At 72.1% G+C, this 115,343-nt stretch carries 80 protein-coding genes, 4 tRNA genes and 1 pseudogene (2 of these 85 running past the window's edge); 69 read left to right on the top strand and 16 right to left on the bottom strand.

Translation table 11 applies throughout. The annotated features are described in order from the left end of the window. Nucleotides 1-132, top strand: the 3' portion of a protein-coding gene (locus tag AB0O01_RS05430) for a serine hydrolase domain-containing protein (protein ID WP_365311118.1). 1,059 nt of this gene lie to the left of the window's left edge; 132 of the gene's 1,191 nt are visible here — the last part of the coding sequence; its start codon lies off the left edge, out of view; its stop codon occupies nucleotides 130-132. A gap of 116 nt (nucleotides 133-248) precedes the next feature. On the opposite strand, the gene AB0O01_RS05425 is transcribed toward AB0O01_RS05430, so the two are convergent. Together AB0O01_RS05425 and pepN are read right to left on the bottom strand one after the other, a co-directional pair. Beyond that, nucleotides 249-1,334 (bottom strand): hypothetical protein, encoded by a 1,086-nt coding sequence (locus AB0O01_RS05425; protein ID WP_365311117.1) that lies wholly within the window; start codon nucleotides 1,332-1,334, stop codon nucleotides 249-251. 210 nt (nucleotides 1,335-1,544) lie between these two features. Beyond that, nucleotides 1,545-4,133, bottom strand: a complete 2,589-nt coding sequence (gene pepN, locus AB0O01_RS05420) for an aminopeptidase N (RefSeq protein ID WP_365311116.1) — start codon at nucleotides 4,131-4,133, stop codon at nucleotides 1,545-1,547. 138 nt (nucleotides 4,134-4,271) lie between these two features. Here pepN and AB0O01_RS05415 point away from each other — a divergent pair, with 138 nt between their 5' ends. Next, the gene (locus AB0O01_RS05415; RefSeq protein ID WP_365311115.1) at nucleotides 4,272-4,940 is read left to right on the top strand and encodes a DsbA family protein; all 669 of its coding nucleotides are present in this window, start codon (nucleotides 4,272-4,274) and stop codon (nucleotides 4,938-4,940) included. Then, a complete protein-coding gene (locus tag AB0O01_RS05410) occupies nucleotides 4,937-5,467 on the top strand; it encodes a hypothetical protein (protein ID WP_365311114.1) in 531 nt (176 codons plus the stop codon). Before AB0O01_RS05415 ends, AB0O01_RS05410 begins: the two co-directional genes overlap by 4 nt. 115 nt (nucleotides 5,468-5,582) lie before the next feature. Here the strand turns inward: AB0O01_RS05410 and AB0O01_RS05405 are convergent, their stop codons facing one another. Beyond that, nucleotides 5,583-6,224, bottom strand: a complete 642-nt coding sequence (locus AB0O01_RS05405) for a superoxide dismutase (protein ID WP_365311113.1) — start codon at nucleotides 6,222-6,224, stop codon at nucleotides 5,583-5,585. Between the two features lie 342 nt (nucleotides 6,225-6,566). Between AB0O01_RS05405 and AB0O01_RS05400 the strand changes: the two genes are divergently transcribed. The 3 genes from AB0O01_RS05400 to AB0O01_RS05390 all read left to right on the top strand — a co-directional run bounded on the left by AB0O01_RS05400 (nucleotide 6,567) and on the right by AB0O01_RS05390 (nucleotide 8,632). Further along, on the top strand, nucleotides 6,567-7,148 hold the full coding sequence (locus tag AB0O01_RS05400) for a biotin transporter BioY (protein WP_365311111.1): 582 nt from the start codon (nucleotides 6,567-6,569) through the stop codon (nucleotides 7,146-7,148). Nucleotides 7,149-7,290: 142 nt separating this feature from the next. Further along, on the top strand, nucleotides 7,291-7,776 hold the full coding sequence (locus tag AB0O01_RS05395) for a ribose-5-phosphate isomerase (protein WP_365311109.1): 486 nt from the start codon (nucleotides 7,291-7,293) through the stop codon (nucleotides 7,774-7,776). Nucleotides 7,777-7,822: 46 nt separating this feature from the next. Next, nucleotides 7,823-8,632 carry a DNA-formamidopyrimidine glycosylase family protein gene (locus AB0O01_RS05390; protein WP_365311107.1) on the top strand — a complete coding sequence of 270 codons (810 nt, stop codon included), beginning with the start codon at nucleotides 7,823-7,825 and terminating at the stop codon, nucleotides 8,630-8,632. Nucleotides 8,633-8,708: 76 nt separating this feature from the next. Here AB0O01_RS05390 and AB0O01_RS05385 read toward each other — a convergent pair whose 3' ends face one another. Further along, nucleotides 8,709-9,953, bottom strand: a complete 1,245-nt coding sequence (locus AB0O01_RS05385) for a GNAT family N-acetyltransferase (protein ID WP_365311106.1) — start codon at nucleotides 9,951-9,953, stop codon at nucleotides 8,709-8,711. Nucleotides 9,954-10,179: 226 nt separating this feature from the next. Here AB0O01_RS05385 and AB0O01_RS05380 point away from each other — a divergent pair, with 226 nt between their 5' ends. The 3 genes from AB0O01_RS05380 to AB0O01_RS05370 all read left to right on the top strand — a co-directional run bounded on the left by AB0O01_RS05380 (nucleotide 10,180) and on the right by AB0O01_RS05370 (nucleotide 22,477). Next, on the top strand, nucleotides 10,180-11,397 hold the full coding sequence (locus AB0O01_RS05380) for a PP2C family protein-serine/threonine phosphatase (protein WP_365311105.1): 1,218 nt from the start codon (nucleotides 10,180-10,182) through the stop codon (nucleotides 11,395-11,397). 129 nt (nucleotides 11,398-11,526) lie between these two features. Beyond that, on the top strand, nucleotides 11,527-12,015 hold the full coding sequence (locus tag AB0O01_RS05375; RefSeq protein WP_365311104.1) for an HD domain-containing protein: 489 nt from the start codon (nucleotides 11,527-11,529) through the stop codon (nucleotides 12,013-12,015). A gap of 286 nt (nucleotides 12,016-12,301) precedes the next feature. Beyond that, on the top strand, nucleotides 12,302-22,477 hold the full coding sequence (locus tag AB0O01_RS05370; RefSeq protein ID WP_365311103.1) for a hypothetical protein: 10,176 nt from the start codon (nucleotides 12,302-12,304) through the stop codon (nucleotides 22,475-22,477). A gap of 27 nt (nucleotides 22,478-22,504) precedes the next feature. On the opposite strand, the gene AB0O01_RS05365 is transcribed toward AB0O01_RS05370, so the two are convergent. Continuing rightward, entirely contained in the window at nucleotides 22,505-23,590 is a 1,086-nt protein-coding gene (locus tag AB0O01_RS05365) for an acyltransferase family protein (RefSeq protein WP_365311102.1), read from the bottom strand. Between the two features lie 314 nt (nucleotides 23,591-23,904). Here AB0O01_RS05365 and AB0O01_RS05360 point away from each other — a divergent pair, with 314 nt between their 5' ends. Together AB0O01_RS05360 and AB0O01_RS05355 are read left to right on the top strand one after the other, a co-directional pair. Continuing rightward, the gene (locus tag AB0O01_RS05360) at nucleotides 23,905-24,099 is read left to right on the top strand and encodes a hypothetical protein (RefSeq protein ID WP_215168989.1); all 195 of its coding nucleotides are present in this window, start codon (nucleotides 23,905-23,907) and stop codon (nucleotides 24,097-24,099) included. Nucleotides 24,100-24,193: 94 nt separating this feature from the next. Then, complete coding sequence (locus AB0O01_RS05355; RefSeq protein ID WP_365311101.1) at nucleotides 24,194-26,599, top strand: protein kinase; 2,406 nt, start codon at nucleotides 24,194-24,196, stop codon at nucleotides 26,597-26,599. Nucleotides 26,600-26,703: 104 nt separating this feature from the next. On the opposite strand, the gene AB0O01_RS05350 is transcribed toward AB0O01_RS05355, so the two are convergent. Continuing rightward, nucleotides 26,704-26,774: transfer RNA gene (locus AB0O01_RS05350), tRNA-Gly, on the bottom strand. Nucleotides 26,775-26,949: 175 nt separating this feature from the next. Here AB0O01_RS05350 and AB0O01_RS05345 point away from each other — a divergent pair. The 5 genes from AB0O01_RS05345 to clpX all read left to right on the top strand — a co-directional run bounded on the left by AB0O01_RS05345 (nucleotide 26,950) and on the right by clpX (nucleotide 31,906). Further along, nucleotides 26,950-27,026, top strand: a tRNA-Pro gene (locus tag AB0O01_RS05345). 278 nt (nucleotides 27,027-27,304) lie between these two features. After that, a complete protein-coding gene (gene tig / locus AB0O01_RS05340; protein WP_365311100.1) occupies nucleotides 27,305-28,714 on the top strand; it encodes a trigger factor in 1,410 nt (469 codons plus the stop codon). Between the two features lie 340 nt (nucleotides 28,715-29,054). Then, complete coding sequence (locus AB0O01_RS05335) at nucleotides 29,055-29,660, top strand: ATP-dependent Clp protease proteolytic subunit (protein WP_030818448.1); 606 nt, start codon at nucleotides 29,055-29,057, stop codon at nucleotides 29,658-29,660. 51 nt (nucleotides 29,661-29,711) lie between these two features. Then, entirely contained in the window at nucleotides 29,712-30,392 is a 681-nt protein-coding gene (locus AB0O01_RS05330; protein WP_365311099.1) for an ATP-dependent Clp protease proteolytic subunit, read from the top strand. Between the two features lie 227 nt (nucleotides 30,393-30,619). Next, nucleotides 30,620-31,906, top strand: a complete 1,287-nt coding sequence (clpX, locus tag AB0O01_RS05325; RefSeq protein ID WP_365311098.1) for an ATP-dependent Clp protease ATP-binding subunit ClpX — start codon at nucleotides 30,620-30,622, stop codon at nucleotides 31,904-31,906. 77 nt (nucleotides 31,907-31,983) lie between these two features. Here the strand turns inward: clpX and AB0O01_RS05320 are convergent, their stop codons facing one another. After that, on the bottom strand, nucleotides 31,984-32,946 hold the full coding sequence (locus AB0O01_RS05320) for a DUF3824 domain-containing protein (RefSeq protein WP_365311097.1): 963 nt from the start codon (nucleotides 32,944-32,946) through the stop codon (nucleotides 31,984-31,986). 137 nt (nucleotides 32,947-33,083) lie between these two features. On the opposite strand from AB0O01_RS05320, the gene AB0O01_RS05315 reads away from it, so the two are divergent. The 11 genes from AB0O01_RS05315 to AB0O01_RS05265 all read left to right on the top strand — a co-directional run bounded on the left by AB0O01_RS05315 (nucleotide 33,084) and on the right by AB0O01_RS05265 (nucleotide 49,795). Continuing rightward, nucleotides 33,084-35,708, top strand: coding sequence for a valine--tRNA ligase (locus tag AB0O01_RS05315; RefSeq protein ID WP_365311095.1), 2,625 nt, complete (start codon nucleotides 33,084-33,086; stop codon nucleotides 35,706-35,708). Nucleotides 35,709-35,904: 196 nt separating this feature from the next. Beyond that, nucleotides 35,905-37,401, top strand: a complete 1,497-nt coding sequence (locus tag AB0O01_RS05310; RefSeq protein WP_365311094.1) for a folylpolyglutamate synthase/dihydrofolate synthase family protein — start codon at nucleotides 35,905-35,907, stop codon at nucleotides 37,399-37,401. 11 nt (nucleotides 37,402-37,412) lie between these two features. Then, on the top strand, nucleotides 37,413-37,778 hold the full coding sequence (locus AB0O01_RS05305; protein WP_365311093.1) for a DUF4233 domain-containing protein: 366 nt from the start codon (nucleotides 37,413-37,415) through the stop codon (nucleotides 37,776-37,778). A 73-nt stretch (nucleotides 37,779-37,851) separates the two neighbouring features. After that, a complete protein-coding gene (ndk, locus tag AB0O01_RS05300; RefSeq protein ID WP_365311092.1) occupies nucleotides 37,852-38,265 on the top strand; it encodes a nucleoside-diphosphate kinase in 414 nt (137 codons plus the stop codon). 435 nt (nucleotides 38,266-38,700) lie between these two features. After that, entirely contained in the window at nucleotides 38,701-39,720 is a 1,020-nt protein-coding gene (locus tag AB0O01_RS05295; RefSeq protein WP_004931372.1) for a rod shape-determining protein, read from the top strand. 349 nt (nucleotides 39,721-40,069) lie between these two features. Beyond that, complete coding sequence (mreC, locus tag AB0O01_RS05290; protein WP_365311091.1) at nucleotides 40,070-41,239, top strand: rod shape-determining protein MreC; 1,170 nt, start codon at nucleotides 40,070-40,072, stop codon at nucleotides 41,237-41,239. A 16-nt stretch (nucleotides 41,240-41,255) separates the two neighbouring features. Beyond that, complete coding sequence (mreD, locus tag AB0O01_RS05285) at nucleotides 41,256-41,936, top strand: rod shape-determining protein MreD (protein WP_365311089.1); 681 nt, start codon at nucleotides 41,256-41,258, stop codon at nucleotides 41,934-41,936. Between the two features lie 161 nt (nucleotides 41,937-42,097). Continuing rightward, on the top strand, nucleotides 42,098-44,578 hold the full coding sequence (gene mrdA / locus AB0O01_RS05280) for a penicillin-binding protein 2 (protein ID WP_365311088.1): 2,481 nt from the start codon (nucleotides 42,098-42,100) through the stop codon (nucleotides 44,576-44,578). Beyond that, nucleotides 44,575-45,774, top strand: a complete 1,200-nt coding sequence (rodA, locus tag AB0O01_RS05275) for a rod shape-determining protein RodA (protein WP_365311087.1) — start codon at nucleotides 44,575-44,577, stop codon at nucleotides 45,772-45,774. Before mrdA ends, rodA begins: the two co-directional genes overlap by 4 nt. A gap of 200 nt (nucleotides 45,775-45,974) precedes the next feature. Next, nucleotides 45,975-47,489, top strand: coding sequence for a CYTH and CHAD domain-containing protein (locus AB0O01_RS05270; RefSeq protein WP_365311086.1), 1,515 nt, complete (start codon nucleotides 45,975-45,977; stop codon nucleotides 47,487-47,489). A gap of 371 nt (nucleotides 47,490-47,860) precedes the next feature. Further along, a complete protein-coding gene (locus AB0O01_RS05265; protein ID WP_365311085.1) occupies nucleotides 47,861-49,795 on the top strand; it encodes a TIGR03960 family B12-binding radical SAM protein in 1,935 nt (644 codons plus the stop codon). Between the two features lie 97 nt (nucleotides 49,796-49,892). Here the strand turns inward: AB0O01_RS05265 and AB0O01_RS05260 are convergent, their stop codons facing one another. Beyond that, a complete protein-coding gene (locus AB0O01_RS05260; protein ID WP_365311084.1) occupies nucleotides 49,893-51,260 on the bottom strand; it encodes an enolase C-terminal domain-like protein in 1,368 nt (455 codons plus the stop codon). 136 nt (nucleotides 51,261-51,396) lie between these two features. On the opposite strand from AB0O01_RS05260, the gene AB0O01_RS05255 reads away from it, so the two are divergent. The 14 genes from AB0O01_RS05255 (at nucleotide 51,397) to AB0O01_RS05190 (ending at nucleotide 72,105) form a co-directional block, all read left to right on the top strand. Beyond that, a complete protein-coding gene (locus AB0O01_RS05255; RefSeq protein WP_365311083.1) occupies nucleotides 51,397-52,341 on the top strand; it encodes a LysR substrate-binding domain-containing protein in 945 nt (314 codons plus the stop codon). A 198-nt stretch (nucleotides 52,342-52,539) separates the two neighbouring features. Further along, nucleotides 52,540-53,331: a TIGR03936 family radical SAM-associated protein gene (locus AB0O01_RS05250; protein WP_365311082.1), complete on the top strand. Its 792-nt coding sequence runs from the start codon at nucleotides 52,540-52,542 to the stop codon at nucleotides 53,329-53,331. 264 nt (nucleotides 53,332-53,595) lie between these two features. After that, nucleotides 53,596-57,861: an Rne/Rng family ribonuclease gene (locus AB0O01_RS05245; RefSeq protein ID WP_365311081.1), complete on the top strand. Its 4,266-nt coding sequence runs from the start codon at nucleotides 53,596-53,598 to the stop codon at nucleotides 57,859-57,861. 483 nt (nucleotides 57,862-58,344) lie between these two features. Continuing rightward, nucleotides 58,345-59,412 (top strand): glucose-1-phosphate thymidylyltransferase, encoded by a 1,068-nt coding sequence (locus AB0O01_RS05240; protein WP_365311080.1) that lies wholly within the window; start codon nucleotides 58,345-58,347, stop codon nucleotides 59,410-59,412. Continuing rightward, nucleotides 59,409-60,428 (top strand): dTDP-glucose 4,6-dehydratase, encoded by a 1,020-nt coding sequence (gene rfbB / locus AB0O01_RS05235; protein WP_365311079.1) that lies wholly within the window; start codon nucleotides 59,409-59,411, stop codon nucleotides 60,426-60,428. The genes AB0O01_RS05240 and rfbB overlap by 4 nt, the downstream gene beginning before the upstream one ends. After that, nucleotides 60,425-61,336 (top strand): dTDP-4-dehydrorhamnose reductase, encoded by a 912-nt coding sequence (gene rfbD / locus AB0O01_RS05230; RefSeq protein WP_365311078.1) that lies wholly within the window; start codon nucleotides 60,425-60,427, stop codon nucleotides 61,334-61,336. The genes rfbB and rfbD overlap by 4 nt, the downstream gene beginning before the upstream one ends. Beyond that, nucleotides 61,333-63,348 carry a glycosyltransferase gene (locus AB0O01_RS05225; protein ID WP_365311077.1) on the top strand — a complete coding sequence of 672 codons (2,016 nt, stop codon included), beginning with the start codon at nucleotides 61,333-61,335 and terminating at the stop codon, nucleotides 63,346-63,348. The genes rfbD and AB0O01_RS05225 overlap by 4 nt, the downstream gene beginning before the upstream one ends. Before the next feature lie 150 nt (nucleotides 63,349-63,498). Further along, nucleotides 63,499-64,092, top strand: a complete 594-nt coding sequence (gene rfbC, locus AB0O01_RS05220; RefSeq protein WP_365311076.1) for a dTDP-4-dehydrorhamnose 3,5-epimerase — start codon at nucleotides 63,499-63,501, stop codon at nucleotides 64,090-64,092. Between the two features lie 209 nt (nucleotides 64,093-64,301). Then, entirely contained in the window at nucleotides 64,302-64,622 is a 321-nt protein-coding gene (gene rplU, locus AB0O01_RS05215; RefSeq protein WP_365311255.1) for a 50S ribosomal protein L21, read from the top strand. A 14-nt stretch (nucleotides 64,623-64,636) separates the two neighbouring features. After that, a complete protein-coding gene (gene rpmA, locus AB0O01_RS05210; RefSeq protein WP_029387501.1) occupies nucleotides 64,637-64,891 on the top strand; it encodes a 50S ribosomal protein L27 in 255 nt (84 codons plus the stop codon). A gap of 156 nt (nucleotides 64,892-65,047) precedes the next feature. After that, on the top strand, nucleotides 65,048-66,496 hold the full coding sequence (obgE, locus tag AB0O01_RS05205) for a GTPase ObgE (protein WP_365311075.1): 1,449 nt from the start codon (nucleotides 65,048-65,050) through the stop codon (nucleotides 66,494-66,496). 363 nt (nucleotides 66,497-66,859) lie between these two features. Then, nucleotides 66,860-68,353, top strand: coding sequence for a bifunctional cytidylyltransferase/SDR family oxidoreductase (locus AB0O01_RS05200; protein WP_365311074.1), 1,494 nt, complete (start codon nucleotides 66,860-66,862; stop codon nucleotides 68,351-68,353). 264 nt (nucleotides 68,354-68,617) lie between these two features. Next, the gene (locus AB0O01_RS05195; protein WP_365311073.1) at nucleotides 68,618-70,654 is read left to right on the top strand and encodes a hypothetical protein; all 2,037 of its coding nucleotides are present in this window, start codon (nucleotides 68,618-68,620) and stop codon (nucleotides 70,652-70,654) included. A gap of 230 nt (nucleotides 70,655-70,884) precedes the next feature. Beyond that, the gene (locus tag AB0O01_RS05190) at nucleotides 70,885-72,105 is read left to right on the top strand and encodes a glycosyltransferase family 2 protein (RefSeq protein WP_365311072.1); all 1,221 of its coding nucleotides are present in this window, start codon (nucleotides 70,885-70,887) and stop codon (nucleotides 72,103-72,105) included. A 156-nt stretch (nucleotides 72,106-72,261) separates the two neighbouring features. Here AB0O01_RS05190 and AB0O01_RS05185 read toward each other — a convergent pair whose 3' ends face one another. Beyond that, the gene (locus AB0O01_RS05185; protein ID WP_365311071.1) at nucleotides 72,262-73,680 is read right to left on the bottom strand and encodes a polysaccharide pyruvyl transferase family protein; all 1,419 of its coding nucleotides are present in this window, start codon (nucleotides 73,678-73,680) and stop codon (nucleotides 72,262-72,264) included. A 285-nt stretch (nucleotides 73,681-73,965) separates the two neighbouring features. Between AB0O01_RS05185 and proB the strand changes: the two genes are divergently transcribed. The 5 genes and pseudogenes from proB (at nucleotide 73,966) to AB0O01_RS05160 (ending at nucleotide 78,946) form a co-directional block, all read left to right on the top strand. Next, nucleotides 73,966-75,081 carry a glutamate 5-kinase gene (proB, locus tag AB0O01_RS05180; RefSeq protein ID WP_365311254.1) on the top strand — a complete coding sequence of 372 codons (1,116 nt, stop codon included), beginning with the start codon at nucleotides 73,966-73,968 and terminating at the stop codon, nucleotides 75,079-75,081. A 190-nt stretch (nucleotides 75,082-75,271) separates the two neighbouring features. Further along, nucleotides 75,272-75,775, top strand: a complete 504-nt coding sequence (locus AB0O01_RS05175) for a hypothetical protein (RefSeq protein ID WP_365311253.1) — start codon at nucleotides 75,272-75,274, stop codon at nucleotides 75,773-75,775. Nucleotides 75,776-75,869: 94 nt separating this feature from the next. Then, complete coding sequence (locus AB0O01_RS05170; protein WP_365311070.1) at nucleotides 75,870-77,156, top strand: glutamate-5-semialdehyde dehydrogenase; 1,287 nt, start codon at nucleotides 75,870-75,872, stop codon at nucleotides 77,154-77,156. A 49-nt stretch (nucleotides 77,157-77,205) separates the two neighbouring features. After that, nucleotides 77,206-77,794, top strand: a pseudogene (locus tag AB0O01_RS05165) (hypothetical protein). Nucleotides 77,795-77,869: 75 nt separating this feature from the next. Beyond that, entirely contained in the window at nucleotides 77,870-78,946 is a 1,077-nt protein-coding gene (locus AB0O01_RS05160; RefSeq protein ID WP_365311069.1) for a hypothetical protein, read from the top strand. A 1,677-nt stretch (nucleotides 78,947-80,623) separates the two neighbouring features. Here the strand turns inward: AB0O01_RS05160 and AB0O01_RS05155 are convergent. Then, the gene (locus AB0O01_RS05155; protein WP_365311068.1) at nucleotides 80,624-81,721 is read right to left on the bottom strand and encodes a M48 family metallopeptidase; all 1,098 of its coding nucleotides are present in this window, start codon (nucleotides 81,719-81,721) and stop codon (nucleotides 80,624-80,626) included. Nucleotides 81,722-81,835: 114 nt separating this feature from the next. Between AB0O01_RS05155 and AB0O01_RS05150 the strand changes: the two genes are divergently transcribed. From AB0O01_RS05150 to AB0O01_RS05115, 8 genes are all read left to right on the top strand, one after another. Next, nucleotides 81,836-81,997 (top strand): hypothetical protein, encoded by a 162-nt coding sequence (locus AB0O01_RS05150; RefSeq protein ID WP_365311067.1) that lies wholly within the window; start codon nucleotides 81,836-81,838, stop codon nucleotides 81,995-81,997. Nucleotides 81,998-82,146: 149 nt separating this feature from the next. After that, a complete protein-coding gene (locus AB0O01_RS05145) occupies nucleotides 82,147-82,311 on the top strand; it encodes a hypothetical protein (RefSeq protein ID WP_365311066.1) in 165 nt (54 codons plus the stop codon). Between the two features lie 32 nt (nucleotides 82,312-82,343). Next, nucleotides 82,344-82,970 carry a nicotinate-nucleotide adenylyltransferase gene (nadD, locus tag AB0O01_RS05140; protein WP_365311065.1) on the top strand — a complete coding sequence of 209 codons (627 nt, stop codon included), beginning with the start codon at nucleotides 82,344-82,346 and terminating at the stop codon, nucleotides 82,968-82,970. A gap of 16 nt (nucleotides 82,971-82,986) precedes the next feature. Then, nucleotides 82,987-84,747 carry an LCP family protein gene (locus tag AB0O01_RS05135; RefSeq protein WP_365311063.1) on the top strand — a complete coding sequence of 587 codons (1,761 nt, stop codon included), beginning with the start codon at nucleotides 82,987-82,989 and terminating at the stop codon, nucleotides 84,745-84,747. Nucleotides 84,748-84,816: 69 nt separating this feature from the next. After that, a complete protein-coding gene (gene rsfS, locus AB0O01_RS05130; RefSeq protein WP_365311062.1) occupies nucleotides 84,817-85,260 on the top strand; it encodes a ribosome silencing factor in 444 nt (147 codons plus the stop codon). Further along, on the top strand, nucleotides 85,257-85,940 hold the full coding sequence (locus AB0O01_RS05125) for a histidine phosphatase family protein (RefSeq protein ID WP_365311061.1): 684 nt from the start codon (nucleotides 85,257-85,259) through the stop codon (nucleotides 85,938-85,940). Before rsfS ends, AB0O01_RS05125 begins: the two co-directional genes overlap by 4 nt. A gap of 126 nt (nucleotides 85,941-86,066) precedes the next feature. Continuing rightward, nucleotides 86,067-86,139, top strand: a tRNA-Ala gene (locus AB0O01_RS05120). A gap of 431 nt (nucleotides 86,140-86,570) precedes the next feature. Beyond that, a complete protein-coding gene (locus AB0O01_RS05115; protein WP_006136074.1) occupies nucleotides 86,571-86,804 on the top strand; it encodes a hypothetical protein in 234 nt (77 codons plus the stop codon). A gap of 7 nt (nucleotides 86,805-86,811) precedes the next feature. On the opposite strand, the gene AB0O01_RS05110 is transcribed toward AB0O01_RS05115, so the two are convergent. Continuing rightward, nucleotides 86,812-88,029: a glycosyltransferase 87 family protein gene (locus tag AB0O01_RS05110; RefSeq protein ID WP_365311060.1), complete on the bottom strand. Its 1,218-nt coding sequence runs from the start codon at nucleotides 88,027-88,029 to the stop codon at nucleotides 86,812-86,814. A 139-nt stretch (nucleotides 88,030-88,168) separates the two neighbouring features. Between AB0O01_RS05110 and AB0O01_RS05105 the strand changes: the two genes are divergently transcribed. Next, nucleotides 88,169-88,241: transfer RNA gene (locus AB0O01_RS05105), tRNA-Ala, on the top strand. Nucleotides 88,242-88,382: 141 nt separating this feature from the next. Here the strand turns inward: AB0O01_RS05105 and AB0O01_RS05100 are convergent. Then, complete coding sequence (locus AB0O01_RS05100) at nucleotides 88,383-89,993, bottom strand: NADH-ubiquinone oxidoreductase-F iron-sulfur binding region domain-containing protein (RefSeq protein ID WP_365311059.1); 1,611 nt, start codon at nucleotides 89,991-89,993, stop codon at nucleotides 88,383-88,385. Continuing rightward, nucleotides 89,990-91,438 carry a cytochrome b/b6 domain-containing protein gene (locus AB0O01_RS05095; RefSeq protein WP_365311251.1) on the bottom strand — a complete coding sequence of 483 codons (1,449 nt, stop codon included), beginning with the start codon at nucleotides 91,436-91,438 and terminating at the stop codon, nucleotides 89,990-89,992. Before AB0O01_RS05095 ends, AB0O01_RS05100 begins: the two co-directional genes overlap by 4 nt. Before the next feature lie 463 nt (nucleotides 91,439-91,901). On the opposite strand from AB0O01_RS05095, the gene leuS reads away from it, so the two are divergent. The 9 genes from leuS (at nucleotide 91,902) to holA (ending at nucleotide 104,695) form a co-directional block, all read left to right on the top strand. Then, nucleotides 91,902-94,775 (top strand): leucine--tRNA ligase, encoded by a 2,874-nt coding sequence (gene leuS, locus AB0O01_RS05090; RefSeq protein ID WP_365311058.1) that lies wholly within the window; start codon nucleotides 91,902-91,904, stop codon nucleotides 94,773-94,775. Between the two features lie 256 nt (nucleotides 94,776-95,031). Continuing rightward, nucleotides 95,032-95,820, top strand: a complete 789-nt coding sequence (locus tag AB0O01_RS05085; protein ID WP_365311057.1) for a hypothetical protein — start codon at nucleotides 95,032-95,034, stop codon at nucleotides 95,818-95,820. A 72-nt stretch (nucleotides 95,821-95,892) separates the two neighbouring features. After that, entirely contained in the window at nucleotides 95,893-96,738 is an 846-nt protein-coding gene (locus AB0O01_RS05080) for a DegV family protein (protein ID WP_365311056.1), read from the top strand. 201 nt (nucleotides 96,739-96,939) lie between these two features. Next, the gene (locus tag AB0O01_RS05075) at nucleotides 96,940-97,950 is read left to right on the top strand and encodes a ComEA family DNA-binding protein (RefSeq protein WP_365311054.1); all 1,011 of its coding nucleotides are present in this window, start codon (nucleotides 96,940-96,942) and stop codon (nucleotides 97,948-97,950) included. Further along, on the top strand, nucleotides 97,947-100,631 hold the full coding sequence (locus tag AB0O01_RS05070) for a ComEC/Rec2 family competence protein (RefSeq protein ID WP_365311053.1): 2,685 nt from the start codon (nucleotides 97,947-97,949) through the stop codon (nucleotides 100,629-100,631). Before AB0O01_RS05075 ends, AB0O01_RS05070 begins: the two co-directional genes overlap by 4 nt. Nucleotides 100,632-100,635: 4 nt before the next feature. Continuing rightward, entirely contained in the window at nucleotides 100,636-101,463 is an 828-nt protein-coding gene (locus AB0O01_RS05065; protein ID WP_365311052.1) for an arylamine N-acetyltransferase, read from the top strand. A 459-nt stretch (nucleotides 101,464-101,922) separates the two neighbouring features. Then, nucleotides 101,923-102,819, top strand: coding sequence for a YceI family protein (locus AB0O01_RS05060; RefSeq protein WP_365311249.1), 897 nt, complete (start codon nucleotides 101,923-101,925; stop codon nucleotides 102,817-102,819). Between the two features lie 177 nt (nucleotides 102,820-102,996). Continuing rightward, nucleotides 102,997-103,242 carry a hypothetical protein gene (locus tag AB0O01_RS05055; RefSeq protein ID WP_365311051.1) on the top strand — a complete coding sequence of 82 codons (246 nt, stop codon included), beginning with the start codon at nucleotides 102,997-102,999 and terminating at the stop codon, nucleotides 103,240-103,242. A 466-nt stretch (nucleotides 103,243-103,708) separates the two neighbouring features. Continuing rightward, nucleotides 103,709-104,695 carry a DNA polymerase III subunit delta gene (holA, locus tag AB0O01_RS05050; protein ID WP_365311050.1) on the top strand — a complete coding sequence of 329 codons (987 nt, stop codon included), beginning with the start codon at nucleotides 103,709-103,711 and terminating at the stop codon, nucleotides 104,693-104,695. A 635-nt stretch (nucleotides 104,696-105,330) separates the two neighbouring features. Here holA and rpsT read toward each other — a convergent pair. Beyond that, nucleotides 105,331-105,597 (bottom strand): 30S ribosomal protein S20, encoded by a 267-nt coding sequence (gene rpsT, locus AB0O01_RS05045; RefSeq protein WP_015660447.1) that lies wholly within the window; start codon nucleotides 105,595-105,597, stop codon nucleotides 105,331-105,333. 296 nt (nucleotides 105,598-105,893) lie between these two features. Between rpsT and lepA the strand changes: the two genes are divergently transcribed. From lepA to AB0O01_RS05020, 5 genes are all read left to right on the top strand, one after another. Further along, a complete protein-coding gene (gene lepA / locus AB0O01_RS05040) occupies nucleotides 105,894-107,759 on the top strand; it encodes a translation elongation factor 4 (RefSeq protein WP_365311049.1) in 1,866 nt (621 codons plus the stop codon). Nucleotides 107,760-108,160: 401 nt separating this feature from the next. Next, nucleotides 108,161-110,038 (top strand): AMP-dependent synthetase/ligase, encoded by a 1,878-nt coding sequence (locus tag AB0O01_RS05035; protein WP_365311048.1) that lies wholly within the window; start codon nucleotides 108,161-108,163, stop codon nucleotides 110,036-110,038. Nucleotides 110,039-110,597: 559 nt separating this feature from the next. After that, nucleotides 110,598-112,316 (top strand): SpoIIE family protein phosphatase, encoded by a 1,719-nt coding sequence (locus AB0O01_RS05030; protein WP_365311248.1) that lies wholly within the window; start codon nucleotides 110,598-110,600, stop codon nucleotides 112,314-112,316. 271 nt (nucleotides 112,317-112,587) lie between these two features. Then, nucleotides 112,588-113,820, top strand: a complete 1,233-nt coding sequence (hemW, locus tag AB0O01_RS05025) for a radical SAM family heme chaperone HemW (RefSeq protein ID WP_365311047.1) — start codon at nucleotides 112,588-112,590, stop codon at nucleotides 113,818-113,820. A 102-nt stretch (nucleotides 113,821-113,922) separates the two neighbouring features. Next, nucleotides 113,923-114,495 carry a Uma2 family endonuclease gene (locus AB0O01_RS05020; protein ID WP_365311046.1) on the top strand — a complete coding sequence of 191 codons (573 nt, stop codon included), beginning with the start codon at nucleotides 113,923-113,925 and terminating at the stop codon, nucleotides 114,493-114,495. Here AB0O01_RS05020 and AB0O01_RS05015 read toward each other — a convergent pair. Next, nucleotides 114,479-115,291: a DUF3097 domain-containing protein gene (locus tag AB0O01_RS05015; RefSeq protein WP_365311045.1), complete on the bottom strand. Its 813-nt coding sequence runs from the start codon at nucleotides 115,289-115,291 to the stop codon at nucleotides 114,479-114,481. The genes AB0O01_RS05020 and AB0O01_RS05015 overlap by 17 nt on opposite strands. A 42-nt stretch (nucleotides 115,292-115,333) precedes the next feature. Then, nucleotides 115,334-115,343: the 3' end of an MBL fold metallo-hydrolase gene (locus AB0O01_RS05010; protein ID WP_365311044.1), read on the bottom strand. It continues 722 nt past the right edge of the window; only the last 10 of its 732 coding nucleotides appear in the window; its start codon lies beyond the right edge, outside the window; the stop codon is at nucleotides 115,334-115,336.

Raw genomic sequence — 115,343 nt, 5'->3', positions numbered from 1 at the left:
GGCGGCATCCACGGCTCGACCTCCGAGTCCTACACCACCGGCGACGGCAAGCACAGCCTCGCCCTCAACCTCAACGCCGACTGGACCGGCGACACCCAGTCCATCATCGAAGCCGAGTACTGCGCCGACTGACCACACCCGAGGACACCGGGCGCCACGGAGACCGAGCCCACCGTGAAACCCAAAGGCGCCGGGCGCCACGGAGACAGCCCACCGTGACGCCCGGCGCCCACACCACCCCGCTCCCGTCATCTGGGCAGCACCACCACATACGCGGCCGGCTCCCGCTCCCCGGCCGTCATCAGCGCCGTCCGCACCACCGTCGCCTGCTGCTCCATCGCGTCGCGCAGCTTGCGCGGGGTGAGGTGGACGACCGTGACCCCGAGCCGCTCCAGATGCTCGCGCTTACGGGCGTACTCGGACCACAGGGCGTCCTCGTCCTGCGGATCGCCCGGCCGCGGCGCCCGGGTGTCCAGCTCGACCGCGACCGACTGGTCCGGCCAGAACGCGTCGACCCCGCCGAGCTGCGGCCCGCCCGGCAGCCGCAGATCCACGTTCCACACCGGGTCCGGCAGCCCGAACTCCCGCACCATCCGGTACAGCCGCTCCTCCGCCATCGCCCGGCCCGCCGCCAGCAGCGAGTCCACCGCGTCCACGACATGCGCCCGGCCCAGCAGCTTGGCCTGATCCAGCTCCCGCACCACCGCGCCCGGCTCGCAGTACCCGCCGCGCACCGCCTCCGTCAGCAGCCGCCGCACCAGTCCCGCGTCCGTCAACTGCGCCACGGCGTCCGCCAGCGCCCTCGGCACCGGCGCGACCGGCAGCCCGGTGCGCTGCTGGGGCGTCGGCAGCGCGGCGGCCCGGACGATCCGCGCGGTGCCCGTGGAGCGCAGCCGCCGCATCCGGGAGACCAGCACATCCATCTGCTCCAGCGCCGGCAGCGGGGGCGCGGCGGTGAACCCGTGCAGATTCAGCGCGGCAAGCCCGGTGATCATCACCTCGGAGTACGCCGCCGAGGGCTGCGTCCCCGGTGCCCCCGGCTGCGCGGGCACCACGGGTACGGGCTCACGCGAGGCGTACATCAGCACCGCGTGCAGCCGCTCCTCGCTCGTCGGCGGCCCGGAGTGCAGCAGAAAGACCCCGGGCAGCAACTGCCGCCAGGCGCCCCCGGCGCGGCACTGCGCCTGGGCCTCGGCGGCGGAGACCCCGTGCGCCCGCAACTGCCCCGCGGTCAGCACCCGGCGCCGCGAGGCGTCCAACTGGCCGAGCGGGCGGGGCGTGAGGGGGGAGGCGGGGGAGACCTGGGACGGGGGGAGGGGGGTGTCGTGGTTCATGCCCCGGGGATTCCCGCGACCCCTCCCCTCCTTAACCCCTGTTACACAGTCGTCGGCAAATCAGGACAACCCAACACTAAAGGACGAATGTTCGGCTGCCGAAAACCCTCGGCACTTTTCGACGCCGTAAGGGGCAACGCCGGATCTTCTAGGGGCGCGGGGAACTGCGCGACCAGCCCCCACGCACCCGCACCCGCCCCGCAACCCCTCTCACCCCTCCGAGTCCGCGCCCCCCGCATCACAAGCCTGCCCCCGAAGCCCCCGAGCCAGATCATCCCGAGCCTCCAGCACCAGCCTCCGCAGCGCGGGCGCGGCCCCGGCATGCGCGGAGAGCCACGCATCCGCAGCCCCCACAGTCCCCTCCGTATCCACCAGCCCCGGGAACAACCCCCGCACCACATCCACCCCGATCTGAATGGACCGCTCCGCCCACACCCCCTCGATCGCCGCGAAGTACTTCTCGGCATACGGCGCGAGCAACTCCCGCTGCGACGGCTGTTCGAACCCCGCGATCGTCGCCTCCACCAGCGCGTTGGACAGCGCGTCCGACTCCACGACCTGCGCCCACGCCTGCGCCTTCACCGCCGCCGACGGCCGCGCCGCCAGGCACCGCACCTGGTGCCGCTTGCCGGACGCCGTGTCGTCGCGGGCGAGTTCCGCGGCCAGCTCCCGCTCCCCGACCACCCCGTGCACGGTCAGCGGCTCCAGGAACGCCCAGCGCAGCTCCTGGTCCACCTCCAGCCCGTCCACCTTCTCCACCCCGTCCAGCAGCCCCCGCAGCAACAGCAGATCCCCCTCCCCGGAGGCCACCGCGGCGAAGCACCGCGCCCAGGCGAGCTGGTGCTCACTGCCCGGCTCGGCCCCCCGCAGCTCCCGCAGCGCGCCCTCGGCGAACAGCGCCCCGCCCTCCGCCCGCCACTCCGGCGCGGCGTAGTGGACCAGCGCGGACTGCGCCCAGGCGTGCAGCATCTGAAGGACGCCGATGTCGCTCTCGCGCCCCGCGAACCGCAGCACCAGGGCGACGAACTCCCGGGCGGGCAGCAGCGCGTCCCGGGTCATGTTCCACAGCGCGGTCCAGCACAGGGCCCGCGCCAGCGGGTCCGTCATCGTGCCGAGCGACTCCCGCAGGGTGGCCAGCGAGGTGGCGTCGAAGCGGATCTTGCAGTACGTCAGATCGTCGTCGTTGACCAGCACCAGCGCGGGCGCCTCGGCCCCGGCCAGCTCGGTGACGACCGTGCGCGGCCCGTCGACGTCGACCTCGGCGCGGGCGTACCGCTCCAGCGCGCCCCCGTCCGTACGCCGGTAGAGCCCGATGGCGACCCGGTGCGGGCGCAGCCGGGGATGCGACTCGGGCGCCTCCTGCACCACCGCCAGCTCGCCGATCCGCCCCTCGGGCGTCAGCAGGGTCTGCGGGGTGAGGGAGTTGACCCCGGCGGTCTGGAGCCAGGCGGCGGACCAGGCGCCCATGTCCCGCCCACTGGTCTCCTCCAGCACGGACAGCAGATCACCGAGACGGGTGTTGCCGTAGGCGTGCCGCTTGAAGTAGCGGCGGGCGCCCTCCAGGAAGGCGTCCTGACCGACGTACGCCACCAACTGCTTCAGCACCGAGGCGCCCTTGGCGTAGGTGATGCCGTCGAAGTTGAGCTTGGCGTCCTGGAGGTCGCGGATGTCGGCGGTGACGGGGTGGGTGGAGGGAAGCTGGTCGGCGCGGTACGCCCACGCCTTCCGCCGGTTGGCGAAGGTGATCCACCCGTCCTTGAACCGGGTCGCCCCCACCAGCGAGAAGGCGCCCATGAAGTCGGCGAAGGACTCCTTGAGCCACAGGTCGTCCCACCACTCCATGGTGACCAGGTCGCCGAACCACATGTGGGCCATCTCGTGCAGGATGACGTTGGCGCGGCCCTCGTAGGACGCGCGGGTGACCTTCCCCCGGAAGATGTACTCCTCGCGGAAGGTCACCAGCCCCGGGTTCTCCATCGCCCCGAGGTTGTACTCGGGCACGAACGCCTGGTCGTACTTCCCGAAGGGGTACGGGTAGTCGAAGTGGTCGTGGAAGAAATCGAGCCCCTGCTTGGTGATCAGGAAGATGTCGTCGGCGTCGAAGTAGGGCGCGAGCCCCTTGCGGCACATGGCGCCCAGCGGAATCTCCACCCTCCCCCCGTCCTCGAACACCCGCTCGTACGAATCCGTCACATAGTGATACGGACCGGCGACGACACAGGTGATGTACGTCGAGATGGGCCGGGTCTCCGCGAACCGCCACACCCCGTCGGTGAGCGTCCCGGCGCCATTGCTCCACACCGTCCACTCCTCCGGCGCCCGCACCTCGAACCGGAAGGGCCCCTTCAGATCGGGCTGCTCGAAGTTGGCGAAGACCCGGCGCGAGTCGGCGGGTTCGTACTGGGTGTACAGGTACACCTCGCCGTCCTCGGGGTCCACGAACCGGTGCAGCCCCTCACCGGTACGGGAGTAGGCGCACCGCGCGTCCACGATCAGCTCGTTGTCCGCGGCCAGGTCCTCCAGCGCGATCCGGGTCCCGTCGAACACCTCGGCCGGATCGAGATCGCGCCCGTTGAGGGAGACGGCGGTGACGGCGGGCGCCACCAGATCTGCGAAGCTGCTGGCGCCCGGCTCGGCGCAGCGGAACCGGATCGTGGTCACCGAGCGGAAGGTCCGCGGCCCCTCCCCGGTGTGCTCGCCCAGCGCCGAACGCACGTCGAGCGACACCTCGTACCCGTCGACGGACAGCAGGGCGGCCCGCTCCCGGGCCTCGTCACGGGTCAGATTCTCACCGGGCACGGGCGGTACTCCCTCGGCTGCTGTTCGCTGTGCGGTCAGGCCCGATCCTGCCATGTGCCCCTGACCGGGGGCACCCGGGAATGCGGTGGTGAGGGGTGGTGTTGCGCCCGGTACAGCCCACCTTCCCCAAGGAGAGCCATGCCCACGCCCCCCTCCGCCACCCCCACCCCCCGTACCCAGGTCGACTTCTGGTTCGACCCGGTGTGCCCCTGGGCCTGGATGACCTCCCGCTGGGTCCTGGAAGTGGAGAAGGTCCGGGACATCGAGGTCCGCTGGCATGTGATGAGCCTGGCGGTCCTCAACGAGCACCGGCTCGACGAGCTGCCCGAGGAGTACGCCGAGAACATGCGCCCCGGCGGCTCCACCTGGGCCCCGGTCCGCGTGGTCATCGCCGCCCAGCAGCGCTACGGCGACGAGGTCGTCGGCAGGCTCTACACCGCCCTCGGCACCCGCTTCCACAACGAGGGCCTCGGCGTCAACCGCGAGAGCATCGCCGCCGCCCTCGCCGACGCGGACCTCCCGGCGGACCTGGTCGACCAGTGGGACCAGGACACCTACGACACGGAACTCCGCGCCTCCCACAAGGAGGGCATCGACAAGGTCGGCCAGGAGGTCGGCACCCCGGTGATCTCGGTCCCCGGCCCCGACGGCACCGAGGTCGCCTTCTTCGGCCCGGTCGTCACCCCGGCCCCCCGCGGCGAAGAGGCGGCCCGCCTCTGGGACGGCACCCTCGCCGTGGCCTCGGTCCCCGGCTTCTACGAACTGAAGCGCACCCGCACCAAGGGCCCGGACTTCAGCAACCTGTGACCGGCCCCCGGACCCCGCCCCGCCACCTCACCACCGCCACCACCGTTGCCCTCGCCGCCCTGACCCTCGCGGCCTGCGGCGGCGCCGACGGCTCCGGTGACCGGGCGTCGGGGCGGCAGGAGGCCCCGTACTGGGCGGAGGGCGTCACGTTCGCGCGGGTCGCCGAACTGCTCCGGGTGACGGTCCCGGGGACGGCGACCGAGCGGACGGCGGCGGTGCAGCGCGGTTTCCAGGACGACGGGCTGCTGCTGGCCTTCGTCCTGCCGGAGGCGGAGACCGGGCGGTTCGTGGCGGGCCTGGCGCCCGAGCAGCCGCTCGTCCGGCGGGCCGAGGCGGCGTTCACGGCGGCCGAGTACCGGCCCACCACCCCATTCGCCCATCTGGGGCTGCCCGAGCCCGAGACGCTGGACGAGGTCACCACCGGGCCGGTGTGCGCGCCCTGCGGCGGTGATCTCAACTCCCTGGAGGTCACCGTCGCCCCGCTGGACGGCGACCGGGCGAGAATCTATCTGCGCGGGGTCGACTGACCGGCCCCGGGCAGGGGAGAGCCCCCGCGAGTCACGTCCTCGCGGGGGCTCCCTTTCTTCCGCCTGCCGGGTGAGCGGTGAGAAGACGATCACGAGGCAGGGCGCTCGGGGGCGGCTACGGCGCCAGCAGCAGCACATTCGCGCGGGACTTGGCGGCCTCGTAGCGCCGGGCCACGTCCTGCCAGTTGACGACGGCCCACATCGCGTCGATGAAGTCGACCTTCTGGTTCTTGTACTGGAGGTAGAAGGCGTGCTCCCAGGCGTCGAAGACCAGGATCGGGGTGGAGCCCTGGCCGACATTGCCCTGGTGGTCGTAGACCTGCTCGACGATCAGATGGCCGCTGAGCGGCTCGTAGGCGAGGACGCCCCAGCCGGAGCCCTGGGTGGTGGCGGCGGCCTTGGTGAGCTGGGCCTTGAAACCGGCGTACGAGCCGAACGACTCGGCGATGGCGTCCGCGAGGTCGCCGACACCGTCCGCGGCCAGCGGTTCGCCGCCGCCGTCGCCGGTCATGTTGTGCCAGTAGATGGAGTGCAGGATGTGGCCGGAGAGGTGAAAGGCCAGGTTCTTCTCCAGGCCGTTGATGGAGCCCCAGGTCTCCTTGTCCCGTGCCTCGGCGAGCTGCTCCAGGGTGTCGTTCGCCCCCTTCACATACGCCGCGTGGTGCTTGTCGTGGTGCAGCTCGATGATCTCGGGGCTGATCACCGGGGCGAGCGCGGAGTAGTCGTACGGCAGTTCAGGCAGCGTATAGACGGGCATGCGGTCCCCTCCGACCTGTTATTGCAAAATCCTTGCAAGTGCACGCTAGCAGCAGGAGGGGGCGGACGGGCGGTCGGGACGCGCGCCGGGATTCCCCGTCCGGACGAGGGGCCCCGCCCCCTCTTGGAGGGATCCCACAGACCCCTGCCCTCGGCACTCATGTGATCCGACCGTCCCCACCACCGTGACCGGCATCACGTCCACCCGGGTGTATCCCGCATTCTTTGTGCGGAGCCCACCAAGAGGCGGACACCCCCTTTGTCGTCTGCGAACGGTGATCGCCGCTCAACCGCTGGGATAGCGTCACGATGTCCCCAACTGCCCTCACCCCGCGGAGTCCCCATGGCCACCGCCGCCACCACCGCCCGTCCGGGCCTGGTCCTCGCCGACCTGCTCCCCGCCTCCCGCGTCCGTGACATCGCGCTCGTCGCGGGCGGCGCCGCCCTCACCGGCATCGCCGCCCAGATCGCCGTCCCGGTGCCCGGCTCCCCGGTCCCGGTGACCGGCCAGACCTTCGCCGCCCTGCTGGTCGGCACCGCCCTCGGCGCCGGCCGCGGCTTCCTCTCGCTCGCGCTGTACGCGCTGGTCGGCATGGCGGGCGTGCCCTGGTTCGCCGAGGGCGGCAGCGGGGTCTCCGCCCCGTCCTTCGGCTACGTCATCGGCATGCTCCTCGCCGCCACCGCCGTGGGCGCCCTGGCCCGCCGCGGCGCCGACCGCTCACCGCTGCGGATGGCGGGGGCGATGGTGCTGGGCGAGGCGGTCATCTACGCCGTCGGCGTCCCCTACCTCGCCCTGGCCGCGGACATGTCCCTCACCGCCGCCATCGCCGCGGGCCTGACCCCGTTCCTCCTCGGCGACGCCCTCAAGGCGGCCCTGGCCATGGGCGCACTGCCCCTGGCCTGGAAGCTGACCAAGCGCGACTGACGACGCCGGGGCCACCTCAACCCCGGCAGCACAGGGGCGCGGGGAACTGCGCGACCAGCCACAGCGTCGCCGCACCCGCCAACGCACCCCACCCCCCACCCCCTCCCGCGCCCCCACCCCCTCCCCGTGTCACACTCGTCCCATGCGCGTGTACCTCGGCTCCGACCATGCTGGCTACGAACTCAAGAACCACCTCGTCGAATGGCTGAAGTCGGCGGGCCACGAGCCCGTGGACTGCGGGCCGCACCTCTACGACGCCCAGGACGACTACCCGCCCTTCTGCCTGCGCGCCGCCGAGCGCACGGCCGCGGACCCCGACGCCCTCGGCATCGTGATCGGCGGCTCCGGCAACGGCGAGCAGATCGCCGCGAACAAGGTCAAGGGCGTCCGCGCGGCGCTCGCCTGGAGCGAGGAGACCGCGGCGCTCGGCCGCCAGCACAACAACGCCAACGTGGTCGCGGTCGGCGCCCGGATGCACTCGGAGGCGGAGGCCACGGCGTTCGTCGAGACCTTCCTCGCCACCCCGTTCTCCGGCGACGAGCGGCACATCCGGCGCATCGACATGCTCTCCGACTACGAGACCACGGGCGACCTCCCGCCGATCCCGGCCCACCACCCGCAGGACTGAGGCCGGGCGGGACGCGGGACGGACGGCCGGGACAGGAGACGGGATCGTGCCGGAGGGCCACACCATCCATCGGCTCGCCCAGGACTACCGGGCCGCCTTCGCCGGGCGCCCGGTACGGGTCAGCAGCCCCCAGGGCAAGTTCAGCGACGCCGCCGCCCTCCTGGACCGTACGCCGCTGGAAGCGGCCGACGCCCACGGCAAGCACCTCTTCCTGGGCTTCCGTGACGCCGACTGGGTCCATATCCACCTCGGCCTCTTCGGCAAGGTCAACTTCGGCGCCGCCCCGGCGCCCCCGCCCACCGACACCGTCCGGCTGCGGCTCGCCCACGACACCGCGTACGTCGATCTGCGCGGCCCGACCACCTGCGCCCTGATCACCGACGCCGAGAAGCGGGCCGTCCACGACCGGCTCGGCCCCGACCCGCTGCGCGCGGACGCCGACCCGGGCGCCGCTCACCGGCGGATCTTCCGCAGCCGTACGACGATCGCCGCGCTGCTCATGGACCAGAAGGTCATCGCCGGGGTCGGCAACGTCTACCGCGCCGAGGTGCTCTTCCGGCACGGCATCGACCCCTACCGCGCCGGACGGGACCTCACCGTCGCCGAGTGGGACGCGATCTGGGCCGATCTGGTCGCCCTGATGCGCGAGGGCGTCCGCCTCAACCGCATCGACACCGTCCGCGCCGAGCACACCCCCGAGGCGATGGGCCGCCCGCCCCGCGTGGACGACCACGGGGGCGAGGTGTACGTCTACCGGCGGGCGCACCAGCCCTGCCATCTCTGCGGCGGCGAGATCCGCACCGCCGACCTCGCCGCCCGCAACCTCTTCTGGTGCCCCACCTGCCAGTCCCGCTGAACCCGGGGCCGACCCCTTCAGAAACGCGGGGTCGCTCCCCTCAGAACCCGCGCGGCAGCCGGGGCACCGGCGTCCCTCAGAACCCGTGCGGCAGCCACGGCGCCGGTCCGCCGCCCGGTCCGAACGCCGCCGACCCCACCGCCAGCGCCCCGTCCCGCGCCTCCCGGACCAGCCCGGCCCCGGCCAGCGCCGCCAGCGACGTACCGCCCAGATACGCCGACCCCAGCGCCCGCACCGGCAGCGCCAGGTCCGCGGCGTCCGTGGTGCGCTCGCAGGACGCGCCGCCCGCGTCCCCGGTGAGGCGCCAGCGCCCCGCGTTCCAGGGGCAGAAGGCGTCCTCCACGTCCAGCACCAGATCCACCGGCACCGCGTACGTCCGGGCCGCCAGCGCCGCGCCCACGTCCACCAGCCGGACATGCGCCGAATCCTTCATCCGGACCCCCAACCGCCGCACGTCCGACGCCAGATGCAGCAGCGGCTCGTCCACCGGGCGCCCGCGCGCCTCCAGCGTCGAGGTGAGGTCGATGTCGAACAGGAACCGCCACAGCGCCGCGTACGCCGCCGGATCCAGCGCCTCCACATCCCGCAGCCGCACCACGCCGTTCGGCCCGGCCGTCTCCCACCCCGGCTTCACCTGGAACCGGGCGTACCCGACGATCTCCCCCTTCGCCCCCTCCGCGACCACGCACTGGAGCGGCGAGGCCCCCTCGCGCTCGCTCTCCGGGTCCAGCAGCGGCACCCGCTCCCAGCCCGGCTGCCGGGCCAGCATCCCCACCCGCCCCGGCACCTTCGCCGCGTACACCGCCTCGCACGCCGCGAGCACCTCCCCGGGCGCCGCGTACCGCAGCCGTACGTCATCCGTCCCCGGCGGGACGGACAGCCGTACCCGGCGGGTCTCGGCGGTCAGGCTCAGCGAGTGCGAGCCGATGCCGTAGCCGAACCGGCCGTAGATCCCCGGCTCGGAGGCCGTCAGCAGCGCCAGCGGCCAGCCCCAGGACCGGATGTCGGCGAGCTGGCGCCCCATCATCGCCGTGAGCACCCCGCGCCGCCGGTGGGTGGCGGCCACGCTCACCATGGTCACCCCCGCCGCGGGCACCGACGCCCCGCCCGGCACGGTCACCCGGAACGCGAACGCCCCGGCCGTCCCGACCACCTCATCGCCGTCCCACGCCCCGAGGGAACGTTCCGTCTCGATCAGGGAGTCCCACAGCTCCCGCTCCTCCGCCGCCTCCGGCACCCCGCCGAACGCGCGGATCAAGGTGTCGTACCAACGGGAGATCTCGTCCTTGTCGTCCTTGTGCGGCACCCGAAGATGCGCCACGCTCGCAGGGGCACCCGCACCAGCCGTCGTCGTGCCACTCGCCTTGCTCGCCATACTCACCATGAACCCATGCCTACCAGGGCATTGCCGGACGAGCCAGGGAATTTCCCCCTGAGGGCGGCGCGACGGCTTTCCGTGAAGTTCACTGTGAAGTCGAGCCTCGGACGGGGGACAAGTGGGACCTCCCGTACCGGGCGGCCGGTCCGATGGATAGGGTCCCGAACTAATGGCAGCAGGACGAGAGCGGCGCGCGGCGGCCGAGACGTTCCCGGCCCGGTTGAAGATGCAGTGGCACCGGGCCCGCGTCGGCGTGCGCAGAAGCGCCGTGGACTACTTCCGCGGCGACGGCTCCGACTGGATCGCCCTCGTCGGACTGCTGCTCACCATCCCCGTGATCACCGCCATGACCCTCGCCAACCCGGTCTGGTTCTCCCCGGCCGCGCTGGTGCTGCCGATCGTGGCGGGCGGCCTGCTGCTGCGCCCCGCCAGCCTGCTCGGGCTGTACGCGGGCGCGGCCACCGCGCTGATCCTGGAGTCCGTCCAGCTCGGCCCGTACACCGAGGGCCCCGCCCGGGTCACGCCCGGTGTGGTGCTGGTGGTGGCCGCCTGCGGGTTCTTCGGGCTGCTGATCGCCCAGTTCCGCAGCCGCGTCGGGGTGCCCTGGCGGCGCGGCGGCACCATGCTCTTCGACCTGCGCGAACGGATCCGCACCCAGAGCAGGCTGCCCAAGCTCCCGGCGGGCTGGCACCGCGAGATGGCGCTGCGCCCGGCCGGCGGCCAGTCCTTCTCCGGGGACTTCGTGGTCGCCGCCCGCACCAACGGCGGCCGGACCCTGGAGGCCGTCCTCACCGATGTCTCCGGCAAGGGCATGGACGCGGGCTCGCGGGCCCTGCTGCTGTCCGGCGCCTTCGGCGGCCTCCTCGGCTCCCTCCCGCCGCACGCCTTCCTCCCCGCCGCCAACGGCTATCTGCTCCGCCAGGACTGGGACGAGGGCTTCGCCACCTCCATCCATCTCGTCCTGGACCTCGACTCCGGGGACTACGAGCTGTACTCCGCGGGCCACCCGCCGGGCCTCCAGCTCAGCGCGGGCAGCGGACGCTGGGAGGAGAAGGCCGCCGAGGGCCCCCTCCTCGGGGTGTACGACGCCGCCCAGTTCGACCCGGTCAAGGGCACGCTGCGCCCCGGCGACGTCCTGATGCTGTTCACGGACGGCCTGGTCGAGACCTCCGAACGGGACATCGTGGAGGGCATCGACCGCCTCACCGGCGAGGCCGACCGCTATGTGGCGGGCGGCTTCCACGGCGCCGCCTGGCATCTCATCGAGGCGGTCGCCAAGGACGTCAACGACGACCGCGCGCTGCTCCTGATCAGCCGCGAGGGCGGCGGCCCGGCCACGCCCCCGCCTCCGGCGTCCTCCGGAGCGCCCCGGACCCAGGGGACCTAGACGGCCCTCCGGGATGCCCCCGGGACTCCCTGGGGTGCCTGAGGGCCTCTGACGGTCCCCGAAGGGCCCTGACGGTCCCCGAGCGCGACACTGGGGCATGACCGATGTCCCCGAGCGCGACACTGGGGCATGACCGATGCCCCAGCCCCGACCCCGGCAGACCCCGCCGACCGGCCCCGGCTCACCCTCCCCGAGGTCGAGGCGCTCGCCCGCGCCGCCCACCAGGGCCAGACCGACAAGGCCGGACGCCCCTACACCGAGCATCTGCGCGCGGTCGCGGACGGCGTCCGGCGCCGGGGCGGCGACCCCGACCAGATCGCCGCCGCCTGGCTGCACGACGCCGTCGAGGACGACGCCCTGTCCGAGCGGCAATTCGCCGGGACCCCGCTCAGCCCCCGGACGAAGGCCATCGTCCTGGCGCTGACCAAGCGCGCCGGACAGACCCCGGAGGAGTACGCGGCCCGCGTCCTCGCCGTGCCGGGCGCGCTGCTGGTGAAGGAGGCCGACCTGGCGCACAACGCCGACCCGGAGCGGCTGGCGGTGCTGGGGGAGGAGACCCGGGAGCGGCTGACCCGCAAGTACGCGCGGATGCGGGCGCTGCTCGGGCTGCCCGGGTAGCCGGTGGGTGGCCCCAAGATGGCCGGAAGATGACGGTCGGGTGGACGGCGTCAATAAGCAATAAGTAAGTTTCAGCAAGCATCTTTCTTCGTTTCCAATGGACTTCGCCCACCCGCCCGTTCATGTGCTCTTGGGGCACTTTGCTCGCGAGCGGTGTTTCGCCGAGGCTAACTTTCCAGTAATTGCCGCGGCGCCCCATGGTGAGGACAAGCAACGTTGTCAACACTCCTTGTCCATGGCTTCAGATGCCCTTAACGGCCTGTTTCTCGCGCTCACGGGTTCGGAGATGCCGGACGCCGATTCGGGGCTCATGCGCGCCTACCTGGTGCAGCCGCAGCGCGAGCTGGAGGAGCAGCTCCTCCAGATCCAGGAACTGGTCGTGCGGGTCTCCCAGTCCGTGTCGTCGAACTCGACCGGCGAGTTCAGCGAGTCGTATGTAGAGGCCATGAAGACGCTGGCGGCCCCGGAGGGACAGACCCTGCTGGAGGGATTGCGCGAGCAGGCAAGGGAGTTGGGGGACTTCGCGGAGGAGTCGGCGTACCAGGTCGACTACACGAATCTGATGATCCTCATGCAGCTCGCGATGTTCCTGCTGGAATGGATGTTCACGCTGATCATGGCGATGTGGAATCCCTTCGGCGCGATGATTCGGCAGTCGTTCCTGAAGGCGATCTACAAGGCGATCCTGAACAGTCTGCTCCTGCGGGTGCTGGCGTCGATCCTGATGCAGCAGGTGATCCAGGTCGGACTGGCCGTGGCCATGGACCGGATCGCCCAGTGGGCCCTGGCCAAGATGGGCAAGTACACCACCAAGGGCAACACCTATCTGGTACAGGCGGTCGGCTTCGGCGCGGTGTCCGGGCTGCTGGCGGTGCCGTTGCAGTTCTCGGCGTCCTGGCTGGCCCAGCGGCTGACCAAGGGGTGGCGCGGGGACGCCGGGACGAAGCTCTTCGACGATCTGACCAACGCGCTGGCCAACCGGCCGGGACCGGTCCGGACGACGACCCGGAACGCCGACGACGGGCTGGACGGCGGCGGCCCCGCCCCCGCGCCGAGGACCCGCACCTCGGACACCGTGTTCGCCCGGGACTTCACCGGCCTGGTCACCGATTACTCGGGACGGGTGATGCGCGGCGGGGACCCGGGCGGGTCCGGCCCGGCCTTCGTGGACGACATGGGGACCGTCTTCGCCCGGGGCTTCGCCGACGACCTGGGCGGCGAGGGTCCGGCGCGCACACTGGGGCAGGACTGGGCGCGGACCTTCCTCTCCCATCTGACCAGGGACGACCTCGGGGACGCGCTCAGAGGCGTCCTGGCCCGGGGTCTGCCGGACACCTTCGGCGGCGGGGTGCGGCGGGCGCTGTCGTACGGGGCGGCGGATCTGGTGGCACCGCCCGGCTGGGGCAGCAAGGCGGTCGAGTTCGTGGTGCAGGGGGCGGGGGAGGGGCTGCTGGGCCTGGGCTCGGAGATCGTCTACAACGCCATCGCGCTGAAGGAGTTCTCCCTCAACGCGGCGAGCTTCTACTCGGGGATGCTCAGCGAACGCCTGACCCAGGTACTCGACTTCAACGCGGAGTGGACGGCGGCGGGCTGGAAGAACCTGATGACGGACATCGGGTCCAAGCCGGGGGCGCCCGAGCGGAGCGGGAACGGGAACGGGAGTGCGGACGGGGGGACGGGTTCGGGCACGGACACGGCCGGTGCGCCGGATTCCGGCTCCACGCGCGGTGACCGTGTGGTGAACGGGCCCGGTGAGGTCAACGGGGCAGGCCCCCGGGGCCGCGGACTGCCGGAGGGCCTGAACGGCCTCGGGAGCCTCAACGGTCTCGGGGGTCCGAACGACTTCGGGGGCTTGAACGACTTCGGGGGCTTGAACGGTCTCGGGGGGTTGAACGGTTCCTGGGGTTCCGGTGGTTTCGATGGTCCCAGCGACTTCGGGGTGACGAGCGACTCCGGGGTGACCAGCGACTTCGGCAGCGGCAGCGGTGTGGTGCCTGCCGATGTGAACATGCCGCTGAGGGACGTGCCGGAACCCGGCTCTCCGATTCCCGCACCGGTCGTGCCGAGCACTTCGCTCGTGACGGAGACCGGCTCGACGGTGGACGCGCCGCGCCCGAACGGGGACGCGCCTCCGCAGGAGCCGGGCACACCCCGGTCGTCGACTCCGACCACCCCGTCGTCGGTGACGCCGCCATCGGTCACGCCGTCTCCGGTCAGCCCGTCTCCGGTCACGTCCTCTCCGGCGGGTCCGTCTCCTTCCGGTCCGTCGCCGGTCATGCCCTCCACGGCCACCCCCTCCACGGCCACCCCGTCGTCGGCCAGCCCGTCTCCGGACGCGCCCTCCACGGCCACCCCGTCGTCGGTCACCCCGTCTCCGGTCACGCCCTTCCCTGCCCCGCCCTCCACGGTCACCCCGACGTCGGCCACCCCTTCCCCGGCCGCCGACGCATCCCCGAGGTCCACCGGGTCCACCGCCACCGGGCCGGGCACGCCCACGCCCCGTTCCGAGCAGCCCACCCCCCGTTCCGAGCAGCCCACGCCCCGCTCCGAGCAGCCCCGCCCCGTGCCCGGCCCTCCCAGCCGCGTCCCCGGCCTGGTCTCCGACCCCGACACCGCCCTCCCGGGCACTGCCCCCACCTCCACCACCCCCACCTCTTCCCCCACCCCCGCCCCCGGCCCTACCCCTACCCCCACCCCTCTCCCCAGCACTGCCCCCACTCCCGTCCCCGGCCTCGTCTCCGACCCCGCCGCCCCCACCCTCAGCTCCGACTCCACCCCCACCCCCACCCCGACCACCACGCCCTCCCCTTCCCCCTCTCCTCCCTCCCCCTCGCCCACCTCCGAAGCCACCCCCTCCCCCTCACCCACCTCCGAAGCCACCCCCACCCCCACAATCACCCCCCTCCCCCCCGAAGCCCCCCACTCCCCACCCGAGTTGCGCGCCATAGTGAACGCCGCCGCCGACGCCGCCCGGCGCGAGTATCTGCGGGACCTCGGACCAACCGCAGCGACCGAGGCATCCGGCGCATCCGGCGCAAGCGGAGCCACCGGCGCAACGGGAACCACCGGAGCCACCGGCGCACCCGGAGCCGCCGGAGGCGACGTCCGTCAAGTCCCCCTCCGGCTCATCAACTGCGTGATCCTCGTGCAGAACCTCGTCCGCCACCTCTACCTCGGCAACAACCCCGACCTCTTCCGGGACGGCACCCACGGCGGCACCGGCGTCCGGGCCGCCCGGACCATGGACGACAGCGACATCGGCACCGCCCGGATGGACCGGAAGCTGGCCGGCGGCCCCGGCTGGACCGATGTCACCTCGCCGACGCAGGTCCGTGACGCCCTGCGCGACGCCGCCCCCGGCTCCACCGCCCTGGTCCTCGCCCAGCGTCCGGACGGACCGGGCCACGCCTACGCCGCGTACCGCACCGAGACCGGCGTCCAGTGGGTGGAGATGCAGATCGAGGACGCGGCCGGGGAGGGGCCCCGCATCAGCGATCAACAGCCCGGCGCGCTGCCCGGACTGACACGTGCCGTCGTCGTCGGCCCCGACGGCACGGTCGACCCCGACGCCTTCCGGGCGTCCCCCGGCGGAATCGCCGACCGCAGCCCCTCCGATGTCGAGGCCGTGCTCGACCCGCCGCCGACCACCGCGTACGGGGCTGTCGGCGACCGGCCCCAGCCCGCGCTGCGGCCCCTCGCGCCCCCCTACTGGCAGGCCCTCGGCCGTGCCCCGGCCATCGACCTGCCCACCCTGATCTCCCGGTTCGCCGACACCCCCGGCGCGAGTGTCGCGCACGCCGCCCGCGACCTCGCCACCACCATCGTCCGGGAGCAGGGCGGCACTCCCGGAGCCGTCGTCCTCACCTACGACACCGCCGCCACCGACACCCCGCAGCGGGTGCGCCGCCATCTCGCCTGGGCCATGAGGGCGGTCCGGGAGGATCTGCGGCAGGAAGGGCGGGTGGACCCGGGTGCCGACGCGCGGGCCCGGCGCTTCCTGGGGCGGTACGCCGCCGCCTACGCGGACCCGGAGTCCCTGCTCACCCGGCCCGGCACCCTCCAGCAGACCCTCGCGGCGGTCGACAGCGAAGTGCGGGCCATCCGCGCCAGGTTCACCGGCCCCGGCGACCCCCGGCCCGCCCCGCAACCCCCCGACTCCCTCCGCCTGCTCGGTCTGCGCCCCGAGCACCTGCTGCCCGCCCTCGCCGAGGAACTCGGCGTCCCCGTCCGGCTGGACCTCGTCGACCCGGACGGGACGGTCCGGCACCGGTGGGCGGAGTCCGGGGGGCTCGTCTACCACCGCGACCCGACCTCCGGCAACACCCTGCCCAGCGAGATCACCAGCGCACGCGGCTGGGCCGAGGTGGACCGGCGACTGGCCGCCCTGGACCCGCGCCTGCCGGACCTCCACCGGTCCGCGCTGCTCCTCACCGCGGCGCCCAACGGCACCACGGCCGGTGTCCGCTCCACCCTCCCGCCCCGGATCGCCAACGACGCCCACCACGCCCGGGGCCTGATCGACGGCCTGACCCGGGGCACCGTACGGCAGGACGCCGTCCCGGCCGCGGTCGACCTGGTCGCCCGCTTCCTCGACCCGGCGGCGACCGGCACCCTGATGGCGCTGATGGCCCGGCGCACCTCCAGCGGGTCGGCGGACGGCGGGTTCGCCGCCCTGGCCGGACGGCTGCTGGCCGCCGGTGAGGGGGCCTCCGCCCTGCTCGTCCCGGCCCACGACACCCCGGAGGGCTCCGAGGGTGTCCCCTTCGCCCCCGCTCTCCTGGTCCTCAACACCGGCGGCGAACTGCGCTGGGTCGACTCCGTCCTCGGCCCGCTCTCCGACCCCTCCCCGCCCGGCCGGTTCCATTCGCTGGAGTTCGACCGGAACGGTCACGCGCTCGCCCCGGCACCGGATCTGATGCGCCTGGGCGGCCACGCCTGGCCCCTGCGCCGCCTGGCCGTCGGGGACGACGAGTGGACGGCGATCAGCGACCTGGCCCAGGCACCGGACACGCCCCCGGATCCCCCCGCGCCCCCGGCCCTGCTCACCCCGAGCGCGCCGGTACGGTCCTTCGGCACCGAACACACCGGCGCCCTCGACCTCGTCCGCATCCTCCCGGTCCCGCAGCCCACCATCGAGTGGCTGAACCGCCGGGTGATCGCGGCGGTGGAGGGTTTCGACCCCGACCCCAGCCCGTTCGCCCGACCTGATGAAACGTTTCGCTCCGCTGTCCGCGCCACCCTCAACCAGAGCCTGCTCAGCGCCGACTGGCCCCGGCTGTTCAGCGAGTCCGGACTCCCGCTGCGGGTGCCGTACCGCGGGGAGTGGTACCCGATCTCGATCCGGCTCTCCACCACCGACCCGCAGCCGGCCGACCCGGGGACCGATCTGCTGTCCGACGGGCCGCCCGTGGCCGTCCACCGCTGGGCGTACGGCACCACCGAGAGCACCGAGACGGCCGGCGAGGGCGCGCTGCGGCCGGGCACGGCGGCGTACACGCACTACATCCCGACCGGGCGGGCCGCGCTGCCGGAGGTGTCGGTCAGCCCGCAGGCGAGCTTCGTCCACAACCAGACCGCGAGCTGGGTGACCACGGGCCGCAACGTCTTCCCGATCGTCCGGCTGCGCAGCACCGAGCGCTCCTTCGCCTTCTCGTACTCCATGGTCTGGGAGCTGCGGATCGGCGACGGGGCCGGGGACCTGCTCGACGGGCGGGTCCCGTCGGACGGGTGGGCGCCGGTCCCGGGCGTGGTGCCGGACCGGCTGACGGTGTGGTTCCCGAAGCATCTGGCGGACCCGGCGCCGCTGCCCGTCCCCGACCCGGCCGATCCCACCACCCTGCCCGCGCCGGTGGACCGGCTGCTGGACGAGGTCCCGCTCTACAGCCTGGTCAGCATCCCCCACCACGACCGGATGCTCGCCCATGTCATGGAGTCCTTCGCGGGGCCCCTCGAACGGCTGGGGGAGCGGTCGAGGGAATCACTGCGGGAGTTCCTCTCCGAGAACGGCCTGCGGGTCAACATGCCGTCGCTCTGGGGCGGTTCCCTGCCCTCGCCCACCCTCTACGACGACTCCGGCCGGGTGATCGGCTATCTGCGCCTCGGCATGGGCATGTCCGGCGGCGACGAGGTGACCGGGCCGGTCTTCGCGGGCGCCCAGATCCAGAGCATCCTGCACCGGGCGCTGCGCATGGCGGGCGGTTCCTCGGTGACCAACTCCCTGGCGGTCAATCTGCCGCTGCCGGGTGTCTCACTGACCCTGGGCGGGGCGACGGACCCGGAGACCGGGGCGCGCGGTGTCGGCGGGTCGCTGACCGTGCAGTTCGGGATCCGGCACACCTTCACCCACACCCTGAGCAGCGGCGGCAGCACCCGGCTGATGCGCACCCTGCGGATCGCCCGCCCGCTGTTCCACGTCACCCCGCAGGTGTCCCTGCACGTCACCCTGGTGCGCCCGGCCGGAACCGAGGTGGGCCCCGCCGAGGGCTCGCCGCTGGCCGACCCGGCCCAGCGCTATCCGGTGAACCTCAGGGTCCCCTCGCTGAACTCGCTGGGCGGGACACCCGCCGAGGCCCGGCACCTCCCGCCCTATCTGCTGCACCTCACCTCGCTGAGCACGGGCACGACCGCGCTCCAGGTCGAGGGGACGGGCCCGCTCTTCGACCGGGTCGAGGAGGTGCTGCGCGAGCAGGGCTTCATGCCCTCCCGGTCCGCGCTGGCCGGGGCGCTGGACACGGTCACCCAGCAGTCGGTCCGCGCGGTGCGGCTGGACAATCAGCACCGGCTCGACCAGGCCCGCGGCCGACTGGGTCTGCGTGCCGAACTGGACGAGATGATCGACGGCGGGTTCACCGTGCAGTTCTCGGTGCCCACCACCGCCGGGGTGCGACGGGTGACCCTCACCCTGGTCGCCGAGCGCCGCTACGGGAGCGGCGGCCCCGAGGACGGTGTGGTGCACGAGTCGGCGGTCCCCGATGTGCACACCGCCAACTTCTACGGCGCCAACCTCGGCGGCGAGGAGTCCTTCACGACGGTGCCGCTCGCCTGGAACGCCGGGGTGCACGGCGCGGTCACCAACCCCCTGTCCGCGCTGGGCAGCACCCGGCCCCTCACCCAGGTCGGCGCCGAGTACACGTACAACGCGCAGACCGCGTACACCCGGGCCGCGGCGACCGGGACCGACCACGAGTACTACCTGCTGACCCCGGCCGCCGAGGGCGTCCAGGTCTTCCGGATCCCGGTCACCTACCGCATGGAGCTGACCTTCGACGACGGGACGGTCGTCGCCCCGGATCCCGCCCACGGCTCGGTGCGGCTGGCGGTGCCGTCCTACCGGACCCTCGCCGAGCCCGCCGTGGCCCCGGCCCGCACCGTCCCCGTGATCCGGGACAAGGGCGGTCAGGACGACGCCCGGCTGCTGCTGCCCGACCAGCCCGGACGCACCTACCAGAACGGGGTGCTGCGGCTGCCGGAGACGGCCTATCTGGAGCGGGTGGAGGGCAGCGCCGCCCTGCGCGACACCGTCCACGACCTGCTGGCCGGGCTGGAGCTGGAAGTCGCCGCCCTGGTGGAGGCGGAGGCCGCGGAACTCGCCGTCCCACCGATCCCGGGCGACTGGGTGGACGACCCCAACGATGGGGCGCACGACGGCACGGACGACCCGACCGCCCCCGGCGGCGACCCCGCGACCGGGGCCACGCTCCCCCTCCCCGTCACCACCAGGGGGTCGGCCGGCCCCGCCACCCCGGGCACCTCCTGGGCCACCGCGCTGGCCGACACCACCGCCTCCGCCGTCGGCCACGCCGCGCTCGCCGCCGCCCGCTGGGCCGTCCTGCCCCCCGGCGTCGACGGCGCCTGGCGCTTCGTACGGCACATGGCCGTCGGCGATCCCGTCGCCGACCAGGGCGCCGCCATCGAGCAGGCGCACCGCGCGGCCCTGTCCCCCCAGCACCTGGTGGGCCACGCCATCCGCATCTTCCGCGACTCCTACGTCATCGAGAGCGGCGGCACCCCCGGAGCGCTGGCCGGTACGGATGTGAGCGTGGAGATCCGCGGCTACCTCACCGAGGTCCGCCGGGTGCCGGTCGCGCCGAAACTCACCGTCGAGCGCTACAACCAGACCAACGACGCGTCCTCGACCACCGAGTCCCGGACCTCGGGCCACCGCTTCGCCGGCTCCGTGACCGGCCGCTACGGCGACAGCACCCGCTCCTTCGACCCCACCGGCACCTACCACTACACCACCGCCACCACCGCCGGCACCACGACCGCCGACAAGACCGCGTCGGCCCGCGCGATGATCGACGAGGGCAAGACCGGGCACCTGTTCACCGCGACCCCGGTCTATGTCGTCACCGTCCGCAAGGGCATCGGCAACATCGTCACCGGCACCGTCCGCCCCGGCCCCTACATCGAGCGCACCCGGGTGGTCGAGGTGCCCGACGGCGTCGAGTTCATCCTGGTGGACGAGGATCTGCGCAACCACCCCGACTTCCTCTCCCTCGGCGCCCCCACCCCCACGCCCGCCCGGCCCGAGGACCGGATGCTGCCGTCCTGGTACCGCGACAGCGGCGGCGTCATGCCCACCGGCACGGTCATCGAGGCCCATCTCGACGGTGGCCGGGGCGCCCTGCACGACGCCGTCCGCGCCGCCGTCGAGGAGCAGGCGCCCGGCTCCACCACCCTGGGCAGCTCCACCTACCGCCGCAATGTGCTCAGCCGCATCAACGAGCACACCTCCGCCGTGGGCCTGCGCAGCCTGCCGGAGGCCGGCCCGTCCGGGCACACCGCCTTCCACTTCGTGCACAACTCCTGGTACGGCCCCCGGATGGTCGAGGTCTCCCTCTCCGCCCGGCCGGTCCCCGGCGCACTGGACCAGATCCGCGGCCGGGCCGCCGACCCCGACTCCGGCTTCGACACCCTCTACGACTACTCCAACGGCGAGGGCACCTCCCTCCGGGTCCCCGGCGCCACCCAGGTCTCCTTCACCCGCACCACCGGTCACGGTCTGGACCTCGCCCCCGTCGGCCAGGTCCGCGGCAACCAGGGGCGCCCCCGGATCGCTGTGTCCGGGAGCCGCTCCACCACCGACACCCAGTCCTCCAGCCGCCAGCAGCGCGCCTGGGCCCGGACCTCGAACTCGGTCGACTTCCACCGGGTGGAGTACGCGTACTCCTGGTCGGTCACCTCCCGTCCGCTGACCGAGGCGGCACTTGTCCGGATCGTCACCGCCGGGCTGGGCGGGGTGACCAACGGCCTGGTGTGGGCGGGCCGCGCGACGGGCCTCCTCGCCCCGGCCGGTCCGGCGACCGGCTCCAGAGGCACCCACTTCGCCCGCCTCGACCTCCGTTTCCCGGCCGACGAGGCCCCACCGGCCCCCACCGCCGTCACCCCGGCCCCGACGGCCGCCCTGACGGCCCCGCCGCCGGTGACCCCGGCGCCGGACAGGCTCGTGCCCGCGGCCGTCCACGCCTTCGACCCCGTCTCCGTACCGCCCCCGGGCGGGATCGCCGTCCAGATCGAGCCCCCGGAGGTGCCCGACTCCGTCCGCACCCTCCTCGAAGGCCGCCCCTGGCAGCCCACCCGGCCGATCCAGCTCTACGAGTTCGACGGCCTGCCCGAACTGCGCCGGGCCCTGCGCGAGGTGCAGCCCGCTCTCGGCGGCCGGGCCGACACCCCGCAGACCTCCCGCTCGCCTTCCGGCGTGCTGCTGCGCCTGACCGAACTCGTCTCCACCTCGCGCTGGATCGAGCTGGAACCGGCCCGGGTCGCCGCCTTCCTCGGCCAGGAGGGCGCCCCCGGCATCTCCCTGCGCATGGGCGGGGTGTACGCGGCCCGGCCGGAGAGCACCAGCGTGGACATCGCCATCGACCGCATGGCGATGATGGTGGACGGATTCGGCGGCCAGACCTCCAAGACGACCACGGTCGGGGTGACCTTCGGCGGCTCCCCGATGCACGCCGACGGCACCCAGCGCGGCGGCCCGTCCCTCCCCCTGCTGGGCGGCACCAGCACCTTCGGCCAGGGTTCGAACGTCACCGGCCAGCGCCGGGACGTGATGCGGTCCGGCACCACCAAGCCCGAGGCCGACGGGTCGGGCCAGACCGGCCACCGCATCCGCGCCGTGGCAGTGGTGGAGGTGCACGGCCCGGCGGGCACCCGCTGGGTCCTCGGCGACCTGGTCTTCCGCACCACGGAAACCCCCCCACCCCTGCCCACCCCGCCCCCGGCACTCCCCCCGATCCCGTCCCCGATCCCGTCCCCGACCCCGTCGCCCCCGCCCACCCCGACACCGCCCTCGGCCCCCATCCCGGAGCCCGCCCCGATCCCGATCCCGGTCCCGGTCCCGGTGCCTTCCCCGGCCCCCGTCTCGGTCTCCGACCGCATCACCGCCGTACTGATGGGCGGCGACGGCGGCGACCTGGACGCGGAGGACACCGGTGGCATACGGGAGGTTCTCCGCTAGACGCCCCGACCGCTGGGCGCCCCACCGCTAGGCGTCGACCCGCTCGCGCTCGGCGGGCGCCGGCCGCCGAGGGGAACCCCCGGCCCGCTCCCGCTCCCTGGCGGCCCGCCCCGCGTCCGGGCGGAACGCCCACTCCATCCGGGGCTCCATCGAGAACCGCAGAACCCGCCGCACCGGCCGGGTGCAGAGCAGCGTGACACCGACCACCGCCAGCGCTGTGACAAAGATCTCGCCGAACGGCCGGTGCAGCCACGCCGGGTCGAACAACCCGGCCTGATCGGCGCCCTTGACGACGAAACCGTGCAGCAGATAGCCGTACAGGGTGCCCGCGCCCAGCGCGGTGAACCAGGTGCGGCGGCCCGGCACCCAGGCGAAGAAGCACGCGGTCAGCAGCAGCGAGCAGACGAACAGGGCGAGCACCATCACCGGCCCGGTCCACCAGGGCGCGCCCAACTCCGCGGCGGAGTCGCGGTGGTAGAACCACCCGGTCTCCATCCGGGGCACCGACCACCAGCCCACCGCGACCGCGAGGGCGAACACCGGGACCGACGCGATCCGTACCGAGGTCCGCCGCACCCACTGGAAGTGCTCCGGCCGCATACCCAGCCCGAGCACGAAGAACGGCAGGAACTGCAACACCCGCTGAAGGTCCAGATCGTCACCGATTTCGGGGGAGAGGGTGGCGACCGTCGCGATGGCCAGAGCCACCGGCAGCGGATACCGAATCATCTTCCAGATCGGTGTGGTGAGCCGCCAGACGAACAACGCGCAGAGGAACCAGGTCAGATACCAGGGATCCAGCAGACTGATCTCCGCGGTCGGATCCTTTTCGACATACCGGCGGAATGCCCAATAGGCGGTCTCGAAGAGGATGTAGGGCACCGCGACACCGGTGATCAGGCGCTTGAGCCGGTCGGGCCGCATGTCGAAACTGCGCGAGAAGTAGCCGGAGATGACGATGAACGCCGGCATGTGGAACGCGTACACCGCCCGGTACAGACCCTCCAGCACCCGGCTGTCGCCCTTCAGGGGTTCCCAGGTGTGGCCGACCGCGACCAGGACGATGGCGAGATATTTGGCGTTGTCGAAGAATGCGTCCCGCTGCTTGCTCATCGGGGCACCCTAGTGGCGGGCGGAGTTTGTGCAAAACCACAGTGGCGCTCTTCGTATCACTATTCGAAATGTCCACTTCTCTGCTGTTCTAAAGACCTGTGAATTGCTGTGAACACAGTGTGTGGACATGGAAACGATTGTGCCGAATTCCCAGTTCAGGGCAGGTTGCCCGACGGGGCACGATCATCCTTGTGTGACCGACGTTGCGTCACGCCCCGCATACCGGAGCCGGGTTGGTGGCACCATGGTTCTGGCGGGGATGCGCGGTCGCACTCCCGGCCGGGAGAGCGGACCGACCGAGGGTGTGATCAGTTGTGGCCATTTCACTGTCCGTTGTGCTGCTGTTGGCGATCATCCTGGTGGTGTTGATCCGGGGCGGCTCGCTCAAGGCGGGACCGGCCATCGTGGCGGTCCTCTTCGGCTTCTTCCTGGCCTCGACCGGGATGGCCCCCTCGATCAACCGGTTTATGAACTCGATAGCGGAGACCATCAACTCGATCAGCTTCTGATCGGCACCCGATCGGCTTCCGACACCAGCCGTCACTCCGGTTACGCTCGTCCTCGTCCGCGGGCGGACGACGCGAAACGGGGGACGGCACGGGGATGGCGCTGCGCGACTCCGATCCGGCCGAGGTCGGCGGCTACCGGATCGAGGACCGGCTGGGCTCCGGCGGCATGGGCGTGGTCTATCTCGCCCGCTCCGCCTCGGGCCGCCGTCTCGCCCTGAAGATCGTGCACGACCAGTACGCGGACGACGACGAGTTCCGAGGTCGCTTCCGCCGCGAGGTGGCCGCCGCCCGCCGGGTCAGCGGCGCCTTCACCGCCCCGGTCGTCGACGCCGACGCCGATGCCGACCGCCCCTGGATGGCCACCCTCTACATCCCCGGCCCCACCCTCGCCGCCCATGTCCGCGACCACGGCCCGCTGCCCCTGCCCGCGCTGCGCGACCTCGCCGCCGGACTCGCCGAGGCGCTGCGGGACATCCATCGCGCCGGTGTCGTGCACCGCGACCTCAAACCGGCCAATGTGATGCTCGCCGAGGACGGCCCCCGCGTCATCGACTTCGGCATCTCCCGCGCCGCCGAGTCCGCCGCCGAGGCCCTCACCCAGACCGGCCGCGTCCTGGGCACCCCGCCCTTCATGTCCCCGGAGCAGTTCGCCGCCCCGCAGCGGGTCGGCGCCGCCACCGATGTCTTCTCCCTCGGCGCGGTCCTCACCTACGCCGCCACCGGCAGGGGCCCCTTCGACAGCGACAGCCCCTACGAGACGGCCGTCCGGGTGGTCGAGGGCCGCCCGGAACTGGACGCCGTACCCGCCGAATTGACCCCCTTCGTACAGCGCTGCCTGGAGAAGGACCCGGCGACCCGCCCCACCGCGGCCGACCTGGTCGCCGGACTCCACGAAACGGCCCTGCTCACCGCCCTCACCACCACCCCCGCCACCCCTGCCCCGACCCCCCTGCGCCCCCGCCCCACCCGGGCCGCCGACACGCAATGGGAGGCCGCCCACTGGGAGGCCGCCCACTGGAACGGCACCCCCCGGGACGACATAAACCGCCCAAACGCCGGCAGCCCCCCACCGACGCCACCCCCCGAGACCAGGCCCCCGACCCCGGAGAACGAACCCCCGGCCCCCCAGACCAAGCCCCCGACCCCGGAAGGCAGCCCCCCGTCCCCCCGCCCCCGCCCCCACCGCCTGGTCCTGGCCGCCGGGGCCGGAGCCGTCGCCCTGGCCGCCCTCGCCACCACCCTCCTCACCCTCGCCCCCGGCGGGGGAAGCGCCCCCACCGGCTCCGGCACCGGCTCCTCCGCCACCCCGGCGGCCGGTGACCTCCCCGACGGCTGGCGCCCCTGGGCGGCCACCGCCGACGGCGGCGAGCGGGACTCCCGTACCGCCTTCCGCGGCTGTGCCCGCGCCGGGGACTCCCTGGTGTGCGCGGGCGCCGATCTGACGGCGGCCGGATTCGCCCTGGCGGACGGCGGCCGGACCTGGCAGCGCCCGGTCGACCCGGACCCGGTGACCCGGGGCGCGGGCGGCGAGGGCGCGGTCATCGGCACCCGCGACGGCACGGTCTTCGGCTACGGCGCCGACGAGACCGGCACCGAGGACGACATGGTCGTCCGCTACAGCGTCCAGGCCCTGGCCGCCGACACCGGCGAGGTGATCTGGCGCACCGGCACCGGCACCGGCCCGCTGGCGTTCTCCCCCGACACCGAACAGGGCGGATCCGTCGCCGTCGACCAGGGCGTGATCGTCCGCTACGGCGACAGCGGCGAGGCGTACGCCCTGCTGGACGCCGAGGACGGCTCGGTGCGCTGGGAGAGCGCCTGGCCGAGGCCCGTGGACGACCCCGGCGTCCCCGGCGTCGGCGACACCTGCGCCCTGCGCGGCGCGGCCGGGCACGCGTACCTGCTCTGCACGACCGGCCGGATGGCCGACGGCGACGCCCGCACCCACCTCTACCTGCTCGACCCGGCCACCGGAGAACCCCGCTGGACCAGCGCGGCCGACGGCCTCCTGACCCCGCTGGGCGAGACCGGCGGCCGACTGGTGGCCGTCGCACAACAGGGCGAGCGCAGGCAACTGCTCCTCGCCGACATCGCCACCGGAGAGATCGCCACGGCCCCGCTGGCCCTCCCCCCGGCCGGCATCTCCCAGGGCACGGTCCATCTCGCCAGGGACACCCTCTACATCGTGCTGCCCGGCGGCACCGTCCGCGCCCACACGGCCACCACCGGCCGGAAGAAGTGGGAGAGCGACTCCACCGTCGAGCAGCCGGGCCCGCCGGCCGCCTCCGCCACCCACCTCTATCTGGCGTCCCCGAGCGGCCGGGTCGCCGCCCTCGATCTGCGCACCGGAGCCGTCGACGGCACGGCCCCCGCCCGCGACGACGCAGCCGTCGCCACCGACCGCGACCGCGGCGGCGCCCCGCCCCTGCTGATCGGCGACGCCCTCTATGTGCCCTACGGGGTCCGCTCCGTCTACACGGTCGACATCCGCGACCTGTGACCCCCCTCGGGCCCCCCTTGGCCCCCCGGTGGCCCCCCATGCGCCCGTACATGCCTCGGGGCCGGTCACGACGCGTTGCGCGTGACCGGCCCCGGGCCGGGAAGAGCGGGCGACGGGAATCGAACCCGCGTAGCTAGTTTGGAAGACTAGGGCTCTACCATTGAGCTACGCCCGCACATCTGTGCCGCAGGTCCGAGGACCGCGGCACCTGAAGCATCGTAGCGGGTCACACCCCCCGGCCGCACACCGCTTGTGCGCCCCCGGCGGCCGGAGCCGGGCCGCGGGGAGGACACCCCGTATATGCGGCGGTCGCACCGCCTGCGGGCATGTACCCTACGTGTCGCACCTGACGGGGTGTGGCGCAGCTTGGTAGCGCGTCCGCTTTGGGAGCGGAAGGCCGTGGGTTCAAATCCCGCCACCCCGACCACAGAGATATGGATCCAGGGGATTCAGCGGATCCGGTGGATCCAGTGGATCCGGACCACACAGATCCAGCGGATCCGGACCACAAAGGTCCAGTGGATCTGAACCACACAGGTCCCGCGGATCGCGTCCCGTGATCGCCTTTTGGGGCGTTCGGCGCCTGCGGTTACTATGCAAGCTGCGCGCCCGTGTCTCTCCTCACCGAAGTCTCCGGGCGGCGAACGTGTCGGACCTGTCTGGCTCCGGCAGAATCCAAGAAGTCAGCCACAAGGAGACCGAACCGTGAAGAGCGCCGTTGAGAACCTGAACCCGACCCGGGTTCGGCTCACTGTCGAGGTGCCCTTCGAGGAGCTCAAGGACAGCCTCGACGCGGCGTACAAGAAGATCAACCAGCAGGTCACGGTGAAGGGCTTCCGCAAGGGCAAGATCCCGGCCCGGGTCATCGACCAGCGGTTCGGCCGCGGCGCCGTGCTGGAGGAGGCCGTCAACGACGCGCTGCCGAAGTTCTACACGGAGGCGGTCAACGAGGCCGAGCTGAACGTCCTGGGCCAGCCCGAGGTCGACATCAAGGAGCTGAAGGACAACGAGCTGCTGTCCTTCACCGCCGAGGTCGACATCCGCCCGGCCATCGAGATCCCGGACTACTCCGGTATCGAGGTCGAGGTCGACGCGGTCGAGGTCACCGACGAGGACATCGACACCTCCGTGCAGCAGCTCCGCGAGCGCTTCGCGTCCACCTCCCCGGTGGAGCGCGCCGCCGAGGACGGCGACGTCGTCACCATCGACCTGGAGGCCAAGGTCGAGGGCGAGATCCTGGAGGACGGCATCGCCTCCGGCGTCTCCTACACCATCGGCTCCGGTGAGCTGCTGGAGGGCATCGACGACGCCGTGAAGGGCCTGGAGGCCGGTGGCGAGGCCACCTTCACCTCCGAGCTGAAGGGCGGCTCGGCGGCCGGCAAGGAGGCCGAGGTCACCGTCAAGGTCACCCAGGTCGCCGCCCGTGAACTGCCCGAGCTGGACGACGAGTTCGCGCAGCTCGCCTCCGAGTTCGACACCCTGGACGAGCTGAGGGCCGACAGCCGCAAGCGGCTGGAGAACATGAAGCAGTTCGACCAGGCCACCCAGGCCCAGGAGCGGGTCCTGGAGAAGCTCCTCGACCTGGTCGAGATCCCCGTCCCCGAGAAGCTCCTCGAGGACGAGGTCAACACCCGCAAGCACAACCTGGAGCACCACCAGCTCGGCCAGATGGGCCTCACCCTCGACAAGTACCTGGAGCTCCAGGGCAAGACCGCCGAGGAGTTCGAGACCGAGACCCACGAGGCCGCGGTCAAGGGCATCAAGACCCAGTTCGTCCTGGACGAGCTGGTCAAGACCGAGAAGCTCAATGTCAACCAGGACGAGCTGACCGAGCACCTGATGCGCCGCGCCGCCTCCTCCGGCATGTCCCCGGACCAGTTCGCGCAGGCCGTCGTGGAGCAGGGCCAGGTCCCGCTGCTGGTCGGCGAGGTCGCCCGCGGCAAGGCCCTCGCGGTGGTCGTCGAGGCCGCCACGGTCAAGGACACCAACGGCGAGATCATCGACCTCGACGACGAGGACGACGAGAACGCGGACACCACCGAGGCAGCCACGGAGACGGTCGCCGAGGTCACGGAGGGTGAGCAGGAGACCGCCGAGGACGCCGACAAGTCGTAGTCGACAGCAAGAGGGCCCTGGACGAGCAGAACGTCCGGGGCCTTCTTCGTCTGGCGCCCCGGACCCGCCCCTGAAGGGGCGCGGGACGTATCGGCATACGGCTCCGCCGCGCGGGCGCGACCAGCCCCCACGCCCCGCACCCGCCCGAGCACCCTCACCCCCCTCCGCCCTGGACGTCCCCACCCCCCCGGCGCGACTACGCCCCCGGCGAACACCTCCAATTCCGGGATTCCCCCGGAGGAGCACCGCGTTAGGGTCCATGAATACGTCCATGAATACGGCGAACGTAAGACGGCCCGGTGCCGTCGCAAGACGAGCAGGTGGATACGTGACGAATCTGATGCCCTCCGCCGCCGGCGAGCCTTCCATCGGTGGTGGTCTCGGCGACCAGGTCTACAACCGGCTGCTCAACGAGCGGATCATCTTCCTCGGCCAGCCGGTGGACGACGACATCGCCAACAAGATCACCGCACAGTTGCTGCTCCTTGCCGCCGACCCCGACAAGGACATCTACCTCTACATCAACAGCCCCGGCGGCTCGATCACGGCCGGTATGGCGATCTACGACACCATGCAGTTCATCAAGAACGACGTGGTGACCATCGCCATGGGTCTCGCGGCCTCCATGGGACAGTTCCTGCTCAGCGCGGGCACCCCCGGCAAGCGCTTCGCGCTGCCGAACGCCGAGATCCTGATCCACCAGCCCTCCGCCGGTCTCGCCGGTTCGGCCTCGGACATCAAGATCCACGCCGAGCGGCTGCTGCACACCAAGAAGCGCATGGCCGAGCTGACCAGTCAGCACACCGGCCAGAGCGTCGAGCAGATCACCCGCGACTCCGACCGCGACCGCTGGTTCGACGCCTTCGAGGCCAAGGAGTACGGCCTCATCGACGATGTCATCCCCACGGCCGCCGGTATGCCGGGCGGTGGCGGCACGGGCGCCTGAGGCACCCGAGCGCAGCCCCAGCCGACCGCCACAGCTCCTAGGAGAGAGACAGTGAACGATTTCCCCGGCAGCGGCCTCTACGACCGTACGCGCGCCGAGTACAGCGGCCCGGTCGCCGAGTCCCGCTATGTCATCCCGCGCTTCGTCGAGCGCACCTCCCAGGGCATCCGCGAGTACGACCCGTACGCGAAGCTCTTCGAGGAGCGGGTGATCTTCCTCGGGGTGCAGATCGACGACGCCTCCGCCAACGACGTCATGGCGCAGCTCCTGTGCCTGGAGTCGATGGACCCGGACCGCGACATCTCGGTCTACATCAACAGCCCCGGTGGCTCCTTCACCGCGCTGACCGCGATCTACGACACCATGCAGTTCGTGAAGCCCGACATCCAGACGGTCTGCATGGGCCAGGCGGCCTCCGCCGCGGCGATCCTGCTCGCGGCCGGCAGCGAGGGCAAGCGGATGGCCCTGCCGAACGCGCGGGTGCTGATCCACCAGCCCTACAGCGAGACGGGCCGCGGTCAGGTCTCGGACCTGGAGATCGCCGCGAACGAGATCCTGCGGATGCGCGCGCAACTGGAGGAGATGCTGGCCAAGCACTCCACCACGCCGATCGAGCAGATCCGCGAGGACATCGAGCGCGACAAGATCCTCACGGCCGAGGACGCCCTGGCCTACGGCCTGATCGACCAGATCATCTCGACCCGCAAGATGAACAACGCCTCCGTGCGCTGACACGGACGGCGCACCCCGGGCCGAGCGCGACCGGCGCCCGGGGGAGTATCGTCTGCCGCCCCTTGGCATGGTTCGCCCCGGTGCCCGACTCGGTGCACGTCAAAGTGAACCGCGCCAAGGGGGGCCCGAACGGGGGGCCCGGCAAGGTACCGTCGACATAAGGCAGCACCAGGAGCCGCTGTACCCGGAAGGGTCCAGGCAGCTCCCAGGCGAAGGGGAAGCACACCGTGGCACGCATCGGTGACGGCGGCGATCTGCTCAAGTGCTCGTTCTGCGGCAAGAGCCAGAAGCAGGTCAAGAAGCTCATCGCAGGCCCCGGTGTGTACATCTGCGACGAGTGCATCGATCTCTGCAACGAGATCATCGAGGAAGAGCTGGCCGAGACCAGCGAGGTGCGCTGGGAGGAACTGCCCAAGCCGCGCGAGATCTACGAGTTCCTGGAGGGATACGTCGTAGGTCAGGAACCGGCCAAGAAGGCGCTCTCCGTCGCGGTGTACAACCACTACAAGCGCGTCCAGGCCGGTGAGAACGGCGGCGCCCAGGGACGGGACGACGCCATCGAGCTGGCCAAGTCCAACATCCTGCTGCTGGGCCCCACCGGCTCCGGCAAGACCCTCCTCGCCCAGACCCTGGCCCGGATGCTGAACGTACCGTTCGCCATCGCCGACGCCACGGCGCTGACCGAGGCGGGCTATGTGGGCGAGGACGTGGAGAACATCCTGCTCAAGCTGATCCAGGCGGCCGACTACGACGTCAAGAAGGCCGAGACCGGGATCATCTACATCGATGAGATCGACAAGGTCGCGCGGAAGAGTGAAAACCCGTCGATCACACGGGATGTCAGCGGCGAGGGCGTGCAGCAGGCCCTGCTGAAGATCCTGGAGGGCACCACCGCGTCCGTTCCGCCGCAGGGCGGACGCAAGCACCCCCACCAGGAGTTCATCCAGATCGACACCACGAATGTGCTGTTCATCGTGGGCGGTGCCTTCGCGGGCCTGGAGAAGATCATCGAGTCCCGGGCGGGCGCCAAGGGCATCGGCTTCGGCGCCACCATCCGCTCCAAGCGGGAGCTGGAGGCCAAGGACCAGTTCGAGAACGTGATGCCGGAGGACCTGGTCAAGTTCGGCATGATCCCCGAGTTCATCGGCCGTCTCCCGGTCATCACCTCGGTGCACAACCTGGACCGCGAGGCGCTCCTCCAGATCCTGGTCGAGCCGCGCAACGCGCTGGTGAAGCAGTACCAGCGCCTCTTCGAACTCGACGGTGTGGAGCTGGACTTCGAGCGCGAGGCCCTCGAAGCCATCGCCGACCAGGCCATCCTCCGCCAGACCGGCGCCCGCGGCCTGCGCGCCATCATGGAGGAGGTCCTCCAGGCGGTCATGTACGAGGTCCCGTCCCGCAAGGATGTGGCCCGGGTCGTCATCACCGCCGATGTCGTCCTCTCCAACGTCAACCCGACCCTGATCCCGAGGGATTCGCGGGGCCGCGGTCCCGGGGAGCAGAAGTCGGCCTGACCGACGGCACGGTACGCGGCACAAGGGAAGGGCCCCGGTCGAGGTGACCGGGGCCCTTCCCGTTGCTTCGAACCGCGTCACTTCTTGACGCGGACCTCCTTGCGGAGGTCGGCCGCCAGCTTCGCGGCCTCGTCCAGGGTGTACGTCTTGGTACCGGCGGTCGGCTCGACCACGCCCATGGTGCTGTAGTCGGCCCAGATGCAGAGATAGGTGTTCTGCTTCTCCCCGGTGAGCACGCTCGGCGACTCCACCTGCTGGCACTTCATCACCGCGCCGTCCAGGCTGGCCGGTTCGACGGACTTGGCCTCGCCGACGAACGTGATGTCCTCGCCGCCCGACTCCTTCTTCATCTCCGCGAAGGTGGAGTCGAGCGTGGCCTGCGGGTCTTTCACCTTGCCGTACACACCGAAGTAGGTGAGGTTCTCGGCGTCGCCCATCTCGGTCGGGTCCTCGATGGATTCGAGGTCCGCGGTCGAGTAGACGGCGCCGACCGAGGTGGGGTCGGTGATTCCGGCCTTCTCCAGGTCCTTGGCGTCGCTCGCGCTCGCCTCCTCCTCGGTGGGCTCACCGAAGCGGTCGTACTGGTCGAGGACCGTCGCCGGGGCGCTCAGCTTGTGCGGGCCGTCGTCCTCGATGCCGCCCGCCCCGCCCGAGCCGCCGCCGATGACGAAGTACGCGCCGACGCCGATCGCCGCGACCACCGCGACCGCGCCGATGATCAGACCCGTCTTCTTCTTGCCGCCGCCGGGAGCCGGGGGCTGGGGCCCGCCGTACGGGGGCTGGCCGGGGGGCTGCTGGCCGTACGGGTTCGGCTGCTGGCCGTAGGGGCCGGGCTGCTGGGGGGTGCCGGGCTGCTGCGGGTAGCCGTAACCGGGCTGGCCCTGCGGCGGTGCGGGCGGCTGCTGGGGGTAGCCGTAGCCGGGCTGCGGTGCCTGCGGCGGCTGGCCATAGGGGCCCGGCTGACCGTAGGGGCCCGGCTGGCCGTGCGGTCCGGGCTGCTGGGGCGGCCCGCCGTACGGGCCCGGCTGGTTGTAGCTCATTTCTAGGTTCCCCCTGTGGCTGCTTATGTGTTCCTGACATCCTGGACCAGGCACCGGATTCGCAGGCCATCGGGGTCCCCACCGTTACAAAGCAATCGCGTTTCGGGACGGGCCCGTGACACCCCTAAACTGGGCCCGTGACCGAGAACGCTCAGCAGCAGCCCACAGCGCCCCACATCGAACTGCCGACCCAGTACGCGCCGGCCGACGTAGAGGGCCCGCTGTACGAGCGCTGGGTGGAACGCGGTTACTTCGAGGCCGACGCGCAGAGCGACAAGCCGCCGTACACCATCGTCATCCCGCCGCCCAACGTCACCGGCTCGCTCCATCTGGGGCACGCCTTCGAGCACACCCTCATCGACGCCCTCACCCGCCGCAAGCGGATGCAGGGCTTCGAGACGCTCTGGCAGCCCGGCATGGACCACGCCGGCATCGCCACCCAGAACGTCGTCGAGCGCGAACTCGGCAAGGAGGGCAAGTCCCGGCACGACCTGGGCCGGGAGGCGTTCGTCGAGCGGGTCTGGCAGTGGAAGGGCGAGTCCGGCGGCCAGATCTCCGGCCAGATGCGCCGCCTCGGCGACGGCGTCGCCTGGAACCGCGAGCGGTTCACCATGGACGAGGGCCTGTCCCGCGCCGTCCAGACCATCTTCAAGCGGCTCTACGACGACGAGCTGATCTACCGCGCGGAGCGCATCATCAACTGGTGCCCGCGCTGTCTCACCGCGATCTCCGACATCGAGGTCGAGTACCAGGACGACGACGGCGAACTCGTCTCCATGCAGTACGGCGAGGGCGAGGACACCATCGTCGTCGCCACCACCCGCGCCGAGACCATGCTCGGGGACACCGCGGTCGCCGTGCACCCCACCGACGAGCGGTACGCGCACCTGATCGGGAAGCTGATCCGCCTCCCCCTCACCGACCGCTCCATCCCGGTCGTTGCCGACGAGCACGTCGACCCGGAGTTCGGCACGGGCGCCGTCAAGGTCACCCCGGCCCACGACCCCAACGACTTCGAGATCGGCCGCCGCCACGACCTGCCCGCCATCACCGTGATGGACGAGCACGCCGTGATCACCGTCCCCGGCCCCTTCCAGGGCCTGGACCGGCTGGAGGCCCGCTCCGCCATCGTCGCCGCGCTGCGCGCCGAGGGCCGGATCGTCGCCGAGAAGCGCCCCTACGTCCACTCCGTCGGGCACTGCTCGCGCTGCAAGACCACCATCGAGCCGCGGCTCTCCCTCCAGTGGTGGGTCAAGGTCGGCCCGCTGGCCCGGGCCGCCGGTGACGCGGTCCGTGACGGCCGGGTCGCGATCCACCCCCAGGAGATGGAGAAGCGGTACTTCGACTGGGTCGACAACCTCCACGACTGGACCATCTCCCGCCAGCTCTGGTGGGGCCACCGCATCCCGGTCTGGTACGGCCCGGACGGCGAGGTCGTCTGCGTCGGCCCCGACGACGAGCCGCCCACCGGCGAGGGCTGGCGCCAGGACACCGACGTCCTGGACACCTGGTTCTCGTCCGGCCTGTGGCCCTTCTCCACCCTGGGCTGGCCCGAACGGACCGAGTCGCTCGCGAAGTTCTACCCGAACTCCGTCCTGGTCACCGGCTACGACATCCTCTTCTTCTGGGTCGCCCGGATGATGATGTTCGGCCTCTACGCGATGGACGGCACCCCGCCCTTCCACACCATCGCCCTGCACGGCATGGTCCGCGACCAGTTCGGCAAGAAGATGTCCAAGTCCTTCGGCAACGCGGTCAACCCGCTGGACTGGATGGACAAGTACGGCTCCGACGCCCTGCGCTTCACCCTCGCCCGCGGCGCCAACCCGGGCGTCGACGTCCCGATCGGCGAGGACTGGGTCCAGGGCTCGCGCAACTTCGCCAACAAGATCTGGAACGCCACCCGCTTCGCCCTGATGAACGGCGCGACGGTGGAGGGCCCGCTGCCGGACCCGTCCCGGATGTCCGCCACCGACCGCTGGATCCTCTCCCGCCTCAACGCGGTCGTCTCCGAGGTCGACGCCCTCTACGACGACTTCCAGTTCGCCAAGCTCTCCGACGCCCTGTTCCACTTCGCCTGGGACGAGGTCTTCGACTGGTACGTCGAGCTGTCCAAGACGACGTTCCAGGCGGGCGGCGAGCCGGCCGAGGTGTCGAAGCGCGTCCTCGGCGAGGTCCTGGACGTCACCCTGCGGCTGCTCCACCCGGTCGTCCCCTTCGTCACCGAGACCCTGTGGACGACCCTCACGGGCGGCGAGTCGGTCGTCATCGCCGACTGGCCGGCCGACAGCGGGTTCCGGGACGCCGCCGCCGAGCGCGAGATCGAGTCGCTCCAGTCCGTCATCACCGAGGTCCGGCGCTTCCGCGCCGACCAGGGCCTCCAGCCCGGCCAGCGCGTCCCGGCCCGGCTGACCCTGGACGGTACGGCGCTGGCCCCGCACGAGGCCGCCATCCGCCAGCTCCTCCGGCTCCAGCCCGAGGGCGGCGACTTCTCGGCGACGGCGACCCTCCCGGTGGCCGGCGCCTCGGTCGCCCTCGACCTCTCCGGCACGATCGACGTGGCGGCGGAGCGCAAGCGCCTCACCAAGGATCTCGCCGCCGCCGAGAAGGAGAAGGCCCAGGCCACGGGCAAGCTCGGCAACGAGGCGTTCCTCGCGAAGGCCCCCGACCAGGTGGTGGACAAGATCCGGACCCGCCTGTCGAAGGCGGAGGCGGACATCACCCGCATCACGGCCCAGCTCGCGGGCCTGCCGGAGGCGTAGGGCACGGGTGGCCGGGGGGCTTTGGGAGCACGGGTGACTGGAGGGCATTTAGGGGCGCTGGGGGTACCCCCTCTGGGGGAGGAACTGCGCGCCCAGCCACAGGAGACCCGCACCTACCCACCCGGCCCAGCCACCCCCCCCTCACCCCCCACCCCACCACCCCCGCCCCTCAAGCCCCCCGCCTTAGACTGACCCCGTGAGTGACAGCCACAGCGACGACCCGTTCGACGACATCGTCGGCGAAGAGACCGACCGCGACCCCGACCTCGCCGTGATCGAAGCGGGCAGCCGCACGCTCCGGACCCAGGGCGGCGCCCAGGCACACGCCGGTGTACCGGCCCGCCCCGAGGACCCGGAGGTCGACGCCGCGCTGCGCGAGGTCGAGGCCGAGCTGGCCACCCGCTGGGGCGAGACCAAGCTGGAGCCCTCGGTCACCCGGATCGCCGCCCTGATGGACGTCCTCGGCGAGCCGCAGCGCACCTACCCCTCGCTGCACATCACCGGCACCAACGGCAAGACCTCCACCGCCCGCATGATCGAGGCCCTGCTCGGCGCCTTCGAGCTGCGCACGGGCCGGTACACCTCCCCCCACGTCCAGTCGGTCACCGAGCGGATCAGCCTCGACGGCGCCCCGATCTCCGCCGAGCGCTTCATCGAGACGTACCGGGACATCAAGCCGTACGTCGAGATGGTCGACACCGCCCAGGACTACCGGCTGTCGTTCTTCGAGGTGCTCACCGGCATGGCCTACGCCGCCTTCGCCGACGCGCCCGTCGATGTCGCGGTGGTCGAGGTCGGCATGGGCGGCACCTGGGACGCGACGAATGTGATCGACGGGGACGTGGCCGTCGTCACCCCCATCGATCTCGACCACACCGACCGGCTCGGCTCCACGCCCGGTGAGATCGCGGCGGAGAAGTCCGGGATCATCAAGCCGGACGCCACCGTGATCATGGCCCAGCAGCCGGTGGACGCGGCGCAGGTGCTGCTGAAGAAGGCCGTCGAGGTCGATGCCACGGTGGCGCGCGAGGGCCTGGAGTTCGGGGTCGTCGAGCGGAGCGTCGCCGTCGGCGGGCAGCTCGTCACCCTGCGCGGGCTCGGCGGCGAGTACCCCGAGCTGTACCTCCCGCTGCACGGCGCCCACCAGGCGCACAACGCGGCCGTGGCGCTCGCCGCCGTCGAGGCGTTCTTCGGCGTCGGCGCCCTGCGCTCCGACCCGCTCGACCTGGACACGGTCCGCAAGGCGTTCGCCTCGGTGGCCTCGCCGGGCCGCCTGGAGGTCGTCCGGCGCTCGCCCACCGTCGTGCTGGACGCGGCGCACAACCCGGCGGGCGCGCGGGCGGTCGCCGCGGCGGTGGGGGAGGCGTTCCAGTTCACCCGGCTGATCGGGGTGGTGGGCGCGAGCGCCGACAAGAACGTACGGGGGTTGCTGGAGGCGCTGGAGCCGGTCTTCGCGGAGATCGTCGTCACCCAGAACTCCAGTCATCGCGCGATGGACGCCGATGAGCTGGCGGCGGTCGCGGTGGAGGTGTTCGGCGAGGAGCGGGTGCAGGTCGAGCCGCGGCTGCCGGACGCGCTGGAGGCCGCGATCACGCTGGCCGAGGAGGAGGGTGAGTTCACGGGCGGCGGGGTGCTGGTCACCGGGTCCGTGATCACCGTGGGAGAGGCCCGGCTGCTGCTGGGGAAGGGCTGAGTCGGTAAGTCATGCGTACGCTCACGTCGTCGACCCTGATCGGCGAGATCTTCATCATCGGTTTCGCCGGGCTGGTCGCCATGAAGGACCCGGACCTGTCCACCCAGACGGTGTGGACGGTGTGCGGGATCGCCATGTTCGCCTCGCTGGTGCTGTGCGGGCTGGTCACCCGGCCCGGGGGCATCGCGCTGGGCTGGGCGCTCCAGGGGGCGCTGATCCTGGCCGGGTTCGTGGTGCCGCTGATGTTCTTCCTGGGGGCGATGTTCGCCGGCCTGTGGTGGGCGTCGGTGCACTACGGGCGGAAGATCGACGAGGCCAAGGCCCGCTTCGCGGCACAGGGCGGCGGACCGGCCGGGCCCTCGCCTGACGCTGCGTGAGGACCGCTCGGGGCAGCCCTGTAGCCTCGTCCCACCGCACGCACACCGTCAGGTAGTAAGAAGGAGTCCTCACGTGACCCAGCGCACCCTCGTCCTGCTCAAGCCCGACGCCGTGCGGCGCGGACTGACCGGCGAGATCATCGGCCGTATCGAGCGCAAGGCCGGCTGGCGGATCACCGCGCTGGAGCTGCGCACGCTGGACCAGGAGACGCTGGAGCAGCACTACGGCGAGCACAAGGGCAAGCCGTTCTACGAGCCGCTGATGGAGTTCATGGCCTCCGGTCCGGTCGTGGCGCTGATCGTGGAGGGCGACCGGGTCATCGAGGGTGTGCGCGCGCTGGCCGGCCCGACCGACCCGATCGCCGCCGCGCCCGGCTCCATCCGCGGTGACTACGGCGTGATCGTGCGCGAGAACCTGATCCACGCGTCCGACTCGGAGGAGTCCGCCGAGCGCGAGGTGAAGATCTTCTTCCCGGGCCGCGGCTGAGGTACCGAGTCCCCCGCCCCCCTCGGCCTCCTTCCGCATCCCTCGCGCCCTCCGCGTCCCCCGCGCCTTCCCGGCGGTGTCGATCCGGGCCGAATTGGCCCATCCGGTGGCGTGCCGTCCGGGGGAGTTTTCGTGGACGTTCCTGACGGGATGTCAATCGGATCACATCGGCCGTGCGTCGACCACGGTGGGGCGGCCGGGCGTTTTCGGCCGCCCTTTGGCATATGCGTGGCGATCGGGGGAACGAATGCCCCCGATGGACCGTCTCCACAAGCGAGACGGGTCGCCATCTGCTGACAATGGCGAAGACCCTCGCGCAGTGTTCGTGCAGGCGCGTCTACGATGGAAGCCTTCACGTCACCGCACCCACCTCGCCTACCTGAAAAGCCCTCAAAGCTCCGTGGGAAGGCCAGACGAATCCTGATGGGGAACTCAATGTCGTTCATCGGCCGTGACATGGCTGTCGACCTCGGGACCGCCAACACGCTGGTGTACGTCAGGGGTCGCGGGATCGTACTCAACGAGCCGTCCGTCGTCGCGATCAACACCAACACCGGTGGAATTCTCGCGGTCGGCGCCGAGGCGAAGAAGATGATCGGACGCACCCCGGGCAACATCGTGGCGGTGCGTCCGCTGAAGGACGGCGTCATCGCCGACTTCGAGATCACCGAGCGGATGCTCCGCTACTTCATCCTGAAGATTCACAAGCGGCGGTATCTCGCCCGGCCGCGGGTCGTCGTCTGTGTGCCCTCGGGCATCACGGGCGTCGAGCGCCGCGCCGTCATCGAGGCGTCGTCCCAGGCCGGCGCCCGCCAGGTGCACATCATCGAGGAGCCCATGGCCGCTGCCATCGGCTCCGGCCTCCCGGTCCACGAGGCCACGGGCAACATGGTGGTGGACATCGGCGGCGGCACCACGGAGGTCGCGGTCATCTCGCTCGGCGGAATCGTCACCGCGCAGTCCATCCGCGTCGCGGGCGACGAACTGGACAACGCGATCATCCAGCACATCAAGAAGGAGTACTCGCTCCTGCTGGGTGAGCGCACGGCCGAGCAGATCAAGATCACGATCGGCTCCGCCTACGACCTCGACGCCGACGAGCACACCGAGATCCGCGGCCGGGACCTGGTGTCCGGACTGCCCAAGACGGTCGTCATCTCCGCCGCCGAGGTCCGCAAGGCGATCGAGGAGCCGGTCAACGCGATCGTGGACGCCGTGAAGACCACGCTCGACAAATGCCCGCCGGAGCTGTCCGGCGACATCATGGACCGCGGAATCGTTCTCACCGGCGGCGGAGCGCTGCTGCGCGGACTCGACGAACGGCTGCGCCGGGAGACCGGAATGCCGATCCACATCGCCGAGGACCCGCTCGACAGCGTCGCGCTCGGCTCCGGAAAGTGCGTCGAGGAGTTCGAGGCGCTCCAGCAGGTGCTGGACGCCCAGCCGCGCAGATGACATAACTCCTCGATTCCGCCGTACGAGACGATCCCCTCTCGTACGGCGGATCGTTGATTAACCGGCATAAGCTCCCTCCAGCTATCCGCTCCATACGCTCCACCCGCTCCCCCCGTTTCCTCCGATTCCTCCGTTTCCGTATCCACTCCGTATCCATCCCGTATCCGGCTCAGTCGCCGCATCCGCATCCGACTCCGCTGCCGACTCGGCCGCTGTTCCGTGTTCCGTATCCGATCCGTAGCTGTTCCGTTTCTGTTCCGTATGCACGCCGTATCCGATGCGCGGGCCGTATCGGATACCCGCTCCACCCACCCGAGAATTCCTATGAGGAAGGGCACGGCCGCCGCACGTGAGGGACACACGAGAGAGCCGGCTGCTCCTGGTGCTGCTGGTCGCCATCGCGTTCGCACTGATCACGGTGGACATCCGCGGCGGTGAGGACTCCCCCGTCGACGGAGCCCGGCAGGCCGCGGCGACGGTCTTCGGCCCGATCGAGAACGGGGTGGCCGCCGCGGTCGACCCGGTGGGCAACGCGATCGCCGCGGTCCGCGACTCGGGCGAGCGCCACGACCGGCTCGCCGCACTGGAGCGGGAGAACGCCGCGCTGAAGGCGCAGATCGGCAGCGAGGACCGGGGCCGCAGCCGCCTCGCCCAGCTCGACTCGATGCTGAAGCTCGCGGGCGACGGCCAGTACGGCATCAAGGGCGCCGAGGTCATCGCCATAGGGGCGGCCCAGGGCTTCTCCTGGACCATCACCATCGACATTGGCGCCAACGACGGCATCAAGCGTGACATGACCGTCCTCAACGGCGACGGACTGGTCGGCCGGATCACCACCGTCGGCCCGCACACCTCGACCGTGCTGCTCGCCAACGACCCCGACTTCACCGTCGGCACCCGGATGGAGGGCAACGACGAACTCGGCTTCGCCTCCGGCCAGGGCGACCGGCCGCTGCGCGTCGAACTCCTCAACGGCAAGGCCGAGATCAAGAAGGGCGACCGGCTGGTGACCTTCGGCTCCGAGGCCGACAAGCCGTTCGTGCCGGGGGTCCCGGTCGGGGTCGTCTCGCGGGTCGACCCGTCCGGCGGCGATCTGACCCGCACGCTGTATGTGACGCCGTACGTCGGCTTCAGCAAGCTGGACATCGTGGGCGTGGTCGTCGAGGCCCCGAAGAAGGACCCGCGGGACGCCGTCCTGCCCGACCGGCCCAGGGCCACTCCCACCCCGACCGTCACGGTGACCGTGACCCCCGGCGCCGACGGCGAACTACCGCTGGAGGAGCAGGCGGGCGGCGAGCGGCAGCAGGGCGGCCGGGAGCCGGAGCCCGGCACCGGGGAAGCGACCGGCACCGGAGACGGGACCGGCGCCGGGCAGGACACCGGCACCCGGGAAGAACCCGCCGGGCAGAACCGGCAGGGCGGTCCGGACCCGCAGGGCGGTGCCCGGGAACTGCCGAGCGCCCAGGACCTGCCCGGCCTGCCCGGAGCCACCAACCAGCGAGACCCGCAAGGGCAGTAGGGGAGCTGAACCACTCATGCGCTTCAACCGGATCCTGCTCTCCACCACCCTGGTCGTCGTCGCCCTGGTCATCCAGGTCAGCGTGCTGGCCCGGCTGCATCTGCCGGGCGCCGTCCCCGACCTGGTACTGCTCACCGTCCTCGGCCTCGCCCTGGTGTACGGCCATGTCGGCGGCGCCCTGATCGGCTTCGGCGCCGGACTGCTCTCCGACCTCGCCCCGCCCGCCGACCACGCCGCCGGCCGCTACGCGCTGGTGCTCTGTGTGATCGGCTATCTGGCCGGTCTGGTCAAGCCGGAGAACGGCCGCCTGAAGTCGGCGACGGCCCCCATGGTGGTCGTCGTGGCCGCCGCGCTCGGCACGACCCTGCTGTACGCGGGCGTGGGCGCCCTCGTCGGCGACACCGCCGCCCGCCATGTCGGCCTGCCCAGCCTGCTGTTCACGGCGGCGCTGTACGACCTGCTGCTGGCCCCGTTCGTGGTCCCCGGCGTCATGGCGCTGGCCCGCCGCGCGGACAACGACCCGCTGGCCGAGTCCTCCGCCGCCGCGAAGAACGCCGACATCTCCTCCGGCTGGCTCTCCTCCGGCACCGGACTGCGCATCGGCAACCAGCGCGGCGGTCTCGGCGGACTGAAGGTGAAGGCGGCGCGCGCCCGGGTGGCCCGGGCCGGGCGCATCAAGGGGGTCAAGCGGCTGTGACCGCAGGGCAGTTCACCCGAACGGGGGAGCGGGGACGGAACCCGGCCGTGTCGGCCGCTCGTTCCTCACTCGTACACGCACACGCATCAGCCGTGCACCCATACCCATACCTGCATCCGCATCCGTACGCGTACGCACACTGAGAGGGGGAGGCAGCCGCAGTGACCAACATCCCCGAGACCGGCCGGACCCCACGGGTCCAGATCCGGCTCGTCGTCATCCAGATCCTCGTCCTCTCCCTCCTCGGCACGCTCGGCGGCCGGCTCTGGTACCTCCAGATCCGCGAGGGCGCCGAGTACGCGAAGGAGGCATCGGGCAACCATGTCCAGCAGGTCGTCGACCCCGCCGTGCGCGGCTCGATCCTGGACGCGCGCGGAGTGCCCCTCGCGGACAACGAGACCCGGCTGGTGGTCTCCGCCTCCCGCACCGAGCTGCTGAAGATGCCGGACGACGGCGCCGGGGTGCTCGCCAAGCTGGCGGGCGTCCTGGGCATGGCGCCCAAGGAGGTCCAGGAGAAGGTCCGGCTGTGCGACGCCGAGACCCCCCAGCCCTGCTGGAACGGCTCGCCGTACCAGCCGATCCCGATCACCGACGAGGCCACCGCGCGCCAGGCCCTCCAGATCCGTGAGCGCGCCGAGGACTTCCCCGGCATCACCGCCGAACCCCAGGCCGTCCGCCGCTATGCCGCGCCGGGCGGGGCCAACACCGCCCAGGTCCTCGGCTACCTCTCCCCGGTCACCGACGACGAGCTCCAGAAGGCCCAGGACACCGACTCGCCGTATCTCCGCTCCGACCAGGTCGGCCGCTCCGGCCTGGAGCGGGAGTACGACGCGGAGCTGCGCGGCAAGGCCGGGGTCACCCGCTACGAGGTGGACAACCTGGGCCGGGTCATCGGCGAGGCCGAGGCGGACCCGGCCGAGCCCGGCGCCAACCTGGTCACCAGCATCGACGCCCGGGTGCAGCGGGTCGCCGAGTTCGAGCTGAACGAGGCGATGAAGGCGGCCCGCAAGGAGTGGGACCGCAACACCCAGGAGACCTACAAGGCCGACGCGGGCGCGGTCGTGGTGATGGAGGCCAAGACCGGCCGGGTCGTCGCCATGGCCTCCAACCCGACCTACGACCCCAACGCCTGGGTGGGCGGCATCTCCGCCAAGGACTACGCGGCGCTCACCGGCAAGTCCTCCAACTACCCGCTGCTCAACCGGGCCATACAGGGTCAGGCGGCCCCCGGCTCCATCTTCAAGGTGGTCTCCACGGCCGCCGCGGTCCAGGCGGGCTACGACTTCGACGGCGGATACAACTGCTCCAGCTCGTACTCGGTCGGCGGCCAGGTCTTCAAGAACTTCGAGTCGCAGAACCACGGCTCGATCGACCTGGGCCGCGCCCTGGAGGTGTCCTGCGACACCGTCTACTACTCCCTCGCCCACAACGAGTGGAAGAAGGACGGCGGCATCGACCCCAAGGGCAAGCCCAACGACTACTTCTACAAGGCCGCCCATGAGTTCGGCCTCGGCGCGGTGACCGGCATCGACCTGCCCAACGAGGTCACCGGCCGGGTCCCGGACCGCCAGTGGAAGCAGGAGTACTGGGAGGCCAACAAGGACGCCTGGTGCAAGACCGGCAAGAAGGACGGCTCCTACGTCGAGATCATCGCCTACGAGAACTGCCTCGAAGGCAACAAGATGCGCGCCGGTGACGAGATCAACTACTCCATCGGCCAGGGCGACACCCTGGTGACGCCGATCCAGATGGCCACCATCTACGCGGCCATCGCCAACGGCGGCACGCTCTACAACCCCACCGTCGGCAAGGCCGTGGTCAGCGCCGACGGCAAGCAGGTCACGGAGATCGAGCCGAAGTCGCACGGCAAGCTGCCGGTCGATCAGGCCACCCTCAAGCAGATGGACGAGGCGCTCGAAGGCGTGGCGACCCGGGGTACGGCGGCCTGGCGGTTCGGCGGCTGGCCGCAGGACGAGATCGCGATGCACGCCAAGACGGGCACGGCGGAGGTCTACGGCAAGCAGACCACCTCGTGGTTCGCCACGTACACCGAGGACTACGCGATCGTGATGACGATCTCCCAGGGCGGTACGGGCTCCGGGGCCTCCGGACCGGCCGTGCGCAACATATACGACGCGCTGTACGGGGTCTCCGACGACGGCACGATCACCGAGAAGAACGCGCTGCTGCCGACGCCGCAGAAGTCCCTGCCCAAGGTCCGCACGGACGGCACGATCACCTCGCCGAAGATCTCCAAGGACCCGGCGAAGGAGCAGCAGGCATACCAGAAGGGCCCGGAGGAGCCGACCGGGGGCCAGCTCCCGGCGGGCACCCCGCAGTCGCCGGAGGCGAACACGAACCGGGAGACGCGCAGGCGCCGACGCCGGGGCGGGGGATCGCGGGGCGGTGGTCCGGGGTCCGGCTCCGGGTCCGGCTCCGGACCGGGTCCCGGGCCGGGGTGCTGCGGGCCGGTCGGTGCGGCGGCGGCCCTGACGGGCTCGGCGACGGGATCGGCGGCGACGGGACATCAGGAGGCGCCCGGCGGCGGCAGGCCACGGCGGCTCATGCCGAGGCGGGCCGCCGGGGCGCGGGGCGCTCTGCCGGCCGCGCTGACGGACGGCCGGAAGGCGGCGGGCTCATGACCGGGGCGAACAGCTTCCACGTGTCCGGGTACGGACCGGAGCGGGCCGGATGGACCCGGCTGCTGGCCCGGGACTCGCTGGCCCGCCGGCTCGACTGGCCGATACTGCTGTCGGCGCTCGCCCTGTCCCTCATCGGCTCGCTGCTGGTCTGGTCCGCGACCCGCAACCGCACCGAGCTGAACCAGGGCGACCCCTACTACTTCCTGTTCCGGCATTTGCTCAACACCGGTATCGGCGTCGCCCTGATGATCGGCACGGTCTGGCTCGGCCACCGCACCCTGCGCACGGCGGTACCGATCCTCTACGGGGCGTCGGTCCTGCTGATCCTGCTGGTGCTCACCCCGCTCGGCTCCACGGTCAACGGCGCCCACTCCTGGATCCAGGTCGGCGGCGGCTTCTCGCTCCAGCCGTCGGAGTTCGTGAAGGTCACCATCATCCTGGGCATGGCGATGCTGCTGGCGGCCCGGGTGGACGCGGGCGACAAGCCCTACCCCGACCACCGGACGGTGCTCCAGGCGCTGGGTCTGGCGACCGTGCCGATGCTGATCGTGATGCTGATGCCGGACCTCGGCTCGGTGATGGTGATGGTCATCATCGTGCTGGGGGTGCTGCTGGCCTCCGGCGCCTCCAACCGCTGGATCTTCGGTCTGCTGGGCGCGGGCACCACGGGCGCGCTCGCGATCTGGCAGCTCGGGATTCTCGACGAGTACCAGATCAACCGCTTCGCCGCCTTCGCCAACCCCGAGCTGGACCCGGCCGGGGTCGGGTACAACACCAATCAGGCGCGGATCGCGATCGGTTCGGGCGGGCTGACCGGGTCGGGGCTGTTCCAGGGCTCCCAGACCACTGGGCAGTTCGTGCCGGAGCAGCAGACCGACTTCGTCTTCACGGTCGCCGGTGAGGAGCTGGGCTTTCTCGGCGCCGGACTGATCATCGTGCTGCTCGGCGTCCTGCTCTGGCGGGCGTGCCGGATCGCCCGGGAGACGACCGAGCTGTACGGGACGATCGTGGCGGCGGGGATCGTGGCGTGGTTCGCGTTCCAGGCGTTCGAGAACATCGGGATGACCCTGGGGATCATGCCGGTGACGGGTCTGCCGCTGCCGTTCGTGTCGTACGGGGGGTCGTCGATGTTCGCCGTGTGGGTGGCGGTGGGGCTGTTGCAGTCGATCAGAGTGCAGCGCCCGATGTCGGCGTGAGGGATCCGATGTCGGAGTGAGACGTCCGATGTCGGCGTGAGGCATCCGATGCCGGAGTGAGACCTGCGATGGCGGCGTGAGCCGTGCGCCGGACGCGAGATCGGCTGGGGCGGCTTTGCGATGCCCTTGCCGGTCGTTTTCCCCCGGTTCACCCCGGGTGCACTCTGCCATCGCGGCGCGACTGCCATTAGGGTCGGTTCATGGCGGAGACGAAGCGTGAAATCGAGCGCAAATACGAATCCGACGAGAGTGGCCTGCCGGATCTGACCGGAGTGGCCGGGGTGGCGGCGGTCGTGGACAAGGGCCTCGCCGAACTGGACGCCACCTACTACGACACCGCCGACGAACGCCTCGCCGGGGCCGCCATCACCCTGCGCCGCCGCACCGGCGGCTCGGACGCGGGCTGGCATCTGAAGTTCCCGGTGTCCCCCGGGGTGCGGGACGAGATCCAGGCCCCCCTGTCCGACACCCTGCCGCGCGACCTCGCCGGGCTGATCCGGTCCCGGGTCCGGGACACCGAGCTGCTGCCGGTGGTGCGGCTGCGCTCCGCGCGGGACGTCCGGGAGCTGACCGACGGCGAGGGACGCCTGCTGGCCGAGGTGAGCGTGGACGCCGTACGGGCCGAGCGGCTCACCGGGGGCGGCGGGCGGGCGCAGTGGACCGAGATCGAGGTGGAGCTGGCCGACGGGGCGGACCCGGCCGTGCTGGACAAGGTCGAGAAGCGGCTGCTGAAGGCAGGGGTACGGCCGTCGAAGTCGCCGTCGAAGCTGGCGCGGGCGCTCACCGAGACCGCCCCGAAGAAGAGGAGAAAGCACCGGAGGGCGAGCCGGAAACCGGCCCCGCCCGCCACCGCCGGAGACCACCTGCTGGCGTATCTGCGCGAGCAGCGGGACACGATCGTGGCGCTGGACCCGGCCGTGCGCCGCGATGTGTACGACTCGGTGCACCGCATGCGGGTGGCGACCCGGCGCACCCGCAGCGCCTTCAAGTCGTACGGGAAGCTGCTGGACCGGGCGGTGACCGACCCGATCGGCGAGGAGCTGAAGTGGCTCGCCGGGGAACTGGGCGTGGACCGGGACCAGGAGGTGCTGACCGAGCGGCTCACCGACACCATCGGCGCCCTGCCCCGCACCCTGACCGTCGGCCCCGTCCGCACCCGGTTGCGCACCTGGTCGCACGCCCGGCGCGGCGGCTCCCGGCGCCGGCTGATCGCCGTACTGGACGGGCGGCGGTATCTGGCGCTGCTCGGCGCGCTGGATGCCCTGCTGGCCGAGCCGCCGCTGCTGGAGCCGGCCGCGGGGGACCCGGCGAAGGTGATCGCCAAGGCCGTGCGCAAGGACTTCGACAAGCTGGCCGTGCTGGTGGACCAGGCGCTGGGGCTGCCCCCCGGACCCGACCGGGACTTCGCGCTGCACGAGGCCCGCAAGAAGGCGAAGCGGGCCCGCTACGCGGCGGAGGCGGCCGTACCGGCGCTCGGGGGCCCGGCGGGCGGGCTGGTGAAGTCGATGAAGGCGGTGCAGAGCCTGCTGGGCGACCACCAGGACAGCGTGATGACCCGCGAGGCCCTCCGCGACCTGGCCCGCCAGGCCCACACGGCGGGGGAGAGCGCGTTCACCTACGGCGTCCTGTACGGCAGGGAGGAACAGCGGGCGGCGGACGCGGAACGCGAGCTGCCGGGCCTGTGGCGACCGATCCGCGAGACGGTACCGGCCTGAACCCGGACGCGGCACCGCCCCGGGGCACCGGACGGAACCGGGCCGCCGCGAGTCACCCTCGGCCCGCTGGCCGGAGTGCGCGCCGGAGCCATTCCCGGGCCGCCGCCCTGAGCCACCCTCGGCCCGCTGGCCGGAACCCTCCTCGGGCCACTGGCCGGAGTGCGTGCCGGAGCCACCCTCGGACCGCCGACCCCGAACCACCCTCGGACCGCGGAACCGGAACCACCCTCGGCTCGATGATCAGCCCGCACTCGGGCCGATCGTCAGGACGTACGAAGAGCCCCTTCCGTCGCGTTAGGCTGGATGGTCACTCCTCTTCCCCGGACCGGCCTCCGGCCGGGGGCGCCCCCGTCAGCTCACGAAAGTCCGCGATGTCTGCCGAGTCGGTTTTCCCGCAGCTCGAAGCCCTGCTCCCGCATGTGCAGAAGCCGATCCAGTACGTCGGTGGAGAACTGAACTCCACCGTGAAGGACTGGGACTCCTGCGATGTGCGCTGGGCGCTCATGTACCCGGACGCGTACGAGGTCGGGCTCCCCAACCAGGGCGTCATGATCCTCTACGAGGTGCTGAACGAGCAGGAGGGCGTCCTCGCCGAGCGCACCTACAGCGTGTGGCCGGATCTGGAGGCGCTGATGCGGGAGCACCGCGTGCCGCAGTTCACGGTGGACGCGCACCGCCCGGTGAAGGCGTTCGACGTGCTCGGCGTGTCCTTCTCCACCGAGCTGGGCTACACCAATCTGCTCACCGCGCTGGACCTGGCCGGCATCCCGCTGGCCGCCGCGGACCGCACGGTGGACGACCCCATCGTCCTGGCCGGAGGCCATGCCGCCTTCAACCCGGAGCCGATCGCCGAGTTCATCGACGCGGCCGTCATCGGCGACGGCGAGCAGGCCGTGCTGGACATGACCCGGATCATCCGGGCCTGGAAGGCGGAGGGCCGTCCCGGCGGCCGGGACGAGGTGCTGCTGCGCCTGGCGAAGACCGGTGCCGTCTACATCCCGCGCTTCTACGACGTGGAGTACCTGCCGGACGGCCGGATCGGACGGGTCGTACCGAACCGTTCCGGTGTGCCGTGGCGGATCTCCAAGCACACGGTGATGGACCTGGACGAGTGGCCCTACCCCAAGCAGCCCCTGGTCCCCCTCGCCGAGACGGTCCATGAGCGCATGTCCGTGGAGATCTTCCGGGGCTGCACCCGGGGCTGCCGCTTCTGCCAGGCGGGCATGATCACCCGCCCGGTGCGCGAGCGCTCCATCACCGGCATCGGCGAGATGGTCGACAAGGGCCTGAAGGCGACCGGCTTCGAGGAGGTCGGCCTGCTCTCCCTGTCCTCCGCGGACCACAGCGAGATCGGCGACATCGCCAAGGGCCTCGCCGACCGCTACGAAGAGGACAAGATCGGCCTCTCCCTCCCGTCCACCCGCGTGGACGCCTTCAATGTCGACCTCGCCAACGAGCTGACCCGCAACGGCCGCCGCTCCGGCCTCACCTTCGCCCCCGAGGGCGGCAGCGAGCGCATGCGCAAGGTCATCAACAAGATGGTCTCCGAGGAGGACCTGATCCGGACGGTCGCCACCGCCTACGGCAACGGCTGGCGCCAGGTGAAGCTGTACTTCATGTGCGGCCTGCCCACCGAGACCGACGAGGACGTCCTCCAGATCGCCGACATGGCGATGAACGTGATCGCCAAGGGCCGCGAGGTCTCCGGCTCCGGCGACATCCGCTGCACGGTGTCGATCGGCGGCTTCGTCCCCAAACCCCACACCCCCTTCCAGTGGGCGCCCCAGCTCTCCGCCGAGGAGACCGACGCCCGCCTCGGAAAGCTCCGCGACAAGATCCGCGGCGACAAGAAGTACGGCCGCTCCATCGGCTTCCGCTACCACGACGGCAAGCCCGGCATCGTCGAGGGCCTCCTCTCCCGCGGCGACCGCCGCATCGGCGCCGCGATCCGCGCGGTCTACGAGGACGGCGGACGCTTCGACGGCTGGCGCGAGCACTTCTCCTACGACCGCTGGATGCGCTGCGCGGACAAGGCCCTGGCCCCCTTCGGCGTGGACGTCGACTGGTACACCACCCGCGAGCGCTCCTACGAGGAGGTCCTCCCCTGGGACCACCTCGACTCCGGCCTCGACAAGGACTGGCTCTGGGAGGACTGGCAGGACGCCCTCGACGAGACGGAGGTCGAGGACTGCCGCTGGACACCGTGCTTCGACTGCGGGGTGTGCCCGGCCATGGACACCCATATCCAGACCGGCCCCACCGGCAAGAAGCTCCTCCCCCTGAGCGTGGTCAACAGCGCCACCTGAGCACCACCGGGAGGCGGCGGCGTACGGGGCACAGGGCCGTGGCGTACGGGGTGAGGGCCTGCAACGTAGACGGCCCGCAGGGCGCGGCGACCCGCACTCACCGGACCAGCGCCGGCCGTTTCGGGTCGAAGCGCCAGCCCGGGATCAGGTACCGCATCGCCGCCGCGTCGTCCCGGCCGTCGAGGCCGAGGGCGTGGTAGCGCTCCTGGGCGGCCTCCACCCGCGGCCAGTCCAGGTCGACGCCCAGACCCGGGCGGTCGGGGAGGGTGAGGCGGCCGTCGCGGATGGTGAGCGGGTCGCGGGTCAGGCGCTGGCCGTCCTGCCAGATCCAGTGGGTGTCGATCGCGGTGATCGCGCCCGGCGCCGCCGCCGCGACCTGGGTGAACATCGCCAGCGAGACGTCGAAGTGGTTGTTGGAGTGCGCACCCCAGGTCAGCCCCCAGGCGTCACAGAGCTGCGCGACCCGCACCGCACCGTGCATCGTCCAGAAGTGCGGGTCGGCCAGCGGGATGTCCACCGCGTCCGCCTTGACGGCGTGGGCCAGTTGCCGCCAGTCGGTGGCGATCATGTTGGTGGCTGTCCGCAGCCCGGTCGCCCGGCGGAACTCCGCCATCGTCTCCCGTCCCGAGTACCCGCCCTCGGCGCCGCACGGATCCTCGGCGTACGCCAGCACGTCCCGCAGTGAGCGGCCGATCGCGACCGCCTCCGCCAGCGGCCAGCCGCCGTTGGGGTCGAGGGTGATCCGGGCGCCGGGGAACCGCTCGGCGAGCGCGGTCACCGTCTCGGCCTCCGCCCGCCCCTCCAGCACCCCGCCCTTCAGCTTGAAGTCCCGGAACCCGTACCGCTCCTGGGCCGCCTCGGCCAGCGCCACCACCGCACCGGGCGTCAGCGCCTCCTCGTTGCGCAGCCGCGACCAGCGGTCCCCGGCGCCGGACTCGTCGCGGTAGGGGAGATCGGTGCGGCGGCGGTCGCCGACGAAGAAGAGATAGCCGAGGACGGGCACGGACGTCCGCCGCACCCCCTCGCCCAGCAGGGCGGCCACCGGTACGCCCAGGTACTGGCCCAGCAGATCCAGCAGCGCCGACTCCACGGCCGTCACCGCGTGCACCGCCACCCGCAGATCGAAGGTCTGCGTCCCGCGCCCGCCCGCGTCCCGCGCCCCGAACCGTTCGCGCAGGGCCCGCAGCACGGCGTGCGGATCACCGACCCGGGCGCCCACCACCAGCGCGCGGGACTCCTCCAGCGTCGTGCGGATGGGCTCGCCGCCGGGTACCTCGCCGACCCCGGTCCGGCCGTCCGAGTCGGTCAGCACCACCAGATTGCGGGTGAAGTACGGGGCGTGCGCGCCGCTGAGATTGAGCAGCATGCTGTCCCGCCCGGCGACCGGGACGACCCGCAGCGCGGTGACGACGGGGGTGGTCGCGGGGGCGGTGCGCGGGGTCGTCGTGGTCGTCGTTGTCGTCATGTCCCAGCCTCCCGGGCCGCCGGCGGGCAGGTGCCTCTGCGGGGGAGACGCTAGGAGGCCGGGTCGATGCGCGTCCAATATCGGTTCGGCATGCTGTGATGCGTCTCGCGCATCAGCCTGTCGGAGAGGGCCCCCTATGTACTCGCTGGAGCAGCTCGCCGGGTTCGTGGCCGTCGCCGAGGAGGGGCACTTCGGGCGGGCGGCGGCCCGGCTGAACATGACCCAGCCGCCGCTCAGCCGCCGCGTCCAGGCCCTGGAGCAGCAGCTCGGCGTCGATCTGCTGGACCGGTCCCGGCGCGGGGTGCGGCTCACCGCCGCCGGGCGCAGCCTCCTCACCGACGCCCGCCGCATCCTGGACCTCGCCGAGCGCTCCGTGCACTCCGCGCGCCGCGCGATGGCCGGGGAGACCGGCACCCTCGCCTTCGGCTTCACCGCGAGTTCCGGGTACGTCCATCTGGAGACGGTCCTCGGCATCGCCCGGACCCGGCTGCCGGGGGTGCATCTGGTGCTGCGCGAGATGGTCACCTCGGCCCAGCGCGCCGCCCTCCTCGCCGGCGACCTCGACACGGGCCTCGTCCGCCCGCCCGTCGCCTCCCCCGAACTGACCCGCCGCCCCTTCGCCCGCGAGCCCCTGCTCGCCGCGCTCCCCGCCGCCCACCCCCTGGCGACCCGCGACACACCCCCGGACGTCCGGGACCTGCACGGCGAACCGTTTCTGATGTACGACCCCGGCGAGGCCCGCTACTTCCACGACCTTCTCGACCGGCTGTTCGAGCGCACCGGCACCGCACCCGTCCACGTCCAGTACGCCAGCCAGGTGCACACCCTGCTCGCCCTGGTCGGCGCGGGGCTCGGCGTCTGCCTGGTCCCCGAGGCGGCCCGGCGGCTGGGCCCGGCCGGAGTCGTCTTCCGCCCGCTGACGGGCACCGGCGCCACCCGCGCCGAACTCCATCTGGCCTGGCGCACCGACCACGACTCCCCGGCACTCGGCGCCCTCCTCACCGCCCTGCTCCGCGACCCGCCCGCCGCCGGAACGGACCCCGGGGACGGCATCCGCAGCGCCACCCGCCCGGGCACCTGACCCCGCAGAGGCGTGGACCCGCCCCCCACCGCGCCCCCCTCGGCAACCGGAGACACCCCCTCAGCAACCGGAGGCGACGGCCGCGGGGAACCTTCCGGCCGCGGGACACGTACTCTTGGTAGCAGTACGACCGCACTCACGAAGGACTGAACGACACTGGGGAAGCGACAGCCCGAAGGCCCGCCGCCCGTACCCGCGGTGCAGCGCATCCGACTGCGCTACACCAAGCGTGGCCGCCTGAGGTTCACCAGCCACCGCGACTTCCAGCGCGCTTTCGAGCGGGCGCTGCGCCGGGCCGAGGTCCCCATGGCCTACTCGGCGGGGTTCACGCCGCATCCGAAGGTGTCGTACGCCAATGCCGCACCCACCGGCACGGGCAGTGAGGCGGAGTATCTGGAGATCGCGCTCACCGCGCCGCGCGACCCGCAGCGGCTGCGCGCCCTGCTCGACGAGTCGCTGCCCCCGGGCCTCGACATCGTCGACGCCGTCGAGGCCCGTACCTCCGGGCTCGCCGACCGGCTCACCGCCTCCGTGTGGGAGCTGCGGCTCGACGGTGTGGCACCCGAGGACGCCGCCCGCGCGGTCGCCGCGTTCAACGCGGCCGGGACCGTCGAGGTGCAGCGTCTGACCAAGAACGGCATGCGGACGTTCGACGCCCGTCAGGCCGTGGCGAGCCTGACGAGCGACCCGGCCGGCGACGGGGTGGCGACACCGGGTTCGCCGGCTGATAGGCCGACCGACCGGCCCTGTGCGATACTGCGGCTGGTTGTTCGGCACGTGACGCCTGCCGTTCGACCCGACGACGTCCTGTCCGGTCTCCGCGCCGTGGCCGACCTGGCGCCGCCGGTCCCCGCAGCGGTGACCAGGCTGGCGCAGGGGCTGTTCGATGCAGAGAGCGGCACGGTGACCGACCCGCTCACGCCCGACCGCGAGGCGGATGCGGCCCTTACTCCGGCCGCCCCGACCGCCGCCGCGAAGGCGCCTGCTTAGGGAAGGTCCCGCGTTGGGACGCACGTCGCAAGCGCCGCCCTCGTACTCGGGAGCCATCTGGGTCGGGCAGCGCACCGACCAGAAGACTTTCGCCAGGCCGTACGCGACAAGGCATACGGAACCGGCGAGACAAGACACAGAGAGCTTCCGTGCGGCGCCCGCGCCCCGGACGGCGGCCCACGCGCAGTGCGCGAGCCGCGGACGTCACCGGCTTCCCGCCGGACCATGCGCGGCGCCCGGAAGCCTGACGGGAGAAACGCCCGCATGCTCGAACCGACCGAACCCGCGGAGTCAGCGGACCACACCACCGACTCCGCCCAGAACACCCCCAGCGACACGCTGCCGCCGCGCCGTCGGCGCAGGGCGGCGTCCCGCCCGGCCGGACCACCGGCCGACCCCTCCGCCGCACCGGCCGAGTCCCTCGCGCCGAGCACCGGGCACGCCCTGGACGCCGAAGACGACGCCAAGGACAGCACGGACGACGACGTAGAGGACGCAGAGGCCGCCGCAGAGCAGGCCGTGGAGACCGCTGGGGCCGAGGAGACCACTGTGACGGCCGAGACGCCCGACACGAACGACCAGACCACCACCGAAGAGACCGGAGCGAGCGCCGAGGCGAGTGCCGAGCAGGCCCCCGCGCCCGCCGCGCGGACCCGCCGCCGTGCCGTCCGCAGGGCCTCCGCGCCCGTGGGCTCGCCCACCGCCGACGCCGTCGCCGAGACCGTGGTCCCGGCCACCGCAGCGCCGGTCGCCGAGGCCCCCGCAGCGCCGGTCGCCGAGACCCCCGAGGAGCCCGCGCCGCCGCGCACCCGCCGTCGCGCCACCCGCCGGGCCACCGCGCCCGCCGGTGCGCCGGAGCCGGTCGCCGCCGCGCAGCCCGCCGAGGACACCCCGGCGCCCGCCCAGGCCCCCGTCGCCGAGGACGACGCCGCCCCCCGGCGTACGCGCCGCCGGGCGACCCGCCGCGTGACGGCCGCGGAGAGCGCCGAGCCGGCCGCCGCGCAGCCCGAGGCCCCCCAGGCGGCCGAGCCCGCCCAGGCCCCCGCCGCGCCCGCCGCCCCGGAGCAGGCCCCCGCGAAGAAGTCCCCGGCCCAGGCCCCGGCCCCCGAGGCCGACGCCGCCGACGACGACACCTCCCCCCGGCGCCGCCGCAGGGTCGTCCGCAAGCCCGCCACCGGGTTCGCCGCGCCCCCCGTGACCGCCCCGAAGACCCCGGCGCCGACCGCCGCGGCCGAGGAGCGGGACGACGCCCCGCGCCGCCCGGCGCGTCCCGCCGTCGCCGTATTCCAGGCGCCGGTGTTCACCGAGCCGCGCTTCCAGACGCCCGAGCGGGCCGCCGCCGAGGCCGCCGCGGTGGCGGCGGAGCCCTTCGAGGACGCCCCCGAGGAGCCCGCCGAGGCCGTCGAGGCCGCCGAGCCCGTCCAGCAGACCCGCCAGGCCCGGCAGACCCGGCAGGCCCGGTCGGCGGAGCCGCCCGCCGAGGCCGCCGACGAGGCGTCCGGCCCCCGCAGCCGCCGCCGTCGCCGCCGGGGCGCCGCCTTCGAGGAGGCCGAGTCCCGCGCCGAGGCCCCGGCCGAGGACGAGCAGCCGGTCACCGAGCCCACCGGCACCGCTGACACCACCGGCATCACCGGCACCACCGACTTCATCGACACCGACACCGACGGCGACGACGGAGACGAGGGTGCCGAGCAGGCCGACGACTCCGACGACGCCGAGGAGACCGGTTCGCGCCGCCGCCGCCGTCGTGGTGGCCGCCGCCGTCGCCGCGGGGAGTCCGCCGACGGCGACCTGTCCGACGACGGCGACGACAGCGCCGCCGAGCAGGCCGCGCAGGACGCCGAGGACACCGCCGAGCAGCTCGACGAGGACGCCGAGGACGACGACCGCGCCGAGGACTCCGGGGGCTCGTCCGCCGGCAGCCGCCGTCGCCGCCGCCGTCGTCGCCGGGCCGGGGACTCCTCCGGCGAGGGCGACGGCTCCGACCGCTCCTCCGACGACCCGGAGCGCACGGTCGTCAAGGTGCGCGAGCCGCGCAAGCAGTCCGAGCGCGAGCCGTCCGACGAGGTGCAGTCCATCAAGGGCTCCACCCGGCTGGAGGCCAAGAAGCAGCGCCGCCGCGAGGGCCGCGAGCAGGGCCGCCGCCGGGTGCCGATCATCACTGAGGCCGAGTTCCTCGCCCGCCGCGAGGCCGTCGAGCGCGTCATGGTGGTCCGCCAGCACGGCGACCGCACCCAGATCGGCGTCCTCGAGGACAACGTCCTGGTCGAGCACTACGTCAACAAGGAGCAGTCGACGTCGTACGTCGGCAATGTCTACCTCGGCAAGGTGCAGAACGTGCTGCCGTCGATGGAGGCCGCCTTCATCGACATCGGCAAGGGCCGCAACGCGGTGCTGTACGCCGGTGAGGTCAACTTCGAGGCGCTGGGCATGGCCAACGGGCCGCGCCGCATCGAGTCGGCGCTGAAGTCCGGGCAGTCGGTCCTCGTCCAGGTCACCAAGGACCCGATCGGCCACAAGGGCGCCCGGCTCACCAGCCAGGTCTCCCTGCCCGGCCGCTACCTGGTGTACGTGCCCGAGGGCTCGATGACCGGCATCAGCCGCAAGCTGCCCGACACCGAGCGGGCCCGGCTGAAGACCATCCTCAAGAAGATCGTCCCCGAGGACGCCGGGGTCATCGTCCGCACCGCCGCCGAGGGCGCCAGCGAGGACGAGCTGCGCCGCGATGTCGAGCGGCTCCAGGCGCAGTGGACCGACATCCAGAAGAAGGCCAGGAGCGGCAACGCCCCGACCCTGCTGTACGGCGAGCCGGACATGACCGTCCGGGTCGTGCGGGACATCTTCAACGAGGACTTCTCCAAGGTCATCGTCAGCGGTGACGAGGCCTGGGGGACCGTCCACGGCTATGTGGCGCATGTGGCGCCCGACCTGGCCGACCGGCTCCAGAGGTGGACCAGCGAGGTCGATGTCTTCGCCACCTACCGGATCGACGAGCAGCTCGCCAAGGCGCTGGACCGCAAGGTCTGGCTGCCCAGCGGCGGTTCGCTGGTGATCGACAAGACCGAGGCGATGGTCGTGGTCGATGTCAACACCGGCAAGTTCACCGGCCAGGGCGGCAACCTCGAAGAGACCGTCACCAGGAACAACCTGGAGGCGGCCGAGGAGATCGTGCGCCAGCTCCGGCTGCGCGACCTGGGCGGCATCGTCGTCATCGACTTCATCGACATGGTGCTTGAGTCCAACCGGGACCTGGTGCTGCGGCGCCTGCTGGAGTGCCTGGGCCGGGACCGTACGAAGCACCAGGTGGCCGAGGTGACCTCGCTGGGCCTGGTCCAGATGACCCGCAAGCGGGTCGGCCAGGGGCTGCTGGAGTCCTTCTCGGAGACCTGCGTCCACTGCAACGGGCGCGGTGTCATCGTGCACATGGACCAGGCGACCGCCGCCGGAGGCGGTGGCGGCGGCAAGCGCAAGAAGCGTGGGCGGGGCGGGGCCGAGACCCCGGACCACGTCCACGAGACGCAGGAGATCCACGAGTCGTATGAGCCCCATGGGGCCGAGCCGCTCGCCCCGGCCGCCGAGACCGAGGCGGAGGTGGCCGCCGAGGTCGCCGAGCCGGTCGCGCTGACCTCCCCGGCCTTCGAGCCGGACGAGGAACTGTTCAGCAGCATCGCCGAGGCGGAGGCCGCGGCCTCCCGGGGCGGCCGTTCCCGGCGCCGCGCCGGGCGCCGCGCGTCGGCCCCGGCGGGCGCGCCCCGCACCGGGGCGGCGGCCCCGCAGGTCGCCGTACCGGAGCCGCACGCGGACCCGGTCGCCGTGGAGGACCCGGTGGTCGAGGCCCCCGAGGCCCTCGCGCCCGCCGCCCCCGAGGCCCAGGCCCCCGCCGCTGCCGAGGCACCCGCCCCGGCCGACGACGCCGCGCCCAAGGGCCGCACCCGGCGCCGGGCGACCCGGCGGGTCTCCGCGCCGGCCGGTGCCCCGGAGGGCGCCGAGGCCACCGTCGTCACGGTGACCGAACCGGCCGCGAAGGCGGCGGAGCAGCCGGAGACCCCGCAGGCACTGGAGCCGACCGCCCCGGTCGAGGCCCCCGAGGCCGCGCAGCCCGCGGAGGTCCCCGAGGTCCCCGAGGCGGCCGAGCCCGCCCCCGCCCGCCCCCGTCGCCGTGCCGTGCGCAAGGCGACCGCGCCGACCGCGTCCGAGGAGACGGCCGTCGTGGTCGTCCCGTCGGCCGCGGCGGAGGCCCTCGCAGACGCCACCGAGACCGCCGCCCCCGGCGACACCCCGGTGGACGAGCCGGCGGCCGACGAGGCCCCCGCCAAGAAGACGGCGGCCCGTAAGACGGCGAAGAAGGCCACGGCGAAGAAGGCGGCCACGAAGAAGACGGCCGCCAAGAAGACCACGGCCAAGAAGACAGCCGCGAAGAAGGTCACGGCGAAGAAGGCGGCGACCAAGAAGACCGCGGCGAAGAAGACCGCGGCGGCGGAACAGACCCTGTCGTCCGTGACCTCGGTATCCGCGTCGACCGACGACTGAACCGAGACCGGAGAACCGACGACTGAACCGAGGCCGGGGATCCGACGTCTGAACCGATGCCGGAGAACCGACGACTGAACCGAGGCCGGGGATCCGACGTCTGAACCGAGGCCGGGGATCCGACGACCGGACCGAGATCGGAACCGGCGGCCGAACCGCCGCCGGAACCGACGATTCAGCAGCGGTACAAGGCAGTTGACGGCCCGTCCGGAATCCACCGGGCGGGCCGTCGCCGTACCCCCGGGGCTGACATGAACGCGATAGCGCCACTGATGCCTGTGAATACCAGGTGAATCTGTGATGGAGTGACAAGGTTATGATGTGGGCACAGACTGACGGTTAATTCAGAGGAAACGAGGAAGCACGGGCTTCAGTACGGTCCTCAGCACTGTCCGCGGTGTTCCGGTGTCGTGCGCTGCCTCTTGTTCCGCGATTTCCCACGATTCGATCAATGGGGTTTCCAGTGGTGGTAGGGGTGCGTTCGTGAAAGCTCTCGTCCTGTCCGGGGGAGCGGGCACCAGACTGCGCCCGATCACCCACACATCGGCCAAGCAGCTCGTGCCGGTCGCCAACAAGCCCGTGCTGTTCTACGGGCTCGAAGCCATCGCCGACGCCGGGGTCACCGAGGTCGGGATCGTCGTCGGCGACACCGCGGACGAGATCCGCGAGGCGGTCGGCGACGGCTCCCGGTTCGGCGTCGAGGTCACCTACATCCCGCAGGACGCCCCGCTGGGCCTCGCCCACGCGGTGCTGATCGCCCAGGACTTCCTGGGTGACGACGACTTCGTGATGTACCTCGGGGACAACTTCATCGTCGGCGGCATCACCGGGCTGGTGGAGGAGTTCCGCGCGGACCGCCCCGACGCCCAGATCCTGCTGACCAAGGTCCCCAACCCCACCGCCTTCGGCGTCGCCGAACTGGACGCGGAGGGCCATGTGGTGGCCCTGGAGGAGAAGCCGCAGCAGCCCAAGAGCGATCTCGCGCTGGTCGGCGTCTATCTCTTCACCCCGGCGATCCACGAGGCCGTGCGGTCGATCAAGCCGTCCTGGCGCGGCGAGCTGGAGATCACCCACGCCATCCAGTGGCTGATCGACGCCGAGCGCCGGGTCCGCTCCACCACCATCTCCGGGTACTGGAAGGACACCGGCAACGTCACCGACATGCTGGAGGTCAACCGCTCGGTCCTGGAGACCCTCCAGCCGCTGAACGAGGGCACGGTCGACGAGGCCAGCGAGCTGATCGGCCGGGTCCGTATCGAGGCCGGTGCCACGGTCACCGGCAGCCGGATCGTCGGCCCCGCGATCGTGGGCGCCGGTTCGGTGGTCAGCGAGGCGTACATAGGCCCCTTCACCTCGGTGTCCGAGGACTGCCGGATCGAGGACAGCGAGATCGAGTACTCCATCGTGCTGCGCGGCTCGTCCGTGACCGGGGTGCGCCGGGTGGAGGCATCCCTCATCGGGCGTGATGTCGAGGTCACGCCCGCCCCCCGTCATCCGTCGGCCCACCGGCTCGTCCTCGGTGATCACAGCAAGGTGCAGATCTCCTCATGACCCCGACCGACAGCACCCCCGGCTCCGGCCCCACCACCCGGATCCTGGTGACCGGCGGCGCCGGTTTCATCGGCTCGCACTACGTCCGTACCGTCCTCGGTCCCGGTGGCCCCGGCGATGTGTCGGTCACCGTCCTGGACAAGCTGACCTACGCGGGCAACCCGGCCAATCTGGACGAGGTCCGCGAGCACCCCGGATTCGCCTTCGTGCAGGGCGACATCTGCGACCCCGAGCTGGTCGGCAAGCTGATGGCCGAGCACGACCAGGTGGTGCACTTCGCCGCCGAGTCGCACGTGGACCGCTCGATCGACGGCGGCGCCGAATTCGTCCGCACCAATGTGGTCGGCACCCACACCCTGATCGACGCCGCCCACCGGGCCGGGATCCGGACCTTCGTGCACATCTCCACCGACGAGGTCTACGGCTCCATAGACGAGGGCTCCTGGCCCGAGACCCACCCCCTGGAGCCCAACTCGCCGTACTCCTCGGCGAAGGCGTCCAGCGATCTGATCGCGCTGTCCTACCACCGCACCCACGGCCTGGACGTCCGCGTCACCCGCTGCTCCAACAACTACGGCCACCACCACTTCCCCGAGAAGGTCATCCCGCTCTTCGTGACCAACCTCCTCGACGGCAGGAAGGTCCCGCTGTACGGCGACGGCGGCAACGTCCGCGACTGGCTGCACATCGACGACCACGTCCAGGGCATCGAACTGGTCCGCACCAAGGGCCGGGCCGGCGAGGTCTACAACATCGGCGGCGGCACCGAACTCTCCAACAAGGAGCTGACCGGGCTCCTCCTCGAAGCCTGCGGCGCGGACTGGGACACCAGCGTCGAGTACGTCGAGGACCGCAAGGGCCACGACCGCCGCTACTCCGTCGACTGCGCCAAGATCCGCGACGAACTCGGCTACGAGCCCCGCAAGAGCTTCACCGAGGGCCTCGCGGAGACCGTCGCCTGGTACCGCGAGAACCGCTCCTGGTGGGAGCCGCTGAAGGAGCGGGCCGCCCTGTGAGCGAGAACCGCCCCTGGCTGATCACCGGCGCGGGCGGCATGCTCGCCCACGACCTGCTGCCCGCCCTCGCCGCCGCGGGTGTCCCGGCCGTCGCCCTGGACCGCGCGGCCCTGGACCTCACCGACGACAAGGCCGTGCGCCGGGCCGTCGAGGAGCACCGCCCGGCCCTGGTAGTCAACTGCGCCGCCTGGACCGCCGTCGACGACGCCGAGACCCGGGAGGGCGAGGCCCTCGCGGTCAACGGCGACGGCCCCGCCCATCTGGCCGCCGCCTGCGCCGCCACCGGCGCGATCCTGCTCCAGGTCTCCACCGACTACGTCTTCGCGGGCGACGCCACCGCCCCGTACCCCGAGGACGCCCCCACCGCCCCCCGCAGCGCCTACGGCCGCACCAAACTCGCCGGTGAGCGGGCCGTCCTCACCGCCCTCCCCGAGACCGGCTATGTGATCCGCACGGCCTGGCTGTACGGAGCGGGCGGCCCCAACTTCGTCCGCACGATGATCCGCCTCGCCGGTGAGCGGGACACCGTCTCCGTGGTGGACGACCAGCGCGGCCAGCCCACCTGGACCGCCGATCTGGCCGCCCTGCTGCTCGCCCTCGGCCGCGGCGCCCTGGACGGCACCGCACCGGCCGGGATCTACCACGGCACCAGCGCCGGGGAGACGAGCTGGTACGGCTTCACCCGGGAGATCTTCCGGCTGCTGGACACCGACCCGGACCGGGTCCGCCCCACCACCAGCGACGCGTTCGTCCGCCCGGCGCCCCGCCCCGCGTACAGCGTCCTCGGCCACGACCGGCACCGCGCGGCCGGGCTCACCCCGCCCCGCGACTGGCGCGCCGCCCTCACCGAGGCGTTCCCCGCGATCCACGCGGCCCACGCGGCCCAGACGAAGGAGCGTCCGGCGTGACGGTCAAGGTCAGTGTCGTCATCGCGGTCTACAACCCCGGCAAGTACTTCGAGGACTGTGTCACCGGGCTGCTCCGGCAGAGCCTGACCCCCGACGAGTTCGAGGTCTGGTTCGTCGACGACGGCTCCACCGACGAGACCCCGGCCCGCCTCGACGCACTCGCCGCCGAGCACCCGCACTTCCACGTCGTCCACCAGGAGTCCTCCGGCTGGTCCGGCCGCCCCCGCAACACCGGGATCGACGCGGCCCGCGGCGAGTACGTGATGTTCGCCGACCACGACGACTGGCTCGGCGACGAGGCCCTGGAGCGGATGTACGCCTACGGCCGGGCCAACGACGCGGATGTCGTCGTCGGCAAGATGGCCGGTATCGGCCGCCCGGTCCCGCAGGAGCTGTTCCGCGTCAACCGGCCCCGGGTGACCGTGGAGACCGCCCCGCTGATCGACAGCCTCACCCCGCACAAGATGTTCCGCCGGGCGTTCCTCGCCGAGCACGGCATGCGGTTCAAGGAGGGCAGGCGGCGCCTGGAGGACCATGTCTTCGTGGTCGAGGCGTATCTGCGGGCCAAGAGCGTGGCCGTGCTCAGCGACTACCTCTGCTACTACCACATCACCCGCGACGACGGCTCCAACGCCGGTTTCCAGCGCTTCGACCCGGTCGGCTACTTCAAGAACCTGCGCGAGGCGCTCGACGTCGTCGAGGACCTCACCGAGCCCGGCCCCGTGCGCGACCAGCTCTTCTCCCGCTGGCTGCGCAACGAGATGGTCGAGCGGCTGCGCGGCCAGCGGCTGCTGAAACTCCCCGAGGACTACGCCGAGGAGCTGTACGGCGAGATCCGCGCGGTCATCACCGAGCGCTTCGGCCCCGGGGTGTTCGACCGGGTCGCCCCCACCCAGCGGGTGGTCGCCGGCCTGATCGCCGCCGACCGCTACGCCGATGTCCGCGCCCTCGCCGAGTGGGAGGCCGGCATCCGCCCCACCGGCCGCCTCACCTCCCTGACCTGGGAGAACGGCTCCCTGGCCCTCGGCTTCAGCGCCGAGTACGAGGTCGACGGCGCCCCCATGACCTACCGCCGCGAGGGCGGGCACGACCTGCTCGGGCTGCCGCTGTCCGAGGAGGCCCGGGAGGCCCTCGCCGCCCAGGACATCTCGCTGGCGGCCCCCGTGGACCGCAGCGATGTCGACCTGGTCGTCCGCCACCGCGAGCAGGCCACCCAGTACTACCTCCCGCTGACCAGCGAGCGGCACCGCACCGGCATCGGCGCCGACGGCGACGGCTACGGCGACGGCCACGGCGACTCCGCCTTCCGCCAGGAGATCACCGCGCGGGCGGTGCTCGACCCCGAGACCGCCGCCGCCGGGGGCCCGCTCCCGGCCGGTCTCTGGGATCTGCACCTGCGGATCAAGTCCTGCGGCTGGAGCAAGGAGACCCGGCTCGGCGCGGTCCGCTCGGACGGTGTGGAGGCCACCCGGCTGCCCGCGCTCACCGGCGAACCCCGCCGCCTGGTCCTGCCGTACTGGACCGACGGACCCGGCAATCTCTCCCTCGACATCGACCAGCGGACCGGCAAGCTGGAGCGCGAGGCCGGGGAGCTGATGGACTGGGCGGAGGCCGGCGCCGACAACGGCACGCTCCGCCTCCCGCTGCCGCTGCACCTGGGCTCCGCCGCCGGAGCCCCGCTCCAACTCCGCTTCGAGCGCAAGAACGTCGGCAAGTACCCGGCCGAGGCCACCACGGACGGCCGTACGCTCACCGCCGCGCTGCCGCTGGAGCGGCTCACCGGCAAGCGCTGGGCCGTCCGGATCGGCATCCCCTCGCCCGAGCGGGGCGAGGTCCGCTGGACCCGGCTCCCGGTCGACGTGGTGGTGGACGCCCAGGGCCGCGCCCGGGTGATCGACCGCCACACCCCGCCCGCCAAGCCCGCCACCAGGGCCCCCGCCCGCCCGCCGCGCCCGCTGTGGCGCCGGGTGGCGGGCCGGATGCGGCGCGCGCTGGCCGGAGGACGCCGGTAGGGCGGGTCCGGCGGATCTCCGCGGTGTCGCGAGAGCGGATCCCCGCGGTGTCGCGAGATCCGATCCGCCGGACCCGCCCCCGCCCTCACCGGCGACCCGCGGCCCCGCCCGCACCCGAAACCCACCCGACCCCGATCCGAGGACCCCGCGATGCGACCCCTCTCCCTTTCCGGCTCCTGGGTGCACGAGCCCAAGGTGTTCCCCGACGGCCGGGGCAGCTTCCACGAGTGGTTCAAGGCGCCGCTCTTCACCGAGGCCGCCGGGCACCCGTTCACCCTCGCCCAGGCCAACATGTCCGTCTCCAGCCGGGGCACCCTGCGCGGTATCCACTTCGCGGACGTGCCGCCGGGCCAGGCCAAGTACGTCAAGTGCGTCCGGGGCTCGGTGCTGGACGTGGTGGTGGACATCCGCACCGGCTCGCCCACCTTCGGCGAGTGGGAGGCCGTACGGCTGGACGACCGGGACCATCACGCGGTCTATCTCTCCGAGGGCCTCGGGCACGGGTTCATGGCGCTCAGCGACGACGCCACCGTCGTCTATCTCTGCTCCGAGGGCTACGCCCCCGAGCGGGAGCACGGCATCCACCCGCTCGACCCGGCCCTCGGCATCGAGTGGCCCGCCGATGTCGCCCCGCTGCTGTCGGCCAAGGACGAGCAGGCGCCGACCCTGGCCGAGGCCCGTGAGCAGGGCCTGCTGCCCTCCTACGCGGAGTGCGTGGCGTACCGGGAGAGCCTGGGGCGCTGATCCGCGCGGGGCCGCCCGGGGCTCGGTTTGACCAGTCCTGGGGTGCCCCGTAACCTTGACCGTCGGTGTGTCCCTCGATATGGACACGCCACATCCCCGTAAACCTCTTCCTCCGGAAGCCGGCGATGTCCGGTGTCCTGGAGAGGCCGCCCGTGTTCGGGCGGCTGGACTTCGGGGGTGCCGTTCCCGAGCGAGAGAGTGAGATCCGCGTGTACGCCATCGTGCGCAGCGGTGGCCGCCAGCACAAGGTTGCTGTCGGTGACATCGTCGAGGTTGACAAGATTTCCGCCGCCCAGGTGGGTGACACGGTAGAGCTCTCCACTCTGCTCGTCGTCGACGGCGACGCCGTGACCAGCGACCCGTGGGTGCTGGCCGGCATCAAGGTCCAGGCCGAGGTCGTGGATCACCACAAGGGCCAGAAGATCGACATTCTGCGCTACAAGAACAAGACCGGCTACCGCCGTCGCCAGGGCCACCGCCAGCAGTACACGGCGATCAAGGTGACCGAGATCCCCGCGGCTGCGAAGTAAGGGACTGAGGAGACATGGCACACAAGAAGGGCGCGTCGTCCACCCGGAACGGCCGCGACTCCAATGCCCAGCGGCTCGGCGTGAAGCGCTTCGGCGGTCAGGTCGTCAACGCGGGTGAGATCCTGGTCCGCCAGCGCGGCACCCACTTCCACCCGGGCTCGGGTGTCGGCCGCGGTGGCGACGACACGCTGTTCGCCCTCCAGGCCGGTTCGGTGCAGTTCGGCACCCACCGTGGCCGCAAGGTTGTGAACATCGTCCCGGTCGCCTGACCGGACTCTCTGCGCGAGGCGGACCTCACTTCCCGGTCGGGAAGGCGGGTCCGCCTTTCGTGTGTTGACCTGTAGGCATCTGACCGAGGGGCGCCCCCGGATCCGACCCCGGCTCCCTGGACTCCCTGACTTTCGTACGTTTCTGGAGGCACCACCATGACCACCTTCGTGGACCGCGTCGAACTGCATGTCGGCGCGGGTAACGGGGGCCACGGCTGTGCCTCCGTGCACCGGGAGAAGTTCAAGCCGCTCGGCGGCCCCGACGGCGGCAACGGCGGACGCGGCGGCGATGTGATCCTCACCGTCGACCAGTCCGTCACCACGCTGCTCGACTACCACCACTCCCCGCACCGCAGGGCCACCAACGGCAAGCCCGGCGAGGGCGGCAACCGCTCCGGCAAGGACGGCCAGGACCTGGTCCTGCCGGTCCCGGACGGCACGGTCGTCCTCGACGGGGCCGGGAACGTCCTCGCGGACCTGGTCGGGCACGGCACGTCGTTCGTGGCCGCGCAGGGCGGCCGGGGCGGCCTCGGCAACGCGGCGCTGGCCTCCGCCCGCCGCAAGGCGCCCGGGTTCGCGCTGCTCGGCGTCCCCGGGGATCTGCGCGATGTCGTCCTGGAGCTGAAGACCGTCGCCGATGTGGCGCTGGTCGGCTACCCGAGCGCCGGGAAGTCCTCGCTCATCTCGGTGCTCAGCGCGGCCAAGCCGAAGATCGCCGACTACCCCTTCACCACCCTGGTCCCCAACCTGGGCGTGGTCACCGCGGGCTCCACCGTCTACACCATCGCCGATGTCCCCGGGCTGATCCCGGGCGCCAGCCAGGGCAAGGGCCTCGGCCTGGAGTTCCTGCGCCATGTCGAGCGGTGCAGCGTCCTGGTGCACGTCCTGGACACCGCGACCCTGGAGTCCGACCGCGACCCCACCTCCGACCTCGATGTCATCGAGGAGGAGCTGCGGCAGTACGGCGGGCTCGGCGACCGGCCCCGGATCGTGGTCCTCAACAAGATCGACGTCCCGGACGGCAGGGATCTCGCCGAGATGGTCCGCCCCGATCTGGAGGCCCGCGGCTACCGCGTCTTCGAGGTGTCCGCGGTCGCCCACACGGGCCTGCGGGAACTGTCCTTCGCCCTGGCCGACCTGGTCGGCCAGGCACGGGCCGCGAAGCCGCAGGAGGAGGCGACCCGGATCGTCATCCGCCCCAAGGCCGTGGACGACAGCGGGTTCACGGTGACCCGCGAGGACGACGGGCTGTACCGGGTGCGCGGCGAGAAGCCCGAACGCTGGGTGCGCCAGACCGACTTCAACAACGACGAGGCCGTCGGCTACCTCGCCGACCGGCTGGGCCGTCTCGGGGTCGAGGAGCAGTTGATGAAGGCCGGTGCCCGCGCGGGCGACGGCGTGGCGATCGGGCCCGAGGAGAACGCGGTCGTCTTCGACTGGGAGCCGACGGTCATGGCCGGCGCGGAGATGCTGGGCCGCCGCGGTGAGGACCACCGGATGGAGGCCCTGCGCCCGGCCGTCCAGCGCCGCCGAGAGCGCCAGGCGGAGCGCGACGAGGCGGACGAGGAGTACGAGGGCTTCGAGCCGTTCAAGGGGTCTGAGTAAGGGGGCCTGGGGTCTCCCCAGCACCGGGGAGACCCCAGGCTTTCAGGGGCGCTGGGGGCACCCCCTCTGGGGGAGGAACTGCGCGACCAGCCCCCACCCACCCGCACCCACCCCACAACGCACCCCACCCCACTGCCCCCGGGTCACCCCCCGTCACCCGTCGTGACATCCCTCCCCTGTGGAGTTACTCACAGCAATCCCACCCCCGATCCCGCCGCGCAGGGAACTTTTCGTCCATCACCAGCGTCAAAAGATGAATGAGAGGTTGCGTGCACATATGCGGCGGAGGTCGCTCACCTTGCATCGCGGTAACCACAAGTGGGAGCATTTGCAAGCTCCCAGACGCCCCGAGGTAGGTCACCTGTGTCACAGCACATTGCCAAGCCCCGTACCACCGCAGTGATCCTGGCCGGTGGCACCGGCCAGCGCGTGGGACTCTCGATTCCCAAGCAACTGCTGAAGATCGCCGGCAAGGCAGTCATCGAACACACGCTGACCACCTTCGAGAAGGCCGATTCCATCGACGACATCATCGTTCTGATGGCCCCCGGCTATGTGCCCGACGTGGAGAAGATCGTCGCCAAGGCGGGCTTCGAGAAGGTCTCCCGGGTCATCGAGGGCGGCGCCACCCGCAACGAGACCACCGAGCGCGCCATCGCCGCCCTCGGCGAGGGCCTGGCCGACGGCGAGGACCGCAACGTCCTGTTCCACGACGCCGTCCGCCCGCTGCTCTCCCGCCGGGTGATCGACGACTGCGTGGCCGCCCTGGAGCGCTACCAGGCCGTCGACGTGGCCATTCCCTCCGCGGACACCATCATCGTCACCCGCACCCACGGCGAGGACGGCGAGTTCATCACGGAGATCCCGGACCGCTCCCGGCTGCGCCGCGGGCAGACCCCGCAGGCGTTCAAGCTGTCCACCATCAAGCGGGCCTACGAGGTGGCGGCCGGCGACCCCAACTTCCAGGCCACGGACGACTGCACGGTCGTGCTGAAGTACCTGCCCGACGTGCCGATCCACGTGGTCGCGGGCGACGAGTACAACATGAAGGTCACCCAGCCCGTCGATGTCTTCATCGCCGACAAGCTCTTCCAGCTCGGCTCCACGGCCGCGCCCGAGCACAGCGGCGAGGCCGCCTACCGCGAGCTGCTCGCGGGCAAGACCCTGGTCGTCTTCGGCGGGTCCTACGGCATCGGCAAGGACATAGGCGAGCTGGCCGAGTCCTACGGCGCCACCGTCTATGCCCTGGGCCGCTCCACCACCGGCACCCATGTGGAGAACCCGGAGGAGGTCGACGACGCGCTGTCCAAGGCGTACGCCGAGACCGGCCGGATCGACTACGTGGTCAACACCGCGGGTGTGCTGCGGATCGGCAAGCTCGCCGAGACCGACAACGCCACCATCCAGGAGGCGCTGAGCGTCAACTACCTGGCGCCGGTCCAGATCGCCCGCTCCTCGTACAAGTATCTCGCCGAGACCAACGGCCAGTTGCTGCTCTACACCTCCAGCAGCTACACCCGGGGCCGCGCCGAGTACAGCCTCTACTCCTCCACCAAGGCCGCCATGGTCAACCTGACCCAGGCGCTGTCCGACGAGTGGGCCGCCGACGGCATCCGCGTCAACTGCGTCAACCCGGAGCGCACGGCGACGCCGATGCGCACCAAGGCGTTCGGCCAGGAGCCCGCGGGCAGCCTGCTCTCCTCCGAGGCCGTCGCCCGTACCTCCCTGGATGTGCTGCTCTCCGAACTGACCGGGCATGTGATCGACGTCCGCCAGCAGGACCCGACCGCCAGCGCCGGTCAGGCGTCCGGTTTCGAGCAGGCGCTGGCCGGGGTCCTCGACCGCCAGGACACGTAGCCACGCACCCTCCGTACGGCGTGGTTCACCCGCACCTACGGCGTGGCATAATCGACATCTCCTGGTCTTCTGTCATTCAGGCCCTTGTGGGTTCCGGTTCGCCGAATATTCACAGGGGCCTGAGTCCGTACATTCCCCACATTCCCCGTAAGTTTCCAGAACTTCACACCCTGGCTACACAGAATCTTCAGGAATTTTACGGGCCTTGCCGACGCCCGCGGATTGTCGCCGAGGGCACCGCACCCCTCTCAGAGCAGGTTTTCCGTGATAACCACCGCTATTCGCGTCGCCCGGGTGGGCAGCGCCGCCGAGCTGGTCGCGGCGGCCCTGGTGATGCTGGGCTTTCCGGCGCTCATGCTGGCCGCGCTCGTGCCGAGCGTCCCCGCCTTCGCCGCCGCGGCGGCCGTGACCTACCTGGCGGACCACTTTCTGCACCGCCGGGGCAGCTATCTGATCAACCGCCTGAGCAAAGTGCGCGCGGGCCTGTCGATCCGCTTCCTCATCCGTGAGCTGCTGCTGGTCCTGCTGCTGGCCCGCCTGTCCCTCTCCGACAACCTGATGTTCTACGGCGCGGTCGCCGGCTTCATCGCCTTCTACGGCCTCCAGGCCCCGCACGGCGCGCTGGTCACCCTGATCCGCAACCGCCGCCGGATGCCGGTCGCCACCCGCAATGTCGACCTCGCCTCCCGCATCCGCATCCCGGGCGCCCCGCCCCAGTGGCTGCTGGACCGCTCCGCCGAGAAGATGCTCCACCTCGACCTCGCGGCCGTCACCGGAATACTGGTCTCCGCGCAGCTCGACTCGGCCATCGCCGGATTCATCGGCATCGGCGTCACCGTCGGCCTCGGCTGCCTCTACGTCCTCTCCCTCGCCCCCTTCGTGCGCGGCAACCGCATCCCGCCCCGCGCCGAGAAGGTGCTCGACGCCGTCGACGACTGGCTGCGCGCGTACCGCCCCGAGACGGTCCTGTACTTCTCCGGCTCCAAGGAGTCCGCGTACCAGGTCAACATGTGGCTGGAGACCATGGAGCAGCTCGACTCCAGGCCGCTGATCATCCTGCGCGAGCGGGCCATACTGGAGCGGATGGCGCCCACCACCGTGCCCATCGTCTGCGTCCCCGGCGGGGTGCATCTGATGAACATGGACCTGTCGACCGTCCGGGTCGCCCTGTACGCGGCGAACGTCGGGAAGAACATCCACCTGCTGCGCGTCCCCACCATGAAGCATGTCTTCATCGGCCACGGCGACAGCGACAAGCTGGCCAGCGTCAACCCGTTCAGCAAGGTGTACGACGAGGTGTGGACCGCCGGGCGCGCGGGCCGCGACCGCTACGCCCTCGCCGATGTCGGGGTCCGCGACGACGACATCGCCGAGGTCGGCCGCCCCCAGCTCGCCCCGATCCAGCTCTGGCACGGCGTCCCCGAGGACCGGATGCCGACCGTGCTCTACGCGCCGACCTGGGAGGGCTGGGACGACAACCCCGGCAACACCTCGATCCTCCTGGCGGGCGAGAACATCGTCCGCACCCTGGTCACCGCCGACCCCCCGGTCCGCGTCCTCTACAAGCCGCACCCCTTCACCGGCACCCGCAGCGCCGCCGCCAAGGCCGCCCACCAGCGGATCACGGCCCTGGTCGGCAGGGCCGCCGCCGAGCGCGCCGCCGCCCCCGCCTTCACCGCCGACGCGGGCGCCGAGTCCGCCGCCGCGGCCGAGCTGACCCGGATCGGGGCCCGGCTCGCCGAGCTGACCAGCGCCGGAGAGGGCGGCGACGAGGCCGAGTCCACGCGGGACGGCGTGGTCGACGTGGCGAAGTTCCAGGAGATCGCCGGGCTGCGCGCCGAGTGGAACGACGCCTACTGGCGCTCCTTCCCCCGCTGGCAGCACCGGGTGATCACCGACGCCGAGCCCCGCCTCTACGACTGCTTCAACGTCTCCGACGCGATGGTCTCCGACATCTCCTCCGTGGTCTCCGACTTCATCGCCAGCGGCAAGCCGTACGCGGTGACGGACTCCGCGGCACTGGGCGCGGAGGAGTTCAAGCGGCAGAACACCGCCGTACGGGCCGCCGTGATCCTCACCAATGACGCCGCCGGGCTGGGCGGGCTGCTGGCCGCGGTCCGCGACCCGTCCACCGACCCCCTCGCGGCGGAGCGCGGTGAGCTGAAGCGCTATCTGCTGGGCCCGGACGAACCGGCCTCGATCGTCCGGTTCAACACGGCCGTCGGGGACCTGGCGGCGAAGGCCGAGACCCGCAACCGGGGGCAGGAGACCCGGACGGCGACGAGCGAACTGACCGGCTGAGCGACCGCACCGACCCGCCGAGGGCCCCGGAGAGCCGAAGAGCCTCTCCGGGGCTTTTTGTCTGCCATTCCGTGACCGGGACCGGATGAACCCCGGCCCCCTTTGCGCCGTCTTTGTAGAAACGAAGGAGCGGACAGGAAGTGGACGCGGGGGAAACACCCGTGTCCCGGCGACGGCCTCCACGACCGGGAGGCGCGCGGTCCTCCTGCCGGAGACCTAAGGGGACAGGTGTGACGCAGCCTGATGTGACCGTGATCATCGGGGCGTACGAGGCGATGCCGTATCTGGTCGAGTGCCTGGCGTCCGTCGAGGCGCAGACCCTCGATGCGGGGCGCGTCGAGGTGATCGCCGTTGACGACGGCTCGACCGACGGCACGGGGGAGTACCTGGAGGAGTTCGCCGCGCGGGCCCCCATGGCGGTGACGGTGATCCGGCAGGCCAACTCGGGCGGCCCCAGCGGCCCGCGCAATGTCGGCCTGGACCGGGCGTCCGGGCGGTACGTGTTCTTCCTGGACGCCGACGACCGGCTCGGCCCCGAGGCCCTGGAGCGGATGGTCGCCGCCGCCGACCGCAACGGCACGGATGTGGTCCTGGGCCGCGTCGAGGGCATCAACCGCAAGCCGCCCCGCTCGATGTGGCACCGGAGCTTCGACCGTACGGACGTCTACTCCTCCAACATCAAGTACACCCTGAGCGCGCAGAAGCTGTTCCGCCGGGCTCTGCTGACCCGGCACGGCATGCGGTTCGACGAGTCCCTGTGGACCGGCGAGGACGCGCTGTTCACCATGGAGGCGTATCTGCGCGCCGACGGCGTCTCCGTCATCGCCGACCACACCTGCTACTACCTGGTCGGCCGGGACGACGGCAAGCATGTCACCCGGTCCGGCGGCTACACCCTGCGCTTCGACTCGGCCCGCGCGCTGATGGGCCTGATCGCCGAGCTGGTGCCGCCCGGTCCGCGCCGGGACGTGCTGATGCTCCGCCCGTTCCTGGTCACGCTGCTGCCCCAGTTCGGCCCGCGCTTCCTCAAGGACGGCGAGGAGGTGCGCCGCCACAAGCTGGAGCTGGCCAAGCCGCTGATGGACGCCCACTGGAACGCGGACGTGGCCCGCAGGCTGCGCGTCCACGAACGGCTGCGGCTGCACCTGATCGCCGAGCAGCGCGCCGATCTGCTGGTGGACGTGGTGGAGTTCGTCCACCGCAAGAAGAACCCGGCGCCACTGCTGGAGCGCCGGGGCAGCCGGGTCTATCTCCCGTACCCGCACTTCCGGGAGACGACGGCGGGGATACCCGACGCGGTCTACCTGGCCGCACCGCGCGAGGCCCGCAAGGTGCCGGGGTACCGGGAGAGCCGGGTGGTCTTCCTGATGCAGGCGGCGGCACGCCGGGCCCGGCGGGCGCGCCGGATGGTGGTGGGGGAGGGACGCCAACTGGCCGGGAACGCTCGCTGAGGGGGTGCGGCCGGGGCGCGGTGGGGGCGCTGGGGCCGGGGGTGCCGGTGGTGGTTCCGGCGCCCCCGGCGGGACCGCCTGCCCCTGTGGGGACCGCACCCGGCCGGGACCGCCCGCCCCTGCGGGACTGCCCGCCCCCGCCCGAGACCGCCCGCCCTACTGCCGCCCCTGGAACGCCCGCCGCAGCGGACGCCCCACCACCCGTCTCGCCCGCCGGTACACCGACCGGTCGCCGCCACCGGCCGGCTTGCCCGCCGCGCCGCGGCCCTTGGCCAGCTCCTTGCGCAGCCCGGCGTTCTCGGCGGCCAGCTCGTCCATCCGGCTCTGGAGCCAGCCGAAGCGGCTGCTGAGCGCGGCGATGTCGGCGTCGTTCCAGGGCCGGATGCCCGGCGGGAAGGACAGCGACCGCATCCGCTTCTCGAACGCGGCCCCGCCGTCGCCATGGGTGAACGTGTTGTCCAGGCCGTTCCTGGTCAGGAACCCGGTGAAGCGCTCGAACCGCTCCTGGTGACCGTCGATCAGCCCGCTCAGATCGGCCTCGTCGTACAACTGCGCCGGATCCAGTTCCGGCGAGATCCGGTCGATGGTGCGGTGCGGGATGTCGAAGTAGCGGCACAGCTCCAGCGTCCGGGAGTCGGCGCAGAGCACGGTCGCCGGGGTGCCGGCCAGCAGTGCGGCGATATTGCCGTGGATGCGGGAGCCGAAGGAGTAGTCGAAGGTGCGCAGATCCTCGATCCAGGTGATCGGGTCGACATACACCCGGACCTTGCCCTCCCGGTACATCGGATGGTCCGGGTGGGTCGGCATCCCGGTCACCCGGGCGTTCGGGCTGGACATGTCCCGCCAGTGCAACTGCCGTGCATCGCTCAGGTTCTGGCCGATGAAACGCAGATTGGGGTAGCGCTCGTGGGCCCGCCGGATCACCGCGCCGAGCCCCTGGGAACGGACGGCGCTGTGCGAGCCGTTGACCGAGATACGGGACACGGCGGTGAGCGCGGGCACCCGCTTGCGGACGGTCAGCTCCTTGCCGTGCAGGAACAGCGAGGGGCAGCCGATGACCTCGACGTCCCGGAAGCCCATGTCCTTGAGATAGCGCTCGGTGAACTCACCGCGCACCCCGATGGCGGCGCTGTGGTCGAGCACCGCCGAGACGAACGCCCGCACGGTCGGCTCCATGGGCTTGAGCCGGGCCGCGTCGTACTTCAGATTGGCCTGCGCGCCCACCCCGAGCACCACCACCGGGATCTTCAGCCGGGTGATGAGCTTGGTCAGCCGGCCGAGGGACTCCTCGAAGGAGGGCCGGAAGGCGTTGGCGAGCGGGACGACGAAGGCGTCGTACTCCTCGTTGATCCGTGCCGCCTCCGCGATGCTGGTGCGACCGCCGTTGGAGACCACCTCGGTGTGCGGGGTCTGGAGGATCTTGTGCGAGGCGTCGCTGAAGATCAGATTGCCCGCGTTGGTGGCGATGACATCGCGGTGCAGGGCCTCCTCGACGGGGACGACGTCGTACGGGCTCTTCCCGGACCGGAGCAGGATGCGCTTCGCGCGCGGCGCGGGCTGTTCGGTGTGCGACACAGATGTCAACCTACGTTTACTCGGGCTTTAATTTCCAGATGATGGGCGTACAACCTTTTCACTCTTTGCGGAGTGCGAGCATCCGGTTGTGGGGCGAAGGTCGGGGAGCGGGGCGGCGGATGGGCGGGATCCGGCCAAGTGGGGGCGCAGGGAGGCGGGAACGGGCGGGGCGTCCGACCGGTGAAATCGGTGCGCGGTGCACGATCCCCTTCGCGTAGATTGCCGGACGAGGCAGTGGGAGCTACGCGAGAGGCGAACACCAACGTGGCAGGGGCAAGGCAGGCCGTGCGCGAGGCCCGCAGGATCGTCGTCAAGGTGGGTTCCTCGTCGCTGACCACCGCGGCGGGCGGACTGGACGCCGACCGCGTCGACGCCCTGGTGGACGTGCTGGCGAAGGTCCGCGGCGGGGGCGAGCGGGAGATCGTCCTGGTCTCCTCCGGAGCCATCGCCGCCGGACTCGCCCCGCTCGGCCTGCGCCGCCGCCCCCGTGACCTGGCTCGCCAGCAGGCCGCCGCCAGCGTCGGCCAGGGCCTGCTGGTCGCCCGCTACACCGCCTCCTTCGCCCGCTACGGCGTGCGGGTCGGCCAGGTCCTGCTCACCTCCGACGACATGAGCCGCCGCGCCCACCACCGCAACGCCGCCCGCACCCTGGACAAACTCCTCGCGATGGGCGCCTTCCCGGTCGTCAACGAGAACGACACCGTCGCCACCGACGAGATCCGCTTCGGCGACAACGACCGCCTCGCCGCCCTCGTCGCCCATCTCGTCCGCGCCGACCTGCTGGTCCTGCTCTCCGATGTCGACGGCGTCTACGACGGCGACCCCAGCAGGCCCGGCACCACCCGGATCGCCGAGGTGGCCGGCCCCGAGGACCTCGCCCATGTCGAGATCGGCAGCGCGGGCCGGGCCGGTGTCGGCACCGGCGGCATGGTCACCAAGATCGAGGCCGCCGGGATCGCCACCGGGGCCGGTATCCCCGTCGTACTGACCAGCGCGGTCCACGCCGCCGACGCCCTCGCCGGACACGACACCGGCACCTACTTCCGTCCCACCGGCAAACGCTCCGCCGACCGGCTGCTCTGGCTCCAGCACGCCTCCACCCCCCAGGGCGCCCTGATCCTGGACGACGGCGCGGTCCGCGCGGTCGTCGAACGCCGCACCTCGCTGCTGCCCGCCGGGATCTCCGCCGTCGAGGGCGAGTTCAGCGCCGGCGACCCGGTCGAACTGCGGGACACCGGCGGCGTCGCCGTCGCCCGTGGCCTGGTCAATTTCGACGCCAGGGAGATCCCGCGGCTGATCGGCCACTCCACCCGCGAACTCGCCCGCGAGCTGGGACCGGCGTACGAACGGGAGGTCGTACACAGGGACGACCTGGTGATCCTGCATCCGCAAAAGAGCTGATTCGTCCACCACCGGTGGGGGACGTTCCGTAAAACGGCCCCATGGAGCCTTGCGGCCTGCTCAACTTTGTCTCAGCGACCCCTTCGCAGGAGCACCGCGCGAGCCGGTACGGCGGGGGCGCTGGGGAGCGGGACCGGGACCAGGGACGACAGGACCGTAGCGAAGCACTGAGGAGGCCGCCGTGAGACGAGTGCGTCCTGCGCCGACGGCGTACCGCGTCGGCGCCACCGGGCCGGGCGCCCGCCCGCCGGGGACCTCCCGTCCCGCGGGCGAGGAACGCGCCCTGACCAGCGTCACGGCCGACGGATACCGGCAGCCCGACGGCGACCGCGAGAACGACCGCCCGGCGGACGCGCCCCGCCTCTGGCACGTCACGCTCAGTGTCTCCGGCGAGGCCGCCCCGCTCACCGAGGTCCGCCGCGCCCTCCAGCAGCTCGCCCACGACCACCCCTTCCTGCTGACCAGCCGCTATGCCGTCGACCACGCCGAGATCCGGTACTGGGAGGAGGCCCGCGATCTGCACGACGCGGCGGCGGTGGCCCTGCGGCTGTGGGGCGAGCACCGGCAGACGGCCGGGCTCCCGCCCTGGGAGATCGTGGGCCTGGAGGTCATCGACCGGGGCACCTACCACCAGCGGATCGCCGAGGGCTACGGCCCGCCCCCGGCGTCCCCGGTGGGCGTCCACCCCTTCTGAGTCCCTTCTGAGTCCCCTCCCGCCCCCTCCGGGCATGTCTCGCGGTTCGGAACATCCGGCGAAACGGTCCGGCGGGCGCATTACCCTTCCCACCATGACCACGCTCTCGCCGTACGACTCCATGTCCCCGGTCACCCGGGCCGCCTACCGGGCGAAGGCCGCCGCCGCCGACCTTGCCCCGCTGCCCCGGGCCGCGAAGGACGACGCGCTGCTCGCCATCGCGGACGCCCTGGAGGTCCGTACCGCGGAGATCGTCGAGGCCAACGCCGAGGACATCGCCAAGGCCCGGGAGGCCGGGACCAGCGAGGCGATCGTCGACCGGCTCACCCTCACCCCGGAGCGGGTCCGGGCCATCGCCGCCGATGTCCGGGACGTCGTCGCGCTGCCCGACCCGGTCGGCGAGGTGGTCCGCGGCTCGACCCTGCCCAACGGCATCGACCTGCGCCAGGTCCGCGTCCCGCTCGGCGTCGTCGGGATCATCTACGAGGCCCGCCCCAATGTCACCGTGGACGCCGCCGCCCTCTGCCTGAAGTCGGGCAACGCCGTCCTGCTGCGCGGCTCCGCCTCCGCCTACGCCTCGAACACCGCCCTCGTCCGGGTGATCCGCGACGCGGTCGGCGGCGCCGGGCTCCCCGCCGACGCCGTCCAGCTCGTCCCCGGCGAGAACCGGGACAGCGTGCGCGAGCTGATGCGCGCCCGCGGCCTGGTCGACGTCCTCATCCCGCGCGGCGGCGCCTCCCTCATCCGCACGGTCGTCGCCGAGTCCACCGTCCCCGTCATCGAGACCGGCACCGGCAACTGCCATGTCTACGTCGACGCCCACGCCGACCTCGACATGGCCGTCGACATCCTGATCAACTCCAAGGCCCAGCGGGTCAGCGTCTGCAACGCCGCCGAGACCCTCCTGGTCCACCAGGACATCGCCGCCGAGTTCCTGCCGCGCGCCCTGGACGCCCTCGCCGACGCCGGGGTGACCGTGCACGCCGACGACCGGGTCCTCGCCCACGCCAAGGACTCCCGCGCCACCGTCGTGGAGGCCACCGCCGAGGACTGGGAGACCGAGTACCTCTCCTACGACATCGCCGCCGCGGTCGTGGACTCCCTCGACAAGGCCGTCGAGCACATCCGGCTGTGGACCTCCGGGCACACCGAGGCGATCGTCACCACCTCCCAGCAGGCCGCCCGCCGATTCACCCAATTGGTCGATTCCACCACCGTCGCCGTGAACGCCTCCACCCGCTTCACCGACGGCGGCCAGTTCGGCTTCGGCGCGGAGATCGGCATCTCCACCCAGAAGCTGCACGCCCGGGGCCCGATGGGCCTCCCCGAGCTGACCAGCACGAAGTACATCGTCACCGGCGACGGACACGTACGGCGCTGAGCACCCCCCGTCCCGGCAGCCGGATGAATTTCCCTGCCGTCTGCCCAAATTGACCCCCCAGGTCTACTCTGGAAAGCGTGCCGGACGACGTGGGGGGCACGCCGTTCCCTGACGGTTGGATGCCCGACGACGACCACGACCGCGGACTGTCGGACGAAGAGTTCGCCGCCGTGGTCTTCGACGAGGACTTCGTGAAGGCGGCGGCCGTCCATGAGCCGACCGCCGTCGAACGCCTCCTGGCCGCCGCCCAGGCGAGAGCGGAGGCCGCCGAGGCCGAGTCCCGCCGCGCCCACACCAGAGGCCGGCACCACGACGACCCCTACGGCGACCCCGAGCTGGACGGCCTGTACGACCCCGACGCCCTCGACGACGACCACTACGGGCGCCCGGGGTACGGCAGACAGGTCCGCTGGCACCGCCCCGTCGCCTGGCTGCTCGCTCTGGTGATGGGCGTCGGCATGGTCGTCCTGGCCTTCGCGGCGGTCTACCGGGGCGCGTCCTCCGCCAACCGCCAGGACCCGGCCCCGCCCCCGGCCACCACCGGCGTCGAGCAGGGCGAGGGAGGCCGCGCCGCGGCTCCGTCCGCCTCCGCCGACTCCTCCCGGCCGGTGGTCCCGGCGGTCCCCCAGACCCCCTGAGCCTGGTGAGTACCTGTCAGAAGTTGTCGCGTAGCAGGGCGTTTACCGGAGGGCCCGGAGACCCACTCTGAAGATATGGGCGGACCTGGAGACCCACCTGAGGGGACACCCGACGGCGCCCCCGGCGGTGCGGACGACGAGTACCGATCCGTGGTGTTCGACGAGTCGTTCGTGCGGGCTGCCCGGCTCCAGGAGTTCTCCGCGCGGGAGCGGATGGGCGACCACGCCCCCGCCGTGCGCCGCCGCCCCCCGATGCGCAGAAGCCTGTCCCGCCAGGCCCTCGTCCTCGTCCTCCTGATCGCCGTCGCCTTCGGCACGGCCGTCTACATGGGCGTCCGCACCCCCTACGACAGCGGCGCCACCACCGTCCCCAAGGCCATCGAACCTCTACGGATGACGGTCGTCCCGCTCACCCCGCGCCAGGAGGTGCCCGGCACCACCGACCTCGACCGGCTGTTCGCCGCCAGCCCCGCCGCCCAGTTCCGGATCGGCGCGGAGGGGATACCGCTGCCGGCCGCCCGCAGCACTTCACACTTCTCGGACAGCCAGGTCGTCACCGCCCTGACCACCGCCAAGGACTACCTCGTGCGCTCCTCCCTCTACCCCGAGGTGCTCACCGGCGGTGAGGTGCGGTCCGTCCGGGTGATGCTCGACCCCGACCAGCTCGACCAGTTCGACGAGAGCTTCGACCGCCCCGCCGCCGACGGCCGGCACGCGGCAACCGGCTGGCTGGTCCGCTTCGACCCCGAGGCCGTCGAACTCGCCGACCCCCAGATCCGCGTCCAGGGCACCCTGGAGGCCGCCGAGACGGACTCCGCCACCCTGGAGGTGGTCTCCGACCACGTCTTCGTCTACGCCCTGCGCCCCGCTGGCGGAGGCGCGGGCGCCGAGGCCTCACTCTTCACCGTCCGCCGTGAGCTGCACTTCCGCTTCGACCGCGACGACCTGCGCCTGCACCAGGCCCGCCTCCAGACCTCGAACGCCCAGGCCGGCCCCCTCTCCTGCGCCGACGACTGGTCCGCCCTCCTCCACCCCCTCCTGGCCGGCCAGACCCCCAAACCCGGCCCCCCCACCCCCACCGACCCCTACGCCCCCTCCCCGGCAACGTCCCTGTGCGGAACCCTGGCGGAGCATGTGCAGCCGGGGGTGTGAGGGGGTGCGCTGCGGGTTCTTGTGCGGGGTGTGTTCTGCCGGTGCTTGTACGGGTGGGGTGTGCTGTGGGGGTGCTTGTAGGGGTGGGGCGTGTTCTGGGGGTTCTTGTGTGGGAGGTGTGTTCCGCCGGCGCTCGCACCGGAGGGGTGTGCTGTGGGGGTCTGCTTGTGAGGCAGGGGTGTGTCCTGCGGGTGTTTGTGAGGGAGGGGAGCGCTCTGCGGGTGCCTTTGTCGGAGAGGTGCGCCCGCTGCCGCTCGCGCTGGAGTACGCCCCGTGCGGGTTCTCGCACCGCAGGATGCCGCCGCGCGGGTTCTCGGCCCGGCGGGCGTGACCCTGCTGGGCTCGCGCACCGGGGGGTGCCGGGGCGCGGGTCGTCGGCTCGCTGTGCGTCGCCGTGCGGATGCTGGCACCGGGAGATGCCGCCCTGCGGGCTCTCGTGCCGCCGGGCGCGGCTCTGCCCTGCGGTGCTCCCCTCGAAGGGTGCCGCCCCGCAGGCTCCCGGCCCGCCGAGCGCTGCCCCGCGGATGCAGGTGGGGGATGCTGCCGTGCAGGCTCTCGCCCTGCCGGGCGTGACCCTGTAGGGAACTGCCCCGCCCTGCCGGGTGTGGCTCTGCCGAGGGCTGCACCGCTCTGCCGAGGGCTGCGCCGCTCTGCGATGCCCGCGTCGAAGGGTGCTGTCCTGCCGGTCGTCGCTCTGCCGGATTCGCCGCTGCGCCACTGCCCCTCGCAGGGTGTCGTCGCGCGGGTTCTTGCCTTGTCGGGCGTGGCCTCGCCGGGCGCGCCGGGCGATGTCAGGGCGCGGGGTGTCGCGGCGCTCCGGGTGTTGCCGTGCGGATGTCTGCACCGCAGGGTGTCGTCGCGCGGGTTCGCGCCCTGCCGGGCCTGGCTCCGCCGGACGCGCACCGGGAGAAGCTCCCGTGCGGGCTCTCGGCCCGCTGAGCGGGGCCCTGCTGAGCGCTACCCGCCCGGTGAAGTCCGCCCCGAAGGGTGCCGTGCGGCCGGACTCACCGCTATGCCACCGGCCGTCCCCTGGGAAGATGCCGCCGTGCGGGTTCTCACCCCGCCGGGCGCGGCCCCCGCCGAGCGAGCACCGGGAGATGCAGCCGCGCAGGCCCCCGCCCGCCGTGCGGTGCCCCCTCGGAGGGCGCTGCCCCGACGGCTCTCCGCCTGCTGAGAGCGGCCCCGCGGATACTGGCAACGCAGGATGCCGCAGCGCAGGCTCTCGGCCCGCCGGGCGTGGCCCAGCCGAGCGCGCAGCGGGAGAGCCTGCCGCGCGGGCTCTCCCGCCGCCAACGCTGCCCCACTGCCGTGCGCCGCCCTCTGGAAGGCTCCCGTCCCGTACGAGCCGGCCCCGCCGAGTGCTACCCGGCGCCGCCCGGCCGGACCCACCGCTCCACCTCCGGCTGCCCGCCCCCGGCAAGGCGCCGCCCTGTGAGGTTCTCGCCCGACAGGGCGCCACGTCCATCGGCCGCCGCCCCGCAGGGACCCCCGGGACGCCCCCCCCGAGACGAATCCCCCGAGACGCCCCGGGACGACCCCCAGGGATGCCCCCCAAGGACCGCCCCCAGTGCCCGACCCGCACGGAGGAACTGAGGACCCCGGGCCTCGTCTCTCCCCCCCGCCCAGGTCAGCCCCTCAGGACACCAGCCGTCGCCGTATCCGTTCCCCCCCGGCCCGTCAGTCGTCCGTGCGGGTCGTGCCGTTGGCCGGGTTGTCCCGGGGAGCGGAGGAACCGCCGCCGAACCCGCGCCGCACCCGGCTGCCCAGGTCCCCCGCGCCGCCCGCGATGTCGCTGACCAGCTTCATCAGCGGGTCCTTGGAGTCCTTCACCTGGCTGGCGTAGCTGGCCGCCGACTCCCGGAAGGAGTCCGTGACCGAGGTGTCCTTGTCCTCGCCGCGCCGCGGGTAGTGGCCGTCCATGATCCGCTGGTAGTCGCGGGACTCGGCCCACTTCTTCAGCTCGGCCGCGCGGACCGTGGTGAAGGGGTGGGAGCGGGGCAGCACGTTCAGGATCTTCAGGACGGAGTCGCGCAGATCGCCGCCCCGCTCGTACTCCTCCGCCTGCTCCAGGAAGGCGTCCACGTTCATCTCGTGCAGATGGTTGCCGCCGGCGATCTTCATCAGGCCGCGCATCGACGCCTGGAGGTCCTGCCCGACCAGCAGCCCGGCCCGGTCGGCCGACAGCTCGGACTTGCGGAACCACTCGCGCAGCGCCGTCACGATCGCCATGATCGCGACATTGCCGAGCGGGATCCACGCCACCCGCAGCGCCAGATTGGTCAGGAACAGCAGGATCGTGCGGTACACCGAGTGACCGGAGAGGGCGTGGCCCACCTCATGGCCCACGACCGCGCGCATCTCCTCCTCGTCGAGCAACTCGACCAGGCCGGTGGTGACGACGATGATCGGCTCGTCCAGGCCGATGCACATCGCGTTGGGCTGCGGGTCCTGGTTGACGTACATCGGCGGGACCTTCTCCAGGTCCAGGATGTAACAGGCGTCCCGCAGCATGTCGTTGAGATGGGCGAACTGCCGCTCCGAGACCCGCACGGAGTCGGACAGGAACAGCAGCCGGAGACTGCGCTCGGGCAGCAGGCCGCTGAGGGCCTTGAACACCGTGTCGAAACCGCTCAGCTTGCGCAGCGCGACCAGCGCCGAGCGGTCCGCCGGATGCTCATAGGCGCGCGAGGAGATCCCCGGGAAACGGGTGCGCTGCCTGCTCGGCACCTTCTCGTGCCCGTTCGTCGCGTCGTTCTGGTGGCTGTCGTCGGGCATGTCATCCCCCATGTGCGTCTGATTGGCTCTGATGGTCCCGGTGTGCCCCCGAAGCGGAGCCCAGCCCAGGCGGAGTTACCGTGGACGGGCACTACAGCGAAGGAGCCCCCCGTCATGCACCGCAGTCCCGCGACCGCCTGGCTCACCGAGGCCGCGAACGCCGCTGAGCAGCAGGGTGCGGGGAACCTGCTGAGAGTCGTACTGATCGTGATGGTCGTGGGCTGTGTGCTGACTGCCTGGATCCTGTTGCGTGGCTACAAGCGGAAAGACGACTGAGCCGCCGCGAAGGTTCCCCGCCCCCGGCGGACCCGCCCCGGACGGTGCCGCGCGCCCCAACGGCGGAGTCGGCGTGATCGCCGATCGGGTGCCCGCTTACGATGGGCCGACGTCGTTGTCCCGCCCACACCGGATAGGTTCTGCCGAAGATGACTTTCCACAGCGCCGCTGCCCAGTTGGTCACCCTTGCCGCGCCGAGCGAGGAGCACGGCGGCAACCACCAGAGCCTGAACCCCTACTTCGTGGGCGCCAGCGCGCTGGTCATCCTGATGATCCTGCTCTGGATCACCACCCGCTTCAACCGCGACCGCTGAGCCCGCGGACCGGGCCGGTAGGGTCTGCACGCATGGGAGAGCAGGACATGCCCACCGGTCCGGCGCACACCGGCAAGCGCCGCCTGGGCGTCATGGGCGGAACGTTCGACCCGATCCACCACGGGCACCTGGTGGCGGCCAGTGAGGTGGCCGCCGCCTTCCATCTCGACCAGGTGGTCTTCGTCCCCACCGGGCAGCCGTGGCAGAAGAGCCACCGCACGGTCTCCCCGGCCGAGGACCGCTATCTGATGACGGTCATCGCCACCGCCGAGAACCCGCAGTTCTCCGTCAGCCGTATCGACATCGACCGCGGCGGGCCCACCTACACCGCGGACACCCTGCGCGATCTGCGCGCCCTCAACCCCGACACCGAGCTGTTCTTCATCACCGGTGCGGACGCCCTCGGCCAGATCCTCACCTGGCGTGACACCGAGGAGCTGTTCTCCCTGGCACACTTCATCGGGGTCACCCGGCCCGGCCACACCCTCGCCGACCCCGGTCTCCCGGAGGGCGGTGTCTCGCTGGTCGAGGTGCCCGCGCTGGCCATCTCGTCCACGGACTGCCGGGCGAGGGTTGCCCAGGGGGACCCGGTCTGGTACCTGGTGCCGGACGGGGTCGTGCGCTACATCGCGAAACGAGAGCTGTACCGCGGCGAGTGAGCCGAGAGGGGCACCGGTGAACGACCGATTTGACGCGGGGTACGAGGGCCAGTACGAACTCGTCGGCTACGACGCCTACGGGCAGCCCGTGTACCGGCTGGTCACGCCGGAGCAGCCCGCCCAGCCCCCCGTCCAGCAGCCCTACGACCCCTACCCGCAGCAGGGCTACGGCTACGACCCGTACGCGACGGGCCAGCAGCAGACCACCACCCCCGGCTACGACCCCTACGGTACCGGCCCGCAGCCCCCGGCCCCGCCCCAGGGCACCGGCTACGGCACCGCGGGCGCCTATCCCGCCTACGACCAGCCCTACGACCCGTCGTCCTACGACCCGTACGGCCAGGCCGCGACCAGCGGGCAGCAGCCCCTCGTCGCCGAGCAGACCGCCTACATCCCGCAGCAGGCCGGACCGCCCGCACCGCCGGAACCGGCCCCCGTACCCGCCGCTCACGACCCCGCCACCCCGGACGAGGAGCAGCGGCCCGCCCCGGCGGACCGCGACTACGGCACCGAGCAGTTCGCCTTCGTGGAGGAGCCCGACGGCGACTCCGAGGACGTCATCGACTGGCTCGCCTTCACCGAGAACCGCACCGAGCGCCGCGAGGAGGCCAAGCGCCGCGCCCGCGGGCGCCTGATCGCCCTGGTCGTCGTCCTCGCCGTGTTCGCCGCCGGAGGCGTCGGCTACCTCTGGTACGCCGGGAAACTCCCGGGCGCGTCGTCCGGCGGGGAGACCGACGGCACCACGACGGCGGGAGGCGCCCAGAAGCGGGACGTGATCGTCGTCCATCTGCACGACACCCAGGGCGGCGACACCTCCACGGCGCTGCTGGTCGACAACACCACCACCAAGCGCGGCACGACCGTCCTGCTCCCCAACGAGCTCGCCCTCTCCGGCGACGACGGATCGGCCACCACACTGACCAAATCCGTCGAGGACGACGGCTCCGCCGGCACCCGGGACGCCCTCGACACCGCCCTGGGGACCTCCATCCAGGGCACCTGGCGGCTGGACACGCCCTACCTCCAGAACCTGGTCGACCTCGTCGGCAACATCGAGGTCGACACCAACGCCGACGTACCCGACCCCGACGCCGAGAAGGGCGAGGCGCCCCTGGTCCGCAAGGGCTCCCAGCAGACCCTCGCCGGGAAGAACGCCGTCGCCTACGCCACCTACAAGGCGTCCGGTGAGACCCAGGCCGCCCAGTTGGAGCGGTTCGGGCAGGTCATGCAGGGGGTGCTGCGCAAGATGTCGTCCGACGCGCAGGCGGCGACGACCACCGTGCAGACCCTCGCCCAGATCCTCGACCCCTCCCTCACCGACAAGGTCCTGGGCACGTTCCTCGCGGCCCTGTCCGACCTCGCCAAGAGCGGCGACTACAGCACCGAGACACTGCCCGTGGAGGCCGACGGCACCCTGAACGCCGAGGCCAGCGAGGCCGTCGTCAAGGACGTCCTGGGCGGCGCGGCGAAGAACCCCGAGGAGGGCACCGCCGTCCGCGTCTCCGTCCAGAACGCCACCGGCGACAAGGAGCGCACCGAGGACGCGCGCGTGACCCTGCTCAACGGCGGCTTCACCTTTCTGGAGGGCGGCACCGCCTCCGCGGCCGAGGCCACCACCGAGATCACCTACGCCGACGACGCCGACAAGGAGAACGCCACCGAGGTCGCCAAGACCCTGGGCCTGGACACCGAAACGGTCACCAAGGGCGAGGTCACCGGCAACGCGGACGTCACGGTCGTCCTGGGGCAGGACTACGAACCCGCACAGCCGAGCTAATCGCGTGGGGCGGTGTCGGTGGTCCGTGAGACCCTGGAGGGCAAGTGACCACCGACCGAAAGCCGTGTAGTGACCGCTACGGACCGCTCCCTGGAGCTCATCAACACCGCCGCCCAGGCAGCCGCGGACAAGCTGGCCCATGACGTCATCGCCTACGACGTCAGCGACGTACTCTCGATCACCGACGCGTTCCTGCTGGCCTCCGCGCCCAACGACCGCCAGGTCAAGTCGATCGTCGACGAGATCGAGGAGCGGCTCCAGAAGGAGCTGGGCGCCAAGCCGGTACGCCGTGAGGGCGACCGCGACGCCCGCTGGATCCTGCTCGACTACGTCGACATCGTCGTCCATGTCCAGCACAGCGAGGAGCGGGTCTTCTACGCCCTGGAGCGGCTGTGGAAGGACTGCCCCGAGCTGAAGCTGCCCGCCGACGCCGAGGCCACCCGCGGCAAGGGCGCGGAGCACGCCAAGCTACAGGCCGCGGAGGAGGCCACCCAGGCCGGTGAGTGGCGGTGAGCGCCGCCGCTGAGGCCGCCGCCGGGTTCTCGTTCGCGGGGAGCCAGCGGGGCCGCCGGGTCATCCTGTGGCGGCACGGCCAGACGTCGTGGAACGTGGAGCGCCGCTTCCAGGGCACCACGGACGTCGACCTGACCGAGACCGGCCTCCACCAGGCCCGCCGCGCCGCCCGGCTGCTCGCCTCCCTCGGGCCGCACGCGATCGTCGCCTCCGACCTGAAGCGGGCCTCGGACACCGCCGCCGAGCTGGCCGCGCTCACGGGCCTGCCCATCACCCGGGACGAGGCCCTGCGCGAGACCTACGCGGGCGTCTGGCAGGGCCTGACCCACGAGGAGATCATCGACCGCTACGGCGACGAGTACGCGGCCTGGAAGCGCGGCGAGCCGGTACGCCGGGGCGGGGGCGAACTGGAGACCGAGGTCGCCGACCGCGCCGCCCCCGTGGTGCTGCGCCACGCGGAGAAGCTGCCCCCCGAGGGCACCCTCGTCGTCGTCAGCCACGGCGGCACGATCCGTACCACGATCGGCCGCCTGCTGGGCCTGGAGGCCCGGCACTGGGAGAGCCTGGGCGGACTGTCCAACTGCTGCTGGTCCGTCCTCGGCGAGGGCGCGCGCGGCTGGCGGCTGCTGGAGCACAACGCCGGCACCCTGCCCGAGCCGGTCCTCGGCGACGACACCTGAGGCGTCACCCGAGGTGCCGCCCGCGCGCGGGCGGCGGGTCGCGGCTGCACCGGGCCCGGATTTCACTTTCCGGCAGGTCGCAGGCTAAAGTTCTTCTTGTTCGCCCCGCTCGGCGGGGGAACGCGAGGGGCTATAGCTCAGTTGGTAGAGCGCTTGCATGGCATGCAAGAGGTCAGGAGTTCAATTCTCCTTAGCTCCACAGATGAAGATCCCGTCCCGGGCAGGGGCGGGATTTTTCATGTCAGGATTCCCGGTCCGTATTGAGTCGGCAGGGGTCCGTGGGGCGTATAGGACGCTGGGGGCGCCCCGGCCGCGGGTCCGCGCGTCCGCCACAAGGGCCGCGGGCTGGTCGTGGCCGTACTGGTACCCGGGCGTCGCTGACCGTATTGGTCCGGCCGTGGCAGAATCAAACGGCCGGAAGGGGGCGCGGCCCGACGGGAGGGAGTAGCGATGCCTGCGAGCATCCCCAGGGAGGTCGGCCACCTCCTTGGCGAAGCGGCGTTGACACGGGACGCGACCACTCGGCTCGACTGCCCTTCCTGCGGTTCCGCGCATGTGGCCCAAGTCCTCGGCGACAACGGCGGGATCTCGTACGTGTGCACGGCCTGCGGCCACTGCTGGAGCTGATCGATGGGTGCACACAGGCGAAAGTGCGACTGGTGCGGCAGCGGTACGCCGATCGTCCGCGACATGGAACCGATCAACCCCGACTACCAGTACTGGTGCGAGGAATGCGCGCGGGCGCTGATCATAAAGGGCGACCCGATCGAGACATACCGGGAACTTGAGGGCGAGCCGATCTACGGCCGTCTCCTCGAAGAGCACTGCACGCTCAAGCGGTTCTATTCCTTCGTCACGGCCTGACGCCCCGTCAGGCACCGATACGCGGCATTTCCTTACGGGTTGCCGTACACGCCGCCAGGGCGAGGAAGGCGCAGCCGGCCGCCGGGTAGAGGCCGGACAGGATCAATTCCGCGCCGCCCTGATGGAGTTCGGGCCGGTGCGTGCCGTGCGGCACCCACCACAGGGCGTACGAGCAGAACGTCAGAGTCAGGGCCCAGGCCCCCGCGCGCCGCAGTGGGGACCGTGCGAGGCGGGCGCGCGAGCCGGCCAGCACCACCAGCGGCACGCACCACACCCAGTGGTGCGACCACGACACCGGGCTGACGAGCAGCGCGGTCACCGCCGCCGCGCACACCGCGACCGCCCGCCGCCCCCGCGTCTGCGCCACGACCGCCACCGCGAGCCCGCCGAGCCCGGTCAGGGCCGCCGCGAGCAGCCACCAGCCGCCCGGGTCGGCGGTGTGCAGCAGCCGCGCCAGAACACCCCGCAGCGACTGGTTCGCGGTGTCCTCCGCGTACCCGACCCGCCCCGCGCGGAACACCATCTCCGACCAGAAGCGCCCGGAGTCGTACGGCAGCACGGCCGCCGCGAGCAGAGTCGCCCCGCAGAACGCGAGGACCGCCCCGCGGGCCTGCCGCAGCAGGCCCCCCGCCGAGCCCTGCCGCAGCCGCGCGGTGAGACCGGCGGCCAGCAGGAAGACCACGAACAGGGCGGGCGTGAGCTTCACCGCCGCCGCCAGCCCGATGCCGGCCCCGGCCCAGCGGGCGTCCGCGCGGCGCGTGAGATCCCACAGAACCAGCACCGCGAGCAGCAGATTGATCTGCCCGTAGCGCAGGGTCGTCCAGACCGGCTCGCACCACACGGCCCCCGCCGCCACCCACCAGACCGTCCGCGTCCGCCTGTGCCCGGCCAGCCGCAGCGACAGCCGGACGAACACCACCAGCAGGGCCAGGTTCCCGGCGGTCGCCAGGGCGCGCATGACCGCCGTGTCGAGCAGGGTGAGCGGGGTGAACAGGAGCGCGGCGAACGGCGGATAGGTGGTGGGGAGCCGCGCCGCCGTGGTGCGCAGGGCGTACAGATCGCCGCCCGCGCGGACCGTGGCGCCCTCCGCGCGGTACACCATCAGATCGATCATCGACACGTCCGCCGCGCGCTGGGCCAGCCAGAACGCCGTGAACGAGAGCAGACAGGTCCCCAGCGCGACCGGGGCCCGGCGGGGGACTGCGGAGAACGCGATCACGGTCACGGGGGCCGACACTAGCGTCCTTATCGGCACAGAACGGAAATGATTTGGTGCTGCACCCCGTCGAACGTGTAATGTTGGCGTCGCCGCCGGGGGAACCCGGCTGACACCAGCGAAAACACGGTTCGACTACGTGGCGCGCGGGGCTATAGCTCAGTTGGTAGAGCGCTTGCATGGCATGCAAGAGGTCAGGAGTTCAATTCTCCTTAGCTCCACAATCAGCATCACAGTCAAAGATCCCGCCGGATCATCCGATCCGGCGGGATCTTTGCTGTGCCCGTCCTCCGTCACCTCAAGGGATCTGTCTCCTCCAAGGGATCCGTCTCCCCGAGGGGAGCGGCGAAGGACGGGCCGGGTCAGCGGCCCAGGGCGCGGCGCCCGCGGCCCTGGGAGAGCACCGGGAGGTTGCGGGCGGGCGCCTGCGCGCGGGTGTCCTCCTCGATCCGCAGGGCCAGCGCGGGACAGCGCCGTACCGCCCGCAGGGCCTTGGCCTCCGCGTAGCGCGGCACCTTGGCCTGGGCGACCGTCGGGAAGCCGTCGGCGCCGAGTTCGAAGACCTCCGGGAGGATGTCCGCGCACAGCCCATGACCCCGGCACAGCGTCCAGTCGACGAAGATCTTCTGCCGGCTGGGGCCGTTCTCCTCGGACTCGCCGCCGCCCGGGATGCCGGTCGGTGTCCCGCCGCCCTCGAAGAGCGGCAGCACACCCTCCACCGGGCGTCCGCAGCCGTTGCCGAGGACATGCGCGGCGAGATCGTCGGTGAACGCCTTGACGGTCGACTCCAGGAACATCGCCGAGCCGTCCGGATGCGAGCAGGCGCCGCGCCGCTTGACGTTCCTGGCGACCTGCTTGACGGCCTCGAGGGCGGCCGGTCCGCCGCCGTTGAGGATGTCCTCCAGACCGCGCGCGGCGGCGGGCAGCCCGAGGTAGCACGGGCCGCACTGCCCGGCGCTCTCCTCGGCCAGCCACTGGGCGACCCGCAGCGATTCGCCCAGCGGACAGGTCTCCTGACTGATCGGCAGAATGGCCCCGGCCCCGAGCGAACCGCCGACCGCGTCCAGCGAGTTGCGCGAGACGATCGCCTCGTTGACGGTCGCCGCGTCGATCCACTTGCCGTGGTAGCCGCCGGTCAGCACCCCCTGCGGCACCGGCGGCGCCCCGGCGAGCTGGAGGACGTAGCGCAGCGGTACCCCGGTGGGGACCTCGATCACCATGGGGCGGGCGACGGCCCCGGAGACCGTGAGCATGACCGTGCCCGGTTCGTCGTACAGGCCGGTGTTGCCGTAGCGCTCGGGGCCGATGCGGGCCGCGATGGCGAGCTGGGCGAAGGTCTCGGCGTTGGAGAGCAGGGTGGGCGCGCCGCCCACGCCGTTCTGGGAGGCGCTGACCTTGCGGCCGGGCGGGATCGCCGGGCCGCCGTCGATCGAGCGGATCAGGGAGGCCGCCGCGCCCGTGACCATGCGCACCGGGTTGCGCTGGACCCGCGCGCGGAGGACCGAGCGGCGGCCGTTGCTCAGACCGCGTTCGGCGAGCGCTGCCTCCATGGAGCGCTGGGTGGACTCCCGGGTGACCCCCACGACGAGGGTGCGGGCACCGAGGGCCTCGGCGCACAGCAGCGCGCCGTCCAGGATGAGGTGCGGGGCCCGGTTGATGAGGACCGTGTCCTTGCGGCAGGCCGGTTCGTCCTCGCTGCCGTTGACGACCACGACCGGACGGACCCCGCGCTTGATCGCGGCCTCGGCGACCGAGCGCAGCTTCTTGTGGAAGGGGAAGCCCGCGCCGCCGCGGCCCTTCAGACGGATGTTCTCGGCGAGCTTGGCGAGCTGCTCGCCGCCCATGGGGTCGAGCGGCCCGTGCACCTTGAGGTGCATGGGCAGGTCGAGTCGTTCGACAAGGTCGAAGCCCGACGTGAGCTGGGGGAGTCCGACCACGCGGACTTCCGGGACGTCGGGCAGGGCCTCGTTCACCTGGTGCCTCCGGACGGGGTGTTCCAGGGTTCGCCCGAACCCGGCCCCTCGAAGTCGTAGAAGCCGGGCATCGATTCAGTGGCGGGACCGCTGTTGTACGTGTCACCCGGGTTGTACGTGTCATGGACCGTGTTCGACTCACCCGTGTCGTACACATCACGTCCGCCGTACACACCGGCCCCCGGATCGCTGTAGGTGGGGAGGGAGTGACCGGTGTCCTGGAGGGGGTCGTACGCCGACGGCGGAGCCTCGCCGACCGGGGGCGGGGACGGGATCGGCCAGGAGCCGGAGGTGGAACCGCCGGTGTCGGTGCGGGGCAGGGGCTCGGTGCCCCGGAAGTCCGGCAGTTGCCCGCGGGGGGTGGGTCCGGTGGCTCCGGCGGGTCCGACGGGTCCGGAGGCGAAGGGCTGGTCGAAGGGGGGCCCTTCGAAGGACGCCTGCTCGAAGGGCGGCCGGTCGAAGGAACGCTCGTCGAACGAGGGCCGGTCTAGGAGAGGCCGGTCGAGGGAAGACCGGTCGAACGAGGACTGGTCGAACGAGGACTGGTCGAAGGACTGGTCCGGTCGGGCCGGGCGGGAGACGGCCCGGTAGGCGGCGGCGAAACCGGCGGTGGATTCGGGGCCACCCGCGCGCGTGGAGGTGTCGTAGGAGGGGGTCTCCCGGCGTGTCGCGCGCTGCGGCTCGTAGCCGGGAAGGGCACCCGTGGGCTCCCCGGCCCGTGCGCGGGCGGCGTCCAGGTCCTCGCGGCCGGGCCTGTCACCGGTCCCGAGCAGCGCGGTGATCCGGTCGGCGACCCTGCGCTTGACGGGGCGGGGGGCCGCGCGCAGGGCGAGGGCGCCCATGACACCGGCCAGGGACAGGCCGTACAGGAACACGAAGACCGGTTTGGCCTCGCGGCCCGCGTACAGGCCGTGGACGAGGGCGCCGCACCAGGCGGGGTACGCCAGCATGTGCATCGCGCGCCAGCGGGCGGCGACGGGGGCGGGGGAGGCGAAGGCGCCGCGCAGCGCGCCGGTGATCCCCACGAAGATCATCATGAGCCCGGCCAGCGTGCCGAGGCCGATCAGGCCCCCGGTGCTGGTGAAGCCGAGGGAGAAGGGGATCACGGCGGCGATCGGCTCGGTGTGGTCGAGCACGATCTTGGTGGTGATGTGCAGCAGCAGGAAGGCGAGGGCGGCGACGGCCGTGCTGCGGTGCACGGCCTGTCCCACGATCCGCTGGCGGGCGTTCAGCACGATCCGGTCCTGGGCGACCAGGCCCCAGATCACCGAGCAGCTCAGGCACACCAGGGACAGCACGCCGGCGCCGAAGTTCAGGAACTCGCGGAACGCCTCACCTCCGACCAGGACGACCACGGGTATGAGGATCAGGACGGCTGCGGAGGCCGCCCCATAGGCCGAACGCCCCGGCCTGGGGATGGAGCTGGTACTGCGTCGAGGGTTCAGTCGAGGGTTCATGGGGGCAACTCCGAGCGGTTCGGGAAAGCGGTCCCGCTGCCGCACTCTAAGTGGCGCCATACCGATGGGTACGAGGTTTGAGTTATTGCGTTGTTATCAAAGGACCATGTGACCGCTGTGATGCCCCTTAGAGGGGGTTACGCGAAGTAATCCTTGAACCTTGTTCAGGTTCTGTAGGGGGTTACTGGCGGTAGCGTGTGGATTCGGTGAAGGTGACGTCGGGTGACTGGACGGTTCCGGAAGGCCGTCGCAGTCCGCTCGGGGGCTGCGGTACCCTAGCGCCATGCGTGCCGTACGCCTTCTGCTTAGCGGGCCGCGCTGATCAATCCCGACCCACGGTCGTCACACCGTGGCCGGAATCGGCGCGGCGTCCCCTCCTGTGCGAGGGGATTTTTCGTTTCTCGGGATGACACAGCCGCAGGCAGAGACGATCGATGGAGCTTTGAGGATCATGAGCGAGACGAACCCCGCTGCCGCCTCCGAGGCGGTCGCGCCGCACCGCTACACGGCGGCCCTGGCCGCCGACATCGAGGCACGCTGGCAGGACTTCTGGGACGCCGAGGGCACCTACGAGACGCCCAACCCGACCGGTGACCTGGCCGGGGACCCGGCCGTCGTCGCCGAGCCCAAGAAGTTCTTCATGGACATGTTCCCCTACCCCTCCGGCGCCGGACTGCACGTCGGCCACCCGCTGGGCTACATCGCCACCGACGTCTACGCGCGCTACCACCGCATGACGGGCCACAACGTCCTGCACACCCTGGGTTTCGACGCCTTCGGCCTGCCCGCCGAGCAGTACGCGGTGCAGACCGGCACGCACCCGCGCGTCTCGACCGAGGCCAACATCGGCAACATGAAGGCCCAACTGCGCCGCCTGGGCCTGGGCCACGACAAGCGCCGCTCGTTCGCCACGATCGACCCGGACTACTACAAGTGGACCCAGTGGATCTTCCTCCAGATCTTCAACTCCTGGTATGACGACGAGGCCGCCAGGGCCCGCCCGATCGCCGAGCTGATCGCCCAGTTCGAGAGCGGTGAGCGCGCCGTACCCGGCCACGCGCGCGCGTGGCCCGTGCTGACCGCCGCCGAACGGGCCGACGTACTGAGCGGGTTCCGCCTGGCCTACGCCTCCGACGCGCCGGTCAACTGGTGCCCCGGCCTGGGCACCGTCCTGGCCAACGAGGAGGTCACCGCCGACGGCCGCTCCGAGCGCGGCAACTTCCCCGTCTTCAAGGCCAACCTGCGCCAGTGGAACATGCGCATCACCGCCTACGCCGACCGCCTGCTGGACGACCTGACCGCGCTGGACTGGCCCGACGCCATCAAGCTGGCCCAGCGCAACTGGATCGGCCGCTCCGAGGGCGCCCGCGTCGACTTCCCCGTCGACGGCGAGCACATCACCGTCTTCACCACCCGCCAGGACACCCTGTTCGGCGCCACCTACATGGTGCTGGCCCCCGAACACCCCCTGGTCGAGAAGTTCACCCCGGCCACCTGGCCCGAGGGCACCCGCGCGGTGTGGACCGGCGGCCACGACACGCCCGCCGAGGCCGTCGCCGCCTATCGCGCGCAGGCCGCCGCCAAGTCCGACGTCGAGCGCCAGGCCGACGCCAAGGACAAGACCGGCGTCTTCACCGGCGCGTACGCGGTCAACCCGGTCAACGGCGAGCGCGTCCCGGTCTTCATCGCCGACTACGTCCTGATGGGCTACGGCACCGGCGCGATCATGGCCGTCCCCGCCCACGACACCCGCGACTTCGCCTTCGCCCGCGCCTTCGAACTGCCCATGCGCTGTGTGGTCGAGCCCTCCGACGACCGCGGCACCGACCCGTCCACCTGGGACGACGCCTTCTCCTCCTACGACGCGAAGATCGTCAACTCGGCCGGTGAGGGCATCTCCCTGGACGGGCTGGGCGTGGTCGACGCCAAGGCCCGCATCACCGAGTGGCTGGCCCGCAGGGGCATCGGCGAGGGCACCGTCAACTACCGGCTGCGCGACTGGCTGTTCAGCCGCCAGCGCTACTGGGGCGAGCCCTTCCCCATCGTCTACGACGAGGACGGCATCGCCCACGCGCTGCCCGAGTCGATGCTGCCGCTGGAACTGCCCGAGGTCGACGACTACTCGCCGCGCACCTTCGACCCCGACGACGCCGACACCCAGCCCGAGACCCCGCTGTCCCGCAACGAGGACTGGGTCCATGTCACCCTGGACCTGGGCGACGGCCCGAAGAAGTACCGCCGCGAGACCAACACCATGCCCAACTGGGCCGGTTCCTGCTGGTACGAACTGCGCTACCTGGACCCGCACAACGACAGCAAGCTGGTCGACCCGGAGATCGAGCGCTACTGGATGGGCCCGCGCGAGGGCATGCCCCACGGCGGCGTCGACCTGTACGTGGGCGGCCAGGAACACGCCGTCCTGCACCTGCTGTACGCCCGCTTCTGGTCCAAGGTGCTGTACGACCTGGGCCATGTCTCCTCCGCCGAGCCGTTCCACCGGCTGTTCAACCAGGGCATGATCCAGGCGTACGTCTACCGCGACAGCCGCGGTATCGCGGTGCCCGCCGCCGAGGTCGAGGAGCGCGACGGCGCCTACTACCACCAGGGCGAGCAGGTCTCCCGGCTGCTGGGCAAGATGGGCAAGTCCCTGAAGAACGCCGTCACCCCGGACGAGATCTTCGCCGAGTACGGCGCCGACACCCTGCGCCTGTACGAGATGGCCATGGGCCCGCTGGACGTGTCCCGCCCCTGGGACACCCGCGCGGTCGTCGGCCAGTTCCGGCTGCTCCAGCGACTGTGGCGCAATGTCGTCGACGAGGAGACCGGCGCGGTCACCGTCAGTGACACCGAGCCCGACGAGGACACCCTGCGCGCCCTGCACAAGGCGATCGACGGGGTCCGCGGCGACCTGGTGGGCCTGCGGTTCAACACCGCCATCGCCAAGGTCACCGAGCTGAACAACCATCTGACCAAGGCGGGCGGTCCGGTGGCGCGCCCGGTCGCCGAGGCCCTGGTCCTGCTGATCGCCCCCCTGGCCCCGCACATCGCCGAGGAACTGTGGCGCAAGCTGGGCCACACCGACACGGTCGTCCACCGCGACTACCCGGTCGCCGACCCCGCCTACGTGGTCGACGACACCGTCACCTGTGTGGTGCAGGTCAAGGGCAAGGTCAAGGCCCGGCTGGAGGTGCCGCCCGGCATCTCCGACGAGGAGTTGGAGAAGGTCGCCCTGACCGACGAGAAGGTCGCCGCCGCGCTGGGCGGGGCCGGGATCCGCAAGGTGATCGTGCGGGCGCCGAAGCTGGTGAACATCGTTCCCGAGTAGCCCGAATATCCCGGGTAAGGGGATCGTCGGGGCCGGGGGCTGGGGGCTTGGGCGCCTGAGTCCTCGGTGGGCCGCTGGGGTGTGGGGGCTTCAGGGTGCCCACGGGCCCGCCGGCCTCGGGGATCCCCTACGGGATCGGTCGGGGCGAGTGCGGGGTGGTTCCGGGTTCCGGTGGAACTCGTGGACCGCCCGCAGCGTTTACCGTGGAAGAGCGGCGCGCGCGTGCTGTGCCGCTGCCCGCTGGAGGAGGAGCGTCGTGGAAGCCGTGATCGCAGTGTTCGCCCTGCTCTTCGTGCTCTTCCTCGCGGTGGGCGCCTGGGCCACGGTGAAGGTGGTCGGCGCCGCGAAGCGCGGTGTGAACCGCACGGTCACCCAGGCCCGCCGCACAGTCGAGGACCACACCCTGCGCGCCAAGTCCTTCGCCCAGCCCGGCCCCGTCGGCGAGATCGCCCAGCTCAGACTGAAGCTGCGCACCTCGATGCGCGCCACCCAGGACGCGCTGCACGCGGGCGTCGGCGAGGACGAGTCGCTGAAGGAGTCCCTGTCCCTCTTCGAGCGGCTCAGCGCCCACGGCCATGAGCTGGACGCCGAGCTGCGCCGCATGGAGTCCGAGCCCGACCGGGAGACCCTCGCCGAGCGGCTGCCGGGCCTGCGGGAGCGCACCGAGCGCATCACCGGCTCGGCCGACTCCCTGCGCTGGGCCGCCCGGGACCGCGCCCGCCGGTTCGCCGACGACGACCTGGACTCGCTCAGCACCCAGATCGACATGGAGGCCGGCGCCCTGCGGCACTGGGACACGGCCACGCCGGACTCCGGCACCGCCACCCCGTCCGCCTCCGCCTCCTCTGCCTCCACCGCCTCCCGGCCCACTCCGCCGCCCTGGCCGGAAGCCCCGTCCTCCTCCGCCGCGGCCGACGATCAGACCTGGCCGGACGACGCCCGCTCGCGGACCGCGGAGGAGCCCACCCGGCCCGCGATCACCCCACCCGCCCCGAGCCCCACCTACCCCTGGCAGAAGAACACCCGCCCCGAGAGCACCACCTGATCACGCCACCCCCGCGAAGGGCTCACCCGGCCGGGCTGCCGCCCCGGCACCACGGCAGGTAACCTCCAGCTCATGTCCCGCCATGTCGCGATCGTCACCGATTCAACGGCCTACCTGCCGCCCCGGGCGATGGAGCGTCATGGCATCACCGCGGTACCGCTGACGGTGGTTCTCGGCGACCGAGCCCTCGAAGAGGGCACGGAGATCTCCACCCGCTCCCTCGCCCAGGCGTTGCAGAAACGACGTCCCGTCACCACCTCCCGGCCCAGCCCGCAGTTGTTCGCCGAGACCTATCGCCGGGTCGCGGAGTCCGGTGCCGACGGCATCGTCTCGCTCCATCTCTCCGCCGAACTCTCCGGCACCTACGACGCCGCGGTCGTCGCCGCCCGCGAGGCCCCGGTGCCGGTACGGGTGGTGGACACCGGGATGATCGCGATGGCCCTCGGCTTCTGCGCGCTCACCGCGGCCGAGACGGCGGAGGCGGGCGGCACGGTGGACGAGGCCGTCACCGCGGCCGAGAAACGCGCCGCGGGTACCGCCGCCTACTTCTACGTCGACACCCTCGACTATCTGCGCCGGGGCGGCCGGATCGGCGCCGCGCAGGCCCTGCTGGGCTCCGCACTCGCCGTGAAACCGCTGCTCCAGCTCCAGGGCGGCCGGATCGAGCCGCTGGAGAAGGTCCGTACGGCGTCCAAGGCGATTGCCCGGCTGGAGGAACTGGCCGCGGAGCGGGCCGGCGCCGGTCAGGTCGATGTCGCCGTCCACCATCTCTCCGCCCCCGACCGGGCGTCGGCGCTCGCGGACCGGCTGCGGGAGCGGGTGCCGGGGATCGCGGATCTGCATGTCAGCGAGGTCGGGGCGGTCATCGGGGCGCACACCGGGCCGGGGTTGCTGGGGGTTGTGGTCTCCGCGCGCTGAGGAGTGGCGGGTTCTGGGGGCCGGGCGCGGGTGAAGTCGCCTGGTGCCGCTGGGCGTTGCCAGGCGGTGGGCGGCCCAGTTCTGTGGATCGAGGGTGTCAATTCACCCGTGTGGGTGGCGGAGTTATCCACAATCGGTCGGTGATCCCCGGGAATTGAGCAAGATCATCGCGGTTCGGGCGAGGTGGTCCATCCTCGCCGCATGGCACTTCGAGCACGTTCACACAGCAGGTCCGCGACCAGTGGTCCCGGTCGTCGTCCGGGTTCCGACAGCCGGAGCCGTCAGCGCCGTTCGCCTGTGCGGGGCAGGGTCCGGCAGCGGCACGCCTCGGCAGGGGAGCTGCGGCGCCGGGCCGATCTGATCTTCGGGGAGACGAGTGCGGTCGAGGAGGCGGGGGTCGGGCCTCCGGGGGTGGAAGCGGCCGGGGCGGACCGGGAGTGGGGGGCGGTCTCCTCGGGGAGGGGCGGTGGCGGGTCGGCCGGGAGCCGGTGGGCGCGGGCCTCGGCGGCGGTGCGGGAGCGGATGCCGGTGTGGTTGCAGGCCAGGGTGGGGCTGGAGCGCCGGAGCGTGGTGGCGCTGACGGTCGTTCTGGTGCTGGCGGCGGGGTTCGCCGTGCATCACTTCTGGACAGGGCGCCCGCAGAGCGTACGGGCGCCGGAGATCGTCGAGGCGGCGGAGCCCTTCGGGAAGGGGAAGGGTGAGGGGGCGAGGGCCGAGACCGGGCCTGGGGGCGGGGTGGCGCCCGGTGGCGGTGAAGCGGCGGGGGCGGCCGGTGGGTTCGTCGTGGTCGATGTCGGTGGCAAGGTGCGGGAGCCCGGGGTGCACCGGCTTCCGGCGGGGTCGAGGGTCGAGGACGCCCTGTCGGCGGCGGGCGGGGTGCGGCCGGGTGCGAAGCTCGGCGGGCTCAACCGGGCGCGGGTGCTGGTCGACGGTGAGCAGGTGGTCGTGGGGGAGCCCGCCCCGCCGGGACCGCCGGTGGGTACGGCCGGGGGCGTGCCCGGTACGGGGACGGGTGCCGCCGGGCCCGTCTCCCTCAACACGGCCACCCTGGAGCAGCTCGACACCCTGCCCGGGGTCGGTCCGGTACTGGCCCAGCACATCCTCGACCACCGCACCCAGCAGGGCGGGTTCCGGTCGGTGGACGAGTTGCGGGACGTCAAGGGGATCGGGGAGCAGCGGTTCGCCGATCTGCGGGATCTGGTCCGGCCGTGACGGGGCTGCGCGGGTCCCCGGGGCGCAGGGCCGTCCACGCGGACGCGGACAGCCGGCTCGGCCACGCTCACCCCCGGCAGGAGGGGCCCACGGACCTGCGGCTCGTCCCGCCCGCGCTGGCGGCCTGGGCGACGGCGGCGCTGGCGCTGGACCTCCCGGCCGGGTGGGTCGCCGGAGTGAGCGTGGGGTGCCTCGTGGGCGCCGGTCTGCTGCTGGTCCCGTGGCGGAGAGGGCGCCCGGAAGGCGCACGGGCGCGGGCGCGGCTGAGGGTCGCGGTCGGGGCGGTGCTGCTGTGCGTCGCAGCGGCGGCGGCGACGGCCGGGGTGCACGGGGCGGATCTGCGCAGCGGGCCGGTGCCGGAGCTGGCGGGCCGGTTCGCTTCGGTGACCGCCGAGGTGAGGGTGACCGCCGATCCACGGCTGTCCCGGCCGAGGATCAGCGGGGATCGCGCCCTGCCGACGTCGGTGCTGGTGCCTGCCGAGGTGGTGGCGGTGGAGGCGGGAGGTGGTGCGGGCGGTGCGGATGCGGCAGGCACGGCGGGCGCGGCGGGTGCGCGGATGTGGATTCGGACCCGGACTCCGGTGCTGGTGATCGTGGACTCAGGGGAGCGGGGTGGTGGGGAGGAAGGGAGCGGTAGCGGGGCGGACTCGGGGGCTTCCGGGGGTCGGGCGGCGGCGGCCGGGGCCTCGCGCGACGGCGGGGCGGTCGTGGACGGGACTGCTGACGCGGGCGGGGCGGTCGTGCGGTCGCCGTGGCTGGGGCTGCTGCCCTCGACGCGGGTCCGGGTGGAAGGGCGGCTGGGGCCGGTGACGGCGGGGGACGGGCGGCTGGCGGCGGTGCTGCGGGTGCGGGATCCGGCGGTGCCCGAGGTGGTGGCGGGGCCCAGTGCCACCCAGCGGTTCGCGGGGAGACTGCGGGCCGGGCTGCGGGAGGCGACCGACGGACTGCCGGCCGACGCGCGGGCGCTGCTGCCGGGGCTGGTCGTCGGGGACACCTCGCGGATCACGCCGGAACTGGACGAGGCGTTCAAGGAGACCGATCTCACGCATTTACTGGCAGTATCCGGGAGCAACCTCACCATCGTCCTGGCCCTGCTCCTCGGGCCGCCGGGGCTGGCGCAGCGGGCGGAGCGGCGGGGCGGCGCGGCCCGGTTCGGGCTCTCGTTGCGGGCGACGGCGGTGTGCGGCGGGGTGCTCACCCTGGCCTTCGTGGTGGTGTGCCGGCCGGATCCGAGTGTGCTGCGGGCGGCTGCCTGCGGGGCGGTCGTCCTGCTCGCCCTGGCCACCGGGCGACGCCGGTCACTGATCCCGGCGCTGGCCACGGCCGTGCTGCTGCTGGTGCTGTACGACCCGTGGCTGGCCCGGAGTTACGGCTTCCTGCTCTCGGTGCTGGCGACGGGGGCGCTGCTGACGCTGGCCCCTCGATGGAGCGTGGCGCTGCGGCGGCGCGGGGTGCCGCCCCGGCTCGCGGAGGCGCTGGCGGCGGCGGGCGCGGCGCAGGTGCTGTGTGCTCCGGTGGTGACGGTGCTGTCGGCGCGGGTCAGCCTGGTGGCGGTGCCGTGCAATCTGCTGGCGGAGTTCGCGGTCGCACCGGCGACGGTGCTGGGGTTCGCGGCGCTGGCGGCGGCGCCGCTGGCGCTGCCCGTGGCGCAGGTGCTGGCGTGGTGTGCGGGCTGGCCCACCGGCTGGATCGCCGGGATCGCGCGGACCGGGGCGGCGCTGCCGGGCGCCGGGATCGACTGGCCGGGGAGCTGGGCGGGCGCGGCGCTGCTGGCGCTGGTGACGGCGGGGGCGCTGTACGCCGGGCGGCGGCTGGTGGCGCGGCCCTGGCTGTGCGCGGTGTGCGTGCTGCTGCTGGCCCTGGTCGTGGTGCGGCCGGCACCGTTGACCCGGGTGATCACGGGGTGGCCGCCCCCGGGGTGGCGGCTGGTGATGTGCAATGTGGGGCAGGGCGACGCGACCGTGCTGGCGGCGGGGGAGGGCAGCGGGGTGGTGGTGGACGCCGGGCCCGACCCCGGTGCGGTGGACCGCTGTCTGCGCGCGCTCGGCATCACCCGGGTGCCGCTCGTTGTCCTCACCCACTTCCACGCCGACCATGTGGCGGGGCTGCCGGGGGTGCTGCGGGGCCGCGCCGTGGCGGCGATCGAGACGACCGGGCACGAGGAACCGGCCGATCAGGCGGCGTTCGTGCGGCGGGAGGCGGCGGCCCGGGGCGTTCCGGTGCGGCGGGCGGTCGCGGGGGAGGTGCGCGGCGCGGGCGGCGGGCTGGGCTGGCAGGTGCTGTGGCCGCCGCGCGGACCGGTGCCGTCCCCGGAGGGGCCGAACGACGCGAGTGTGACGATGCTGGTCCGTTCCGGCGGACTGCGGATGCTGCTGCTCGGGGACCTCGAACCCCCGGCCCAGCGGGCGCTGCTGAGAACTCCGGCGGCGGCCCTGCTACGCCGGGTGGACGTCCTGAAGGTGGCTCATCACGGCTCGGCGTACCAGGATCCCGGGCTGCTGCGCGTGGTGGCGCCGAGGCTGGCGCTGATCAGTTGCGGCCGGGGCAACCGCTACGGGCATCCCGCGCCGAGTACGGTCGCGGCGCTCGGATCGGCGGGCGCGCGGGTGCTGCGCACGGATCGGGACGGGGCGGTGGCGGTGGCGGGTGGAGACGGGACGCTTCGGGTGGCGGGAGACTGATGGCATGAATTCCGCACAGGTTGATGCATATCTCCGCCGACTGGGCGTCGAGCACCCGGCGTGGCCGACCGTCGATGTCCTGCGTGAGCTGCATCTGCGCCACCTCCAGAGCGTCCCCTTCGAGAACCTCTCGCTGCACCTGGGCGAGCCGATCGTCCTGGGGGAGAAACAGTTGGTGGACAAGCTGGTCGGGGCCCGCAGGGGAGGTTTCTGCTACGAACTCAACGGGGCGTTCGCCGCGCTGCTGAAGGCGCTCGGCTTCGATGTCACCCTGCTCGCCGGGCGGGTGTACGGGGACGAGGGGCGCACCACCGGGATCCCGTACGACCATCTGGCGCTGCGGGTGCGGACGGTGGACGGGGGCGAGTGGCTGGCGGACGTCGGGTACGGGTCGCTGAGCCACTGGCCGCTGACCTTCGGCGACCGGGGCGAACAGACGGACTCCGCGGGGTTGTTCCGGATCGTCGAGGCGGGGCCGGACCGGGCCGGGGTGCGGGGCGGGTCGGCGTCGGCGGACGGCGACCTGGACATCCTCAAGAACGGCCGGCCCGAGTACCGGCTGGAGGTACGGCCGCGGGTGCTCGCCGACTTCACCGCCGGGGCCTGGTGGCACAGCACCTCGCCGGATTCGCATTTCGGACGGTCACTGGTGTGCTCCCGGGTCACGGAGGAGGGCGGGCGGATCACGCTGGCCGGGCGCAGGCTGACGGCGACGGCCCCCGACGGGACGCGCGAGGTGCGGGCACTGGAGTCGGACGCGGAGGTGCTGGGGGCGTACCGGGAGTGGTTCGGGATGGTGCTGGAGGAGGTGCCGAGGGTGCGGGAGCGTTGATCCGGGGGCCGTTGACCCCGGGGCCGTTGGCCTGGAGGCTGTCGATCCGGGGATTGCTGGTCCGGGGCCGCTGCTGGTCTGGGGAGCGCAGGTCCGGGGGTCGCTGGTCCGGGGTGTTGGCCGGCGGGCAGTTGGCCCGAGGGGCGTTGACCGGGGCCGTTGACCGGGGGCGTTGCCTGGTGGTCGGCCGGTCCGGGTCCCTGCGGGTGGCTCGGAGGCGGCCCGGGACGGCCCCGAGGCGGCAGACGGTCGGCATCGGCCGGCTGTGAGATGCCCGCCCGGAATACCGCATCATTCTGTGCGATACCTGTGTGAAACGTGTGTATGGGGCTACTCGGTCGTAGTGCCAGCACACGTGCTGGTTTCCGGTGATCTGGACTCGTGTTGCCTCTAATGCCACATCGGTGGTCGAATGTTTCTTCGGTAACGGGGACGTCGAGTGGTGCAGAGGTGTCGCAGATGATCGGCCGCTGGCTGGGGAGCCGGACGAAGCGGGTGCAACGGAACAGTCCGCTGGCGGCGGTTCGGATGCCGCCACAGGCCGGGGTGCTGAGCTGCCGGGTGATCGACCCGGTCAACGAGCCGGTGCGCAACGCGGAGTTCGTGGTCAGTGACGCCATGGGGCGCACGGTGGTGAGCGGGAGCACGGACCCCTTCGGGTCGTTCGTCACCGCGGTACCGGCCGGGGAGTACCGGCTGGCGGTGTCGGCCGAGGGGTTCACCCCGTTCCGGGCCGCCGTCACCGTCACCCCGGACGCGCTCGCCTCGCTGGGCGATGTGACGCTCCAGGTCGCCGCGCCGCCCCAGTTGCCGGGCTCCGGCGACTGGGAGGTGGAGCCGATGCACTCCTCCATCGCCTTCACCGCTCGGCACATCGGGCTGGCCCGGATCCACGGCCGGTTCAACGCGTTCGCCGGGGCGGTGCGGATCGCGGATCAGATGGACCAGTCCGCGATGCATGTGGTGATCGACGCGGCCTCCATCGACACCAATGTGCGGATGCGGGACGACCATCTGCGGTCGGCGGACTTCCTGGATGTGGCGCGGTTCCCGACGATCGAGTTCTACAGCGACCGGTTCGTCCACCGGGGCGGGAACAAGTGGGCCGTCACCGGGGCGCTGTCGCTGCACGGCGTGACCCGTACGGTCACGCTGGAGACCGAGTACCTGGGACTCGGCAACGGCATGGAGGGCGAGACGCGGGCCGCCTGCCGCGCCACGACCGAACTCCACCGCGACGACTTCACGGTGAGCTGGCAGACCATGCTGGCCCGGGGGATCGCGGTCGTCGGCCCGAGCATTCGGATCGAACTGGATGTGCAGATCGTGCCCAAGCAGATGGCGGCCACCGGCTGAGCCGCCTGAGCTGCCTGGGTTGCCTGGGTCGGTTGGGTCGGCTGAGTGGGGATGCCGGGATCCGGTGATTCCGGGGTGCCGGGGTGCCGTGATCCGGTGATCCCGGGGCCCGGGGATCCGGAGGTCGTTCCGAGCGGGCCGTGCGGGCGAGGGTGGGCCATGGCGGAAAATGGCGCGGTGAGCGATGTGAGACATGTGCTGGTGCTGCCCGACCGCGAGGCCGCGGAGGAGGCCGCCGAGGCGCTTCTGGAGCGGTTCGGCACCGATGAGCGACCCCGGCCGGTGCGGGACGCGCTGGCCGGTGAGGACGACGCCGAGGACGCCCAGTGGCTGCTGGCGCTGAGCGACCCGGACGGACGCCTCGACGCCGCTGCGCTGGACGCGTTCGCGGGGGAGTGGGAAGGGTGGCGGGAGGAACCCTGAGGGGGGTCCGCCCGGATGGGTCGGCCCGGACGGGGCCGATCGGGAGTGGGCGCGCCCGGAGATGGTCCGCCGGGAGTCGGCGCCCGTCCGGGGGTGGCTCACGAGGAGTTGGCGCGCCCCGGAGATGGTCGGCTGGGAGCCGCCGGGCCCGGACGGGGTCGGTCGGGAGTCGGCGCGCGCCTGGAGGTGATCCCCCGGGACTCGGCGCGCGTCTGGAGGTGGCCCCCCGGGAGTCGGAGCGTCCGGAGACGGTCGGCCGGGAGTCGGCGCCCACCCAGAGGCGGTCCGCCTGGAGCAGGCGCCCACTCAGAGGCGGTCCGCCGGGAGACGACTCGCCCGATCGTGGTCCCCTCGCCAGGGACGGTCCCCCCAGGTCCCCCCAGAGACGGTCCACCCCCGGGACGGCGGCCCTCCCGGAGGCGGAGCGCCCCCGGCGTTGTCAGTGCCGCGTGCCATGCTTGTCGTGATGGCCAGGAAGACTGCTGACAATGACCCGCTCGCCCCGGTGACCCTTGCCGTGGGCCAGGAGGACCTGCTGCTCGACCGTGCCGTGCAGGAGGTGGTGGCCGCCGCGCGGGCCGCCGACGCCGACACGGACGTACGGGATCTGACCCCGGACCAGTTGCAGCCCGGCACGCTGGCCGAGCTGACCAGTCCCTCGCTCTTCGCCGAGCGCAAGGTCGTGGTGGTGCGCAACGCACAGGATCTCTCGGCCGACACGATCAAGGACGTCAAGGCGTATCTCGGGGCGCCCGCCGAGGAGATCACGCTCGTCCTGCTGCACGCCGGCGCGGCCAAGGGCAAGGCCCTGCTGGACGCCGCGCGCAAGGCGGGGGCGCGGGAGGTGGCGTGCCCGAAGATGACCAAACCGGCGGACCGGCTGGCGTTCGTCAGAGCGGAGTTCCGGGCGCTCGGGCGGTCGGCGACACCGGAGGCGTGCCAGGCGCTGGTCGATGCCATCGGGAGCGATCTGCGGGAGCTGGCGTCGGCGGTGGCGCAGTTGGTCGCGGATGTCGAGGGCACGATCGACGAGGCCGTCGTCGGGCGGTACTACACGGGGCGGGCGGAGGCGTCCAGCTTCACCGTCGCCGACCGGGCGGTGGAGGGCCGGGCCGCCGAGGCGCTGGAGGCGCTGCGCTGGTCCCTCTCGACGGGCGTGGCGCCGGTACTGATCACCAGCGCGCTGGCCCAGGGCGTGCGGGCGATCGGGAAGCTGTCGTCGGCCCGGGGCGGGCGGCCCGGGGATCTCGCCCGGGAGCTGGGCATGCCGCCCTGGAAGATCGACCGGGTGCGGCAGCAGATGCGGGGCTGGACACCGGACGGGGTGTCGACGGCACTGCGGGCCATCGCGGAGGCGGACGCGGGCGTGAAGGGGGGCGGGGACGATCCCGGGTACGCGTTGGAGAAGGCGGTGGTGGCGGTGGCGCGGGCCGCGCGGATGCGGGGGCGGTGAGGGCGGGGGCCTGGGCGGCGGAGGGGCCGCCGCCCAGGGTGCGCCGTGCTATCGCTGGCCACCAGCCACCAGCCACCAGCCACCAGCCACCAGCCACCAGCCACCAGCCACCAGCCACCAGCCACCAGCCACCAGCCACCAGCCACCAGCCACCCCAGCCCCCAGCCACTCCCAGCCATCAGTCGTCGGTCACCCGTCACCCATCACTAGTCGTCGGTCACCCGTCGTCGGTCACCCGTAACCCGTCGTCGCCCACCGGCCACCCGTCACCTGGAGTTCGAGGAGCCGCGGCCACCGCCCATCTCCCTCGCCCACCGGATCCCCGGCCTGGATCCCCGCCCCGACAGACAAGAACCCCGCCCCCACCCCACCCCGAACCCCATCCCGAACCCCGCCCCCGGACACACAAAAACTCCGCCCCACCCCCGGGGAAGGGTGGCGGGACGGAGCCTTCGGTTGATGCGTAAGAGACCACGCCCGCGTGGCGAACGCAGGCCGCGCGTGGTCATTCAGGATGCCGGTCGGGGGCGGATGAGAGAGGGCCCGCCCGTGATCCTCCCGGCGGCCGGATCCCGCGGAGCGAACCGCGTGGAACCGGTCGGGCCCCGGCGGGGGCCCGTCAGATCAAGAAAGGATCAGCCCTTGAGAGACGCGACCTTCGACGCCAGCGCCGACTTCTTGTTGGCGGCCTGGTTCTTGTGGATGACGCCCTTGGAGACGGCCTTGTCGAGCTGACGCGCGGCAGCGCGCTGGTACTCGGTGGCCTTCTCGACGTCACCCGCGGCAGCGGCCTCACGGGCCTTGCGGATCGCGGTCTTCAGGGAGGACTTGACGGCCTTGTTGCGCAGCCGGGCCTTCTCGTTGGTCTTGATCCGCTTGATCTGGGACTTGATGTTCGCCACGAATGAGCCTTTGCAGGTTCTGGTGCGGGGCCGCGGGGGTCCCGTACCGATGATGATTACCGACGATCACCGGTCGATGACCGATGATTTCTGCTGGAGTGCCTCGCGCAGAGGGGCATGAGACACAGCGGCCCAGACTACCAGCGGGTCCAGGGGCGGCCCAAACCGGCCGCCGGTCGCCGCCCATGGGACCATGGACGCGGACCATAGCGGACCATAGAAGCTCAGACGCTACGTGTCGATCCGAGTGTCGATCCGACCCGAGGCATAAGGCGCCTCAAGAGACAGGACCCTGCGTGCCCGCGACCCCTAACCATGTGCCCGAGCCGAGCCGTACCGACCCGGCTCTGATCCGCAATTTCTGCATCATCGCGCACATCGACCACGGCAAGTCCACGCTCGCCGACCGGATGCTCCAGCTCACCGGCGTGGTCGAGCAGCGGCAGATGCGTGCTCAGTACCTCGACCGGATGGACATCGAGCGCGAGCGCGGCATCACGATCAAGTCCCAGGCGGTCCGGCTGCCGTGGGCCCCGACCCACGACAAGACCAACACGCACATCCTCAACATGATCGACACCCCCGGGCACGTCGACTTCACCTACGAGGTCTCGCGGTCCCTCGCCGCCTGCGAGGGCACGGTCCTCCTGGTCGACGCCGCCCAGGGCATCGAGGCCCAGACCCTCGCCAATCTCTACCTGGCGATGGAGAACGACCTCACGATCATCCCCGTGCTCAACAAGATCGACCTGCCGGCCGCGCAGCCCGAGAAGTTCTCGGAGGAGCTGGCGAACCTGGTCGGGTGCGACCCGGACGACGTGCTGAAGGTCTCCGCCAAGACCGGGCTCGGTGTCGAGGCACTGCTGGACAAGGTGGTCGCCGAGGTCCCGGGGCCGGTCGGCGTCAAGGACGCGCCCGCCCGCGCCATGATCTTCGACTCGGTCTACGACTCGTACCGCGGTGTGGTGACGTACGTCAGGGTCATCGACGGCCAGCTCAACCGGCGTGAGCGGATCCGGATGATGTCCACCGGCGCCACCCACGAGCTGCTGGAGATCGGCACCAACTCGCCCGAGATGCTCCCGGCCGACGGGCTCGGGGTCGGCGAGGTGGGCTATCTGATCACCGGGGTGAAGGACGTCCGCCAGTCCAAGGTCGGTGACACCGTCACCAGCCAGCACAAGGGCGCCACCGAGGCGCTCGGCGGCTACAAGGACCCGAAGCCGATGGTCTTCTCGGGCCTGTATCCGCTGGACGGCTCCGACTACCCCGAGCTGCGCGAGGCCCTCGACAAGCTCCAGCTCAACGACGCCGCCCTCGTCTACGAGCCGGAGACCTCCGCGGCGCTCGGCTTCGGCTTCCGCGTCGGCTTCCTGGGCCTCCTCCACCTCGATGTGATCCGGGAGCGGCTGGAGCGCGAGTTCGGCCTCGATCTGATCGCCACCGCGCCCAACGTGGTGTACCGGGTGATCATGGAGGACGGCGCCGAGCACATCGTCACCAACCCGAGCGAGTTCCCCGAGGGCAAGATCCAGGAGGTCCACGAGCCGGTCGTCCGGGCCACCGTCCTCGCGCCGACCGAGTTCATCGGCGCGATCATGGAGCTGTGCCAGACCCGGCGCGGCACCCTGCTCGGGATGGACTACCTCTCCGAGGACCGGGTCGAGATCCGCTACACCCTGCCGCTCGCGGAGATCGTCTTCGACTTCTTCGACCAGCTCAAGTCCAAGACCCGCGGGTACGCCTCGCTGGACTACGAGCCCACCGGCGAGCAGGAGTCGTCCCTGGTCAAGGTGGACATCCTGCTGCACGGCGACAAGGTCGACGCCTTCTCCGCGATCACCCACAAGGACCAGGCGTACGCGTACGGTGTCCGGCTGGTCGCCAAGCTCAAGGAGCTGATCCCGCGGCAGAACTTCGAGGTGCCGGTGCAGGCCGCCATCGGCTCCCGGGTGATCGCCCGCGAGACCATCCGCGCCATCCGCAAGGACGTCCTCGCCAAGTGCTACGGCGGTGACATCTCCCGTAAGCGGAAGCTGCTGGAGAAGCAGAAGGAGGGCAAGAAGCGGATGAAGATGGTGGGCGCGGTGGAGGTGCCGCAGGAGGCGTTCATCGCGGTGCTCTCCAGCGACGACGGCTCTTCGGCGAAGGCGAAGAAGTGAAGCAGTGGAGCAGTGAAGAGTTCAAGAGGTGAAGAAGTGAAGAAGTGATGCGGCAGCGGGCGCTCCGCTGAGCTGGCCGGGGCCTGCCGCACACCTTCTGTGCGGCAGGCCCCCGGGCTGTTGCGGGGGCGCTGGGCCCGGTCTGCTCGCGGGGGGCGGTGGCGCCTGTCCGGCGCGGCGGCGATCGGCTCTGTGGCGGTGCCGACCCGGCTCGTTCCGGCCGGGGCGATGACCCCGGGGAAACACCCCGATCCCCCAACAACTCACCAAGCCCGGAGCCTTACGCGCAGGCCGGTAGCCCTCTACTCTGTCCCTGCCCGCTAGTTACTCGCGAGTTAAACAAGAGCGCGTGGGTAGGAACGGGTGAGCGAGCGATGACAACAGCCGCCCCGGAGGACGTCGTGACCGACACACAGACCTTGATCGAGAACCGGCCGCCGTCCGTCGCGGGCCTCTTCCTGGAACGGGTCTCGGCCACGCCGGACGCCGAGGCGTACCGTCACCCCGTACCGGCCGCCTCCGGTCAGGGCCCGGACGACTGGAAGTCGCTGACCTGGGCGCAGACCGCCGAGCGCGTGTACGCCATCGCCGCCGGGCTGATCGAACTCGGCGTCGAGCCCGAGCAGCGGGTCGCGCTGGCCGCCGCCACCCGCATCGAGTGGATCCTCGCCGACCTCGGCATCATGTGCGCCGGCGCCGCCACCACCACCGTCTATCCGCAGACCAACGCCGGGGAATCGGCGTACATCCTGGCCGACTCCGGCAGCCGGGTGCTGATCGCGGAGAACGCCGAGCAGCTCGCCAAGGCGGTCGAGAAGCGGGCCGAGCTGCCCGAGCTGACCCATGTCGTGGTGATGGACGCCGAGGGCGTGGACACCGGGGACGACCGGGTGCTCACCCTCGCCGACCTGGAGGCGCGCGGCGCCGCCCGGCTGGAGAAGGACCCCGACCTGGTCACCAAGCGGGTCGGCGCCATCACCAGGGACCAGCTCGCCACCCTCATCTACACCTCCGGCACCACCGGCCGCCCCAAGGGGGTCCGGCTGCCCCACGACAACTGGTCGTACATGGCGAAGGCCATCGCCGCGACCGGGCTGGTCGGCAAGGACGATGTCCAGTACCTGTGGCTGCCGCTCGCGCATGTCTTCGGCAAGGTGCTCACCTCGGGACATATCGAGGTGGGGCACGTCACCGCCGTCGACGGCCGGGTCGACAAGATCATCGAGAATCTCCCGGTGGTGCGGCCGACGTACATGGCAGCCGTGCCCCGGATCTTCGAGAAGGTCTACAACGGGGTCGCCGCGAAGGCCCGCGCGGGCGGACCCGCCAAGTCCAGGATCTTCCAGTGGGCGGCCGGGGTCGCCCGGGAGTACGCCAAGGTCTCCCAGGACAACTTCCGGCGCACCGGTTCGCGGAGCGTGCCGTTCGGGCTCGGCGCCAGGCACAAGGTGGCCGACACGCTGGTCTACGCCAAGCTGCGGGACGCCTTCGGCGGGCGGCTGCGCGCCTGTGTGTCGGGGTCGGTGGCGCTGGCCCCGGAGATCGGCTACTTCTTCGCCGGCGCGGGCATCCACATCCTGGAGGGCTACGGGCTGACGGAGTCCTCCGCCGCGTCCTTCGTGAACCCCGGCGAGGCCTACCGCACCGGCACCGTCGGCAAGCCGCTGCCCGGCACCGAGGTCCGGATCGCCGAGGACGGCGAGATCCTGCTGCGCGGCCCCGGCATCATGGAGGGCTACCACGGGCTTCCGGAGCAGACCGCCGAGGTGCTGGAGCCGGACGGCTGGTTCCACACCGGTGACATCGGGGAACTCTCGCCCGACGGCTATCTGCGGATCACCGACCGCAAGAAGGACCTCTTCAAGACCTCCGGCGGCAAGTACGTGGCGCCGACCGAGATCGAGGGCTCGTTCAAGTCGGTCTGCCCCTACGTCTCCAACATCCTGGTGCACGGCGCCGACCGGAACTACTGCACCGCCCTGATCGCCCTCGACGAGGTCTCCCTCCTCCAGTGGGCCGGGGAGAACGGCCTGGAGGGCCGCCCGTACGCCGAGGTGGTGGCCGCGCCCGCCACGGTGGCGATGGTCGAGGGGTACGTCCAGCAGCTCAACGCCGGGCTCCAGCGCTGGCAGACGATCAAGAAGTTCCGTCTGCTGCCCAGGGATCTGGACATCGAGCACGGCGAGATCACCCCGAGCCTGAAGCTGAAGCGGCCGGTGGTGGAGCGGGAGTACCGGCACCTGCTGGAGGAGATGTACGAGGGAGCGCGCGAGAAGTAGCCGGACCCCGCACCGGGGCGGCACCGCCCCGCGTCGAACCATGGGGCGCGGGGCACGAACTTGACCGCAGGACACCCCTTCCGCAACCGATTCCGTCCGGTTTCGTACACCCCCCTGCCCGGGAACTCACCCATGCCGGCCCACTTCGGTAACTCGGCGCTTATGAACGTGGTCGGTCTGTCACCCTGTCGGCATCGATCGCGGGGTTTCGTCCGAGCTGTTCGGGGAGCTGCCCATGGGGGCCATTCCGGCGCAACGGGAGAGCGTGGGGCCGGGGAGCGGCGGGTACGGGGGGTGCGGAGGATGCGGGGACGCCCCCGTACCGCCCCCACGGGACGCCGTCTTCCCCTCCGACCCCACGCACCCGTCCCTGCCCAATCCCGCACACCCGCCCCGGCCCGACCTGGCACACCCGTCCCGGCCCGACTTGCCGCACCCGCACCCGTCCCCGCCCGGTCCCGCACGCCCACCCCTCCCCGACCCCTCACCCCCCTCCGACCTCACCCTCCGCGCCACCCTCTGCGGCGGGCCGCTCGCCCCGGGGGCCGCCCGGGGGCTCGTGCGGGCCGCGCTCACCGAGTGGGGCGCGCGGGAGCTGCGCGGGGGCGGGCCGCGGCAGGTGGACGACACCCTCGCCGTGGTGAGCGAGCTGGTGACCAACGCCGTCATCCACGCCGGGACCGACATCGAGCTGGCCTGCCGTCTCGACACCGTCTCCGGTGATCTGTACGTCGAGGTCAGCGACCACCACCCGTCCCGCGCCCCGCGCGAGGGCCCCGCCGACGACACCCCCGAGTACGGGCGCGGCCTGCGCATGGTCGCCGCGCTCTCCCTGGAGTGGGGCGTCACCTACCGCCGGGGCGGCAAGACCGTCTGGTCCCGCCTTCCCGCCGAGGAGATCGAGCCGTACGACGATCCGCGCGGACCCGGACTCGCCGCGCTGCTCGCGCCCGAACCGCGCCGGGGCGACGGCGACCGCGACTGGCTCGGCCGGGGCGCCCTGACGTTCCTCGCCGAGGCGTCCGATCTGCTCGCCGGACAGCTCGACGAGGACCTCGTGGCCGCCCTCACCGGGCAGCTCCTGGTCCCCCGCCTCGCCGACTGGTGCGCGATCTGGCTGGAGGACGAGGCCATGGGCCGCGGCTGGGGTGACACCCCGCCCGGTGCCCGGCTGGCCCGCGTCTGGCACGGCAGCGAGGACCGGATCGAGGAACTCCGCCGGGCCCTGGAGAAGGAGCCGCCGCTCCCCGGCACCGGGATGCCCGGCGGCCCCGAGCCCTACCCCTGGCCCGGCCAGAGCCTCGGCGGACCCGGCGCGCAGGGCACCCAGGGCACCGCACTGGCGTACCGGCTGGTCGCGGCGGGACGGCCGCTCGGCACGCTGGTCATCGGGCGGTGCGGCGGCCCCTGCTTCCCCGACGAGGTCGTCGGACTGGTCGAGGACCTCGGCCGCCGGGTCGCGCTCGCCATCGGCGCCGCCCGCCAGTACGCCCGGCAGGCCACCATCAGCGCCGTGCTCCAGCGCGGACTGCTGCCCGGCGCGGTCGCCGAGATCCCCGGCGTGCGCAGCGCCCTCGTCTACGAGCCGTGCGACAAGGGCGGCCCCAGCGGCGACTTCTACGACCTCTTCCCGGCCGGTGACGGCCGCTGGTGCTTCGCGGTCGGCGATGTGCAGGGCAAGGGCCCCGAGGCGGCCGTCGTGATCGGGCTGGCCCGGCCCTGGCTGCGGCTGCTGGCCCGCGAGGGCTACCGGGTCGCCGACGTCCTGGACCGCCTCAACCAGCTCCTCCTGGACGACGCCACCGAGGCCGCCGACGCCGCGGCCCGCGCCCTCGCCGGTCCGGTCGCCCCCTTCGACGGCCCCCAGACCCGGTTCCTGTCCCTCCTCTACGGCGAGCTGACCCCGTTCGACGGCGGCATCCGCTGCACCCTCGCCTCCGCCGGGCATCCGCTGCCGCTGCTGCTGGGGCCCGACGGCAGCGTCCGCACCGCCGCCGTGCCGCAGACCCTGCTCGGGGTGGTCGAGGACGAGACGTACACCAGCGAGACCTTCGCGCTGCGGCCCGGGGACAGTCTGCTGTGCGTCACCGACGGGGTGACCGAGCGGCGCAGCGGCTCCCGCCAGTTCGACGACGGCGACGGACTGGCCACCGCGCTGTCCGGCTGCGCCGGGCTGAGCGCGGAACTGATCGCCGAGCGGATCAAGCGCCTGGTCCACGATTTCGGCGGCGGCGCCCCGGAGGACGACCTCGCCCTCCTGGTCCTCCAGGCGGAATGAGCGGCCCACGCCCGGTCGGCCGGGCGGGCGGCGCCGGGCGGGGCCGGGCCGGGAGGAGCGCCTACCGGGACGGGGGTCCCGGCCCCGGTACCGCCCGCTCCTGCATCGCCCGCCCGGGGAGCACCCGGCCCCGGCACCGCCCAGCCCGGGAGCGCCCGCCCGGGGAGCGCCTGGCCCCTGCATCGCCCGCCCGGGGAGCGCCCGGCCCCTGCACCGCCCGGCCCGGCACCGCCCGCCCCGGGACCCCCGTCCGTGCGGGACAATGGAGGACATGCCCTCCGCCCTTCCCGACGGCGACCCCGTCCCCGCCGACGGCTCGCTGCCCGCGTCCGCGCTCGCCGGGGCCGCGGACCGCCCCCTCGGCTTCTATCTCCACGTCCCGTACTGCGCGACCCGCTGCGGCTACTGCGACTTCAACACCTACACCGCGACCGAGCTGCGCGGCACCGGCGGCGTCCTCGCCTCCCGGGACAACTACGCCGACACCCTGATCGACGAGATCCGCCTCGCCCGCAAGGCCCTCGGCGACGACCCCCGCGAGGTCCGCACGGTCTTCGTCGGCGGCGGCACGCCGACCCTGCTGGCCGCCGCCGATCTGGTACGGATGCTGGGGGCGATCCGGGCCGAGTTCGGGCTCGCGGCGGACGCGGAGATCACCACCGAGGCCAACCCGGAGTCGGTCGACCCGGCCTATCTCGCCACCCTGCGCGCGGGCGGCTTCAACCGGGTCTCCTTCGGCATGCAGAGCGCCCGCCGGCACGTCCTGAAGGTCCTGGACCGCACCCACACCCCCGGCCGCCCCGAAGCCTGCGTCGCGGAGGCCCGCGAGGCCGGTTTCGACCACGTCAACCTGGACCTGATCTACGGCACGCCCGGCGAGTCCGACGACGACTGGCGCGCCTCCCTCGACGCGGCCCTGGCCGCGGGCCCGGACCACATCAGCGCCTACGCCCTGATCGTCGAGGAGGGCACGCAGCTCGCCCGCCGCATCCGCCGCGGCGAGATCCCGATGACCGACGACGACGTCCACGCCGACCGCTATCTGATCGCTGACGCCGTCCTCGCGGAGGCCGGATTCGACTGGTACGAGGTGTCCAACTGGGCCACCTCGGACGCCGCCCGCTGTCTGCACAACGAGCTGTACTGGCGCGGCGCCGACTGGTGGGGCGCGGGACCCGGCGCCCACTCCCACGTGGGCGGGGTGCGCTGGTGGAACGTCAAGCACCCGGGCGCGTACGCGGCGGCGCTGGCCCAGGGCCGCTCACCGGGCGCGGGCCGCGAACTCCTCTCCGCGGAGGACCGCAGGGTGGAGCGGATCCTGCTGGAGCTGCGGCTGCGCGACGGCGTTCCCCTGGGCCTGCTCCGGGCCAAGGGCCGCGAGTCCGCCGCCGACGCCCTCTCCGCCGGACTCCTGGAACCGGCCCCGTACGCCGCCGGCCACGCGGTACTGACCCTGCGGGGGAGGCTGCTGGCGGACGGGGTGGTGAGGGATCTGGTGGACTGATCACCCGGGAGGGTGACTCGGGGCGGAACGGAAGTTCGGGCTCTAGCCTGATCCGTAGGCTGTCCGCGTTTTTGCGGCGGCGGAGAGCGGAGGATCACGGAGATGACCGCTGTGGATGATCGCCAGACGCACGAAGCCTACGAGAATCTCGTCATTCCCGAAGGCTTCAAAGCCGAGCTCATCCGGGGGGAAATCGTGATGATGGCCGGGCCCGACAAGGTCCACAACCGCATCGTCCAGTCCGTGCAGGACCAGATCCCCGCTGACCGCTGGGACCGGCTCCAGACCCAGGACGTGGCCTTTCCGGAGCTGAACAGCGAGCCTCAGCCGGATCTCGTCGTCCTGGAACTCGGTGCCGATGACAGCGCGGGGCGCCTCGTCCCCGCCCCGGCCGTGACCCTGCTGCTCGAGGTCGTGTCCCGGACCAGCGCCAACCGGGACTATGTGCGCAAGCGGGCCCTTTACGCCGCGGGACGCATCCCCGTCTACCTGATCATCGATCCGTTCCAGGCCAAGTGCGTCGTGCTGTCGCAGCCGTCCGGTGACGGACTCACGGCCGACTACCTCGACGAACACTCCCGGAAGTTCGGCGACCCGGTGTGGCTGCCCGTCGTGGACATCGAGCTGGACACCAGCAGGTTCGGCACTCTTCCACCGCTCACTCTGGTGCCGTAACGAAATCGATCAGCTCCTCCACCCTCCCCAGCAGCTCCGGCTCCAGATCCCGGTACGAACCGATCCGCTCCAGGATCGCCCCCCACACCGCGCCCGTGTTCTGTGCCGGCCAGCCCAGCGCCCGGCACACCCCCGTCTTCCAGTCCTGCCCCCGGGGCACCTTCGGCCAGGCCGGGATGGAGAGCGCGGAGGGCTTCACCGCCTCCCAGATGTCGATGTACGGATGGCCCACCACCAGGGCGTGATCACTGGTCACGGACCCGGCGATCCGCCACTCCTTGGTGCCGGGCACCAGATGGTCCACCAGGACGCCGAGGCGGGCATCAGGGCCGGGGTCGAACGCGGCGACGATCGCCGGCAGATCATCGACCCCCTCCAGGTACTCCACCACCACGCCCTCGATCCGCAGATCGTCGCCCCACACCTTCTCGACCAGCTCGGCGTCGTGCCGCCCCTCGACATAGATACGGCCCGCACGGGCCACCCGCGCGCGGGCGCCCGGTACGGCGACCGAGCCGGAGGCGGTGCGGGCGGGCCGCACCGGGCCCGCGCCGGACGGCGGCCGGACCAGCGTGACCACCCGGCCCTCCAGCAGAAAGCCCCGCGGCTCCAGCGGGAACACCCGGTGCTTGCCGAAGCGGTCCTCCAGCGTCACCGTCCCCGCCTCGCAGCGGATCACCGCCCCGCAGAAACCGGTACCGGGCTCCTCCACCACGAGACCGGGCTCCGCCGGAACCTCGGGCACGGGCTTCTGCTTCTTCCACGGCGGGGTGAGATCCGGAGAGTACGGGCGCATTCGGATGACGATAGTTCCGGACCCGGGGAAGCCGCAGCCGGGTCAGGGCGAC

Origin of the sequence: Streptomyces sp. NPDC093252 (genome assembly GCF_040683675.1) — a bacterium.
Classification (GTDB): Bacteria; Actinomycetota; Actinomycetes; order Streptomycetales; family Streptomycetaceae; genus Streptomyces.
This window is presented reverse-complemented; position numbering and strand designations above follow the sequence as displayed.

Excerpts from the sequence above, each read along its gene's own strand:
- AB0O01_RS05265 (WP_365311085.1), top strand. The coding sequence starts at position 47,861 with ATGTCTGCCGAGTCGGTTTTCCCGCAGCTCGAAGCCCTGCTCCCGCAT.
- AB0O01_RS05355 (WP_365311101.1), top strand. The coding sequence starts at position 24,194 with ATGGCGCTGCGCGACTCCGATCCGGCCGAGGTCGGCGGCTACCGGATC.
- AB0O01_RS05305 (WP_365311093.1), top strand. The coding sequence starts at position 37,413 with ATGCGTACGCTCACGTCGTCGACCCTGATCGGCGAGATCTTCATCATC.
- AB0O01_RS05260 (WP_365311084.1), bottom strand. The coding sequence starts at position 51,260 with ATGACGACAACGACGACCACGACGACCCCGCGCACCGCCCCCGCGACC.
- mreD (WP_365311089.1), top strand. The coding sequence starts at position 41,256 with ATGCGCTTCAACCGGATCCTGCTCTCCACCACCCTGGTCGTCGTCGCC.
- leuS (WP_365311058.1), top strand. The coding sequence starts at position 91,902 with ATGAGCGAGACGAACCCCGCTGCCGCCTCCGAGGCGGTCGCGCCGCAC.
- AB0O01_RS05065 (WP_365311052.1), top strand. The coding sequence starts at position 100,636 with ATGAATTCCGCACAGGTTGATGCATATCTCCGCCGACTGGGCGTCGAG.
- holA (WP_365311050.1), top strand. The coding sequence starts at position 103,709 with ATGGCCAGGAAGACTGCTGACAATGACCCGCTCGCCCCGGTGACCCTT.
- AB0O01_RS05150 (WP_365311067.1), top strand. The coding sequence starts at position 81,836 with ATGCACCGCAGTCCCGCGACCGCCTGGCTCACCGAGGCCGCGAACGCC.
- AB0O01_RS05170 (WP_365311070.1), top strand. The coding sequence starts at position 75,870 with ATGACCACGCTCTCGCCGTACGACTCCATGTCCCCGGTCACCCGGGCC.
- AB0O01_RS05060 (WP_365311249.1), top strand. The coding sequence starts at position 101,923 with ATGATCGGCCGCTGGCTGGGGAGCCGGACGAAGCGGGTGCAACGGAAC.
- AB0O01_RS05145 (WP_365311066.1), top strand. The coding sequence starts at position 82,147 with ATGACTTTCCACAGCGCCGCTGCCCAGTTGGTCACCCTTGCCGCGCCG.
- AB0O01_RS05405 (WP_365311113.1), bottom strand. The coding sequence starts at position 6,224 with ATGCCCGTCTATACGCTGCCTGAACTGCCGTACGACTACTCCGCGCTC.
- AB0O01_RS05080 (WP_365311056.1), top strand. The coding sequence starts at position 95,893 with ATGTCCCGCCATGTCGCGATCGTCACCGATTCAACGGCCTACCTGCCG.
- AB0O01_RS05425 (WP_365311117.1), bottom strand. The coding sequence starts at position 1,334 with ATGAACCACGACACCCCCCTCCCCCCGTCCCAGGTCTCCCCCGCCTCC.
- rpmA (WP_029387501.1), top strand. The coding sequence starts at position 64,637 with ATGGCACACAAGAAGGGCGCGTCGTCCACCCGGAACGGCCGCGACTCC.
- AB0O01_RS05320 (WP_365311097.1), bottom strand. The coding sequence starts at position 32,946 with ATGAGCTACAACCAGCCGGGCCCGTACGGCGGGCCGCCCCAGCAGCCC.
- AB0O01_RS05015 (WP_365311045.1), bottom strand. The coding sequence starts at position 115,291 with ATGCGCCCGTACTCTCCGGATCTCACCCCGCCGTGGAAGAAGCAGAAG.
- AB0O01_RS05365 (WP_365311102.1), bottom strand. The coding sequence starts at position 23,590 with ATGAGCAAGCAGCGGGACGCATTCTTCGACAACGCCAAATATCTCGCC.
- AB0O01_RS05020 (WP_365311046.1), top strand. The coding sequence starts at position 113,923 with ATGACCGCTGTGGATGATCGCCAGACGCACGAAGCCTACGAGAATCTC.
- rfbB (WP_365311079.1), top strand. The coding sequence starts at position 59,409 with ATGACCCCGACCGACAGCACCCCCGGCTCCGGCCCCACCACCCGGATC.
- obgE (WP_365311075.1), top strand. The coding sequence starts at position 65,048 with ATGACCACCTTCGTGGACCGCGTCGAACTGCATGTCGGCGCGGGTAAC.
- AB0O01_RS05155 (WP_365311068.1), bottom strand. The coding sequence starts at position 81,721 with ATGCCCGACGACAGCCACCAGAACGACGCGACGAACGGGCACGAGAAG.
- rodA (WP_365311087.1), top strand. The coding sequence starts at position 44,575 with ATGACCGGGGCGAACAGCTTCCACGTGTCCGGGTACGGACCGGAGCGG.
- AB0O01_RS05270 (WP_365311086.1), top strand. The coding sequence starts at position 45,975 with ATGGCGGAGACGAAGCGTGAAATCGAGCGCAAATACGAATCCGACGAG.
- AB0O01_RS05415 (WP_365311115.1), top strand. The coding sequence starts at position 4,272 with ATGCCCACGCCCCCCTCCGCCACCCCCACCCCCCGTACCCAGGTCGAC.
- AB0O01_RS05115 (WP_006136074.1), top strand. The coding sequence starts at position 86,571 with ATGGGTGCACACAGGCGAAAGTGCGACTGGTGCGGCAGCGGTACGCCG.
- AB0O01_RS05245 (WP_365311081.1), top strand. The coding sequence starts at position 53,596 with ATGCTCGAACCGACCGAACCCGCGGAGTCAGCGGACCACACCACCGAC.
- AB0O01_RS05370 (WP_365311103.1), top strand. The coding sequence starts at position 12,302 with ATGCCGGACGCCGATTCGGGGCTCATGCGCGCCTACCTGGTGCAGCCG.
- nadD (WP_365311065.1), top strand. The coding sequence starts at position 82,344 with ATGGGAGAGCAGGACATGCCCACCGGTCCGGCGCACACCGGCAAGCGC.
- AB0O01_RS05295 (WP_004931372.1), top strand. The coding sequence starts at position 38,701 with ATGTCGTTCATCGGCCGTGACATGGCTGTCGACCTCGGGACCGCCAAC.
- hemW (WP_365311047.1), top strand. The coding sequence starts at position 112,588 with ATGCCCTCCGCCCTTCCCGACGGCGACCCCGTCCCCGCCGACGGCTCG.
- AB0O01_RS05380 (WP_365311105.1), top strand. The coding sequence starts at position 10,180 with ATGGCAGCAGGACGAGAGCGGCGCGCGGCGGCCGAGACGTTCCCGGCC.
- AB0O01_RS05400 (WP_365311111.1), top strand. The coding sequence starts at position 6,567 with ATGGCCACCGCCGCCACCACCGCCCGTCCGGGCCTGGTCCTCGCCGAC.
- AB0O01_RS05375 (WP_365311104.1), top strand. The coding sequence starts at position 11,527 with ATGACCGATGCCCCAGCCCCGACCCCGGCAGACCCCGCCGACCGGCCC.
- rfbC (WP_365311076.1), top strand. The coding sequence starts at position 63,499 with ATGCGACCCCTCTCCCTTTCCGGCTCCTGGGTGCACGAGCCCAAGGTG.
- AB0O01_RS05255 (WP_365311083.1), top strand. The coding sequence starts at position 51,397 with ATGTACTCGCTGGAGCAGCTCGCCGGGTTCGTGGCCGTCGCCGAGGAG.
- AB0O01_RS05335 (WP_030818448.1), top strand. The coding sequence starts at position 29,055 with ATGCCCTCCGCCGCCGGCGAGCCTTCCATCGGTGGTGGTCTCGGCGAC.
- AB0O01_RS05075 (WP_365311054.1), top strand. The coding sequence starts at position 96,940 with ATGGCACTTCGAGCACGTTCACACAGCAGGTCCGCGACCAGTGGTCCC.
- AB0O01_RS05395 (WP_365311109.1), top strand. The coding sequence starts at position 7,291 with ATGCGCGTGTACCTCGGCTCCGACCATGCTGGCTACGAACTCAAGAAC.
- AB0O01_RS05160 (WP_365311069.1), top strand. The coding sequence starts at position 77,870 with ATGGGCGGACCTGGAGACCCACCTGAGGGGACACCCGACGGCGCCCCC.